Here is a 115343-nt window from a genome sequence, read left to right as displayed (position 1 = left end):
ACATTCTCCATTTGCTTCGCTAAATAAATATAAGAAATTTCAGACACATCGAGCCAGCCTCTCGTTGCTACGAAACCATTTTTCGCATCAATTCCAACAATGATTTTTTCTTTATATAGACGAACTGCTTCTTCTAAAAATGCCTTATCATAAAGAGCAGCTGTTCCTAAAATCACTTTATCTACACCTATTGACAATAACTTCTCTACTGCTACAAGTGATCGAATTCCTCCTCCAACTTGCACAGGAATACGTACCGCCTTGCAAATTTTTTCAATGATCGGCAAGTTTAACGACTCCCCAGCAATTGCACCATCTAAATCAACAATGTGTAATGTTTTCGCTCCAAATTTTTCAAATATAATCGCTTGTGCAACCGGATCTTCATTCATTACTGTTTCTTTACTAAACTCTCCTTGATAAAGTCTAACGCATCGTCCCTCTTTTAAATCGATAGCTGGGAAGATTTCCATGATTCTACCACTCCTTTGAAATTTTTTAACATTTGCATTCCAATGTCACCACTTTTTTCAGGATGAAACTGTGCGCCATATATATTTCCTTTTGCTACAAAACCAGGTACTTTCACTCCATAATCACTTATTCCATACACAATTTCATTTGGACAATCTGCGTAATAAGAGTGGACATAATATACGAAAGAACCGTTCTCTACTCCATTCCAAAGCGCTATTTCTCCCTCTTTCTTTAGCTCATTCCATCCCATATGTGGAATTTTATAAGGAACTTTTAATTTCCGAATGATACCTGGTAATAAATTCAATCCGTTACAGTCTTGTAGTTCCTCACTTTTTTCAAATAAAAGCTGCATTCCTAAGCAAATACCTAAAAGTGGTTTTCCTGAAATCCCAACTTCTTTTAACACATGCACTAAATCTTTTTCTTCCAATACATCCATCGCTTTTGGAAATGCACCTACTCCTGGTAAAATCACTCCATCACTTCTAAAAATCTCTTCTTTATCACTCGTTACGATGTACGCTGCTCCAATATATTTTAATGCTTGTTCTACACTACGAATATTTCCCATTCCATAATCTATAATGGCAATCAATTACAACATCCCTTTCGTTGAATTTACACCAGTAATGTTGGCATTTCTTTCGACCGCTTCTCTAAGCGCTCTACCAAATGCTTTAAATAACGCTTCAATTTTGTGATGTGTATTGCTTCCGTATAAAATGCGAGCATGTAATGTAATATTGGCAGCATGAGCGACTGCTCTAAAAAATTCTTCTGTTAGTTCTGTATCAAAATTCCCTAGTTTCGGATTCGTTAATTCTCCTTGAAATACAATATATGAGCGCCCGCTAATATCAATTGCGACAAAACCTAAAGATTCATCCATCGGTACATATGCTGAGCCGTACCTGTTAATCCCCTCTTTATTTTGCAACGCTTCTTTCAAACAATTTCCGAGTACAATCCCAACATCTTCAACTGTATGATGCGCATCAACGAATACATCGCCTTCCGCCTCCACTTGCAAACCAAATCTTCCATGCCTTGCAAATAAAGTTAGCATATGATCAAAAAATCCAACTCCGGTTTGTACAGAAACGTTCTTTCCTTCATCAAGCTGCAAATTTAATTTTATTCTTGTCTCTGTCGTCTCACGTATTTGACTGGACTCACGCATTATTCTTCCTCCTCAAATCTTATTTGAATTGCTCTCGCATGCGCATGTAACCCTTCTTTATTGGCAAGTTCTACAATATGATGTTGTACATCTCTTAACGCTTCCTCTGTATAAGACAGAAAGCTTGATTTTTTCACGAAATCATCGACTGATAATGGTGAGAAAAACCTTGCCGTTCCACTTGTCGGTAATACGTGATTCGGTCCCGCTAAATAATCACCGAGGGGTTCCGGTGAATATGATCCAAGAAAGATAGATCCTGCATGTTTCACATAGGCTAGAGCATTCATCGGTTCTTTTATATGTAACTCTAAATGTTCCGGGGCAATTTCATTCGATAACTTTAGTGCCTCATCTAAAGAAGGAACGATAAAAATAGCTCCATTTCTATTCATCGATTCACGGGCGATTTCACTTCTTGGCAATGTTTCTAACTGTCTTTCTATCTCTTTTTCTACTTCTTTTGCTAACTCTATATTCGTTGTAATACAAATTGCTGTTGCTCTCTCGTCATGTTCTGCTTGTGATAATAAATCAGCCGCAATATATTTTGCATTACCCGTTTCATCCGCAATAACTACAATTTCTGATGGTCCGGCAATCATATCGATATTTACTATTCCATACACTTCTCGTTTCGCCAGAGCGACGTACAAATTTCCCGGTCCAACTATTTTATCCACTTTCGGAATCGATTCCGTCCCGTATGCTAAAGCCGCAATTGCTTGCGCACCACCTATCGTATAAATTTCATCTACTCCTGCAAGGCTTGCAGCAACTAAAACATGTGGATCAATTCCTCCATCTCTCGGCGGTGTTACCATTACAATCTTTTTCACACCAGCTAGTTTTGCTGGCAATACATTCATTAATACTGACGAAGGATACGAAGCAGTTCCGCCCGGCACATATACCCCTACATTTTCTAACGGCCGAATGATTTGTCCTCTAATGATACCTTTACTCGCGCAATCGAATATGGATTGCCTTTTTTGCTTTTCATGATATGAAATAATGTTTTTCTTCGCCTCTTGCAACGCTTCTAAAAATGAATTCTCTACAAACATACTCGCTTGTTTTATTTCTTCTTCACTTACACGAAACTCTTTAATCTTTACACCATCAAATTTTTTTGTATAAAAAGATAGGGCCTCATCCTTACTTCCCCTTACATTTTGAACGATTTCGCTTACACTTCTTTGAACAGTTTCTTCTATTATATTAGCGTTTTCTCGTAGCAATTTTATTTTCGATAACGCCTTTTGAAAATCTTCACAAACTATCTCCATTACAAGTCCCCCTGTTTTTCTGACAAAATTTCTCGCTCCATTACATTTATAATACTGAATATTTCGTCTTTTTTAGTTTTTAATGCTGCCTTATTTACAATCATTCGAGCAGATATAGAATACATTTCCTCAAATACAATGAGTCCATTTTCTTGTAATGTTTTTCCCGTTTCAACAATATCAACAATCGCATCTGCCAATCCAAGAATAGGAGCAATTTCTACAGAACCTTCTATTTTTATAATTTCTACATCCTCCCCTTTATCATGAAAATAGTTAGAAGTAATATGTGGATATTTCGTCGCAATACGTTTCTTCCGGTAGCTCTTTGGGTTATAAGTAGGAATAGAAGCAACACAAAACTTACACACGCCTACTCCTAAATCCAACATTTCATAAATATCTTTCTCGTTTTCCATTAAAATATCTTTTCCAACGACCCCAATATCAGCTACTCCATGTTCTACATAAGTAGCAACATCTACTGCTTTCACTAAAATAAATGAGATATCTGTATTTTTACTTTGAAAGACAAGCTTTCGTCCTTTATTTTTGAGCTCTGAACAATCAATTCCAATCTGCTCAAACAGTGGAATCACATGTTTTTCTAATCTTCCTTTCGTTAACGCAATTTGAATGTTACGCATGAAGTTTCTCCTTCTTTCTGGACTACCCATTTCTCTTTCCATACATATTCCACTAGTGATTCGTTTTTTGCCTCAACGACCGTTACTATTTGATTTTTTCTTGCAAATTGAAAGGTATCGTTTACATTAGAAAATAAAGATAGCTCTACTTTTTTCCCGTCCTTTTGAAGTAAAATTCGTAATCTTTCCGCTTCTGCTAATCTATTTAACTCATAATGAATAATAATATCTATTCTCTTTCTTTCATATGGTTTTTGCTGCTCTTGCAGCGCCTTTACAATTTGATTTACTTGCACCGCGAGTCCAACAGCCGGCTGCATTTCCCCAAAATTCCCAATTAACTCATCATATCTTCCGCCACTAACAATTTCTTCTCCAATTTCATATATATACCCTTTGAAAATAACACCTGTATAATAATCTAAATGTTGAATCATACCTAAATCGATTGATATGTAAGATCCATAGCCTAGTTTTTCAATTGCTTCATATATTTCTTTCACTCTTGCAATAGCCATTTTCATTTCATTACTTGAGGCGAGTTTTTCTGCTTCCTCAATCACTTCTAAATTCCCAAATAGCCTTGGTAATTTCTCAAGTAATCTTACGGTTTCATCACATCGATCTAATTTCTTTTCTCTAATAAAATTTGATAGAGCAGCATAATTTTTACTTTCTATATACGTTCTAAGTACTTTCTCTTCTTCTTCATGAATGGAGAGCTTTTTTACAATACATTTATATAACTGCACTTGCCCAATCTCTATGGTAAAAGATTTCACCTTCACCTTTTGAAGTGATTGAATGACGCTTATGACACATTCAATTTCAGCTCTTACATTATCAATCCCAATAATTTCAATACCACTTTGCACAATTTCATTATATTTTCCGGTAAGGGACTCATTCGCTCGAAATACATTCCCACTATACGTCAGTTTAAGCGGCGTATCCCACCTCTGCGTTCCCATCACTCTCGCTAAAGGAATTGTCATATCTGGACGCAAGACGATAATCCTTCCCTTTTCATCAAAAAATTTATACATCTTTTCTTCATCTATCGGCCTGCTTTGAAAGGCAAAAACATCATAAAATTCAATTGTAGGTGTCCTTATTTCCTCATAACCTCTCTCTAAAAAAGTACGTCTTAATTTTTGCTCCACTTCTTCAATTAACGTACATTCTTCGAATAAATAATCTCTCGTTCCATTTGGGTTTGCTCGTTTCCATTTTGTCATCTAAACTCTCACACCTTTCCCTTTCTAATGTATGCCTATTTCATTCACCTAAACCGAAAATAAAAAGAGCCTTGTAGACAAAATACCTACAAGGCTCTTTAGTAGAGTGTAGGTACAACGGGAATAACCCTTGTGCCTACACGTTTTCACGCGCTAGGTTCAAGGGCTTTATGTATGATGATGTAGTTGTGTAAGCATTTTAATAGGTTGCACGATATTCATAATACTTACTCCCTTTCTCCTCTAATTTTTACATAGTATATAATACTTAATTCTGAATGTAAATACATTTTGAACATTCCGTTATTTCTTAATATAAAGCTACTTTCCTCTCATACTCTACAATTCCCTGTTCATATTGCATTGTAATACTAATTTCATCTAAACCATTTAATAATTTCTCTTTCCACATTTTCTCGATTGTAAAATGGAACACGTGCGTACTCGTTGTAATTACTTCATTCTCTAAATCTACTTCGATTCGTTCTCTCGCATCCGTTTTGGCAAGTTTTTCTCGCGTTTCTTTATCCATTACAATTGGCAACATACCATTTTTCATACAATTCATATAAAAAATATCCGCAAACCCTCCGGCGATAATAACGCGGAAACCATAATCAGCAAGCGCCCACGGAGCATGTTCTCTTGAAGAACCGCAACCAAAATTATCACCTGTAATTAATATACTTGCCCCTTTTCTATCTTGTGCATTAAGTGGAAAATTAGGGTTTTCATGGCGGTTATTATCATAACGCCATTCATCGAATAAATACTTTCCAAATCCTGTCCTTTCAATTCTCTTTAAGTATTGCTTCGGTATAATTTGATCAGTATCAATGTTATCATTCATCAGTACTGCGGCAGTACCTTTATGAATACGAAATGGCTCCATCATAACTCTCCTTTCTAGTATCAACAAAATGACCATATAATGCAGCTGCTGCCGCCATTGCTGGGCTAACTAAATGTGTTCGTGCTCCTTTTCCTTGTCTTCCTTCAAAATTACGATTTGAAGTTGAAGCACAATGTTCTCCTTCAGGTACTTGATCTGGATTCATTCCAAGACACATTGAACATCCAGGTTCTCTCCATTCAAATCCAGCTTCTTCAAATATGTGATGTAGTCCTTTTTGCATCGCAGCTTCTCTTACTCTTTTCGATCCAGGTACAACGAGTGCTCGCACACCTTCTTTTACCTTTCTCCCTTTCACAACAGATGCAGCGATTTCTAAATCAGAAAGCCTGGAATTTGTACAAGATCCAATGAAGACATGCTGAACTGGAATGTCATACGTACTTTGTCCAGGGCTTAATCCCATATAAGAAAATGCTCTTTCTTCATTTACATCATGCTTTTCTGGCAATTTCTCATCAATACGAACACCCATACTCGGATTTGTTCCCCATGTAACGTACGGTGCTAAATCCGTAACATCTATCGAAATATGTAAATCATAAATCGCATCTGAATCTGTATAAAGTTCAGACCATTTTCCCTCGAAAGTTTCATAGTCTCTCGGTGCATATTTACGTCCTTTTACATAAGCAAATGTTTTTTCATCTGGCGCGATAATACCCGCTTTTGCTCCTCCTTCAATTGCCATATTACAAAGTGTCATTCTCTCTTCCATCTCCATTGCTTGAATCGTCTCTCCGTAAAATTCCATTACGTATCCAGTTCCAACTGCTACACCGTACTTTGAAAGGAGATGTAAAATAATATCTTTTGCGTAAACGCCTTTCTGTAATTTTCCGTTTAACTCAATGCCCATCGCTTTCGGCTTTCGTTGCCACAGCGTTTGCGTTGCCAATACATGTTCCACTTCACTCGTACCAATGCCAAATGCTAGCGCGCCAAACGCACCGTGCGTTGCTGTATGACTATCACCACAAACAATTGTTTTTCCTGGCTGCGTGAGCCCTAGTTCTGGTCCGATAACATGAACGATCCCTTGCTCTTCATCTCCAATATCCGCTAATGGCACCTGAAATTGTTTACAATTCTCCCGAAGTGTATCTAGTTGCTGCTTCGCAATGCGATCGGTAATATTCCAAACATCTTTCGTTGGAATATTATGATCCATCGTTGCGAATGTTAGATCTGGTCTGCGGACCGTTCGATTTGTAAGCCGCAAGCCTTCAAAGGCTTGCGGTGACGTTACTTCATGAACAAGATGCAGATCGATATATAATAAATCTAATCCATTTTCATTTGTCGTAACTACGTGTCTTTCCCAAAGCTTATCTAGCAACCTTTTCCCCATTATCTTCCTCTCCCTACTAGCGCTTGCTCTTCCATTTCTTGCATAACTGCCTTCGTAAAAGAAGTTGTCGTTTCAGTCCCCCCGATATCTGCTGTACATTTTCCTAATTTAAGGACTGCTGAAATTGCCTCTTCAATTGCACACCCTTCTCTCGTTAATCCGAACGATTGCCCAAGCATCATTGCAACAGAGCGCATCATTGCAATTGGATTCGCCTTATTTTTCCCAGCAATATCCGGTGCTGATCCGTGAATAGGCTCGTATAGCGAAGGGCCCTTTTCCGCGTGACTAGCTGATGGCAGCATTCCTAATGATCCAGCTAATACTGAAGCCTCGTCACTCAAAATATCCCCAAATAAATTTTCCGTTACAATTACATCAAACCGTCCGGGATTCCGAATTAATTCCATAGCTGCGGCATCCACTAAAATATGTTCTAATTCAACACCTGGATATCGAAGTGCTACCTCTTCTGTTACAGTTCTCCATAGTTTACTAGACTCTAAAACATTAGCCTTATCAATAGATGTTACTTTTTTCTTCCGCTTACTCGCTAATTGAAAAGCATAAGAAACGATACGTTCAATTTCATGACGATGATACGTAAGTGTATCTGTTGCTACTTCGTCCGTTCGTTCTTTCGGATAAGAAAAATAAATCCCACCTGTTAATTCACGAACGACAACGAAATCAATTTCATCAGCCTTTTTTAATGGCGATAAATGTGCCGTTGCGCTTTCTACCGTGACAGGGCGAACATTTGCAAATACTCCAAGTCCTTTTCTTAAAGCTAATAATCCTTTCTCTGGCCTTTCTTTCACACCATCCCACCTTGGTCCACCAACTGCTCCTAGTAAAACCGCATCACTCGCTAAACAGGCGGCAAGTGTTCGTTGTGGTAATGGTTGCCCATTTAAATCAATAGCCACACCACCAAAGTACTCATCTTGCAAATGAAAATGATGCCCATATAGCCTCTCTACCATATGCAATACTTCCTTTGCACTCTCCATAATTTCCGGGCCGACACCATCACCAGCTAAACAAACGATACGTTTTTCCATTTTTAACACTCCTCTTAACAGAATTTTCAGAACTTTAATCTGATAGGTGAGGAAAGCTTCTCTCACCTATCAAACATTTATTTCACAAGCGCTATAAGAGATTTTAATTTCCCTGCTGCATGGACATATGCTCTTGCCGACGCTTCTAATACGTCTTGTGCAACACCAAAACCTGATACTTGATGCGTTCCTTCTTTTAATTCAACATGAACATGAGCAAGTGCATCTTGACCTTGTGTAATAGATTGTATGCGATAATCTGCCAATTCACATTCTAATCCTAAAATTCTTTGAATCGCATTGTATATCGCTTCAATACTACCAGAACCAGTGGCTGCATCTTCATATACATTTCCTTCCTCATCTTTTAGTACAACTGTCGCGCATTGTGTACTATTTGATACGAAATGTACTTGCAATTGCGTAATGTTATATTGTTGTGCTGCAAATGCTGCTTCACCAAGCATAAGCGCGCGTAGATCTTCTTCAGTAATTTCCTTTTTACGATCAGCCAATTTTTTAAATGCTTCAAATACCGCATCACGCTCTTCGTTCGTAAATTCATAGCCAAGCTCTTTCATTTTTTCCGTAAACGCGTGACGTCCAGAATGTTTCCCGAGTACAAATAGATTTTGAGATTCGCCTATTAGCGCTGGTTCAATAATTTCATATGTTGTCACTTCTTTTAAAACACCATCTTGATGAATGCCTGACTCGTGAGCAAATGCATTTGCTCCTACAATAGCTTTATTTTTCGGTACTATCATACCTGTTAAACGACTTACTAACGTACTTGTCGATTTAATCTCTTGTAGTGTCATAGAAGACTCCGCTTTATAGAAATCTCTTCGAATATGAAGTGCAACCGCAACCTCTTCTAACGCCGCATTCCCTGCCCTTTCTCCAATTCCATTAATTGTTCCTTCTACTTGCAGTGCTCCGCCTTCAACCGCAGCTAAGGAATTTGCTACTGCCATCCCAAGATCATCGTGACAATGACAAGAGAAAATCGCTTTTTCATATGAAGGAACGGATTCTTGTAAGTATTTAAATAAGGAATAGTATTCTTCTGGGTTCGTATAACCTACTGTGTCTGGAATATTGATTACATTCGCTCCTGCACGAATCGCAACTTCTACTGCTTCAGCTAAAAAATCTCTTGATGTTCTTGTCGCATCTTCTGCAGAAAATTGCACTGTCGGAAATAAAGATCTTCCAAGCGTAACCGAGCGATAAATACTATCTAACACATCTTCTTTTGACATACAAAGTTTATATTTCATATGAATATCACTCGTAGCTAAAAATACATGTAAACGAGGAGATACAGCACCTTTCACAGCTTCATATGCTCTTCGAATATCACTTTCCTTCGCTCTAGCTAAACTCATAACTGTAGCATTTTGAATGGTATTTGCGATGCGCTTTACCGATTGAAAATCCCCTTCGGAAGCTGCTGCAAAGCCAGCTTCCATGACATTAATCCCTAGTCTCTCTAATTGCCTTGCAATTTGCAATTTCTCTTGTTCATTTAAATTCACTCCTGGTGATTGTTCGCCATCACGTAGCGTCGTATCCATGAACAAAATCTGCTTCATATTATTTCATCCCTACCTTTACTCGCGGCTGTACGAAAGGCATCATTTCACGTAATTTACGCCCAACTACTTCAATTTCATGTTCATTTTCTTTCTCATTTGTCGCATGGAAATTTGGTCTTCCTGCTTTATGCTCCGCAATCCAGCCTCTTGCAAATGTACCATCTTGAATTTCTGCTAGCACTGCACCCATCGCTTTCTTCGTATCCTCAGTTACAACGCGTGGCCCTGATACGAAGTCGCCCCACTGCGCTGTATCTGAAACTGAATATCTCATATTTTCTAGTCCACCTTCATACATAAGGTCAACGATTAGTTTTAGTTCATGTAAACATTCAAAATATGCAAGTTCAGGTTGATAACCCGCATCGACTAACGTCTCAAAGCCAGCTTTTACTAACGCAGTTACTCCGCCGCAAAGCACTGCTTGCTCTCCAAATAAATCTGTTTCTGTTTCTTCTTTAAATGTCGTTTCCAGTACACCAGCTCTCGTTGCTCCAATTCCATCGGCATAAGAAAGTGCCTTTTCAGTCGCAACTCCTGTTGCATCTTGGTATACTGCAAATAATGCAGGAACAGCTCCACCTTCAGCAAATGTACGGCGCACAAGATGTCCTGGACCTTTTGGTGCTACTAGAAATACATCTACATTCGCTGGTGGTTTCACTTGATCAAAGTGAACATTAAATCCGTGTGCAAAAACGAGAGAATTTCCTGCCTTTAAATTTGGCGCAATTTCCGCTTCATATACTTCTGGTTGCAGTTCATCCGGTAGCAAAATCATTACTACATCAGCTTTTCCGGCTGCTTCCGCTACTGTATATACAGAAAATCCATCTTCTTTCGCTTTATCCCAAGACTTCCCTTTTCTTAAACCTACTACAACATCAAATCCATTATCACGTAAATTTTGTGCATGCGCATGACCTTGCGAGCCGTATCCGATGATTGCTACTTTCTTCTCTTTTAATACATTTACCGTTACATCTTTCTCATAATAAACTTTCGCCATTTTCATTTCCCCCTATATTTAAATGATTATTGAATTAACATAACTTGCTTATCTTGCTTTTTCATACTACGCGTAAAGGCCGTTACACCTGTTCTTGCAATTTCTTTCAAACCGTATGGACGAAGTAATTCAATTAACGCTTCTACTTTCTCCTGCGTACCTGTTACTTGCACCACTATGGAATCCTTCCCAACATCTATTACAGCGGCTCGAAACGGTTCAATTAAACTATATAATTCTGCTCTTGCTACTGAAGTTGCTACTTTAATAAGTGCAAGTTCTCTTGCGATCATCGCTTCTTCTGTAATATCTGATACTTTCAGAACATCAATTTGCTTATGAAGTTGTTTAATTAACTGCTCCACTTGCTGTTCATTTTCAACATGTACAACAATCGTCATCCGCGATATGTCCGATGATTCCGTATGACCTACTGAAATACTTTCAATATTAAAATGTCTTCGTGTCATAACACCTGTAATTCGGTTTAACACACCACTTTGATTTCGAACTGTTGCTGTAACAATTCTCTTCACCTTTTTTCCACTCCCTCCATTTGGTGAACACCTTTCCCTGGCGCAACCATCGGCATTACCTTTTCTGATTGAAGTACACGGCAATCAATTACGACTGGCTCTTGTAATTCAATCGCATGCTGTATTCGCTTCTTTGCAAGAAGTGGATCGTCTATGCGAATTCCTTTTATGCCATACGCATTCGCAAGAGCGACGAAATCTGGTTGGCACGGTAGTAAAGAATGCGAATACCTTTGATTATAAAATTCATCTTGCCACTGTCTTACCATTCCTAGCGCTTCATTATTTAAAATAAATACTTTAACGGGTAAAGAATGTTCTTTTAAGACACTTAATTCTTGCAGAGTCATTTGAAATCCGGCGTCACCGACAATTGCAATAACTAGTTCATCAGGCTTTGCAATTTGCGCACCAATTGCGGCTGGAAATCCGAATCCCATCGTTCCTAGTCCTCCTGAAGTTACCCATTTATCTGGAGTTTTGAGCGGATAATATTGTGCTGCCCACATTTGATGTTGCCCAACATCTGTTGTTACAATGGCTTCTCCTTTCGTAATTTCATATAACATGTCAATTGCGTATTGCGGCTTAATGCTCTCCGAAATTCGTTTATAAGATAGTGGATACTTTTCTTTTCTACTCTTTAATAAAGAGAGCCATTCATGATGATTTTCTTTCTTCCCTTCTGATTGAAGTAATACTTCCAATGCTCGCTTAGCACTTGCAACAATTGGGATTTCAGTTGACACATTTTTCCCAATTTCTGCCGGATCAATATCGATATGCGCAACAGTCGCCTCTTTAGCAAAATAAGCTAAATTTCCAGTAAGACGATCATCGAACCTCGCACCTATATTAATGAGTAAGTCGCATTCGTATAACGCCATATTAGCTGTGTAAGAACCATGCATTCCTCCCATCCCTAAAAAAAGTTCATCATCTGGCGGAAACCCACCAAGACCAAGTAATGTATGGACAACAGGGATGTCATATTTACGAGCAAAACTTGTTAATTCTTTCGATGCTTTCGCATGCAATACACCTGCTCCAGCTAAAATTAACGGCTTGTTTGCAGCCCTAATTGCTTGTAATAATTTGTTTATTTGGAGTAGATTCGGTTCATAATTAGGGTTGTATCCTGGTAAATCCATTTGTACATCACTACATCGTTCTCCTTGTTCCACTACCATATCTTTCGGAAGGTCAATAACGACTGGGCCTGGTCTTCCTGTTTTAGCAATATGAAATGCCTCTTTAATAATTCGAGGTAAATCCGAAGCCTTTCGCACTTGATAGTTATGTTTTGTCACCGGCATCGTAAGCCCCATAATATCCGCTTCTTGAAAAGCGTCACTTCCAATTAATGTTGTTGCTACTTGCCCTGTAAATACTACAAGTGGTAATGAATCAATCATCGCATCTGCTAGACCTGTAATCACATTTGTAGCACCTGGTCCACTCGTTGCAATTACAACCCCTGGATTGCCAGTAATTCTGGCATACCCTTCAGCAGCGTGAATAGCACCTTGTTCATGCCTTGTTAAAATATGCGGAATTTCACAGTCATAGAGTGCATCATAAAGAGGTAAAACAGCACCACCAGGATAACCGAAAATCACTTCTACTCCTTCCTTTTCTAGCGCTTCTAACAATAGCTGTGCACCAGTTGCCAGTTTCTCTTCCGTTTTTGAAGACATTGTTCTTATAAGCCCCCTTTTTAAAACTTTTATCAATAAAAAAAATCCTACGTCCACACTCCAGCTATGTGCTGAAGGGACGAAAGATTTCGCGGTACCACCCTTCTTTGCAAGAATACTCTTGCCTCAGTGACCCATAAATGAGTCTAGCTAATAACGGAGCTACCGTCTAAGCCTAGACAAATGCTTTAGCTTAGCACTCAAGGGCGATGTTCGTCGACGTGAACCATCGGTTTTCAGCAACCACCGACTCTCTGTGAGGCTTCACAATCAACTACTCCTCCCTCTCAACGCTTTCTTATGTTATAAAAAGTTGTTATCCAACTTTATTTTCTTCGTAGATCTTCTCTCCATCTTCTATAACTAACTTTCGGAATTCTTCTAATAAACGATTCGTATGTGGACCTGTTTGCCCTAAACCAATCGTTCTACCATCTACTGTCGTAACAGCAATTACTTCCGCAGCCGTTCCTGTTAAAAATACTTCATCGGCTACATATACATCATGTCTTGTAAATAACTCTTCTCTAACGTCATATCCAAGTTTTTCACCGATTTCTAAAATAGCGTTTCGTGTAATACCTTCTAACGCTCCAGCAGAACTTGGTGGTGTAATTAATTTATTTCCTTTTACAATAAATACATTATCTCCTGAGCCTTCAGCTACGTATCCTTGATCATTTAACATAAGCGCTTCTTGTACTCCAGCCAATTTCGCTTCGATGCGAACTAAAATATTGTTTAAGTAATTTAAAGATTTTACTTGAGGCGACAATACATCTGGACGGTTTCGGCGTGTTGCAACTGTTACAACCGGAATCCCTTTTTCATAATATTCTTGCGGGAATAAAGATAGTTGCTCTGCAATTACTACTACATTCGGTTTCTTACAAGAATCAGGATCTAACCCAAGATTTCCTGCTCCTCTCGATACAACTAGGCGAATGTATCCATTAGATAATTTATTTTGTCGAATCGTCTCAACAACAATATTCGTTACTTCATCTAAAGAATATGGAATTTCTAACATGATGGATTTTGCTGATTCATATAACCGGACAAGATGCTCTCTCAAACGGAAAACATTACCGCTATAGACTCTAATTCCTTCAAATACTCCATCTCCATATAAATAACCATGATCATATACTGATACTTTTGCCTCGTCTTTTGGAACAAATTCTCCATTTAAGAAAATCCATTGCTCGTTCACTGGAAAGCGCCTCCTATGTTCTATGAATTTTTTATTGTTTCCTAGTTTACTCTCCTTTCTAAATAAATCAAGTGAATTTTTAGAAAATTTATAATTTTTATTCGTACGTACATCTTTAATTATATTGATTTAACAACATTGTTAACGTTTACAAAAAGTCAAAAATTTTTTTCTCCAATTTCCACTAAAAAAAATATTTGTTTAAAAGAAGGATTTTCTTCAATTGATACGAATCTATTGTATTCAATAAACGGACGTCCGTTTTTACAAATTCGGGAATATACAACGACTTTTGCTGAAAAAGGGGGAAAATAATAAAAATAACGCTGTCTAAAAATAACATTCATATTTTTCATTTCGGAATCATAATCCTATTTTTAAAAAACAATTTGTCAAAATGAAGGAGGAAATCAATATGGCGTGTGTACAAATTAAAGGAACGAGACAAGAGGTAGTAGAAATGCTTCAACTATTTGATCTAATGGATACGAAAGGTTTTTGTAAATTCGATAATTATGTAGAGGTAGAACCAAATAATAAAGAACATAACAATTTTATTGCTTCAATCGACATCCATTCAAATACTTCTTCCGCCCAAGATACTTTAAACGATCAATTCGTAAGCCAAATGCTTACTGGTGTATATAACGACTAAATAAAGTGATACTTTAATCAGACTACCCGTAAATAACAGATAAATATATGCTTCCTACCGTCTTTGCATAAATATATGCGATGTACTTGAGCATACTAGCAACTAGATGGTAGGAGGTGAGAATTATGGCTAGAATCGGCGTTGAAAACTCATTAACAGATGTTCAGCACGCTCTTAAGCAACAGGGACATGAAATTGTTACCCTTAATTCAGAACAGGATGCACAAGGGTGCGATTGTTGTGTTGTAACTGGACAAGATTCCAATATGATGGGAATCGCAGATGCATCAATTAAGGGATCGGTAATTACAGCTCACGGTTTAACAACGGATGAAATTTGTCAGCAAGTTGCGAGCCGCACTTAAATTTATTATAAAAATAGAAAGAGGACTCCTTTTAAAAAGGAGTCCTCTTTTTTATATTCACCTAACGGGAAAGTAACATATACTGGATGAAAGCCCTACCTCTCTCTCATCATTACGGTTCCACTGACCGCTCCTTGATTCACTAGTATACCTATAAAGCCTACAATTATAATTTATAGGGTTTGTTCACAAAAGTTGTTGGTAAGACTACCCGATCTTTCGCAAACTTTTCGTATTATATTCATAAGATTTATTTACTTTACACTAGCTGTAACCGAGACACGAATTAAAATTATAACACCAATATCATAACTCGTCAACATTTTTTACAAATTTAAAACAGACAGTAACGGTTTGTCTGTTTTAGAATGGAGCTTTTTCTTTTATTACATATACAACAAAGCCGCTTACTAACATACATAAGCCAACTACTAAGTTTTTGATATTAATCATAAATTCCTCTCCCTTATTCCACACATCATATATATTTACAGTTCAATTATTCCGATCATCATAAAGCACACTTTCTCCAATATATCATAATTCCTAAAAAATGCAAGTTCACTTTTGACGATTATTTACAAATTTATCTACAGTGCTTGGTACAGTATTTAAAGCCTTCTCAATTAAATGCGTACTACTATTGAGGTGCAATACTTGCACACCGTTAGAACCAACTACTAAAAAGGCAACTGGACTAATAGAAACCCCAGCCCCGCTTCCGCCTCCAAACGGATGAGCTTGCTTGTTCTCTTTATGCTGTCCTTGTCCGTTATTATGTTTTTCGGAAATAAAATCACCTTTAAAGTCACTTCCACCGGCACCAAAACCAAAAGCCACTTGAGATACTGTTAATACTACATTTCCATCAGCTGTTGAAACTGGACTTCCAACAATCGTATTTACATCTACCATCTCTTTTAAATTTGTCATTGCTGTTTTCATTAAATTTTCAATTGGATGTTCCATTATGTATTGCACCCTTTCCTCATTATTCCTTTTTATACTTTCCAAAATAGAGGAAGTCATACTAACTTTTCCTATTTCAAAAAAACAATTTCCTCCTACTAGATGGATATTACTCCCTGTACATACTCGGATAAAGTGAAACTTTAATCAGTGGGGGTTTTCTTCATCCCCACTGATTATTAGACCTCACCAATCGGACTTTTATGGGCAGTTGATCCCCCACCTAACTTCTTTGCTTTCGCTGAATTTTGAGGTGGGGGTCTTACTGCCCATTAAAGCGGGATAAAAAAGATAAAGAGATACATACTACTATTGAACCTTGTTATGAAAGGAGTCATGACTTTGACTGAGAAATTTGATGAGTATAAAAAAAGAGATAGAATAGATAGTGACTATAAAGAAGAATATGCAGCTGAGGTTGCACCACAGCGCATTGATTATGATTACGATGAAAAAGATAATAAAGATGATGTAAGATCGTCTGCCGCTGGATCAACTGCTGGCTTTATCGCTCTTGCCTTATCTATCTTATCACTATTTACCTTCCCAACATTATTTGGTCTTGTTTCTGTATTACTAGGGATTTACGCTTATAATCGCGGAGCTACTGTAACTGGTGGTATCGCTGCGATTGTCGGCGGAATTGCAGCACTCATTGCAATTTTATTCCGAGTAGCGCTTATCGGTTTATTGTTCTCCCTTTTTTAAAAAGAAAAAGGTATCTCGCTTATGCGGGATACCTTATCCTGTAAATACATCTTCTGATGGATATTTTATTTTTTGTTTTGCTGGTCGTGCTAAAGAAAAGACAAGTGTTAACGGTCCGATTAATCCACAAAACATAACAAACATAATAATACATTTTCCAAACGCTGATAACTTGGCAGTAATCCCCATCGTTAAACCTACTGTACCAAACGCTGAGATTGTTTCAAATAGTAACTGAATAAAACTGAAGTTTTCTGTAAGCATTAATACAAATACTGCTGCAAAAATGAGGATTTGACTGGCAACAGCAATTGCTAAAGCTCTCGTTACTGTCGATATTTTAATTGTGCGCTGAAATAAAACGATTTCCTCTTTCTTTCTAAAGAAAGAAAGGACAGATGTAACTAAAATAACAAACGTTGTTAATTTAATCCCTCCACCCGTTGATACACTTCCTGCACCAATAAACATTAAAACCATTGTAAATAATATAGATGACTCTTCCATACCCCCGTAGTCAACTGTATTAAATCCAGCAGTACGAGGAGTAATACCTTGGAAGAAAGAAGCCCATAATTTTTCATTTAAAGATAAATTCCCTAACGTTTTCACATTATTATATTCCAATACAAAAATCACAATCATCGCTATAACATTTAGTGCTACCGTTCCAACAATCATTATTTTTGAATGAAGTGATAGTTTTCGAAAACTACGGCTATACCATATATCAATTAATACAGTGAAACCGAGACCACCTATTACGATTAAAGAGCAAATCCCAATATTAATAATAGGATCTCCTACATACCTTGTTAAATTATCTGGCCATAAAGCAAATCCAGCATTATTATAAGATGCAATAACGTGAAAAATACTATAGTATACACCTTTTCCAAAACCAAACTCTGGAATAAAGCGAAACGATAAAAAGATAACTCCAATAAACTCAATACAAATTGAAAATATAAAGACACGTTTTACTAATTTTACGAGACCACCTATATTTGTCTGATTAAATGCCTCTCCAATTAATAAGCGATGGCGTAAACCAATTTTTTTACCTAATACCCAAACAATTAAAATGGCAATCGTCATAAGACCTAGACCACCTGTTTGAATTAAAAACATAATAACAATTTCGCCAAACATCGTAAACGTACTGGCAGTATCTACTACTCCCAAACCCGTTACAGTTGCTGCTGACGTTGCCGTAAAGAAAGCATCTACCCAACTAATATGTACTTTCGTTGCGAATGGTAACTTTAATAACAAACCGCCAACCACAATTAAGCAGAAAAAGCCTAATGCTAATATTTGTGGTGGATTTAATCGTATAAAACGATTATACAGCCCTTGTCTTTTTGTTACTTCCATATTCACTAACTCCCTTAATAAAGTGCAGCTTTTCCTTCATAAATAAAGGCTTTTAAGAGCCTTTAAATAGTCGGATAAACCTCATATTCTTACAATATAGTTGAGCATAATCCTTTTTTTCATAGATTACAACTTTTATTTATATGCGAACTTCACTTCATTTTATGACGGAAAACTATATATCCTAACTCTACAACTCTTGCAACAATAGTTTCATAAGTACTATTTTTCAAATACCCATATCTTTCACTCTATGTTCACATCAGGGTCACATCTACCTTTTATAGTATACGTATCGAAGTTGTTCCTCCCTAATTTATAAGACATTCCCCAGTGTCTTGAACAACTTCCATCCCTAATTAAATTGACATAAATTGTCCCCTTCCTTAGGCCATCATTTGTGATGGTCTTATTTTTTGTCTACTCTACTACCTTCTATTTAAAATTCCCTCTCTCTTTCACTCTATGTTCACACTACGGTCACACTTACCTTTTATAGTATATGTATCGAAGCTATTCCTCCCTAATTTACAAGACATTCCCCAGTGTCTTTGAGTAGCTTCCATCCCTAATTAAATTGACATAAATTGTCCCCTTCCTTAGGCCATCATTTGTGATGGTCTTATTTTTTTGTTTACTCTATCTTTTATTTAAAACTCCCTCTCTCTTTCACTCTATGTTCACACCACGGTCACATCCATCTTTTATAGTATATGTATCGAAGTTGTTCCTCCCTAATTTATAAGACATTCCCCAGTGTCTTGAACAACTTCCATCCCTAATTAAATTGACATAAATTGTCCCCTTCCTTAGGCCATCATTTGTGATGGTCTTATTTTTTGTCTACTCTACTACCTTCTATTTAAAACTCCCTCTCTCTTTCACTCTATGTTCACACCACGGTCACATTCATCTTTTATAGTATATGTATCGAAGCTATTCCTCCCTAATTTACAAGACATTCCCCAGTGTCTTTGAGTAGCTTCCATCCCTAATTAAATTGACATAAATTGTCCCCTTCCCTAGGCCATCCAATGTGATGGCCTATTTTGTTTTTCAAATACAAAATTTAACTCCTTCTACATTGAAATAGATATTTTTATACGAAATATTCAGAAAATATTGTCAAAATAGGTATTTTTTCGGTACAATTAATGTAGAAAGCTATTTTACAAAAAATAAGGGGGGATTTTATTGAAACAAACAAAAGCAATCTTAATTGCATTATTTCTCGGTCTAGTTGTCGGACTCACTCTAAATTTAGCTGCTCCATCCATTTTTGATCCATTAAATCAATATGTGTTCAATCCACTTGGTCAATTGTTTATTCGACTCATTAAAATGCTAGTTGTTCCTGTTGTATTTATTTCTATCGTACTGGGAGCTGCTGGTCTTGGAGATCCGAAGCAACTCGGAAGAATTGGTTTAAAATCAATTTCATTCTTCCTCGTAACAACAGCAGTTGCCATCTCTATCGCGGTTACATTTGCACTTATTATAAAGCCGGGAGCTGGCGGTAATTTTAAAACAGAAGGGCTTAAGTATGAAGGTGCAAAAACCGAAACATCTTTCGTCGATACATTGCTGAATATCGTACCAGATAATCCAGCAAAAGCAATGGCTGATGGAAACATGTTACAAATTATTGCCTTTGCTGTATTGATTGGACTCGGTATAGCTATTTTAGGAAAACGAGTTCAAGGTATCCATTCATTACTTGAACAGGGCAACGAATTAATGATGTATCTCGTTAATCTCGTTATGAAATTAGCTCCAATCGGAACATTTGGCTTGCTCGCTTCTTCCGTTGGTAAAATGGGTCTTGCAGGCGTCGCTGCGATGTTCAAGTATATGATTGTCGTTATGTTAGTACTCATTATTCACGGGGTCTTTGTATATGGCGGCTTATTAAAGGTATTAGCAAAAGAAAGTATTGTCCGGTTCTTTAAACATTTCGGACCAGTAATGGCAATTGGATTTAGTACATCTAGTTCTAACGCGTCCCTTCCGTTTGCAATGAAAACAGCACAAGAGAAGCTTGGAGTTCCAAAAGCGATCAGCTCTTTTGTCCAACCACTCGGTGCAACGATTAATATGGATGGTACAGCTATTATGCAAGGTGTAGCAACTGTATTTATTGCTCAAGTATATGGCGTTGAACTTACATTACCACAATTAGCTATGGTCGTATTAACTGCTGTACTAGCTAGTATCGGTACTGCTGGTGTACCAGGTGTTGGACTTGTAATGCTGACGATGGTTTTAAATCAAGTAAATCTACCAGTAGAAGGTATTGCCCTAATTATCGGTATTGACCGCATTCTAGATATGTCAAGAACAGCTGTAAATATTTCTGGTGATGCAATTTGCGCAATGATTGTCGCAAAATCAGAAGAAAAATATAATACTGATCAATCTGCAGCATCTTAAATCAAAAAAGGAGTGAAATGATTCACTCCTTTTTTGATTTACTTCCTTTTTTCGAACGATATTCTTTTCCTTTGTTATCATTACCAGTCTCAAATTCAGCACTAAACTCTTGCTGAAATTGCCCTGATCTAGGTGAGCCTTGATTTCCGCTCCCTTTACTACCATTTCGATTTGTCATATTTTTGCCCCCTTTCCTTTACTAGTAGTATGTTACATATTTTCTTTTTTATAATCTTTTACATATGAAAGAAGACCTTCCTCATATAAGGAAGGTCTTCTCCATCACTACGTAAGCGTTTTCTTGGTTGTAATAACTTAAATAAGTTTTTTAGAAATAGATATCATTATATTCATTTCTTCTTCTGAAAGCGTAGAAAATCTTTCTTGTAAATATTGTTTTTTCGCATCTTCCATTTTCGCAACTAAATCTTTTCCTTGTTCTGTAATCTCCAAATATACAACTCGACGATCTGACGTAGAACGTGAACGAGTTACAAAACCTTTATTAATTAATTTTTCTGTAACAGCTGTAATATGACTATTCGACACATTTAACTCATTCGCTACACGTGATACCATTTCTTTATTCGTACGATTCAATATTCTAAGGACGATGAACTCATTCCACGGTATGTAACCACCAAATATTTTTCCAATATCATTACGCATCGTGCGGAACATAGCAAAAACATTTGTCGATAGTTCTTCCATTAATTGTTCTCGATTTTGAGACAACTTTGACAGCCCCTTTTATTTCATTTAGTTAAATAAAAACCTTATTAATAATTTTACATGAAATCTTACTTTTTGTCACTTTATTTTCCCATAATTCGTAGTTTTTTAATATATATTTCATGATACAATAAAGTTGAATTTCCAGAAAAAGGAGTTGGAGTAGTGAGCGAAGAAGACAAATTTTCTAATCTTAATCTAAAAGATAAGACTATTATTATTAGTGTTGTTATTCTTATTCTCATTATATTCTTTGCATTTATATTCTTTGTATATGTAGGACTCTTTCAAATTACAGGTATAGAATATTCATCAAGAACAGCTCTACTACTCTTTTTTTTACTTATTCTTTTATTAGATGGTATTACACATTTTATATTCATTTTCTTTAAAGTGCTCCTACATCCAATGATAACAAGTATGCCCTATTGGCTCTCAATCGCCCTGCTCTCTATCATTGAAATTACGTTAGATTGGTTTGTTATACATACGGCCGACGACTGGATAGAGAGCGTACAACTGTCCAACATAGCTGAGTTATGTGTCGTACTATTCCTTTTCCTATTAAATAAATTATTAAGCGACAATAAAGAGTAAGAATACAAGCTTTTCTATATAAAAATTGGTACAATGAAAACAAATTATACTAAAGAGGTGTTACTTATGAACTTACAACAATGGGCTGATAAAGGCATGTCCTTTGATACATATGTGAATGAAATGAAAGTAAATCAATACGAACTACTGCATATTTACAATAACTTTTTAATTCCAAATGAATTACTTCCTGTATTAGAAGAACGTCAAAATGATGGCTGGCGTGTTATCGTATTAACAGCTGATTGGTGTGGTGATGCTCTTTTATGCGTACCTGTTATGAAACGAATTTCTGAAGTTGCAAATATTGATATGTCATTATTAATTCGCGATGAAAACTTGGAATTAATGGATCAATATTTAACAAATGGAACAGCACGTGCGATTCCAATCTTTATTTTCATTGATAAAGATGGAAACGAACAAGCCGTTTGGGGACCACGTGCTCCAAAAGTACAAGAGTTAGTGACTTCAATGCGCGCTACATTGCCTGAAAAAGAAGATCCAACATTCGAAGAGAAACAAAAAGAAATGTACACTAATTTCCGTGCTACATTAGCTGATGATACTTCTCTATGGGAACATGTAATGGAAAGCATGATGGAAAAAGTAGTAAAATAAAAAAACTGCCGAACTCGGCAGTTTTTTTATTACATAATGAAGAAATAGAATACCGCAGCTAAAATGAAACGATAGTAAGCGAACGGTGTTAGTTTTACACGAGATAATAATTTTAAGAATGAAACAATTGCAAGCATTGCAACAACGAACGCTGTAATAAATCCTGTTGCAAATAACGGTATATCAGCTGCACTTAATATATCCCAGCTTTTAATTAAATCTAATCCACTTGCAGCTACCATCATTGGTACTGCTAAAATGAATGTATATTCAGCTGCCGCTGTATGTGACACGCGAGCTAATAAACCACCACTTATTGTAGAACCAGAACGAGAAAATCCTGGCCAAAGCGCTAAACATTGGAACATTCCGATTGTAAATGCTTGCTTATATGTAATTTCATCTAATGTTCTTGCTGTACTTGGTTTCGAAAACTTCTCAGCAACAATCATTAAAATACCACCAGCCACTAAGCTAATAACAACTGGGCCTGGCCCAAATAAAACTTCTTTAATCGCACTATGGAATAATACGCCAAGTACGCCGGCTGGAATCATCCCGATAATAATATGTAATAGATTTAACGATGGTCCGTCTGTTACTTTCCCTATACCTACTAAAGACCATAGACGTTTCCAAAATATAACAACAACTGCTAAAATCGATCCCAATTGAATAACAACTTCGAAAACTTTCGCTCTATCGTCGTCAAATCCAATTAAATGTCCTGTTAAAATCATATGCCCTGTTGATGATACTGGTAAAAACTCTGTTAACCCTTCAACAGCACCCATGATTATACCAATTAACCAATCAGCCACAAGTAGTGCCTCCTTAATAACGAATATGTAATTTTTCACACCTTATCATAATACCTTATCCCCTTTTAAAGTGCATCCTTTTTTTATTGAATTTACATGTTGTATGCGCGTATTTCTTTTCTATTTTTTGATTAAATTGTATGATAATAAGAGTTTGGTTTTTTTAGCGGAAAGGGGATTTTATGAAAGAAACTAATTCATTCTCACAAAAATTAAAGCAATTTGTATTACTATTTTTCCCGATTTTCGTTACGCAAATGTCATTATTTGCAATGAGTTTTTTCGATACCACAATGTCAGGACATGCAAGCCCTATTGATTTAGCAGGTGTTGCTATCGGAACAAGTATATGGATTCCAGTTAGTACGGGATTAACAGGAATTTTGATGGCCACTACTCCAATTGTTGCACAACTCGTTGGATCTAAGAAAAAAGAGGATGTTCCTCACGTTGTCATACAAGCAGTTTATTTAGCAATTTGTGCTAGCTTCGTCGTTATCCTTATCGGTTTCTTTACTGTTTCAACTATTTTAAATGGCATGCGATTAGAAGAACCTGTAGAACGTATTGCGGCACAATTTTTAAGTATTATCGCAATTGGAATTATCCCTTTATTTACTTACACTGTTTTACGTGGATTTATTGATGCATTAGGAAAAACTCGTACAACGATGATCATTACATTACTATCATTACCCATTAACGTAGTATTAAATTATGTATTAATTTTCGGTAACTTCGGTTTTCCAAAACTCGGTGGTGTCGGAGCAGCAATTGCTTCTGCAGCAACCTATTGGTGCATTTTAATTATTACCGTTATTATTATTCGGACGAAAGAGCCTTTCGCATCTTTCAATATCTTTAAACAATTATATCGTCCTTCTCTTTCGAGTTGGAAAGAATTCTTAAAACTTGGCGTCCCTATCGGATTTGCTATCTTTTTTGAAACGAGTATTTTTGCTGCGGTAACACTTATGATGAGCAATTTTAGTACAACAACAATCGCAGCCCATCAAGCCGCTATGAACTTCGCTTCCTTGCTATATATGACGCCTTTAAGCTTAGCAATGGCAATGACCATCGCTGTTGGATTCGAAGTTGGGGCAAAACGATATAATAACGCAAAACAATATGGATTTATCGGGATTGGCTTAGCACTTGCATTTGCCCTATCGTATTCAATTCTTCTTTACTTCTTTGATGATGAAATTGCTTCGATTTATACGACAGATGTACAAGTTCATCATTTAGCAAAAGAATTCCTTATATTTGCGATTTTATTTCAAATTTCAGATGCAATTGCAACTCCTGTACAAGGGGCACTACGTGGTTATAAAGATGTAAATGTCGCCTTAATTATGACATTGATCGCCTATTGGGTAATCGGTCTACCTCTTGGCTACATATTAGCAACCTATACTGATTGGGCAGCAAAAGGATATTGGATTGGTCTTATTATCGGTCTAGCATTTGGAGCAACCTTCCTGCTTATCCGTCTCTTTCAAGTTCAGAGAAAATATACAACGCAAAACAGCCGCTAATGATATAGTGGCTGTTTTCGTTATGCATATTTTTTCTTGTAACGTATAACATAATGAAAAAGAAAGGTGGATACATATGGACGAAAAAGAAAAAGAAAAAAAGCAATCATTCGATGAAGAATTCGCCCCTGAAATTTCACCTGGATACCGGCAAGATGTACATAAGCCACCTAAATATAAAAACACTTCTTTTTTAATGGGTATTACCATTTTCGCTGCTGTATTACTTGTGCTTATCATTTTCGTTTATTTTTAATGGAAGGTGATCTATTATATGAAAAAACAAGAGTCCAATCGTTCAAAAAGAACTGTAAAAACAGAAAAAGGGTATGCAGGTGATTCTGTTCTTACTCAGAAACAAGTCGAGCAAGGAAATTTATACATTGCTCAAAAAGAACTTGGGCAACAAAATGAAAACCTTTAGAATCCCTCAAAGAACTGGGGGATTTTTTTATCCCGCTATTTGTAGCACTGATTCATGTTTCACTTTATTGTACATACTGTTTTTGTTCTAACACCTTAAATATATTATTAACCTTTACAATTTTTATTTCATAATTCAATTTCATTTCGCTTCTCTTACCATTTTCAGTACCCGCCACGTACGCTGCAGCTTGATAGAGAAAACTTTCATCCGTCACTTCCCGTATATCCTCGTCTGTAAATTTATACTCTAAATCCCGAAAACGATTTGGATAATAATTTTCTATTAATCGTTCATACCCTCTAGTTAAAAATAGTTCTTCACCTTTTCGTTTCACATCTTCTTTATTATTAAACTCAAACACTGCTAGTTGCTCTGTCACAAAATGTTCTCCTACCTTTTTCATTTCATTATGATTTAAAATTTCTATACTTTTGTTCTTTAATTCCTTATTTAATCCGTACTGATCAATCGGTTTATAGTTAGCAAAAACCACCTCTTTATATGACCAAAACAGTCCAAAAGCGATACATAAAGAAGTGATTAATAGTCTTTTCTTGATAACACTCCCGCCCCTCTTCATAATGATAGTTATATTTTAACATATAGAAAGAAAATTCTGATATCATAAAGTAGAATAACTTAACTCAGAAACGAGGAACAATTATGGATTCTTACAAACAATTTATAAAAGAAGCTTTTCCTAATCTTTCCATACATTCATATAAACAAAATGAAGAAGGATGGGATAATGCAGCGGTTATAGTAAATGATGAGCTACTGTTTCGTTTCCCACGAAAAAAGGAATATGCGATGCGAATTCCTTTAGAAAAAGAATTATGCACACTTCTCTCTTATTCACTACATGAAATTAAGGTTCCAAAGTATCACCTACTCTATAAACAGGATACTGATACTATTCCGCTTTGTAGTTACTATACTCTCCTTCATGGTGAACCGTTAAAAACAGAAATAGTTGTGAATTTAGATGAAAAAGAACAGAAAGTAATTATTACACAATTAGCTACTTTTCTTGCGGCTCTACATAGTATTCCTCTAAAAAGTGTTACAGCATTAGGATTCCCTATCGAAAAAACAGTTGCCTACTGGAAAGAGCTACAAACTAAATTAAATCAGTATGTTACTAACAATCTTACTTCGTTCCAGAAATCAGCCTTAAATCGTTTATTCAAGAATTTTTTTGCCCGTCTAGCTACATCCACATTTCAAAATACAATCATTCACGCTGACTTTACACATCATCACATTTTATTTAGCAAACAGCATAAAACTATCTCAGGTATTATTGATTTTGGTGACGCACAAATTGGCGATCCTGCTTTTGATTTTGCAGGGCTATTTTATGATTTCGGACATGAATTTACTACATCAGTATATGAACAATACAGTACGCTTATTTCACACCATGATCCATTACTCATTCACCGCATCATTACCTTTTATCAATTCAGCCCTTTACTACATAATATGATTTATAACTTTGAAACAAAGAATGAACTTAAATTCATAGCAGGTATAGAACAGTTAAAAACGATATTGCAGGGATGAGATTACATTCTCTCCCTATACTCTCTCTCCTCATACATCATTAACTTTTTATCCATTTCAACAATGACTTTATACAGTTGAAATGCTTGTAAAATTTGCAGTTGAATCCCAAAAGGAGCATTTTGTTCTTTTAACCATTGAAATACTTTCATTTCATCTTTCATTGATTATTCCTCCCTTTATTAATCGGCTACAAACATACGGTAAATGATGAAAAGCTTTTCATGTCAACAACAAAAAAGGATGCAAATTTGCATCCTTTAATGTACGATATTTTTCTTCTGCCTCGCTTCTTTCTTTACTTCTTCTCCTTGGCATTCGTTACGAAATGCACAACTCATACACTCAGAACGAAAATGACGCTCTGTGTAGTGCTCAGGTTGTTGCAACATTTCTTTCATTCTAGATAAATCCGCCATTCCAGCTGTTATATCTTCCTGTTTCGGAATGTACTCATACTTAGTTCCTTCTATTAAATTAATAACTTCAATTTTTCCTGGAAGAATGCCGAAAGCTTTATAACTGAATACTGTCATTAACTTTTGGCAAAGAGCAAGCATTTCCTCATCCGCATCGACAACATACTTTTTAATTACAAACGACTCAGTACTCCACTCACCAACTTCTAATGTCAATGACATGTGGACACCTAACTCTTCCATGTATGTTTGAAATTTTTCATATAAAAATAACGGCGGTGTCTGACTATCATCTCTTTCAACAAACTGTAATAAGTGATCCGTTAGCTTTGCTAACACAATATAATACTCCGTCTTCGAAGCAAACATATTAATCCTTACTTTTTTCCAATACTTTTCTATTAATATTAAAAGTACAATTTTCGTTTGTTGACCCGCAGGTAGCGTGTAATATTCGTTAATAATTCGATTCACAATCATTTGTGCGATTTGTTGCCATTCAAACGAAGAAGGTTCTCTTCTTTTTATATGACGAAAATAAAATTTATGCGGACAACGCATAAAATCATACAAATGATAATCTGTCATCGTTTTGATCGCGATTTTCTCATGCACTTGCTCTTCATCTCCCTTCTGCCATTAAGAAAGGTGTTTTACAAATTCAGCTCCAAACTGTAAACATTTTTCTACATCTTCATCTTCTGGCGTTAATTCTACTTTTAGTCCTTCTAACACAACTGCTGCCCCGCGTTCTTGTAGCTTTTCTATTAAAATGTCAACCGCCACGCCATATTTTGGATAAGCCGAATCACATGATCCGAATACTGCCGCTTTTTTCCCAGTTAGATCAATAGAATCCATTGCGTCATAAAAATCTAAGAAATCATCAGGAAGGTCACCATCTCCCCAAGTGTATGCTCCTAAAATAATTCCATCATACTGTTCTAATATAGAAGCTTCTGGTGAATCCATAATATCAATAACTTCAATTTCATTCTCTGTTTCACGAATTGCACCGGCAATATGATCAGCCATTTCCTCTGTATTTCCACTCATACTTGCAAAAATCATCACTAACTTACTCAACTGAACCTCTCCCTTTACTTTGTATCTCTTTTTCTGTTTGAATGCTCTTTTTCTCATCTACATATTCAGACCGAATTACATTTCGTTGCCATTCCATATGCTGATCAACATCTTTATTTTTATCTTTTAATCCCCTCTGCAGAAGGTGAAATTTTTTTCTCATTAACATGTCGCACCCATCCTATTGATAATAATTATCAATTTCAACTATATTTAGATTAATTGACATTGATTATCAATGTCAACAACTATTTTTAAAAAAATGATTAAAATGTACAAGCTTGTCCGTTAGCTATTCATATACTATAAATGAGCATAGTTCTTTCTCAGCCCTCTCTGACGGAAAGAAATAAAAGCAACTGCGATAGAGCGCAGTTGCCTTTTTTTATTTCTCTATGATTTTAGCAGTCTTATCACTGTCTCTAAAAATAGTTCCACTCCATAAACTAGAGCTGATTCGTCTACATCAAATTTTGGATGATGATGCGGATAGCAAGTATCTATCTTTTCATTACCGGTTCCTAGTTTAATGAAACAACCCGGTGCTTTTCTTAAATATGCTGAAAAATCTTCTCCTCCCATAGAAGGTTCCAACTTCACAACACACTCATCTCCAAACAAATGTAGTGCACTTTCTTCCACTACTTTCGTAATATATTCATCGTTAATAACCGGATCATATCCATATCGATACGTATATGTATACTCCCCTCCATGTGCTTTTGTAATGCCTTTCACGATTTGCTCAATTTTCTCTTCTGCTTCTACCCTTAATGCTTGATTAAATGAACGAACGGTTCCCATTAAAGTTGCTGCACTAGGAATGATATTATCAGCCATTCCCCCATGAAACTGCGTAACTGAAACGACTCTTTGCATGAAAGCACTTGTATTTCTTGATACGATATGTTGTAGATTTGTAATAATCTGTGCTCCGATAGCAATAGGATCTATCGTTTCTTCTGGCCTCGCCGCATGCCCTCCCTTCCCTTGAATTTCGACTGTAAATACGTCTGGTGCCGCCATCATCGGCCCATACGCAATTCCTATCTTCCCGCTCTCCAATCCAGACATAACATGTAAACCTATTACATAATCAACATCATCCATTACACCTGCCTCAACCATTTCTTGTCCCCCGCCGGGATACACTTCTTCTGCATGCTGAAAGAATAGACGAATCTCACCTGCAAAATCTTCCTTTATATTTGATAGCACTTCTGCTGTACTTAACAAAATAGCTGCATGAGCATCATGCCCACATGCATGCATTATTCCTTTATTCACAGACATATAAGATTTACTTGTCTCCTCTTGAATTGGCAAAGCATCTATATCAGCTCGAATCGCAATCACTTTCCCTTGTTCCGTTCCTCTTTTAATTGCTAGTACACTATATTTCGTCGGTCTTGTTACTTCAAAAGAAGAAAATGGGCATAATGTATCATATATAAACTGCGAAGTTTCTTTTTCATGAAATGATAATTCCGGATACTTATGAAAATGCCTTCTCCATTTCACGATATTTTCTTCCGAAATTAGACTCTTCCACACTCTATTCATGATAATTTCCTCCTTTTCAAAAGAGCTAGAAATTGTAAACTTTACTCTGTCTCAAATGATTAATGAAAACAAATACTCTATTTTTACGTATTCTTATAGTCCACTTTTATGTATTCACACAATCTACTTCCTATTTACATGTCAAACCCATTACAAATTCATGCTTAATGTAATATAATTGCTAAGTTAGGGATTTTCTTTTTTAGTATTTAGTGCTAATATCAGAAAAGAGCCTTTTGACTTATTTTTACCTAAAATGTGGAAGTTTGTTTTTTTCACAATAATGTAGGACATGATACCTACAAAGAGCTATTATTTCATTAAGAGAGGGACAGACATGGAAAGATTAAAAGAGATATGGTCTCAACCACTCACACAATGGGTTGCAAAGACGGTTTATTACCTTGCAATTTTATTTGCACTACTTTGGTTGTATGGATTCCATGATACAAACACAAGTACATTTATTTACAACGAATTTTAGGGTGGGAACGTTATGAAGTTATTAGAACAAATTGAAAAGTGGGCTATTGAAACGCCTGATCAAACTGCTTTTGTTTGGCGAGATGCGAAAATTACGTACAAACAATTAAAGGAAGATTCTGATGCGTTAGCACATTGGATTTCTTCTGAGTATCCAGATGATCGTTCACCAATTATGGTGTATGGCCATATGCAACCTGAAATGATTATTAACTTTTTAGGATGTGTAAAAGCTGGACATGCTTATATTCCTGTAGATTTATCTATCCCAGCTGATCGTGTACAACGTATCGCTGAAAATTCTGGTGCGAAATTACTTTTATCAGCAGCAGCAGTAACTGTAACTGATTTACCAGTTCGCATTGTAAGTGAAGACAACTTAAAAGATATTTTCTTTACTCATAAAGGGAACACTCCAAATCCTGAACATGCGGTAAAAGGTGATGAGAACTTCTACATTATTTACACATCAGGAAGCACAGGTAATCCGAAAGGGGTTCAGATTACTTATAACTGCCTTGTAAGCTTTACAAAATGGGCTGTAGAAGATTTCAACTTACAAACAGGACAAGTATTCTTAAACCAAGCACCTTTCTCATTCGATTTATCTGTCATGGATATTTACCCATCATTAGTAACAGGTAGTACACTTTGGGCAATCGACAAAGATATGATTGCACGTCCAAAAGACTTGTTTGCTTCTTTAGAGCAATCGGATATACAAGTATGGACTTCAACACCATCTTTCGCAGAGATGTGTTTAATGGAAACATCTTTCTCTGAGAGTATGCTACCAAACATGAAAACATTCTTATTCTGCGGTGAAGTATTACCAAATGAAGTAGCTAGAAAATTAATTGAGCGTTTCCCGAAAGCAACAATTATGAATACGTACGGTCCAACAGAAGCTACTGTCGCTGTAACAGGTATTCACGTTACAGAAGAAGTGCTTGATCAATACAAATCACTTCCAGTTGGTTACTGTAAATCAGACTGTCGCCTTCTTATTGTGAAAGAAGATGGCACTCTTGCACCTGATGGTGAAAAAGGTGAAATCGTAATTGTCGGTCCAAGCGTAAGCGTTGGATATTTAGGAAGCCCTGAATTAACAGAAAAAGCATTTACTATGATTGACGGTGAGCGTGCCTATAAAACAGGCGATGCTGGCTATGTTGAGAATGGTCTTCTATTCTATAATGGTCGTCTTGATTTCCAAATTAAGCTGCATGGTTATCGAATGGAATTAGAAGAAATTGAGCATCATCTTCGTGCGTGTTCTTACGTAGAAGGAGCAGTTATCGTTCCAATTAAAAAAGGTGAGAAATACGATTATTTATTAGCGGTTGTTGTTCCTGGAGAACATTCATTTGAAAAAGAATTCAAATTAACATCTGCAATCAAAAAAGAACTCAATGAGCGATTACCAAACTATATGATTCCACGTAAATTCATGTATCAATCTTCTATTCCAATGACACCAAATGGAAAGGTAGATCGCAAAAAATTATTGAGTGAGGTTACAGCATGACCGCATATGGATCATTTTATTTTTTCGCTATAGTGGGCATTTTATTAATACCTACTATCATAGCTGGATTTAAAGGTAAAATGTTGCGTAAATATAATGCCGTTTTAACATTAGTAATGCTTGCTATTATCTTCTCGGATAAGCCAAAGCAAGCGATTATGTTAGCCGCATTTATTATTTGGCAATATGCCCTAATTAAAGGCTATTTACTTTTAAGAAAACAAAATAATAGCACATTCACATTCTGTATAGCTGTTATTTTATCAATTTTGCCACTTATTTTGGCAAAAATCGCACCGTTTGCACCTGAACTAAAGTTTATTGTATTTTTAGGGATGTCTTATGTAACATTTAGAGCAGTGCAAATGGTATTTGAAGTTCGCGATGGATTAATTAAGGAACTTTCCTTCTTTAATTTTTGGGAATTCGTTTTATTCTTCCCGGCGATTTCAACAGGACCTATCGATCGTTACCGTAGATTCCAAAAAGATATCCAAAAGCCACCTAGCGCTGAAGAATATCAAAATTTACTATGTACAGGATTAAACCGCATTTTCCAAGGTTTCTTGTATAAATTTATTATCGCTTACTTAATAAAGCAATATTTTATGGATCCAGCATTTGCTCAGCAAGATACAATCCTATCCAATATGATTTACATGTATAGCTATAGCTTATATTTATTCTTCGACTTTGCTGGTTATAGCTCATTTGTAATTGGTGTAAGTTATATGATGGGTATTAAAACGCCTGAAAACTTTAATAAACCGTTCATTAGTCGTAATATTAAAGACTTCTGGAACCGTTGGCACATGAGTTTATCATTCTGGTTCCGTGACTTTATTTACATGCGTTTCGTCTTTTTTGCAACGAAGAAAAAGTTAATTAAGAACCGTTACACAATTTCGTATATCGGTGCATTTTTGAACTTTTTCATCATGGGAATTTGGCATATTACTGGTGAGCATGTGTATCAATACATTATTTATGGTCTATATCATGCCGCACTGTTTATTCTATTCGATATTTTCGAACGAAAAAACAAGAAGCATAAGTTTTGGCCAAACAATAAATTTACACACGTCCTTGCGATTGTAATTACATTCCACGTTGTATGTTTCGGTTTCCTAATTTTCTCTGGACACCTTAACAGATACTTTTAATGCACCCTTCTTATACTATTAAGAAGTTGCACATATAATATATTTCGGATATAAAGGAGATTTTAAAAATGGCAGAATTCAAAGAGCAAGTATTAGATATTTTAGAAGAAGTATGTGAAAACGATATTGTGAAAGAAAACTTAGATGTTCAATTATTTGAAGAAGGTATTCTTGATTCTTTCGCTGTAGTATCTTTATTAGTTGAATTCCAAGAGCGTTTAGATATTGAAGTTTCTATTTCTGATTTTGATCGTGACGAGTGGGCTACACCAAACATGGTTATTAAGAAGTTGGAAGAAATCCGATGAACAAAGCAAAATTTGGTCCGATGCTTTTAGCATTGGCCCTTTTTGCTGTATTCTTACTTATCCCAACTCGCTTCCTACTTCCACTTTTAAGTGATGAAAAAGTAGAACAAGCTGCGACTTCTTTAAAAGAAGAAAAGATTCAAAGTATGATTTTACAGCAAAAGATGTTAGCAGACCCGAAATACCTTCCGATGTATGGATCATCGGAATTCGCACGTATGGATGCTTTTCATCCATCAAATTATTTCAAAGTAAAGCCTGAAGGATTCACACCATTCCTACTCGGACGCGGCGGAACACAAGACCTTGTACATGTGTTAAACTTCGCATCTACAATGGATCAATTGAAAGATAAGAAAATGGTATTCGTTCTTTCTCCGCAATGGTTTGTACCACAAGGTATTGATGAAACGCACTTTGCACCTAACTTTTCAAAACAACAAGGTTATCACTTCATTTTCAACGATGATTTAAAACCTGAAATGAAAAAGCAAATTGCAAAACGTTTATTAAACTTTGAAATCGTTAAGAAAGAAACTTTATTAAAAATTTCGCTTGAAGGTATCGCCTACGATGATACGAAATATAAAGTAAAAGCACTTGCTGCTAAACCTTTCGCTTATATTTACCGTAACATTTTAGATCGTAAAGATTTATTTACAGCAATGTTTAATATTAAACCGCATAAAGAAAAACTTGACCCTTCATTAAAACAAATGAACTGGGAAGAGGCTCGTAAACATGCAGATCAAACTGGTGCAGTAGAATCAGGATCGAACGAATATGGTATCGAAGATGATTACTTCAACAGCAAAATCAAGAAGAAATTAAAGCAACGTGAAGGCTACTTAAAAAATGATGCTTATGATCAATCGCCAGAATATGAAGATTTACAAATTGTACTTGATTTATTAAAACAATCTGGTGCAAAACCACTCTTCATTTCTGTTCCTGTAAAAGGTCCTTGGTACGATTACGCTGGCTTCCCGAAAGAACGCCGCGAATTGTACTATAAGAAGGTTCATGAGCAAATTGAGAAAGCTGGCTATCCAATTGCCGACTTCTCAAATCATGAGTATGATAAATACTTCTTAAAAGATCATATGCACTTAGGTTGGAAAGGCTGGGTTTATATCGATGAAGCCATCCAACAATTTTATAAAGCAAACTAATGAAAAGACCGCTTGAATTATTCAAGTGGTCTTTTTCTATATACATTTTGTAATTGTTCGATTACGTTATCTGCTTCTTTCATAACTCGCTCCACTACATGCTGAGCTGATTCTATTCGTGCTAATGATGATGCTTGTCCCGCCCAAAGCGACATGTATTCTCCTTTATTTTGTTTAGCTGCTTCTTGTCGTATTTTAGAGGTTAATACATTTTGCACTGGATACATCGGAAGGCCTTCTTCTTTCCCTTCATGCTTCTCTATAAATTCATTACGAATACCCCGTGCATATTTCCCGGAAAACGCACGAGTCACAGTTGTACTCGTATCTGTACTATGTAAAACTGCAGCTTTATACACATCATGCGTAATACTTTCTTCACTCGTTAAAAAGGCTGATCCCATTTGAACAGCTTCTGCTCCCAGTGTAAATGCCGCAACAAGCCCTTGTCCGTTCATTACACCACCCGCTGCAACAATTGGGATATGCGGAACTGCTGCTACTAACTGTGGAATTAATGCAAACGTACCAATCATAGCATCCTGTTCTTTCCCGATAAACGTTCCTCTATGCCCTCCTGCCTCGCTACCTTGCCCGACAATAATGTCTACTCCTAATTCATCAGCAAGTACTTTTGCCTCTGTCACATGAGTAGCTGTTCCGATGACTTTTATTCCTCTCCTTTTTAAGTCATCTATTTCTTCTTTTTCTAACGTTTGAAATGCAAAGCTAACGACCGGTACTTTTTCTTCTAATAACACTTGTAATTGTTCTTTATAGCTTTTGGGAAGCTTTAACGCTTCTTCTCCCTCTATACTTAATTCTCTATTCACTCCGCTAAGTAATACCTTTGCTAAGTTTATCTTCTCTTCTTCGATCTGTATCTCTTTCGTTAACAGTAAATTAACACCGAAAGGCTTATCTGTTAGCTGCCTTATTTTATAAATCGCTTCACGAATTTGTTCAGGGCTCATATAACCTGCTCCAAGCGTTCCTAATCCTCCGCTATTACTTACAGCTGCAACAAGTTCTGGCGTCGTAATCGCACCTGCCATACCTGCTTGAATGATGGGATATTTAATTTGTAATATATCTATTACTCGACTTGTAAACATCATTTCTCCTCCTATTCCCCTTATATCTTCTTTATTTGACAAACTTTCCCCTTCTTTTACAAGGGTTGAACTTCATATGAAGCGAATATATTGAAAGAGAAGGAGGCTGAAAACAATGATGTATCCAAATGCGTTAAAACAAGGTGATACAGTAATGGTTATTGCACCGTCCGGCCCACCAACAATTGAAAATGTATTAAAAGGTGTAAACGTATTACAAGAAATGGGTTTATCTGTAGTAATCGGGAAGAGTGTTTATGAGAAATATGGATATTTAGCTGGAAGTGATCAAGTTCGTCTTGATGATATACATGAAGCATTTACAAACAATGAAGTAAAGGCCATTCTCTGCGCACGAGGTGGTTACGGTAGTGCTCGTCTCCTCCCTCACATTCAATATGAAATCATTCAACGGAATCCAAAAATCTTTTGGGGATATAGTGATATTACAGCTTTACATACTGCCTTTTCACGTTATGCAAAGCTCGTTACTTTTCATGGCCCAATGGTTGAAGAATTAGGAAAAGGTGTAGATTCTCTCTCTTTATCTTCTTTCAATCAACTATTCCATCCTTATTCCACCATTTTATCTGCGTCAGAATGTATCGTACCTAGCTCTTCCCGTACAATTACGGGTCAGTTAGTTGGAGGGAATTTAGCAGTGCTAACGAGCGTAATTGGCTCACCCTACGAGGTACATACAGCCAATAAATTTTTATTGCTTGAAGACATTGGAGAAGAACCGTATCGCATTGACCGTATGTTAAATCAGCTATTATTATCTGGAAAGTTTAATGAATGTAGTGGTGTTATTTTTACAAGTTGTCACGACTGCACTCCTTCTAAACCATCTCAATCATTGCAAACCATACTATATGAATATTTCGCACCATATCATATACCTGTCCTATTCGGTTTACCGATTGGACATATAAACCCAAACATCGGTATTCCTCTTGGAGCTACAGCGACAATAAATACAAATAATAAAATACTCTCTATTTCTTCTGGCGTAGCCACTCCGTGTTCAAATTAAAAAGGAAAAGCGATTCAGCTTTTCCTTTTATTTATAATAATTAAAAATTCGTCCAGATGCGATATCTGCAATCTCTTCTGGAATAAATGTTTTACTTATATCAGTGCCAACATTTAATACGGCTGTAGCATCTTTCTCAATGCTACCAAATAATTCTTTCCCGCGTATCGTAATAAGGGGCGTTCCTTCTGGCAGCACGTCTTTTACAAATTGCATTTGTGTAAAAAACGGAACGATCCATCTACCCTCTCCTTGGAAATGACGCAAACGAAGTATCCCTTCTGTTGCCCCGTCCTCTGCTTCTAGTGAGCCAGCAACATAAAACTCAGTAGATAAGAGCAATTCATAAAATTCCTTTTGCTTTTGTTTATCATCCCCTGCTACAACAAGTACTTCTTCTATTCTCTTTACCGGAATTTGCTCCATATGATGCCACCCCTATTTTCAAAATGATTGTACTTAGATTATACGAAATATTCTTATTTTTTTCTACATAATTCGCAATTATTTTCTTAAAATAATTTTAATACTTCTTTTGTCGTCACAATCGTAGCAAACTCTTCATGTAAATTTACAAGTGTCATATTGTGAATATCTTCTGCACTATACTCTTTACCATCTAGACCTTTACGGTTAAAAGTAGCCGTCGCATCACTCACTAAATATGTTGTAAATCCTAAATTCCCTGCCATTCGTGTCGTAGTCTCCACACAGTGATTTGTCGTTAATCCTACAACCACTACTGCATTACATTTGTTCTCTCTTAATTGCTCTTCTAAATTTGTTCCAATGAACGCGCTGTTAACGAATTTCTGAATAACCACTTCACCTGGTAGTGGTTTCACCTCTTCTTTAAAATTGACCGTTTCGGCTCCCTCATAAAACATCGACTGAGCATTTTCTTTATTTACATGTTGAATATGAAAAACTGGTCGCTTCCTTTTTCTCCATTCTTCTAACAAAATTTTCATGTTTGCTTCAGCAAAAAGATTATTTCTCTCGCCCCAATATGGTAATTGAAACGCCTTTTGTACATCAATTATGATAAGTGCTATTTGATTCGTCATCATTTTCTCCTTCATTCGGCTGTAATTGAAACAGAAAACCAAGTTGTTGCGACGCAGTAATAAAACAAATATAAGCGCAAAGCTCTACAATTTCTTTTTCCGTCCAGTATTGTTTCAATACATGAAACATAGTATCATCTATCGCTTGCTTATCATGAACAAAAGTATGTGCAAAAGTAACGGCTACACCAATTTCTTCTACCTTTTGCATATCATCAGGTCTTCCCTTTGCCATACAATACGGACATTCATTCCCGTACGCTAATGTTCTTCTTACTTGCTCCTTCAACTCTGCCGAAAGAGTTCCTTTACTATACAGCGTATTCTCTACCAGACTCCATGCATGTAATAGATCCGGATTATGCCCTAATAACTTTTGAAATTTTGTATCTCCTATATTCGATAATGAAATTCTCTCCATCATTTCCCCTCCTATTTCCTTCTGTTTTATTGTAAAATAAATAAAGTTCACTTCACATTTCATATGAATCTTAATTTATATTTTCCCTTTACAAAAATTATCATTTTACTGGAGGTATATTTACAAATGCAATTAGATCGTGTTGATCGAAAAATTTTAAATGAATTATATAATGATAGTCGCCTTTCCATGCGCGAATTGGCAAAACGAGTAAACTTATCTGCTCCGTCTACTGCAGAACGTGTTCGTAAACTCGAAAGTGAAGGCGTTATTCAAAAATACACAATCGATATCGATTATAAAAAAGCAGGACTTGTTTTAGATTGTATTTTAGAAGTCACTTTAAAAAATGGTGATACAACACGTATGCAACAATTTATCCAATCTTATCCATCCGCAAGTTTTTGTTACCGCGTAACAGGAAGCTTATGCTACATTGTAAAAATCTCTGTTCCTTCACTCGTTGAACTTGAAGATTTTATCAATGATGTTTCTTCATATGCAACGACAGTTTCTCATATCGTATTATCAGAAGTGTCTCTTACTCCTGATATTGAACATATCTTCCCAGAAGATTAATTCATTTTTATTCACAAAATATATAAAAACCCCTTACAATAAGAATAAAAATAATATATTATGTATTAAAATACATAAAGTTCGAGAAAGGGGCTTTACATTGAAAATCTGGTTTTATGAAAAAACGGCACAATTAGATGATTTGCTTGGCATTTGGGATAATGTTCCCACTATCCCTCGAATTGGTGAAAAAGTGGAGATTTTAAAAACAGTCCGCACTGTTACAGATATTAAATATGTAAAGAACGGTAATAATTTTCGTGTAGAAATTATTACAAATTAAAAAGTAGCTCTTTAGGAGCTACTTTTTAATTATCTATCATGTGCTTTCTTTATAACAATTTTATCTTCTTCTACAGATACTGTTACATAATCATTTTCTTCTAACCGGAGCTTATTTACGGCCTCATCTGGTAGCTCTACAGCCATCAATCTATCTGTTACGATCACTTGACTATACACTTCATTTTCTTGTGATGTACTCACTACTTTTTCCTCATTTATGAAGCGCATCAGTGGCACACCCACTTCTTTTACTGTACGCCATTGTTTCCAAACGTAAGGAATTAACCAAAGTAATCCAACAACTGTAAGACCGATACCAATCCATAAATTACTTTGCGCTTGTAATTCAGGAATTGAGATTGCAGTACTTTCTTCTCCACCGATAAATTGCATACTTGTTGCAATCAAATTATTTAGAGCATGTACAGCGATATTCGTCCATATATTTTTCGTCTTTATGTATAAGAGACACATCACAACACCAAACATGAACGCACCAATAACATCAAAATGTCCTAGACCAAAAATAATTGAAGATATAATGACAGCTTTTTTAATCCCCCATTTATAAGCCATTCGCTGTAAAAAGAATCCCCTAAAAATAACCTCTTCCATAATAGGTGCTAATACACATGCTGAAATGAAAGTAAATATCGTCATATATATGTTACTCGTATTAATAACAGTTCCATCTTCTAACATAGTAACTAAGAAATTCGGTAACGTATGTGCTAATATGTAAAATTGAATATGAGATATACCGACTGAGAAAATCATTCCCATTATCGTTGCTAATACAATTAATCCCCATGGTAAACGTCCTGGCTTATCAAAAAAACTGTTAAATACAACATTATTTTTATTTGTTTTTACGTATAACCAACATAACGGAAATACAAAAAACACAGTTATTTGTGAAATAACCTCCATCGTATTCTCAGAAACATTTGATAGGCCTAATGGGATCATCGTAAGGAACACCCCTATAATCATCCATCCAAAAAAGCTACGTAGTCTTATACGTGAAAATGCATAGTGCATATAGAACACCCCCAAAGATAATAAAAATAAATGGTCGAATAACTAAATTATAATTCGAATATAGTTGAAATTCTTCCTATTTTTCTCAAATACTTTCAAACAACATATCTCTTAAAATACCATATCACTGTTCTTTAAGTTGCAATCTATGAGAAAGTTATGTAATAAAAATCCCCGTTTTTACAAGCGGGGATTTTTATTATAATACGTCACGTTTTTGGAATAATGCACCTGATGCTACAAGTAATACAACAAAGTATGCAGCTACAAGTAATAATGAAGTTGCGAACGTAAATTCTGTAAATGTAGGTTCTACTCCGCCACTAATTAATTTATTACTGTCGTAGGCTCTTAAATCCAAATGGAAGAATACTACAAACTTCGCTACACCTTTTGCAAACATCATTAATACCATATTAATTGGTCCTTGTAAGAAGAACAGGAACATCGTAATAATTAATGGTAATACAGATTTTCTAAATACGTTCGCTAAGAAAAATGCAAGCGTCGCAAAGAAGAACGGTGAAAGTACTTGATATAAAGTAGATTTCATTACGATTCCTATCGTTAATTCTGTTTTACTACCATCCATTACAATTCCGCCAATAATCATTGCAATTAACGTGCTAGCAAATATGATAAATACTAGAGTAAGTAACACTGTAATATATTTCGAGAATAAAACTGTCATTCGTTTTCTTGGACGAATTAATAACTGCTTAATTGTACCCTTTTGGAACTCATCAGTAATCATACGAGAAGCAATCGTAATTCCAAAAATTGTTGCAAACAAAGTTATTAAACTAATCTCTGAACTTGCAAAATCTAGATATGATCCTTTAAATTCAGTTCCGTCTCCCCATTTCAGCATTGCTAAAACTCCCAAAATCTCCAACACTGCAATGACACCAATTAAAATATACATACCTTTTTTCGCATGCAACTTTAAAAATTCATTTTGAATTAATTTAAACATTACGCTTTCACTCCCCCAGTAATCGCTAAGAACTCATCTTCTAACGTTTTATTTTGAACAGTAACTCCGTATATAAGCACATCGTCATTCACAAGTTTTTTTACAAGCTGCGGAATTTCTTCTTTCATTACAGATACTAAAATGACATTTCCTTGCGCCTTACCTTTAATGATTTCATTTGCTTTCTGAACTTGATCTACTTCAAACGCTACAACTACTGCCTCATCATGTTTTGCTTGTTCGTGTAAGTTGTACTCTTGTACAAACTCACCTTGCTTAATAATAACGACGCGATCACACATGAGTTCAATTTCACTTAATAAGTGACTTGATACGATTACAGCAATATTCTCTTCTTTCGCTAAACGTTGTAAATAATCACGAATTTGGCGAATACCAGCTGGATCTAATCCATTTGTCGGCTCATCTAAAATTAAGATTTTCGGCTGATGCAGTAATGCCTGTGCAATTCCTAAACGTTGTTTCATACCAAGTGAATATGTTTTCACTTTTTTATGAATCGCATGCTCTAATTCAACAAGCTTTACAATTTCAGCAATGCGCTCTTTACTAATCGGTGTAATTGCCATGTTCGCAAAATGCTTTAAGTTTTGCATTCCTGTCATATAATCATATAGTTCAGGATTTTCTACAATCGCTCCAATTTGCTCTAGCGCTTTTTCACGCTCCGTGCGAATACTATGACCACAAATTGTAATATCGCCCTCTGTCATTGATATAAGACCTGTCATCATACGAATTGTCGTCGTTTTACCACTACCGTTCGGTCCAAGGAACCCGTACACTTCCCCTTCACGAACTTCAAATGATAAACCACGGATAATTTCCGTTCCACCAATCTTTTTTCGAACATTCTCTAACTTTACTACTACGTTTCCCAATGCCGATTCCTCCTTTAGACTTCTAATTTTTTATCGATTATGCGACCTGTTATATAAACAAGTAAAACAAATATACCGATTGAAAAAGCAATACTATATAAATTCATAAGTTTTTCTGGATATAGTGTGAGATTTACATCTGTCGATTCATCTATATAAACTAATTTTTTGATAAAAGCAGATGTAGGTGCAAATCCGCCTAACATTTCATATATCATATTGATTACTTTCGTCACTAGTAAAAATAAGAAGAAAATAATTACATACTCCATTTTTTTCTTTTTCAAAGAAAATACTTTCACGCCAGCTACTATAAAAAGTAAGACTAATAATATGCTTGATAAATTAAATACATATAACACGCTACTAAATAACTGCTTTACCATATCTAGTGTAAGTGTACTTTCGGTAAATAACAATTCATGGAGTTCTGTACCTTTTATTACTTTCATCGAAATACTATAGAAAAACATAGCACCTATTACTTCAAAACACATTAAGCTAATTGCTGCATATGACAATATTGCTAAAACAATTTTTTTACCAGATATCGGTGTTAACCGAAATAATTTACTTTCAGTCATTTTCCCAAACGCAGACATCGCCTGCAGAAATACTAATACCGCAAAAATTAAATAAACTAAGAATACTAAAGCAATTGTAATCATTTGCCTTACTTCTCCTGATTCTTGTTTAATATAATTCCCCATACTTACAAAAGCGACAGCTGCAATAAATATGAATGACAATAACGAAATGAAAATTTGTTTTTTATTCGCATTGTACATATATATTAAACTGGCCTTCATCTACTAAACACCTCCTTAAACAAATCCGTAACAGCTTTTCCTCGATGGAAGCGTAACTCCTCTACATTTTCATGAAGTACACTTTCACCATCTTTTAAAAAGATTACTTCGTCAAAAATTTTTTCCACTTCTCCAATTAAATGTGTTGCAATTAAAATAGTACAATCTTCGCGATAAAACTGTAAAATAAGTTCCAGTACGTGTTCCCTAGAAACGAGATCAATCCCGCCAAGCGGTTCATCTAATACGTATAACTTCGCTTTCCGAGAAAACGTTAAAATAATTTGTAATTTTTCAACCATACCTTTTGATAAAGCTGTAATTCTTTCTTCTAGCGGTATTTTAAATTCGGCGATTGTATCTACCGCTTTTTGAATATCAAAGTCTTTATAAAAGTCTCTATAGAAAAATAAGGAATCTTTAACCGTCATCCAATCATCAAATACTGGTTTATCCGACATAAAAGAAACAATTTCTTTCGTTTCTAATCCTACCTTTTTACCAGCGATTGTAATACTCCCTTCAGAAGGGTGCTGCAGACCAGCAATCATTTTCAATAACGTCGTTTTCCCGCTCCCGTTATCTCCAACAAGCCCTATAATTTTCCCTTCCGTAATCTCTATGTTTAATTCACGGATCACTGCTTTTAACCCGTATCTCTTCCATAAGTTTTCTATTTTTAATAGCTCTGTCATTCGCTCTCCTCCCTTTTCTCATGTAATGAAGAACGAAGGATTGTAAGAATTTCTTCTTCTGAAAAACCTAAATTGTCCATTCCATCTATAAAAGAATGAAGTAATTCTTTCGCCATCTCTTTTCGCAGCTCCATAATTTTCTCCCCTTCATTCGTTACATATCGTCCCATTCCTCTACGTGTTACAACAACTCCATCCCGTTCTAGCTCTTGAAATGTACGCTGAATCGTATTTGGATTTACTTGTAATTCACTCGCTAATTCACGTACAGAGGGAATTTTATCACCAGGCAATAAATGTCCTGTTACGATTTCTTTTTTTATGTATTCCATTACCTGAATGTAAATTGGTGTATTTGGAGAAAACTCTATTTTCATTTCTTCCCTCCTTTTGTATCGGTGTACTAGTTAAATAATACACTGATACAAGACGTTTGTAAATACCCATTAAATTACAAAAAAGTTCTATCCATTAGCTGAATAGAACTTTTTAAATAGAACTCATTATATGAAAATAATAGTGTTATGTAAACAAAATTATAAAGAAAAGCTGTCTTATCAATGAATAAGACAGCTTTTCTTTATGATCATATATTAAAAATTAAACACGAAGTCATCGTCAGCTAACTTTTCAACGTTCGTTGCTTTTACGTAACCATTTCCTTTTACAGAGAAGAAATCATGGTTTTTCGTATCTGTACGTAAACCATTTAAAACGATTGGGTTAATTTCTTCTTCTTCAAACTTCGGCTCAAGTCCTAAGTTCATAAGTCCCTTATTCGCATTGTAACGAACGAAACGATTTACATCTTCTACAAGACCAATAGAAGTATAAATTTCTTCTGTGTATGCCATTTCAATTTCATATAGTTCCATTAATAACTCTTGCGTTTCTTTTTGCACTTCTTGTTGATCTTCTGCAGAAAGTTCTGCGAAGATTTGTTGTGCTAAAATACCGACGAATACGCCGTGAATTGATTCATCACGAATTATTAAGTTAATAATTTCACCACTTGCCATCAATTTACCTTGACCTGCTAAGTAAAGCGGATAGAAGAATCCACTATAGAATAAATAACTTTCTAAGAATACACTTGCCACCATCGCCATGTATAACTCTTTTTTCGTTACTTCAGGCTTTAATAAACGACGATAATAACTAGTAACAATACCAGCCTTTTTCTCAAGTAATGGATGTTTATCTACCCATTCAAAAATATCATCGATTTCTTCTTCAGTAGCTAACGTTGTGAAAATATGACTGTAACTCTTCGCATGTACTTCTTCCATAGCTCCCATGAAAGCTAATACACTTTTTGCTTGTAAATTTTCAAGATGAACAAGTACAAGTGGCATCCCTTCGCCGCCTTGTTTCGTATCTAAAAGTGTTAAGCCACCTAATACACGCTTATAAGCAACCTGCTCTTCTTTTGATAATTGCGCCCAAGTATTTTTGTCAGAAGACACTGCGATTTCTTCTTCTGTCCAAAACTGAGCGATGTTTTGCTTCCAAAACATTAAACTAAAATCATCTTCTTTTTTGTTCCAGTTTACCGCACGCATTCAATCGCCCCTTCTCTAAATAAACATGAAAAATTGATAACTAAGCATGAGCAGGGTTCAGAAAACCCTGCTCATCATGTCTCATTTCTTATATTAAACGGTACAAGCCACACACTCTTCCACGCTTAATTTACGTGTTCTCGTATAATACAGACTCTTTAAACCTTTTTTATGTGCATAGATGTAGTAACGTGCTAATTCACGTGTTGAAATATCACTATTAACGTAAAGAATTGTACTAATTCCTTGGTCAATATGTTCTTGAATTTCTGCGATTAAATCAATTAATTTAAACTGATTCATATCGTAAGAAGATTTATAGTACCAGAACGTATCTTTTGATAAATATGGCATTGGATAATATGTTGTCGCATTCGCATATGTTCTTGATTCGATTTGACTTACGATCGGCATTACGCTTGAAGTTGCATTTTGAACGTAACTGATAGATTGTGTTGGAGCAATAGCAAGACGGTAGGAATTATATAATCCATTCTTCTTCACTTGCTCTTTTAAACTTGTCCAATCTTCTTTTGTTGGAATATGAATTCCTTCAAATAATTGCTGAACTTTTTCAGTTACTGGGCTGTAATCTGTCGTTTCATACTTTTCAAAGTATGTGCCATTCGCATAATCAGACTTATCAAAGTCTTTAAATGTTTCGCCTTTTTCTTTAGCGATTTCCATACTTTTCTCAATAGAGTAGTAATTTAACATCATAAAGAATGTACGAGCGAACTCTTTCGCTTCTGCACTTTCATATGCGATTTTGTTTTTGGATAAATATCCGTGTAAGTTCATTGCACCAAGTCCAACTGAATGAAGCTCATCATTTGCTTTTTTCACAGTTGGTGCATTCGGAATAATCGTCATATCAGAAACAGCTGTTAAAGCTTCCATTCCCGCATGAACGGCTTCACGAATTTCTTTATTTTCCATTACATTTACGATATTTAACGATCCTAAGTTACAGTTAATATCACGACGGATAATGTCATCTGTACCGTAATCGTTAATTTCAGAAGTTTCTTGAAGCTGGAAGATTTCTGTCTCGAATGTTCAACTGAGTCCGCTACTCCTCAGTCCGTTGCTCATGCAACTGCTGTATGTCACCATACAGGACAGACTATATCACCACCTACAGCATTACCTGATTAGGTGCTCCGCTTTTCGAACGCCAATCGCTTGCGCTCTACTCCCATAAGGGATAGTCGTTAGGCTTTTACTTATCTTAATCTTTCAGAAAGTCTCTTATTACTTTATGTTGTCCCATAACTCTGCTATACAAAATAATAAGATACATTCTGAACTTTTATATTTTCATTCTAAGATAAGATTTAGCACGGTAGGTTACCTCAAATTTGAGGCTTTCCCCGTTTAACGGAGTTTTCGACTAGCATTTCTACTAGAAGGTGCTACATATTTAACACAAGTTCGACATCTTCACAGTTCCAATATCCTTCAATGGATGTTGGTTATTTGCATTTGATTTAAACATTAAGTACGGATAACCAGACTCAAGCTGAATCATAGCAATTTTAATAAGCATGTCACGCGCACTAATATCTAGAGGCTTCTTCTTCACTTTCGGATTGCTCATTAATTCATCGTACATTTCATCGATGTCAATATCATCTAAATGCTTTCCGTATTCTTTATACACCGTATAAGGCGCGAAAACATGGAAAGGTTCGTTTTTCTCAGCAAGCTCAAAGAACTTACTTGGAACGATAATTCCGATTGATAGAGACTGAATGCGGCTCTTCTCATCGGCATTTATTTTTTTTGTATCAAGGAATTCAATAATATCCCAATGGAAAATGTTTAAGTATACTGCACCGGCACCTTTTCGTTGGCCAAGTTGATTCGCATATGAAAACGAATCTTCAAGCAATTTCATAACGGGCACTACACCACTTGCAGCGTTGTCGATACCTTTAATTTGCTCACCGCGTGCGCGTAGCTTAGATAAGTTTAAAGCTACTCCTCCGCCGATTTTCGATAATTGCATTGCAGTATTAATGTTAAAGCCGATTGAATTTAAGCTATCATCCATCTCTAACAAGAAACAAGACACCATTTCTCCTCTTCTGCTTCTTCCCGCATTTAAAAAGGTTGGTGTCGCTGGTTGGTAGTTTTGTTTGACAATCATGCTTGCGAATTGTTTTGCTTTCGCAACATCACCGCGTCCTAAGTATAATGACACAATTGCTACACGATCTTCATAGCTTTCTAAGTATTGTTTTTGATCATTCGTTTTTAACGCATAATCTTTGTAGAACTTAGATGCTGCCATATAAGATTGGAACTCGAAGTTTTCACCATAAGCGATGTTATATACCTCTTCTACTTCCTCCAATCTATACTCGTCCAGAACGTTGTAATAGTAATCATGTTCTTTCATATACTCCATTCGCTCTGCCACGCTATTAAAAGAAACGGTATTCTCTCTAGCTTCTTCCATAAAGACTTCTAATGCCTCTTTATCCTTATGAAGCTGATAAAAACCGTCCTGCATTTGCGTGATTTCATTATTCAGTTCAATGTGTCGCAATCTCCCGCACCCTTTCCTTAAAATATTCTACATCGTTATTTGTTCCAGATAACTCAAATTTTGATACAATAGGCACTTCATATTTAGTAGAAATTTTGTCAGCACTTGCACCGAACATGTCTCCCCAGTTACGATTGCCGCTTGCAGATACGCCTTTTAATTTTTCATTATTGCGCTCTAAAAAGTCTAAAACACGTTCTGGTACATTGCCAAAACCTGTTGTATACGTAATAAGAATAAAGTCTTCATCTATTACTAGATCTTCATCAATTTGAACGGCCGGCATATTTAATTTGTGGATGAAACGCTTCACGTTTCCTGTCATGGAATCATATGCAACTAACATTTCCGACCCCTCCCTCTCCAATCTATATTCTCTATATATTGTTCTTGATTTCTCTATATATTGTATTACGTTTCAAAATAAGACACAAGATATATGTATAAATTCTTTCTTTTTTTAACTTTTACTTTTCGACAAGACAGTCGATTTTTTTCAATACAATGACTATGAAACAACATTCTAAAACTCATGTCAATAAAGTGCTTTTCAAAAAAGTTGTCAACGAATTTAACCTTATTTTTAAAAAAGGTTCCAATGTATTTTGTCATAAAACGGCAAATGCTGGAGGAATATATTTCTCCAGCATCACGCAAAAAAGAACAGACATGAAACGATAATCTGTTCTAAAAAACGATTACATTTATCAATTTTACTTTATTAAATATTATACATATACTTTCGGTTCGCGTTACATACTAAAAGATAACTATTATAGAAAAAGATAATTATTATGGAAATTCAACTTATTTATGAAAAGATTATTCAGAGTGCTCAATACGCAAAATATCTTTTACAAAAATATGATGTGGATTTTCATCTTTATCAATCATTGTACATACAGGAGCTTCTTCATCAAAGTAAACAATCATTCCTTCTACGTACTGATATGTATGTTGAACTTGTACAGTTACTTTAATTTCTATAGCCTCTTCATATGCTCTTTTTATTTTCTGAAGCATTTTTGCCGAACACTTTCGTTTCTCTGGATACATAACCATCCCCATAAATCGATTACCGGCTCTATCTTTCCACATATAATCCCAATGCGGTAATATGCCTTGTTTAAAATCGCCCATAATTCTCCTCCCCTATATTCTTCTAGTTACGAACGTGGCGTTTCTGAATATGTATAAATTACTTGTCCGCCGCGCTGTGCGTTCCCAATAATATGTTTAAAGTCTTCCCTACTTACTACAACTTCTCTGAACGTATAAAATACATCTTTCGTAACAACATACTCCTTTATTTCACCATTTTTCAGCTGATCCAAAATTGTATTTGCTAATTCTTTATCCATGTATTTCACCTCTATGCAATATTTTATTTTATCTTATATTCTATAGGTCAACAACTGTAAATTTATCCAGATGCTATACCTTCATTTCATTTTCATTATTTTTCAAAAGATATCTCTTTATTATATGTCCACTAAATATCATATACTAACATAGCTACTTCTCTATATCAAACATTTCGACATTCAATTATGCAAAGTTCCATACCACTATGCTACAATATATAAATAGAATTAGGAGGGATACTATGATTCGGAAAGCAAAAAAGACAGATGCAACGGCAATAGCTCCTTTATTGTATAATGCTCTGCACGAAATTGCTGAAAAAATCACAGGTAGCACAGTTGAGACCGAAGTATTACTAGGACTTGAAACATGGTTCTCAAAAGAGGGCAATCGACTGAGCTATGAAAACTGTTTTGTATATGAGCAAGACGGGGGTGCAGTTGGAGTTATTGTCGCTTATCACGGTAGTGAGGCAACAAGGCTTGATGAACCAATTGTACATCACTTAAGAGAATTACATAAAGATGAATCGATTACGTTAGAAAAAGAAGCTGAACTTGATGAATATTACATTGATACATTATCAGTTTCAAGTGCACATGGTGGAAAAGGAATTGGTTCTAAATTAATTGAAGCTGCTGAAATTCATGCAACTGAAAAGGAACATGAAAAAATCGCATTACTTGTTAATTTAGAAAACAAACGTGCCTATTCACTATACGAAAAACTAGGTTATAAAAAAGATCAAATCGTTATGCTTGTAGGCGAACCTTATGCACATCTTGTAAAACCATTGAACATCCAAATTTCTATATCTTAAAAAAAAGCATACGATGTATATACATCGTGTGCTTTTATGTTAAATTCGTATTTAATATATTTCCATTCATCGCCTCATGAAACGTATATGTTGTACATCCCCATGGCTCTCTATGCAAAATAGGCGTACCAGACCATCCCATTGCTCTCAGTTCCGTACCAATCATTACATTCACATAATTATGACCTACAAGAGCAATACTTCCATGTACGAGAGCGTAACGGTGTAATAAGTAAGCCGCTTGCTTTGCCCTCTCCCTTACTTCCTTATAAGACTCAACATCTTTATGGTAACCAAGTATCCATACTGCTCGTCCGATAAACATCCATACGTTAGGTTTACATTTTAACCATTTTGGAGCATAAAAACTCGTCGGAACTTCAGCTTCCCTAAAAAGAGCATTTTGCATAAAAGATAAAGAATCCACTAATTCAGCTGCTGACTGTACTGCACACCTTTGATCACTCGTTAAAATCAATTTTGCTGCTTCAACCGCTTCCCTTGTTTCCAATGGTATAGGTGCTTTCTCTGTTATAGTATGTAAGTCATATCCTTTCATCCATTCATGAAAGAATGTAACCGTCATTGGTTCTATAGTACGATCTAAGCGACCATGACGAATAAAAGAAATCTTCATTCTTTCCACTCTCCATTCATCACTTACGAACTCTATTATGTACTATATTTACATATCATACCACGCAAAAAAAAGAAAGTTATACACCTTTACATATCCCCGCCACTCTCATGTGTGATTGAAGCATGTATACCATCCATCCCATCAAAATATGTAGTCGTTTCATGATGACGAATCTTTTTTAAATGTATATAAGAAAATAAAAACAAAGTTAAAGCTATAGCACTCCCCACAAATTCAAACATCATTTTACCGCCTCTAATTTCTCCCACTTTAGCAGGTTATCTTATATCTTTATTATACCCCTATATAAAGATACATGCATTTCTACCATTATTTCTCCTAACAACATGGGTTTTTCGTATATTTTCTTACAAAAAGTGAATATTTTTCGAATTTTTACTTTGGAAACATTTACAAAGTAGGAAATATGGTTCAAAATAGGAGGAAATAAAAAAACCCAAATTTATTCTTTTTTTGGGAAAACTGTAACAAGGAGAGTTGCTTATGCAGATCGCAGAAACTGGAGATATCATCGAATTTAAAGGTGGAATGCAAGGCCGTGTTCAAAAAGTAAATCAAAACTCCGTTATTGTAGATATAACAATTATGGAAAATTTTAGAGAACTAGATATGGAACCTCTTACAGTTGTAAGTCATAAAAACTATACTGTCATTAATCAAAATGCATAATATAATAGAAAGAAAGGATCTGTATAACATACAGATCCTTTCTTTCTATTATATATTAACGATTATCAATTGTTTCTGGATATAGATCATGGTTCATCATGCGGTAGTCTGCCATTTGCTCATACTTCGTTCCTGGGCGACCATAGTTGCAGTAAGGATCAATTGAAATCCCTCCACGTGGTGTGAATTTCCCCCATACCTCAATGTAACGCGGATCCATTAATTTAATTAAATCATTCATAATAACGTTCATGCAATCTTCGTGGAAGTCACCGTGATTGCGGAAACTAAATAAATATAGCTTTAAAGATTTACTCTCTACCATTCTTTGTTCTGGAATGTAGCTAATATAAATTGTTGCAAAGTCTGGTTGGCCTGTTTTCGGACATAAACTTGTAAATTCAGGACAATTAAATTTCACAAAATAATCACGGTTTGGATGATTATTATCAAATACCTCTAAAATTTCTGGGCTATATTCAAATAAATATTTTGTATTTTGATTTCCTAATAATGTTACATCTTTTAAATCTTCATCTAATCTTCCTGCCATTTTAAACATCCCTTCTCATTATACTCCGCGTTTATTTCCCCATACTAAGGCATGAAGCTGCGGCAATACTTTTGCATTATTCATCTCTTTACAATTTACAGCTTTATCAATCAGCCACTCATATTTATCTAATAATTTCTTAATCAGCATCGCATCATCCACTGTTTTTGTATCATCATTCCCTACTTGTAAGAAAAATGGTACATCTGGATAACGTTCGTGCATCTTAACTGCATACTCGAAGTCATAATCGTCAAATACTACTACCTTTAAACTAATATCTTTTCCTGCTAGTTTCTGAATAACAGCATCTAACTTCTGAAAATCAGTATTCATCTTCGAACTTGGTGGCTTTGGAGAAATCGTTATCTCATCAATTTGAAGTAACCAATCTTGCCATTTACTCCCTTGCGTTTCGATTGCTGTTCGTATTCCATTCTCTTTTAATATAGAAAGAAGAAACTCAATATTTTTCAGCAATGCTGGATTTCCACCTGAAATCGTAACATGAGAAAAATTTTCGCCACCAATTTCTACAAGCTCATTCCAAACGTCTTCTGCTGTCATCTGTCTAATTTGATCTTTAGCCGATCCATCCCACGTAAAAGCAGAATCACACCAAGCGCAGCTATAATCACAACCAGCTGTACGAATAAACATCGTCTTTTGTCCTACAACCATTCCTTCACCTTGAATAGTTGGACCAAATATTTCTAAAACAGGGATTTTACTCATCGAGCATCCACTCCCGTCTTACTTCCGCATAACTAGTTGGCGTCTCGAAAAGACGAACAAATTCAACACGAGCTCCTTTATATTCGTTCGCACGATTATCTTTTAATAATGCTTCTGCCATCTTTTCGTAAATCCAAACGACCATGTTTTCAGCAGTCGTATTCATCGCTGGTAACGTTTCGTTTAAATAACGATGGTCTAAATAAATTTCTATTTCATTCTTCCAAATTTCTTTTATATCTCCAAAGTCAATCGCAAGACCTATCTCATTTACATATCCACTAATCCCAAATACAACTTTATATGTGTGACCATGTAAGTTTTTACATTTTCCTTCATAACAGTGTAAATGGTGTGCTGCATCAAATGTAAATTCCTTGCTGACCATTACTCTTTTATTATGATATTTGAGCTGTTTACGCTGAATATCCTCGTCCATTTTTTGCAAATTTTCTACAATGCGAAATCCAAAGAAATTATCCATTAGTTACTCGCTCCTTCGCGTTCTTGTAGGTACGTATCTAATCCTGCTTTACGAAGTTGACATGCTGGACATTCACCGCAACCATCACCAATGATTCCGTTATAACATGTTAATGTTTTTTCTCGAACAAACTCGAATGCTCCAAGTTCATCTGATAATTTCCATGTTTCCGCTTTATCAATCCACATAAGTGGTGTATGAATCACAAACGGATAATCCATGGATAAATTTAAAGTAACGTTTAACGATTTCACAAACACGTCACGGCAATCTGGATAACCACTAAAATCAGTTTCACATACACCCGTTACAATATGACGTGCTCCAACTTGTTTTGCTAATACAGCAGCAAATGATAAGAATAGTAAATTTCGTCCATCTACAAACGTCGATGGCAATTCACCTTCTTCATGTGTAATCTCCATATCGGTTCTCGTTAACGCATTTGGAGCAAGTTGATTTAATAGACTCATATCTAGTACCGTATGTTTAATTCCTAGCTCTTTTGCAATTTCCGCTGCACAATCAATTTCTAGCTTATGACGTTGATTGTAATTAAACGTTACAGCCTCTACTTCTGCAAACTGCTCTATTGCCCAAAATAAACATGTCGTACTATCTTGTCCTCCACTAAAAACAACAACTGCCTTTTCTTTTTTCATTTCACTCATTCTCCTTCTCTACTACGAATAAGAAGAAAGAACGTTCTTGAACTGTCACAATAAAAAAACAAAACAATACCTAAAGATATTGTTGTTTCCATAGTTTTTTATAGAGGGAGTTCGCGAACCTCTCCCGTGCATTGCACGGAATTCCTTCTTTCATTGACAAAGGTTATTGTAACATATTGTATACTACCAGAAAAAATTTCTGATTTTTCCGCTATTTCTCATTTCATTTCTTTCATTTTATAGTATGATTAATTTAATGTGAGAAGAGAGGAGGCATCCCACTGAAACCCTTTATTATTTATCTCTTTTTAAATATATTATTCATCCTTGTTACAATGCTCGTATACCATTTATTTTGGAATCAAAAAGGGAAACGTTCTCCTAAATTAAATTCAGCAATATTTATTGTATTATGTTGCCTCGTTACTATACTATGTATCACTTTCGCAGCAAAAACAAATTATGGATTTCAATTTGATATGCGTCATATCGTATTAATTGTCGGTACATTAACCGGAGGTCCTATTGCTGGTGGATCTATATTAGTTGTATTAAATATATACCGCTTCTTATTAGGAGGAATAGGTGTTTTCCCATCGATTATCGGTTCTATCCTTCTATTTATTGTCCTATTATTTACATACAAATTTTTCAATCGAACTTCTAATCGTATAAAAATAATACTTGCTATTATCTACAGTCTCACATACGGATTTAGTTGGATACCTTTCTTCCTTTCAAAGGTTACAAACAAGGCTGATTATATACCACATATTATTGTGTATGAGTTATGTACGATACTTGGTACGATCCTTATTTTATATTTACTACACATATTACAAACTCAAGTGCGTCTCCAAAACGAACTTATGAATGCTGAAAAATTTCATTTAATTGGTGAAATGGCAGCGTCTATCTCTCATGAAATTCGCAATCCATTAACTTCAACGAAAGGATTTTTGCAACTTTTACAATCAGATACATGTACTGAGCAGGAGCGAAAATTATATATTGACATAGCCATCAACGGAATCGAACAAGCAAACCACGTTCTTACAGATTATTTAACCTTTGCAAAACCAAGTATTGAAAAAGAACAAAGATTACAGTTAGAAGAAGAACTACTACATGCATTATCGTTAATTACACCGCTTGCTAATTTAGCAAATGTGCGTACACATTATATAAAGCAAAGCACTTCTTTTTTTATCGCGGGAGAAAAACAAAAACTAAATCAATGCTTGTTAAATATTTTAAAAAACTGCATTGAGGCCATGCCAAAAGGCGGTGATCTTTATTTCACATTAGTTCCTGATCATAAGCATATTCAGTTATATATAAAAGATACAGGAGTCGGTATGGATACCGAACAAGTGAAGCGTCTTGGCTCTCCTTTCTACTCAACAAAAGAAAAAGGGACTGGACTTGGAATGATGGTCGTATTCAGTGTTGTTCAAGCTATGAATGGAAAAATTGATATTATAAGTGAAAAAGGAATCGGTACAACCTTCTTATTAACTTTTCCACTCATACAAAAAACGTGATGAAATAATCATCACGTTTTTTCTGTTCCTTCAACTAATTCAGCAAAAGCTTTCACTTTTCCATGTGGTTTTTGATTTTCTTTACGTGCTTTCCAAGCGCGCTCTTCTTCTTTCTTTTTCTTGGACATACTTTTCAACTCCTTCTTTCCTTTCTCCATCTAGTATTCCAAAATAAGAAAGAAAACTATGCACATATCAAAAAAGAAGTGGTCTCCCACTTCTTCCTAATTATCTTTGTAAAATTGCGTGTTTCGCCTCTTTTAACTGCGTAAGATGTCTTTGTTCATGCAAATCAAGAAATTGAATCCACTGATACAAATTCAGATCATTAAAAACAGGATGCTTTAATCCATTTTCAAATAGATCTTTTTCATCTATAACACTATGAAGCGCGTGTAATAGTTCTTGTCGTGAATGTTCTAGTAATTGAATTCCTTGCTGTTTTTTCATTAACGTTTCTGTTGGTTGCATTTGCTGAGGAGCTTCTCGTTTATGTGTGCGATCAAGCGTAAGTTGGAGGTCTTTAAATGGAGTCGTGTTTCTTTCATTTTTTTGTAAAGCATATACAAGGGCAGACGTGACAGATTGTTCAACTAAATGCAAGTGATGCAAAATTTGAATAATACTCCATTTATCACGGCGTGGCTTTACATTCACTTCTGTATCATTTAACATTTCAATTTCTGATAATAGCGTGCTTCGAGTAGACTGTAATGAGTTCACCAAACTTTCTAAACTCACATCCATATTAGATTGAAGCATACTTCTTTCCCCCCTTTTTGTTGGTGAAAAGAGGTGCTCCTTATTAGAAACACCTCTTTAGTATTCTGAATTTTCTTTTATTATCTCATCATTTTCACATTATGTCGATGTTAAACATGTGAAAAAAAGCGCATGTTTTTTACAATTTTGTGTCGTCAATCGCATGTAGCCATGCTTCAATTTCTGTAATGACGCTTTTTACACAGCCTTCAGCAAATGGTGATGTTAAATTTGCAACTTCTACTAATTCTAAGAACGATTTACTTCCACCTTGTTGGCAAAGATTCACATAATCTTCCCACGCCTCTTGTCTATTATCTCTTGCACGTTTCCAAAATTGCAGTGCGCAAATTTGTGCTAACGTGTAGTCGATATAGTAGAACGGCGAGCTATAAATATGCCCTTGACGTTGCCAGAATCCACCGCGCTCTAAATAATCATTATCTTCATAATCACGATGCGGCAAATACTTTTTCTCTATATTGCGCCATGCTGTCTTACGCTCTTCTGGCGAAGCTTCTGGATTTTCATATACATAATGTTGATATTCATCAACAGATACACCATACGGTAAAAACAGAAGTGCTGAACTTAGGTGAGAGAAGTAATATTTATCTGCATCTTCTTCAAAGAATAACTTCATCCATGGCCATGTAAAGAATTCCATACTCATAGAATGAATTTCACACGCTTCATACGTTGGCCAGTTGTATTCTGGAATTTCAAACTTACGACTTTCATATACTTGGAAAGCATGACCAGCTTCATGTGTTAATACGTCAATGTCGCCAGATGTTCCGTTGAAGTTCGAGAATATAAATGGCGCTTTATAATTCTCGATATATGTACAATATCCACCGCCTGCTTTTCCTTTTTTCGCAACTAAATCTAATAAATCATTATCTAGCATGAAATTGAAAAATTCATCCGTTTCAGCCGATAACTCTTTATACATCGTTTTCCCATGATTAACAATCCAATCCGCATCTCCTTTTGGAGTTGGATTACCAGTAGAAAACTCAAAGTTCTCATCATAATATGCTAATTTTTCTACACCAATACGTGCTTTTTGTCTTTGTCTTAATTCCGTTGTAACTGGAACAATATAATCAAGTACTTGCTGACGATAATTCGCCACCATTTCCGCATTATAATCTGTACGGTACATTCTTGCATATCCAAGTTCAACAAAGTTTTTGAAACCTAAAGATTTAGCAATTTTCGTTCTCACTTTAACAAGCTCATCATAAATACGATCTAACTCTTCCTCATTCTCAGATAAAAAACCGTAATATGCTTCACTTGCTGCTTTACGTTCACTTCTTTCCTTCCCTTGCATAAATGGAATAAGCTGTGATAACGTTCTTTCTTCTCCTGCAAAGTCAATTTTTGCAGACGCTAATAACTGTGTATATTGTGAAGACAATTTATTCTCTAATTGTAAATCTTTCACGACTTCATCAGAATATGTTTTTAAATCACACTCCGCAAGGGCAAATAATTGCTTCCCATAATACGCTTCTAATTCTTCACGGAATGGAGAATGAATTAACGCATTATAATACTTTGTACCATATCCTTGTACAACTGGAGAGAATTCATCAAAGAAATCTTGCTCTTCCTTATAAAAAGCATCTGTCGTATCAACAGAATGACGAATATAACAAAGATTCCCCATCGTACCAAAATCGTTGCGAATTTCGTTAATTGAATGAATGACTTGCTTTTGTTCTTCTACAGTTTTTGCGTTATCAAACTTCTCTAAAGCAACAGTAAACTTCTCTTTTAATTCTTCAATATTTGGCCGTTTATATTCATAGTCTTTAAATGACATGAACGAGCCTCCTCTCCATTATATGCATCCTTACTATAATTCAATGCTTACTTACAAATCTCCTCTTATTCTTCAGCAAAATACGGCAAATGCTGTCATAATTACATGTAAACAAAAAAGCCTTGGATTTCTTTATCCAAAGCTCCTTTGGAACATACTATTATTTTTCATACTTTCCAATCTTTTTTAATAGATCAAGTAATTCATCCTTTTCCTCTTTCGTTAACATTTCAAAAGACTGATGTATAACTTGCTCATGCCCTGGAAAAATAGAAGCAATAAAGTTCTCTCCCGACTCAGTTAGTTGTGCATAAATAACACGTCTGTCATTCGGGCACGGAATTCTCTTTACTAGTCCCTTTTTCTCTAGCTTATCTACAACATATGTAATGCTGCCACTAGCTATTAAAATACGCTCACCAATTTGCTGAAGTGGTTGACCACCTTTATGATATAGCAGTTCTAATACAGCAAATTCAGTTGGATTTAACCCGTTACTTTGTATAGACTTATTTGTAGTATCCATAACAGAACGATGTACACGAGATAATGCAATAAATACTTTTAAAGATTGAGAAATATCTTCTCGTTCATTATTTGATGTCATACAACTTTCAACCCTTCACTTAAATTCTCAGTAATAAAAAGAAAAAACAGCTTAGTACTTCATGTAATTCCCGAATGAGCATTCACTCATTCATTACCTCTCCCCAAACATATTATGCATGATTCTTGAATAAAAACATGACAATTTTAACATAGTTTATATATAATGATAATAAAAAAGAAGGAGTACGAAATTTGAAAGTCAAATTCCACAGCATAGTTTTATATATATTGCTTGTCATCCTACCAACAATAGGGATTGGTGCTACATTTTATTCGTATCATTCGTATAAAATGAAACAGGAAAACAAACTATCTGCTCACACCGTTCTCTTTTTATATAGAGACTATTTAGATCATCACCTTGGTGAAGCAATTTCCGCATTAGAAATGCTCGCAAAGGTCGTAGGAACCGAGACTGGAAATATAAATGGAATTAAAGAAATTGTACATGATACAGATGGAAACGATGCACGTTTTTCTGGTCTATATTACGCTACACCAGAAGGCGTCATTACAATCGCATCGGAAGGCGACCGACCACCTGTTGATGTCTCAGATCGTAAATATATTCAAAACGCATTACAAACTAAGAAAACAACTGTATCATCCGTCATTACAGATCGTGTTCTTGGACATCAAGCTATTATGATTGCTTCTCCCATTTTCAATAAACAGAAAGAGTTCTCAGGCTTATTGTTAGCAAGTTTACGCTTTGACTACATTTCATCATCTTTAAATGCCATTAAGCCGCAATACCATTTTGAAGTAACCGATAAATATGATGTCGTTTTTCTAACCGATGATAATAACGAAACAAGTGCTGCTCATTCAAATATGCTTACTACTCCACTTCAAAGATTAGATTGGAAGGTCTCTGTTTCTCCGTTACCTATTCATCAAAAAACTTTATACCAGTGGGTTTCCGTAGAATGTATAGCTACTTTATTTTTAATGTCAATTTTATTTTTACTCGCTCAATATATGTTGTTAAAACGGCAAACAAAACTGGAAAGACAACAAAATGAACTACAAAAAATTGAATTGGTTGGAACTTTTGCAGCTAGTACAGCCCACGAAATCCGTAATCCTCTTACCGGAATTAAAGGGCTCGTCGCTCTATTAAAAGAGAAATATAAAGATGAACAAGATCAGTTCTATTTTTCCATCATCGAACAAGAAATAGAACGGATTAATGAAATTGTAAGCGAATTTCTTATTCTCGGAAAGCCAACTGCTATCATTGAACAAACTTATGATGTGAGAACCATTCTAAATGAGGTAACGTTAATTATTCAATCTGAGGCGAATCTACATAACATTGTATTCCATTTACATTTGCCAGACCATCATGTTCATATCCGTTGCTCAAAAGACCATATGAAACAAGTGGTTTTAAACATTACAAAAAATGCAATTGAAGCCATGACTTCTGGTGACACACTCACCATTGTCGTAACAAACAATGAAACGCACGCACAATTGCAAATTATAGATACTGGAAAAGGGATTCCAAAACATATTCAAAAACACCTCTTTCATCCGTTCTTTACTAATAAAGATACTGGAACAGGTCTTGGACTTGTTATATGTAAACGAATTGTAGAGATGTACAATGGGCATATTTTTATTGACAGTATAGAAAACGAAGGAACAACAGTTCATATCGAAATTCCGTTACACTCAGTATAATTATCCTTATCCCAAAAGGGTAATTATACTTATTTCATAAAACCAGCCACAAGCATTCGCCAAAAATTACTCGATTTCCCTTCATACCCAATTTGAAAAATAGGTACCTTTATAATCGATAACCATCTTGGTGTTTGTTTCTCTTTATAACACTGGTACTGTAAAATAAGCTTGTCCAATTCTTGACTAACTTGAATTGTCTCCATACTATTTAACCCACTCGTTAAACCTAATTGAATCATCTCTTCACGTTTCATATGAATATCACGTGAAAGCTTTTCTAATGTGTACTTCCTTTTTACAGTAAACATTCATATCCCCCTTATTATACTTCCATGCTCTCAACTTCACTTCTCCATCGACCTTGTAACTACTTAATCATATTTGAATTTGAAGAATCAGAAAATTAAACATTTTCTCCCTGTAATTTACAAATCTTTACCCTCACTTTGAGAATTATTACAAATTATTCTATCTTTGTAAATACATTCGCAATAATAGACATTTTTTTCATCTTCTTTTTTTATAAACACCTATTAAATAGCGGATTCTCTATTTTCCATATACTTTTCTTCGACATTTTTTGTTTAATTTATATAAAAACGCAAAACATAATGATGATTGATAAAGTGAAAATTTAATCATTGAGGGCGTTCACTCCTCACTGCCCGCAAATAGTAGGATAAAATAGAAAGGAAATATTTATATGCGCAAATATACAATTGCATTTCTTATGCTTGCTATGTTCTTACCATCTTTCTTGTTTCCTGTTCAAGCAAAGGCACATACAAACAAAGTAGCTATTGTCATTGATGACTTCGGCAATAATATGAAGGGAACTGATAAGATGTTATCACTTCCTATTCCACTGACTGTTGCCGTTATGCCTTTTCTTCCTTCCACAAAGGAAGATGCGATAGCGGCTCACAAGAAAGGGCACGAAGTTATTATACATATGCCAATGGAACCTATTAAAGGTAAAAAAGAATGGCTTGGACCAAAAGCAATTACAACTGATTTAAGCAATGAAGAAATAAATAACCGACTCGAACAAGCAATTCAAGAAGTACCGCATGCAATTGGGATGAACAATCATATGGGATCAAAAGTGACTGCGGACGAAAGAATTGTACGACTTATACTTGCAGCTTGTAAAAAACACGGTTTATTTTATTTAGATAGCAAAACAAATCCTAAGAGTGTCGTCCCGAAAATCGGGAAAGAATTAGGAGTGCCTATTATTGAAAATCAATTATTTTTTGATGATGTGTATACAGCCGCACATATTTCAAAACAAGCCCAATTACTCATAAAAAAACTTCAAGAAAAACCGATTATGGTAGCTATCGGACATGTTGGGCCTCCAGGTGAAATTACATCACGTGTAATAGAAACTTCTATTCCTAAAATTCGCGCACATGCAGACTTTATTTTTTTATCTGATTTAGCATTATCTCCACCTCCTGTTTCAAAATAAGATTCATTACTCAAACTAAAAAAGGACCAATCTGCATATAGCAAATTGGTCCCTTTTCCTTTTCACCTTAAATATAATCTACATGACTCACCCTGAATCCTTTTTTCTCTATTTTTTCGATTAATTGCTTTAATTTTTTTTCATTTAACTCATCTGTTATATTTACGATAACACGGCGAATATATTGATCGCCGTTATCTAACGTAAATAATCCACCGATATTAAATGCTTTCAACAATGTCCCAAGTTCCTTAATCGTTCCCTTACAATCTTGTGTTGCAATCGTTAATATATAACCACCCGTCCGCATACCGAATGAATCTTCAATAACATCAAATATATTAGAATGCGTTAAGATACCGACAAATTCATTATAATCATTTAACACAGCTAAAAATGGAAGGCGACGAATAACATAAAATGCTCTAAAAAAAGAATCCTTTTCAAAAATAAATGCAGCGGAATCTTCCAGCATATGTTCCGTACTTAATTTCTCTAATCCACCATCACACTTCTTTTCTAAAAGATCTACTTTATAAATTATCCCCATGAATTTCTTTTCATCTTCTGCTACTACAGGGATTGCTCGAAATCCCGTTTCATTCATAATTTGCAAAGCCTCTTTACCTGAATCTTTCATTTTGCAAAATGTTACTTGCTGTTTTGGCAGAAAATGATATTTAACTCGCAAAATATGTTCCTCCTTACATGTCAACATGTAATCTATATATAATAAGGAAACCTATATTTTATGAGTAAAATCATTTTTAAAACGCTTTCATTTATTTATTGACTTGTAACGAACGACACCACAAACATTTTATATTACAGAGCTCTTCGCACCTTTTATCATTAACAATTTCACATGGTAATTCATTAAATATTCTATACCCTCTAGCCATTTTTTCGCTTCTTCTGGAGTTTTCCCCCACACGATCATGCCATAATTATGAACGAGAACTACTCCTCCACCTTCAATAAAATTCGGCACATCATTTTCTAATAAATCAGCGAATTTTTTCTCATCTTCTACAATGGGAATTGTCATTTCTGTTATACCTTCTTTTCCAAAAACACGTTCCACGCTACGTTTATCGAATGTTACTTCCCCTTCTTCTCCGTATAACTCTGATATTAAATGACTATCTACAGTCTGCACTTGTAAAATACATTCTGCACTACTTTTTTTATAAATATCCGCATGCATAAATGATTCCGCAGCTGGTTTTTCTTCATTTTCAAATACTGGCTCACACATACAATTTACAACAATAAAATCTTCTTCTGAAAATAGCCCTTTATCTCTTCCCTCAACGTTTACTAAAAAAGTTAACGGCTCTTTTGACGTACAGAGTGATAAACTAATTTTTGTACCATAAAACCAATCACGAAGTGCTAATTCAGATTTCACATCTTTCAATTCATTCCATTTCTTTAGAAAAAATAACATTTCGTCACCCCCGGCGTAATATTTATATAATGTTCAAATCCTTTCTATGTAAAAGGAGTATTTTTTGATTATTCTAAAAATTTAATTGAATTATCACATGAGAACGCTTTTTTGTCAATATAGTTTCACAGCTCTTCTTTAAAATGGGCCATTCATATGTCCATACACCTGTCGATTGCCTATTTCATTTTATACATAAAAAATACGTTATTCTTTTTACATTAAAGAATAACGTATTTTCTCATCTTTTATTTCGTTATTGCGTTATATAAAAACTGTGCATATTGTTCACGTGTTACGAAATCATCACCTAAAAAGTTTCCTTTTCCATCACCTTTAGATATATTATTATCCGCTAAAGATGTCACATATTCTTCTGCCCAGTGACCAGTTGGTACATCTTTAAAGTTCACTTTATTATTTCCAGCTTCTTTTAACTGAAATACTTTATATAATACGACAGACATTTCGTATCGAGTTAATACTCCATCTGGACGAAATTCCCCAGTACCATCTCCTTGCATAATTCCAGCTTGCGCAACTGTAGCAATATCTTGCTCAAACATATGCCCTTTCGTATCTGTAAATCTCTCTTTCTGCTCTACTTTATTTTCTAATTTCAAGTACCTTTGTACTAAAGACGCAACTTGTCCACGAGTAATATTATCCCCAAATCCAAATTGTCCATTTCCATATCCTTTGAAAATATTTTCTTTCGCTAAATGGTTAATTGCTTCTTCTGACCAATGTCCTTTTGGTACATCTTTAAATTCTACTACTTCTACTTTTTCATCTTCTTTAGAAGTGTTATCCCCTTTGCTTTCTACCACATTTTGAATTACAGATCCTGTGAAGAAGATTCCTGTATCAGCAAATGGATCTTTCACACCAAATTCGTATATTTTCTCACCTGATGTACTCCACTTAACTGCATCATTACTATACGTACCACCTTCGCTCTTCAAACGAATTTTTGTAGAGATGTTACCATCTTTTTCGTATATAGGTACTTTTACTTCTTTATTTACTTCTGTTTCCCCTAAAAATACTTTTTGATTTTGAACATTGATATAAGCTTTCTTACTTAGTTCTATTACTGGTCTAACATCGCGGATCTCATTTGCAACAAAACTTAAATATACTAACTTATTCAACTTACTAACTGACGATAAGTCTGAAATATAATTTGCTTCTAAATCAAGCTTTTGTAAGTTTACTAGACTGGATAATGGCATAATATCTTTTAATTCATTGTTAGGTAAATCTAATTCTGTAAGTTGAGTCATTTTAGCAAGTGGTGTCACATCTTCAATTTGATTTTTCCCGATAAATAACTTACTTAATTGATTCATTTGATCAATGCCCGATAAATCTTTAACTTTATTACGTGTTAATACTAAGTCTTTTAAAGGTAATGAATATAACGGTTTAATATCTTCAATTTGATTACCAGCTAAAGTCAAGTAAGTTACATTTTTTAACGCGCTTAATGGAGCAACATTCGTAATTTTATTATTTGCTAAATTCAAGTAATCTAGTTGTTCCATTTTCGCTAATGCTGTTACATCTTCTATTTGGTTGCCTGATAGATATAAACTTTTTACATTTTTCATTTCAACTAACGGTGCAACGTTTGTAATTTTATTATTACTTAAATCTAGAGATTCTAAATTATCCATCTTAACAAGTGGCGTTACATCTGAAAATTCATTACCACGCAAAGCTAAATGATTTAATTGCTTTAAGTTCGCAAAGAACGACGGATCTGTTATCTTCGCATTCGCAACTGTTAAAGATTTTAAATTTGGCATATATTTTAATGCACTATAATCAAGAATCTCATTCGTATTTAAAAACAAGTTCTTTACTTGTAATAACTCTTCTTTCGTAATTGGTGTATTTAAATCTTTTCTATTAAATACTTTTTTATTAACAAGTTCTCTTAATTTGTTATCTGTTATCATATTTTGATTATCAACTGGATTATCCGTTTCTGTATTGCCTGAATTGGAGTTATCATCTGGTTTCTCTGTTTCTTTGTCACCTATAGTTGGATCTTTAATTTCAAATTGAACTTGATATTTGTGATCATATCCAATAGCCGGAATAAGTATGTGCATTTGCATATTATGCTTCTTCTCAAACTCGCCAATTTCAAATTGAACTACTTTCGTTCCATTCTTCCTCTTATCTTCTGACAAAACTTTCACATCATGAAATACACCTGGTTGGTTTCTATCTTCTATTCTAAGATATTGAAAATAATCACTATCTTGCATTGTTACAGTAACAATTTTTTTCCCGGCTGCAATTGTTACTTTAGGATCTTTTATATATTGAGAAACCATTGATGGCTCATCTTTTTGATCCTTATATATTTTAATCTCAGTATCATACATACGATCACTCGCTGCTGCTACTGATTGGTTTGCTTCAATTTTTATTGCTGCCAATGCTGGAGTAGAATAAGCAGCAAATGGAATGGCTAATGTCGTTGCTACTACTAACGCCTTCATATAGTTTTTTTTCAAAATAATATCCCCTATCATATATAGTTTTTTATAATTGATAACACTTATCAATTACCTACAATTAAATGATAATGAATATCATTATCATTGTCAATGGGAATATTACATTAGATTTATATTTTCAAAGATAAAAAATAAAAAACCCTTTATTCAAAGGGATTTTTTACCTATCGTATGAAGAATTCCACTTTTTTCCTTCTCGTTAATTACACCGATTTTCTGCAAAATATTCGCGTACAATACAAGTTTATTATATATTCGTTCTGACATGTTCCCCCTTCTTTCCTTCGACCAACTTTTTTTGTATTGGTAAATTATATGAAAGAGACGAGAAAATGTGTCCACTTTTTGCATAAATACAAATCTTTTATTCCGCTCTTTGCAGGCAGTAAAACTCCCACCTAAAAATCAGGTGGGAGTTCAATTTATTTAGCAAATTGTCCATTGAATATTATGCTTTTTAATTTCCTCTTCAAAACTATAGGGCATTTTTTTATCACAAATAACATGCTGAATACGAGAAAATGCTGCTATTCGATAATTCCCTTTTACGCCTATCTTTGTATGATCACATAGAATATATGTTTTTTCCGCTAATTTCATCATCGCTTCTGACAGTTTTGCCTTTTCTAATTCAAAACTAGAAACTCCAAAACTAGGCAATAATCCATCAATCGAAACGAATGCTTTATGAAAATGGAATTGCTGTATTACTTGCTGGGAAATAGATCCTGATACGCGTGAATGCTTTGGAGATACTTTCCCACCAATAAATAAAACTTCACCGTGAAACATTTTTTTATTAATAGAAGAAATTAATTGTGTGGCTACTGGAAATGAACTTGTTACAATCGTTAAATTTTTTCGATGAACAAGATATGGTACCATTTGAAGTGGTGTACTTCCGTCATCAATTGCAATCACATCTCCATCTTCCACAAACGTTGCTGCTTTATACCCAATTCTCTTCTTCTCTTCTATATGCAGCATCTCTCGTTCTAACATTGGTGCCTCTATTCCAGCTCCCGGAAGTTGGACTGCTCCACCATACACTTTCTTCAACTTCTTTTCACGATCCAATTCTTCTAAATAACGACGAATCGTCTCTGTTGAGACAGCAAACTCTCTCGCTAATTCTGAAACTTTTACTTTCCCTTTAAACTCTACCTTCTCAAGAATGGTTCGCTTTCTTTCTTCACCTACTACAGACATAACCTCACCCCATTGATTTCTACCTCATACACTGCTTTACTTATACAAAGTTATAACTTTCTTTGTAAGTGAAAACTTCTTCATGAATATGAATGCCACGCTTTTTTAGTTCATCAAAAATAATTTGTGGATTTACAAAAGCTTCCTCTGGCGTCACAACACCAACTTTATTTACATTCCCTTTTGCGATTAACTCTGTAGCAATCCCAAATGGAATACCGACGTTTCTCGTATACGCTCTTAATTTTCCCCATCCTACAACAGATCCATCAGATAACGGGTGTGTATGATATAATATGTGCCCTTGTTTCTCATTATTTTTCATACCTATTACTTCTACATGAAGTGCATAACCGTAAACCTCTGTTTCTTGTCCTTCTTTCGATTGCAATAGGTACTTCGAAATACAATCCATAATCCCAATGTCTTTCCCATTTATTTCAATTTGATCATTACGCAATATACCATAATCATATAAAACACGTACGAGCTGCATATTTTGCTTTGGCCAAGTTCCTCTCGTCTCTATCAGCTTGACGCCTTTATTTTCTAGCGCTTTTGCTAACGTCATTGTTTCAGAATGCGGAATGATATACTGCGTTGTTTTACCGTAAGGCGCAGGCAATTCAATTTCTCTCGGACGCGCAAACGGAGGTACTTGCTTAAACTCACTATCTTCATACACTGTACGCGATGGCAAATGTGGATCATATTCATATGTCGTTGTCTCTGTAATGGATGCAGAAAAAGCAATTGGACGATATGAACCGTGACTTACACGAACTGACTCTACAGTATCTAGCTGATTTGCTGCATGCATCGCCATCATTTGCGTTACACCTGGCGTCATACCAAAACCAGGTAAACACGTTTTTCCATTTTTAACAAATATAGAATGCGAATCATTTTCTTCACCAAATCCATTTAAATTCACACCGTGACAACCTGCTTCTGCAATACATCGAGTAGACAATCCATTTAGCTTTATCGTCGTACCGTCCATTACAATGTCATAGCCTTTCATCTTTGCAACCGTATCCTCGTGATTCATTACATCTACTTTAACAAAATCTACGCGAGGATCGTTGAGCCATTCTACTACTTTAAGGCCCTCTTCCTCATTAAAATCAGCTACTGTAATCGTCTCAAAAGATGAAAATTGCACTAAATCTAAAATGGCTTCACGACAAATTTTACCTGCTCCACCTAAGCAAAATACTTTCAACCTATAACAACTCCTTTAGTGATACTATCAACTAAGCGATTTATGTCTTCCTCATGTACATCACCAATATTTCCAATGCGGAACGTATCTACTTTCGAAATTTTCCCAGGGTAAATAACAAATCCATAGCGTTTTAACTCATTATATAACTGTTGAAACTCGAAGTTCCCTTCCGGATAAATGAAAGATGTAATAATGGGAGATTGATATTTTTCATCTACGAGTGGTTTGAATCCGATTTCTCCCATTCTATACACTAGTAGTTTTTGATTGTTGTAATATCGATTGTAACGTGCGCTTACTCCGCCCTCTTTTTCTAATTCAAGCAATGCTTGATAAAAAGCGTGTACAACATGTGTAGGTGATGTAAAACGCCATTTTCCATTTTGATTTTCCATCGTTTCCCACTGATCATATAAATCAAGAGATAAAGAGCGAGCTTGCCCCTTACACTTCAGTAATTCAGCACGCTTTGCAATAACAAATCCGAATCCCGGAACACCTTGAATGCACTTATTCGCACTACTAACTAAAAAATCAATTTGCAAATCAGCAATGTCTATTTCAATCCCGCCGAAACTACTCATTGCATCAACAATTGTAACCTTTCCGTACTGCTTTCCTAATTTACATACATCTACAATTGGATTTATAATGCCTGTTGTTGTTTCACAATGAACAACTGCAACATGCGTAATCTCTTTGTCTTCTTGCAATATCTTTTCTATCTCTATAATATTAGTAGGTTCCCACTCTTCTGTTTGACTGACCACCACATTTATATGTAACATCTTCGCTATTTGTACAATTCGCTTACCGTACGCACCATTTGTACAAACAAGAAGCTTTCCGTTTTTTGGAATGACAGAACCAATCACTGCTTCAACTGAAAACGTACCGCTTCCTTGCATTAGAACAGTTGTATATTTCGCTTCTTCCTTCGTCGCTAACGATACAAGTTTAGCCCTTACTTCTTGTACCATCGTGTTATATTCAACATCCCACGTACACCAATCGTATAACATAACTTCTTTTACAGTTTTTGTTGTCGTTAATGGTCCTGGCGTTAATAATAAGTAGTGATTTTCAGTCATGATTCTATTCCCCTTTTATGAAATAATAAGTTCTTGTTTCTCGATATGTTCCATTACGGTTTCAAGTTCCTGCATCGTTTCAATCGTAAAGTGCGCCCCATTTTCAACGAAACGATTGCGAACTACTTCTACTTTTTCACGAAGTTCTGCTGGATCCATATTCTCCACTTCCTCTTCAGTTAAACCGAGTTCGCTACTGCCAAGAATTACACCAACTGTCCACATACCAGCATTTCTTCCCTCTTTCATATCTGATACCGTGTCTCCAACTTTTATCATATGATTCATCGGATATACACCAAGTTCCATCGCATTTTTATAGCACATCCACGGATACGGACGACCCGCTGGAACATCATCTGGCGTTACAAGAAAATCAGGTTTATATCCTTGTAGCGCTGCTTCTTTTGCTACAATGTCCATCATTTCTCTCGTATAACCAGTCGTTGAACCAATTTTAATTCCTCTTTCACGTAAAGAAGCAATCACTTCTTTTACTCCATGGATTGGCGACGCATAGCGCGGTAAAATAGCGAAGAGAATCTCTTCAAATTCTTCATACATCTCCTGAATGTCTGCTTCTGTTGGTAATTGTCCAAAAACACGATTCCACTCACTCGCAATACGAGGCATCTCTGTAAGTGCCCTTACATGATCAATCTTCAATAACCCCATTGGCTTACGAGCTTCTTCCGCTGTAATTGCAACACCGCGTTTATGGAAAATCTCCATAAACACTTCCAGTGGTGCAAAACATCCGTAATCAACTGTCGTACCTGCCCAATCAAAAATAACCGCTTCAATTTTCATTCTATCCATCACCTTTCTCACTTATCTTTTTTGCCATTGTGACGTTCGGTTACGAAGTGCTTTCGTTCCCCATTCATATACAACTCTTACTACAATATTTGTAACAACAATAAGTACACTCATTGCAGCTGCTGGCGCTACATTTCCTGCATCATCCATATTTACGATTGATACGGCAGCTAGTTTAAAATCAGCTGCGTATAAGAATACAACTGCTGACACAGTTACCATTGAATTTACGAAGTAGTACATCACCATTTCTAGAATGGCTGGTAAACACATTGGTACTGTTACTCTAAAGAATGTTTTATAAAACGGAATGCCCATCGACTGCGAAACAAGCTCAAACTCTCGGTCTAATTTCTTTAAAGCAGTCGTTGCCGTAACGAATGTTACAGAATAAAAATGAATGATATTGACTAGTACTAACACAGCGATTGTTCCGTATAAAGAATGAAACGGATTCGTTACTGATAGTCCAAGTATTTGGATTGTTGGTTGACTAAAGAAAAAGACGTATCCCAATCCAAGTACTAAACCTGGTATTGCTAAAGGGACGATAGAGAAAAAGTAACCTGCTTTTCGTAAAAATTGTAGCTGATTTATTTTCTCAATCGCATATGCGAACATAAATGTTAAGACGGCCCCAATAACCGCTGTAATTGCTGAAACAATTACGCTATTTTTAAACGCTTCAAGTCCATCTCCTGTTAAACTAGAAAAATTAAAATGCTCAAATGTAAAGCTCATATTATACGGCCATACTTTCACACTTGCAGCAATACCAACTGCCACAAATAATAGAATGATCATAAGTGTTATTACGCTACAATATACAAATGAAATAACATCTCGTTTCTTATTATTTATTATTCTGTAAGGTACTGCTTTGGAAGATAAGAAATTAGCCTGCTTTCTTTGCGTAATACGATCAACTGCAAACGCAAATATAGCTGGGATTAATAAAATCATTCCGACAGTTGCACCCATCGGCATATTTTGTTGTCCAATTACTTGTTTGTATACGTCAGTAGCGAGTACATTATATTGCCCACCAACAATTTTTGGTGCACCAAAATCAGTGAAACTCAGTGTAAACACAACAAACATCGCACTAATTAATCCGTACTTTACACTAGGTAAAGTAACAGTGAAAAATTGCTTTGTTTTACTCGCTCCCAACATATTAGAAGCTTCATATAATCGATAATCAGAGCCTTGAAATGCAATTAATAATATAAGAAAGGCTTGCGGAAATGTATACATGACTTCAGCCATTACAATTCCTACTGGTCCATATAAAGGGATTTGTATACCTTCAAACAAACCAAACATTCCTTTCGTTACTAACCCTTGATTACCAAATAAATATGTCAGTGCGATACCGTGCATCATCGTTGGTGCGAATAATGGTAACAACGCGACATATTGAAATACACGCTTCCCAAACACATTCGTACGAGCAATCGCATAGGCGTAAGCGAAAGCGAGTGTCACTGCAATAATTGTTGTCGCGCCCGAAATCCATACCGTATTTTGTAATGATTGAACTAGCGTTGGTGTTGTGAAATATTTACTGAAATTCGCAACACCAATGAAAGCTCCATCTTTATCATAAAAAGCTTGTGTAAACAGTTGTAATAGCGGCAATACAAGCATAATCAAAAAGGCAAGAATCATACCAATAACTAATAGTCTTTGTATCCACTCTTCTTTACCGATACGTCTCTTAATCTTTTTTTTCGTATTTTCTACCTTTAAATCTTCTAATATCTCCATCTATACAACAACCTTCTTTCCATATGACAACATATGATTTTCTGAGAAAGAGATTTGAATCGGCTTTCCTTTCCTAATAGCTGATTTTTCTACTTCTGATGCCAATATATCTACAACAATTTTCTCATTATATAGATGTGTTTTCTCCTCTATAACTCGCACTTCTGTCCGGTATACAGATCCCCGAAACTCCATGCTCTCTACAATTGTTTTCATACCATTATTTTGTACAACTGTTACATGTTCAGGACGAATTGCATGTTCTTCGTTATTTGTCGAAAAGAAATTAATAGAACCAATAAAATCTGCCACAAACGGATTGGCTGGTCTTTGATAAATCTCCTCTGGTGTGCCAATCTGCATAATTTCCGCATGATTCATTACAACAATTTTATCAGCCATCGTTAATGCCTCTTCTTGATCATGCGTGACCATAATAGTTGTTACTCCTACTTTTTCTTGCAAATCACGCATTTCTCTACGTAACTTTTCACGTACTTTTGCATCTAAAGCAGATAACGGCTCATCGAGTAACAAAATATCCGGAGACAGAGCGAGCGCACGTGCAAGTGCTACTCGCTGCTGTTGTCCGCCAGACATTTGAGCAGGATATTTATCTTTTACATTCAGCAAATCTACAAGTTCTAACGCATCGAGCGCTTTCTCTTTTACTTCTGCTTTTCCATATTTTTTTGTCTTTAAGCCATATTCAATGTTTTCAAGTGCTGTTAAATTAGGAAACAATGCATATGATTGAAACACCATTCCGAAATTCCTCTTTCCAGGAGGTAATGCTGTAATATCTTTTCCATTCACAGCTATACTACCTGTTGTTGCTTCTTCTAACCCTGCTAAAATTCGAAGCAATGTTGTTTTTCCACAGCCACTTGGGCCTAATAAACATACAAACTCATTTTTTTTCACAGTAAAAGAAATGTCTTTTAACGCTGTAAATGCATCAAACTGTTTTTGAATGTGTTGAATTGATAAATATTCGCTCATTTTTTCTCTCTCCCACTCACTTACTTTTTCGGTTCTGCTTTTTGGCCAAACTCTTTTTCCCATTTTTCTAAAATTTTGTCGCGATTTTCTGCTGCCCACTTAAAGTCATTCTTTTTGTATAACTTTTCCGTCACATCTTTAGGGAATCCATCTGGAAGTTTATAATCATTTTTAATTGTCGCAAATCCATTTTTTTCAAAGTATAATTTCATTACATCATCAGTAATTGCCCAATCTAAAAATGCTTGCGCTAATTTTTCATTTTTCGCGTTTTCTTTTTTAATAAGTGCGTTTGCTTCTACTTCCCAGCCTAATCCTTCTTTCGGCAGTACAACTTCAACCGGTGCACCTTTTTGTTTCTCTTTCAAAGCACTATAAACCATTGATACACCAACTGGATATTCACCTGCTCCTGCTAATTTCGCTGGTTTTGATCCTGAATGCGTATAACTTGCCATATTATCATGAAGTTTCTTCATGTAATCCCAGCCTTTATCTTCACCCATAATTTGTAGCCATGCGGAAACTGTTAAAAACCCTGTTCCTGAAGAAGCCGGATGTGGCATAACAAGTGTTCCTTTATATTCTGGTTTCGTTAAGTCTTCGTATGATTCTGGCATCGGTAAATTTTTCTTCTTTAATTCTTCTTTATTTATAGCAATCCCCGTCATAAATGCAGTATTTCCTACCCATTTTTCTGGTTGCTTATCATCTTTAAATTGCGGAAGAACACGATCCGCTCCTTTTGGAGAGTATCCTTTTAACATATCTTTTTTATCTAAAGCTAATAGACTTGATGCAGCAGTTCCCCATACAACATCTGCTTGTGTATTCTTTCCTTCAGCTAGCAATTTCGCTGTAATAACTCCAGTTGAATCACGAACAATGTTCAACTTCACATCTGGATATTTCTTTTTAAAAGAATCAAGATAAATTGGTACAAGTTCTTCTTCAATCGCTGTGTAAACAGTTAATGATCCAGATAGTTTATCATCTTTTACTTTTGCTCCAGCACTTTCTTCTTTCTTTGCACCACACCCCATTAATAACGAAAATACCATTCCAGTTGCTACAGCTTTAAAGATTGTTTTTTTCACTGTCTCTCTCTCCTTTTACAAATCTTATGTACAACTCAAATATAAACAACTAGTGTAAAAGCAGTATTAAACCAACATTAATCTTTTGTTTGTTGTTTGTTTTTGTGTAATACGTTGCTACTTCTATGTTTTTTCGCATTTTTCTGCTAATAATGAACACTAAATTTACAAATAATTAAAAAAACCTTTATAATCCCACAAAAAAATGAGGCGTTTGTAAAAAACGCCTCATTTTTGTTTACCCTTTTTTGAATTACGATTTGCATACTTCGCGCTATTTTCTCCTTCATACTCTAATGCAAATTCTGCATCTGGTAAGCTTTTTTTCGGAGTTTTATTATTGTTGATTGCCGCATTTTGTTTCACTTTTCTTTTTACCAATACATTCACCTGCTCTCAAGAATTCACTTTCTACTCTAGTTTGAAGCAACATAAAAGAATTATTACTGGCAAGTGTTAACAAGTACATAAGAGCCGTTAGATGGAAATACTACGTATGAAGAAATCATTATAAAAAGGAGCAATTATTTTGAAGAAGAAAGATAAAATTCAGTCACCAATTTTAGACGAAACGCTCCCGCATCAAATGAACTTTCCATCTTTTAAAGACACAGGTAAAAAGATGCAACAACCTTTTATAAATCAATATGAAGTTGTAATTGGAGACAGTAAATATAATTCCGAGAACAGTCCGCTTAACAATTGGAGCGATGAAGTAGATCCTGCCATTATGGCTGGTGATGAATGGATCCATCCTACAAATGATATTGGGTGGATTTCAGAAGAGAATCAAGAGTTGCTAAAAAAAGAAGCAGATAATAAAAATGAAGCTTTCATGCACCCACAATTTGGAATTAACGACTAAAAAACCATTCTACCTAACATGGGTAGAATGGTTTCATGCTATCCAATAATAATCCGCTCTTTCGGGTATTTATAGCGGGGCGGCTGTTCTCTTCCGCCACTAGCTAGTATAAATGTTAAAATACCAACGCGACCAATAAACATAAGTACAATGAGTACAAGTTTACCAACAGTTGTTAAATCTGGCGTAATACCTGTCGATAGTCCTGTCGTCCCAAAAGCAGAACACACTTCAACAATTAAACTCATAAGCGGTACATTTTCCGTAATAGATAAGATAAATAGTGCTGTCGCACATAATAAAATCCCCATCGTCATAACGACAGATGCTTTCAGCACATCTTCTTCATGTAGCTGACGTTTGAAGACTCTAACCGTTCTCCCGCCTCTTGCAAAAGTGTATAGCGATAATATACTAACAGCAAATGTTGTTGTACGTATTCCGCCTCCAACCGAACTTGGAGATGCTCCTATAAACATTAATATACTCATAAATAAAAGCGTCGGTTGTGACAACTCACGTATATCCATCGTAGCAAGCCCACCACTTCGCGTCGTCACAGATTGGAATAATGTATAGAAAACTGTTTCATGCCATGACTTTCCTGCTAAAAACTGATTTCGTTCTAGCAAAAAAATCATAATTGTCCCAACGATAACGAGTGCAAAAAATGTTGTTGTCGTCAGTTTTGTAAATAATGAAAAACGAAATAGTTGCTGTCTCCTTTTACTAAGGAATTGTTTCACTTCCATTAATACCGGGAAACCAATTGCTCCTAAAATAATAAGTAACATATGAATCATTTGAACAATATAATCTTTCTTATACGGAATTAGTGATTGCCCTGTTAAATCAAATCCTCCGTTCGTGGTTGCACTAACAGCCGCAAAGAAACCGTGAAAATAAGCTTCTTGCCAAGTTGGAAAATAAAGTAGGAATCTTGTACCTAATAGTATTGCTCCAATAAGTTCTATCGAAATAATTACAATTAAAATAGAACGCATCAATTCTACAAGACCTGATAAGTTTCCTTGATTATGGTCTGCCATAATCAATCTTCTTCTCTGCAAACCAATCTTTTTCCCCGTTATGATCCAAACAAAAGTACCAAGCGCCATAATTCCTAAGCCGCCTAATTGTAAAATAAGGGCTAAAACAATAATCCCTGCCGTAGTAAATGTATCTGAAATCGTAACAACAGACAGTCCCGTAACACTTACCGCACTAACAGATGTAAATAGGGCATCGATAAATGTCCATTTCACACCAGACTTCGTAACAAACGGTAAACTAAGTAATATTACCGATACAACTACTGCTAATAAATAAAACAAAACAATGAGTTGTACAGGACGTAATTTTTGTAAAAACTTTTTTATATCTCTCATTCCATCACTTCGCTACCTTTTTCTATCGATTAAATAAAGAAAAATCTTCACTTTCTTTATTTGTAAATAACTGCTCAAATAATTTGGCAAATACCATTCCATACAAAGTTCCATTACCTCCATGCAGTAATGCGTAAAATAAATTATGTATCTTTTTGTCTTCTTTTAAAATAGGTAGACCATCATGACTACTACCAAATGATGCTGCCCAATAATACTCTGCTTGTATATTTTTATACTGCGGGAACATCTCTTTTACAATGTTAATAAGGATATCACGCTTATGCAATAATTTCGTATCACCGATTGTTTGAATTTGCATCGCTTCATCTAATCCGCCTACAATAATACGGTTTTGATGCGTCCGAAAATATAAGTAGGGCCGTGCTGTTTCCCAAATTAATGATCGCTCATGCCAGCCTTCAAACTGATCTATTTCATTTGTCACAACTGCATAAGATGTCTCTACTGTTGTATTTTTTTCTTTCTTCCCAAAAAGCGCTTCATAACCCGTTGCCATAATAATATTCTTTGCTACAATTTGATTTCCTGTTTTCGTGTAACAAATTAAATCACTTTGGCGTTTTTTTATATGTATGGCCTCTGTATGTTCATGTATAGTAGCACCCATTTGATTTGCTTTATGCAAAAGACTATGTGCTAATAAATACGGGTTCACTTCGGCATCACCGTGTGTGTATAATGCTGATTGTTTTGTAAAGGAATAACGTTCCTTAATATTAGATTCTGTAAAATACTCAACAGGAAATCCATAGTTCTGTAACGTATTGTACTCCTCTTGTAAAAATGAGACATCCTCACTTTTACTTGCATAATATAAACTACTTCGTGGAATAAAATGGGGATCAATATCGAGAGTCTGTACAACTTTCTCCATTGTTCGTAACGCTTCGTAACAAAGCTTATATGCTCGTACCCCTTTTTCTTCACCAAATGTATGGATAAGTGAGGTTAACGATTTATCATGAAGAAACTGTAATAAACCTGCATTTGCAAATGTACTACCACATGCAATTTTTCTTTTTTCAATAAGCATCACACTCATGCCAATTTTCGCTAAAAAATACGCTATATGGGCACCTGCTTCGCCACTTCCGACTACAAGCACATCACATATCATATCATTTTCTAACGGTGGATAACAAGGTACAGAAACTCCTGTATTCCAAAACAACTTACCAGTCATAAGTTTCATAATTATACTCCTAAAATATAAATTTCTCCTTTCTATGTTTTGTTATTTTCCATAAAAAAATCCAACTAACACAACGCTAGTTGGATTTTTTATTTTTACTTCGAACGCTCGTCAAGCCAATCTCCAATCATCGGATAAGTTTGTTTTACAGCTGTTCCGCCGTAAACGATAGACATATGCCCTGTTGGTAAACATACATATTGTTTATCTGTGCTAGAAATATGATCTAGCAATGCTTCTACTTGGCATGGTAGGGCGATATGATCACGTTTCCCGGAAATATTTAAGACATTCGCCTTAATATTTGCAAGGTCTACCTTTTGTCCGCGAATAACGAGTTCACCCTTAACCAGTTTATTATTTTGATAAAAATCACGAATCCACTGTCTATATGATTCACCTGGAAACGGAATGCCATCGCCAACCCACTTTTGAACTAACCTCCAGCTTTCCACGAAGCGCTCATTCTCTGAACGATCTACTAAAGCAACGTATGGGCCAACAAAGTTTGTAATTGGTTTTAGCATTTTGTTTCCGAAATCAATCATTTCTGGGGGAATATTACCAAATGTATCAACCGCTTTATCTAAATTGAAATATTTTTCATCTAGTAAAGGACCATATAATCCTGTTTCAGAGAAATCAAAAGGACTTGTCATGAAAATTAAATTGCGAATTGGCATGTGTGGATGAAGTGCTGCATAAATGGAAGTTAGCGTTCCACCCATGCAATAACCAAGTAAAGAAATCTCGTCCGATTTTGCAGTTCGCATTACTTTTTTTACTGCTTTTGCAATATAATCAAACACGAAATCATCAAATTTCAAATGACTATCTTCTAAACCAAATGTGCCCCAATCAAGCATATACACATCAAAACCACGGTCCACTAGATATTCCACTAAACTATTTCCAGGAGTTAAGTCCATAATATATGGTTTATTAATAAGAGCATATATTAATAGAATTGGAACTCTTTGTGTTTTTTCTTGTTTTGGAATGTAGCGATAAAGCTTCGTCTTATTCTTCGTCCAAATAACCTCTTTCGGCGTTAAGCCTACTTGCGGCTCTGGTTCACGTAATAAAATTTCACTCGCCCTTTTCACTCGGCGATATGCTTTTCGGTATTCTTCTGGGTATAGCTCTAATTGCTTTTCCCATTCTGTTGCGAATGTAGTCATTTTTCTATCTCCTTTTTGGTCGATTTCCTTCTAAAAAAAGAAGTGCATTCCTGCTATGGATATGCACTTTTTTCTTACTTCATTACATATATAATCCGCCGTTAATGTTTAATTGCTGACCTGTGATATAAGCACCGTCACGGCATAGGTATACTACACCTTTTGCAATTTCATCAGCTTGACCAAAACGTTTTTTAGGGATTTTTGCAACGATTTTTTGACGTACTTCTTCTGGTACTTCTGCTACCATTTCAGTATCAATAAATCCTGGGCAAATAGCATTTACAGTTACATTTGTTTTTGCAAGCTCTAATGCTAATGATTTTGTAAATCCTAGCATACCTGCTTTCGCTGCTGAGTAGTTTGTTTGTCCAAATCCACCCGCTTGTCCAATAATAGAAGAAATGCTAATGATTCTTCCTTCTTCTGCTTCCGTTATGTATGGAAGTACAGCGCTTGTCGTATTAAATACGCTGCTTAAGTTCACGTCAATTACGCGCTCCCAATCTTCACGATTTAACTTTTTGAATGTACGATCTCTTGTAATACCAGCATTATTAACAAGAATATCAACTTTACCAAAATGATTCACTGCTTCTTCTACAAGTCGGTTTGCATCTTCTACTTTAGAAACATCCGCTTGAACTGCATAAACGTCATGTCCTTCTTTTCCTAGCTCATTTACTAAGTTTTCAGCTGCTTCTTTACTGCTGTTATAGTTAATAACAACTTTTGCTCCCTCTTGTGCTAGCGCTACTGTAATCGCTTTTCCAATTCCTTTTGCCCCACCTGTTACGATTGCTACTTTTCCATTTAATTGAACCATTTCTTTTCCCCCTTAAATGAATTTGTGAACGACTATTATGAATCATTTTGGTACTCATACTATGGAGTCCCTATATAATTATGTTTCGCTGTTTATACATAGAAAAGAGATTCTCCCTCTCTCTTTTATCTGTTATAAACAAGCGCTATTATCACTTTTTATTTTCTGGCTTATTCGTAGGTTTTACTTCTTCTTTTACAGGTTCTTGTAGTTTCGCTAGTACTGCATTTTGCTTTTCTAGCAATTCTAAAATTTGATCAACTTTCGTTTCTAATGTGCGAAGATCTTGTTTTACTTTCGTAACATCACGCTTTAATGTAGGAGCTTGTCCTAACGAATCCACTTTCTCTTCTAGAACTTCCTCAATGTTATCTACTTTATTTTCTAAGTTAATAACAAGCGTAGCCACTCTAGCTATATCCTCTTTCGTAGGCACATTTACCTGCTCTAAATAGTTTTTTGTTGTATCATTTAATGCTTTTTGATAAAACAAATTCAAATCTAGAACACTGCCCATCCAAGCAGAATATTCTTCTGTTTTAATTGTTTCATTGAGCGCTTTTCCCCAAAATGTTTCGGTTTGTTCATAAGCATTTTTCCATGCTTGTAGTGGATCGAATTTTTGATCAATCACTTTACCTACACTCCCTTTTTCGTTTTTGAAACAATTCAACCTATTCACTATTTTCTAATATTCTGAATAAAACTTCAAGTATATATTTTATTTTTCTTTATTTTCCAACAAATGTATTGACATTAAAAACAGATAGGTGTAAATTGCACTTATAAGCAAAAAATTCCATCTAACTGATTCATGAGGTGATGCACAATCATGCTACAAAATGAACCAGAACAACGCGAAAGTTTGGAGAACAACCAAGCAAAACAACCAAACTCCATGCCAAAAAACTTCTTAGTTCCCTTCTTACTTCTCTGTCTAAAAGACTGGAGTCTTCATGGTTACAAACTTATTCAAATGCTAATGGATATCGGCTTCTCTTCTGTTGACCAAGGTAATGTGTATAGAACACTACGCAAATTAGAAAAAGAAAACCTTATTTCTTCTACTTGGGATACAAGCGACGGAGGGCCAGCAAAAAGAATTTATTCTTTAACTGAATATGGAGAGCAATATTTAACAACATGCGCGACTTCTTTTGAGCATTACCAAAATATGCTGCGGACGTTTTTCACGTTATACACCAACGCATTCTTTCCATTTTCTACTTCTCCAGAAAAGGATGAAAAGGATTCTTCATCTTCACCTGGTGGTACAGCAGAGTAATCTGCGTTCACAATATGCAAAAAAACATTTGGGGGTCAAACAATGGAAACTAAGCCATACGAATTAGTCGATGCATTTTGGAAAAACTGGTCTCAATCTCTTTCCCTTTTCTCTTCAGCAGGGAAACAATTAGAGCAACTTACTTTAGAAACGTTAAAACAACAACAAGACGCTTTGCATAAATTAACATCAGGTGTAGATGAACTAGAAAAAGAACTACACCAATTCACTGCTCAGTTCAATAACCAATATACAGATTACGTGAAGCAATTAACTGGAAACTCCTTAAATGACCAAATTAACGAGTGGCAAGAAAAATGGAATGAGCTTTCTACTCAAATGCACCAACTTACTGTTTCTCCTACGAAAACATCTTTGTCTATTCTTACTCAAACAAGTGGGCAATTTGAAGAAACAACAAAGCAATTTATCGAGCAACAACAATCACAACGTGAAGAGGTTCAAAAACAGTTAGAAGTTTTTTTGGGAGAGTTCAAGTCCAAACAACTAGAACTCGCAAAGCAATTCGAGGAAAACTCAAAAAATCTATTTACTTCCATCAAGTAAGAAAAATGTGGCAACTAACTGCAGCACAAACAAAACTCTTTCTTCCTCCTACTACATCAAGATGGCTGGCATTTTTCGATATGGAAAAGAAGGAGGACAAAATGAATCCATTTCAAGAAGCACAAACTGTTCCAGAGCTTCGTTATGATGAGATTCAAGTCGGTGACCAAGCATCATTAACAAAACAAATTACGGATGAGGACGTTATCAATTTTGCAAAATTGACTGGAGATGTGAATCCCATTCATATTTTAGATTCTTTTGCAAAAACGACAATGTTTAAAGAACGTATTGCTCATGGCATGCTCGTTTCCAGTTTTATTTCTACCATTCTCGGAACGAAACTCCCTGGCAAAAATACGATTTATTTATCTCAAAACGTTTCATTCTGCGCTCCTGTCAAAATCGGCGATACACTTCGTGTAGTGGCAGAAGTCATCAAAAAACGGGATGATAAAAAAATCATTACATTACAAACAAACATCTATAATCAATCCGATGATATTGTCGTGGAAGGTACAGCGACAATACTGAAAAAAGAGTAGCAAATTTGCTACTCTTTTTTCTATCCAAGAACTTCTAATCACACCGATTACTTCCGGGTATGAGTACGTTATTTCCACATAAAATAACGGTACCAGTTCAGATAAGTATTTAACTGGACTGGACTACTCATAAGGATGTGTATCAACATGGTAAAAACAAACAAATTACTAGTTCCAGGTGCTGAACAAGCGCTTGAACAATTTAAATATGAAATTGCACAAGAATTCGGTGTAAGCTTAGGATCTAATACAGCATCTCGTTCTAACGGATCAGTTGGCGGTGAAGTAACAAAACGCCTTGTTGCTTTAGCTCAACAACAATTACGTGGATAAACCTATAACATATGGCTTAGAGGCAGATATTCTCTGCCTCTTTCTATTTTTAACATACATAATCGTGCTTTTTCACATACTAGTAAGAGCAAACTGAAAGGAACGATATGTAACATGAAACGGATTAATATTCGCATGAGTCCTCCTCGTGTTCTTACTTTGTCTTTTATTATGTTATCAATTATCGGTACATGCTTATTAAAACTACCAATTGCTACAACAACGTCTATTTCATGGCTCGATGCTTTATTTACAACCGTTTCTGCTTGTACGGTTACAGGGCTTGGTGTTGTGGACACTGGAAAAGTATTTACCTTATTTGGCCAATGTGTCATTTTAACGCTTATACAAGTGGGCGGACTGGGCATTATGAGCTTTGCCGTTTTAACCGCGATTATGCTCGGCAGAAAAATTGGTCTTCAAAATCGAATTTTACTGCAACAAGCGTTAAATCAAACGAATATCGGCGGTGTCATTCGTCTTGCCAAAGCATTATTTTTATTCTCTTTTACCGTTGAATGTATCGCTACGTTGATCCTTTCTTTTGAATGGGTACCAAAATACGGTATTGCTAAAGGGGTCTATTATAGCTTTTTTCATTCGATTTCTGCTTTTAACAATGCAGGTTTTTCTGTGTGGAGTGATAATTTAATGTCCCATTCTCATAGCGTTCTTGTCAATCTCGTTATTTCCTCCCTCATTATTTTAGGTGGGATTGGTTTTACAGTAATCGTAGATATAAAGAGAAAGAAAAATTTTAAAAACCTTACATTACACTCAAAACTTATGCTCTCTTCTACTCTAATCATTAATATTATTGCGACTGTTTTTATTTTTATATTCGAGTTCCACAATTCTCTTTCTATGAGAGGCTTTACCCCATTTGAAGAGGGAATGGCTGCTTATTTCCAAGCCATTTCAACGCGAACTGCCGGATTTAATACGGTTGATATTTCTGCATTATCCAAACCTTCCTTACTATTAATGATGCTCCTTATGTTTATTGGTGCTGGTAGTGCTTCAACGGGTGGCGGGATTAAGTTAACAACATTTTTAATCATGTTTTTTGGGGTGTTTAAATTTTTACAAGAACAAGATGATATTGTCGTATTTAAAAAATCAATTAAAGATACTCTCATTGTCAAATCATTGACCATCACTATTATTTCTATTTCATTTATCTTTTTCGCTATTTTAATTTTAAGTATTACTGAGCAAATTCCTCTATTAATAAGTGCTTTCGAAGTATTTTCAGCATTTGGGACTGTTGGCCTCAGTATGAATTTCACACCCCACTTAACTATGATTGGAAAAGCTATTATTATCTTTATGATGTTTTTTGGGAAAATGGGACCTTTAACATTGGCTTTTTCCTTTGCACGTAAAAAGAACCGGAAAATAAAATATCCGAATGAAGATATTTTAACAGGTTGACAACCGTATAAATTATCCATATAATGAGAATATAACAGCATATCTCCAAAGGGGAGTAGCGTCCAAGAATGTTTCTTGGAAACAAAGTCGTCATTACGTAGAACTTAGTTCTTCCGGCTTTGTTGGCATTTTCATTACATATGTCTAGCAAGACCTTTGCCTATTAACGGCAGAGGTCTTTTTTGTATTCATTACCAAATTCTTCCAAAGTTAATAGGCAGGAGTATGGGGAAACTAAATAGTGGGGAAATTCTTCACTTATTTAGTACTTATAGAAATGAGAGGAGAATGTACATGGATGTATCATTATTATTGGAGTATGGTTGGGTATTACTCATCCTAATTGCACTTGAGGGGATTTTAGCGGCTGATAACGCGCTTGTTCTTGCAATTATGGTAAAACATTTACCAGAAGAAAAACGTAAAAAAGCACTATTTTACGGATTAGCGGGGGCATTTGTTTTCCGATTCGGATCGTTATTTATGATCTCGTTCTTAGTCGATGTATGGCAAGTGCAAGCAATCGGTGCAATTTACCTTATGTTTATCGCTGGTAATCATTTATTTAAAACGTATGTTAAAAAGAATACGGATGAAGAAACAGAAGAAAAAGAAGCAAAGAAAAAACAAGAGAACTTTTGGTGGACTGTATTTAAAGTTGAGGTTGCAGATATTGCCTTCGCAGTTGATTCTATTTTAGCTGCCGTTGCATTAGCAATGACTTTACCGAAAACAGGATTAGGTACAATTGGTAGTCTTGATACAGGGCAATTCGTTGTTATCTTTGTAGGTGGACTTATCGGATTAATCATCATGCGATTTGCAGCAACTGCTTTCGTACAAATATTAAAACGTAAACCAGGACTTGAAACTGCAGCATTCTTAATTGTAGGTTGGGTTGGTGTGAAATTAGCAGTTTATACGTTAGCACACCCTGCATTAAATGTAATTCCGCATTCATTCCCAGAATCTACACCATGGAAGCTTACATTCTGGATTGTATTAGTTGGAATCGCAGTTGGCGGTTGGTTCTTCTCGAAAGAAGTAGAAACAAAAGTAGAAAAGAATTTAGACGAAAAAGCGCTGTAATTACAGCGCTTTTTCTTTTTCCCTTGTCCCCTCTCTATGTCCAGAAAAAATTCCATTATACTATTTATTGTAAGCGTTTTCCTTATGTATGTATGTCCTTTTTGTGAAACATTGCACAAACTTATTGAAACTATGACTAAATCCATGTACTTTATTCATATAAGGAGTATTTATAGATGATGTACTAAAGGAGCGTATTACTCATGCTAGAACAAGGATTAGATTATGTTGTCAAACTGGCTAAAAGCAAAAAACAAATACTAGATACAAACCCGATGCAATATTTCATTCGTGCAGCACTTGCGGGTATTTATATCGGTTTTATTATTGTTCTATGTTTTAAATTAGGTAACTTTTTTCACATTGCAGATTCACCAGCAACTTATTTAGCAGCTTCTATGTTTTTCGGAATTGCTCTCGTACTTATTATATATGGTGGTGCTGAATTGTTTACTGGAAATACAATGTATTTCACAGTGGCAACTTTAAGAAAAGAAACAACGACTTCTGATACACTTCGTAACTGGGTTGCTTGTTATGCAGGTAACTTAGCTGGTGCTTTATTCTTTGCCTTACTATTTTACGCAACTGGCATTTTCGAAGCAATCGATCACGGTCATTTAATGAATAAAGTAGTGGAAGGAAAAATGAACACACCTACAATGCAATTATTCTTTAAAGCAATTTTATGTAACTGGCTCGTATGTCTCGCCTGCTTCTTACCTTCCCAAGTTAAAGGTGATACAGCAAAAATAATGGTGATGATGCTACTTGTTTTCACATTCTTCTTATCTGGTTATGAGCATAGCATCGCAAACTTATCACTGTTTGCTCTATCTTTAGTTTCACCGCATCCTGAGACAATTTCTTTTGCAGGTGCTATTCATAACTTAATTCCTGTTACAATCGGTAACATTATTGGCGGATCGGTATTTGTCGGTATGGTCTATCATTACTTAACAAAGAAAGCGCCTGTTTTTGAACAAGAAGAAACTGAATTAGTCGCAGCTCAAACAGAGGAAATCATACCTTTACAAGCACATATGAAACATTAAAAACTCCAAAGTTTTACTTTGGAGTTTTTAGCTCCCCACATATTTAACGACAATATGAGGATCAATTTCTCTTTGCTCTTTCCCCTTCGCAATTCTCTGTTTCATCTGATGTATACCGATGACATCATTTGTATGAAGGTGAATTTCATTAACATATAGACCTTCTGTACAAAAGGCTTCTACAAATTCCGCCCCATTCTTTTGCCTCCATCCCATGTTAAAGTCAAGAGAGAGGATGTTTACCTTATTACTCCGAACAAATTGTAACGCAGATTCTACTGTAGTTGCCAAAACATACCCGTACGGACAACTTCTTTGATCATCCATATATACATTCATTTTTTATCTCCTCTCTATTTTGTATATGTAACCAACATATAACATATTGCCCCAAGGGTAATAAAAGGGCCAAACGGAATTTGGGTCCTCATTTTCATACGTTTTAATACTATAGCAGCTCCAAAGAAACAAAGACTAAAGCAAGATGCTAAAAATAAAATCAGAAAGATCCCTTTCAGTCCAACTATAAATCCAAGTAACGAAAGTAATTTTATATCTCCTCCACCAAGCCCTTCTGGATATATCTTTTGCATGCAATATAACAAAATGAATATAACGCCACTACCAACTATACTATCTATCAAAGTAACTAACGGCACAAAAGCACATTCTAAAATGAGTAAACAAGCAAACCAAGCTAAAATGCGATTAGGGATTAACATATATATGTAATCTGTAACTGAAATAATAAGAAGTAACGAAAAAAGCGATAAAATGATGATAAGCTCTCGTTCCACCCCAATCATATATACAGTAAGAAGAAATATTATTCCGGTTATAAGTTCAAATACTACGTACAAAATTGAAATTTTCCTCTTACAATTCGTACAACGTCCTCCTTGTATACAAAAAGAAATGATTGGAATTAATTCTTTTGGCTTTAGCACGTACTTACAATAATGACAATGTGAACGAGGGGTAATGATAGACTCACCTTGTGGAACTCTCATCGCAATTAACATAAAAAAAGAACCAAACACCATCCCCACTAACAATGCATATAAATAAGTGAACATCCTTTCCTCTCCTTTCCAGAAGAACATAGCAAAAAAAGGAGAGAACTTCTACTTCATATTATCTCTATTCTATTAAAAAAGCAGGCCATTTTCTGGCCTGCTTTCCCCTCTTTTATACGATGAAATATACTGCTTTTAATGGTCCATGTACCCCGACAACAAGATTCATTTCAATATCTGCCGAGTTACTAGGTCCTGTAATAAAGTTAATACAAGATGCCACTGTCTCGCCATTTTCTACACGTGTGTTCATATCCTCAACTGCTTGTGTAATACGAGGCACAAGTGTTTCACGTGGAATAATAGCAAAGTATACAGTCGGTAAAAAGTGTAAAGAACGCCCTTGGCCTTTATGACTTTGTACAACAATCGTACCAGATTCAGCTAAAGTATAATCACTAAATGCAATTCCAATATTCGTTCTTTCCGCGATACGCATATTCTCTTCTTTTTTCTCCCGATCCCATACATTCACTTCAACATTTTGCTTTGGAAGCTCTTCTTTAAATAAAGAAGTCAACCCATAAGAATCAAAACGTTCATCCGCCGATAACATAATAGGTCCCCCGCCGTTTTCCACGATTACCTTTTGAATATCTTCACGTAAACGGTCGTTTGTCGTTTCCACAACAGTTGTATGAATGTTTGTACATTGATTTTTAAATACTTCTAACAATTCTTCTTGTGAATAATCTTTTAACGTTTCTTTATTCACATTATTTTTCCATGCTGGGCGTTCTACACCATCCGTTTTACGTGCGCGTCCAAGTTCTTTTGCAATATTATCTAGAAAGGACTCACGGTTTTGAATTAATCCTGTCATTATTTGTCCCCGCCTTTCTTATGATCTTTATACCAATCACGGAATCGTTCTTTACTTGGAGCCGGGAATTCACGAATATCTGTCCAGTTTTTAAGTGGCCCAACACCTTTTGATACACGGTTACCAGATGTAAATGGACTCATTGCTGCTGGCGCCATTTTTGATCCCATTTTATATAAAGCTGCTGAAGATGCGCCCATACTAAACATTTTCATTGCTAATTTTTCTGCAAGTGGAGCACGTCCTTCTTGCTCAACGATAACTTGACGATGTTTTAATAATAAATCATGCAATGGAATTTTTACTGGACAAGCTTCTGTACACGCTCCGCATAAACTAGAAGCATAAGGAAGCTCTTTATAATCATCATATCCACCTAGAAGTGGTGTTAATACCGCACCAATTGGTCCTGAGTATATAGAACCATATGAATGTCCACCAACATGACGATATACAGGACATACGTTAACACAAGCAGCGCAACGGATACATTGCAATACTGAACGGAATTCAGATCCAAGAATTTGAGAGCGGCCATTATCAACAACAACTAAATGAAATTCTTCAGGCCCATCTACTTCCTCTTCTTGAATTGGTCCCGCTACAGTTACATAACTTGTTAACTTTTGACCTACTGCACTACGACATAGTAAACCAACTAAAACATCTAATTCTTCCATTGTCGGAACCATACGTTCCATACCCATAACCGCAATTTGTGTTTTTGGAATCGACATAACAAGATCGGCGTTACCTTCATTTGTTACTAAGCAAAGAGAACCAGTATTTGCAACAGCGAAGTTACAACCTGTCACACCAATTTCTGCATCCATAAATTTTTCACGAAGTTGTTTACGAACAAACTTCGTCATTTCGTAAGGATCATCAGAATTTTCATAGCCAAGCTTTTCTTTAAATACATCACGAATTTGTGTTCTATTTTTATGAAGTGCAGGCGCAATAATATGTGAAGGTGGATCGTTATCTACTTGCAGAATATACTCTCCTAAATCACTTTCTAACACTTCACAACCAATCTCTTCAAGCGCATGGTTCATACTAATTTCTTCTGTTACCATCGACTTTGATTTTACTACTTTTTTTGCCTGCTTCTTTTTCGCAACATCTTGGATATACTTTGCTGCTTCCTCTTTCGTTTTCGCAAAGTACACATGGCCGCCTCTTTTTGATACATTTTCACTTAACTGCATTAAGTAATAATCAAGATTTTCTAACGTATGTTGACGAATTTCTTCACCGAGTTCACGCCACTCTTCCCAGTTTCCTAATTCGTCCGCTGCTTTTAAGCGATTCGTATATAAACGCGTTTGTGCAGAAGATACTGCTCCGCGCATAAACGAATCTTGAATTCCATCGCCAACGCGATCATTAAATTTTTTCTCACTGATTTTCATAGACATAGCTTATGTTCCCCCTTCATGAGCGACTATTCAGTACCTCAGCAATATGCATTACTTTTATTTCTTTTCCTAAACGCTCAATACGTCCGCCAATGTTTAACAAACACCCACAATCTGCACCGATTAAATAATCTGCACCTGTTTCCATTGCACTATCTACCTTTTCATCTACCATTTGCTCAGAAATTGGAGTCATCTTCACTGAAAACGTTCCCCCAAACCCGCAACAATTTTGCACATTTGGCAACTCTCTCACAGTTAATCCTTTTACATTTGACAATAAAATTCCTGGTGCTTCTTTTACTCCAAGCATACGTGTCATATGACAAGATTTATGAATAGTAGCTATCCCTGGTAAACTTGCACCAACATCAGTAACCTTTAAAACATCTACAATAAATTGTGTAAATTCATATGTTTTGTCAGCAACTTTTTGTGCACGTTTAGCCCACTTTGGATCATCTTTAAAAACATGCGGATACTCATGAAACATTGTCGCACAAGAACCAGATGGCGTAACGATATATTCTGCATCTTCAAAAGTTTCAATCATATGTTTCATCGCTTCTTTTGCTGCTTCTACATGGCCGCTATTATACGCAGGCTGACCGCAACAAACTTGCGCTTCTGGAAATTCAATTTCACAACCTAAACGCTCCAACACCTCAACTGTTGCTTTGCCGACGTTTGTTTCAAACATATCGACTAAACAAGTAACAAATAAAGTAACTTTCATAATTATTACTCCCCCTTTTTACAACTTCACCAACAAACATATGGTCATCAGATGACTAAAGGAAGAAGAAATAGGCTCAACCATGGCCTATCCTCTCCCTTTTCTAAAGAAAACGCTTACTTAATCTCTCTCTATTTTATCAGAAAATTAGATTTTCAAAAGATTAAATTACGAATTTATATCGTTTCTACCTGTGACAATATGTTCTACATTTGTTAAATGATCTAACATTGCTTGCTGCGCTAATTCTACATCTTGCTTTAACACTGCATCATATATAACTTGATGCTCTTCTATAAGTCGTTCTGATGTTGTTTGTTCACCATATAAAATAATGCGTCTTGATTCACCAATTGTTTCAGCAATCATCTCTGAAACATGATTCATGAGTTCAAGCAAAATGTTATTATGCGAAGACTCTGCAATTCCCATATGGAACTGAAAATCTGCTTTTTCACCAGCTTTTTCATCTCCAATGCTCTTTGCCATTTCATCTAACCAATGCTTCATATTTTGCAAATTAGATTCCGTACGTTTTGCCGCAGCTGCTCGAACTGCCCCCACTTCAAGCACCTTTCGTACTTCTAATAAATTCAAAATATCTTCTTTCTTCATTAATAATCTATTGTTTAATGATTTTGTTAATGAAGAAGAATCGAAATTCTTCACATATGTACCTTCTCCTTGTTTCATCTCAATTAAGCCCATCGCTCTTAGCGCACTTAGCGCTTCACGAACAGCAGATCTGCCAACTTGAAACTGCTCAGCTAATTGATGTACAGGAAGTAGTTTGTCACCAGGTTTTAACGTACCATTTTTAATCATTGTTAAAATAGCTTCAGATACTTCTTCGTAAATCTTTTTCGGTTTAATAGATTTGTACTCCAGTTAAATCACCTCAGTATCTTCCAAACAACAATTGAAACGATTTATAAGAACTTTGCATCATAACTATTTTAGAACGAATTGGTAAGAAGTACAAATGTTTTGTTCATAAAATCGTCAAAATTTCGATATTTATTACATATTAATTTATATCTTTACGTATAACTATTGTCTTCAATATAAAGAGCATGCTCTAAAAATTAGAACATGCTCTCCTCATCCTGTATTTTTAATTTAATACTAACCGTCGTTCCATTCCCTTTTTCACTTTCAATTCGCCACTGTCCATCATGTATATGAACAATTTGTCTTACAATTGCCAGGCCTAAACCTGTTCCACCATGTTGACGACTTCTTGCTTTATCAACTCGGTAAAAACGTTCGCCAAGGTTTTCTAAATGCTCTGTGTCAATACCGATTCCTGTATCTTTTATGTTCAGTTCACAGTAATCATCTATCTGCCTGAGCGTTATCATAATATCCCCGTCTTGATCTGTATACCGTATCGCATTATCTAACACGTTATGAAGTACTTGTTGCATACGATCCTCATCAATCATCACAATGATTTCTGGATTTAAATTTGTTGAAATACGAATTTTCTTTTCTATAAACTTAATCTCATACGTATCTAACACATCTTCAATCAGTTGTGAAAAAACGATAGGTTGTTTCTTTAACGGAAAATGTTCACCTTCTAATTGTGCTAAATCTAATAAATCATGAACGAGACGCTGCATGCGATCTGCTTCTTTATGAATGAGCTGTGTTACTTTTTCCTGCTGCGGTCCCTTCGCTACACCATCTAAAATAGCCTCGCTATATCCTTTTATATAACTAAGCGGTGTTCTTAGTTCATGCGAAACGTTAGCTAAAAACTCTTTACGCTTTACGTCTTCTGTCTCTAAAGAATTGGCCATTTTATTAAATGCTTTTCCTAATCGTCCAATTTCATCTTCGGAAGAAACTGTAATTCGTTCTGAGAAATCTCCCGTAGCCAAATGATTGGCAACTCGTTCCATTTGCGAAAGTGGTCTCGTAATAGCAATAATAATTTTTCTACCAATCCATATTGTCAGTAAAGTAATAGCAAGTGCTAACGGTGCTAAAATAAGGCCCATATCATATATTAAGTCTTTTATACTTTTTAAAGGAATATAAGAATATACAATGCCCACTAATTTCTTATTTTCTAAAACAGGGATGACAACACCCATAATATTACGATCAAAATGTTCCTCATATCCTATCTTTGTTACAGTTTTTCCATCTAATAAAGATTGCCTGTCCCCTTCACTTATAAGAGAATGATGATGCACATCAAAAGGTAAACATGCGCTTAAATCACGCGGATTAGATACGAAAAGAACGTCTGAACTAGATATTTGATCAAATGCTCTTACTTTCTCTTCGAAAGTTGATATTCCTTCGCGCTTATCATATTGCGCAGCAAGACGCTTCCCTTCCATTACTAATGAATCTTTTAAATTATCAACGTATAATTTTTCATACGAATATAAAGATACAAAATAAAGAAAGGAAACTGTTACAAATACTGCACATACTACTGTCAGCCAAAGCTTCTGTACCATCGTAAACATAGGTTACACCTCAAATTTATAGCCTACACCCCAAACAGTTTGAATGTAGTTTCCACTTTCCCCAAGCTTCAAACGCATCGTTTTCACGTGCGTATCTACTGTCCTTGTACTTCCGGCATAATCATATCCCCATACCTTTTCCAGCAATTGTTCCCGGCTAAATACTTGTCCCGTATGTTGGCAAAGAAAATAGAGTAAATCAAACTCTTTTACTGTAAGAGAAATCGGTTCACCATCAGCCTCAATCTTCCTACTTTTTTCATTAATAAGAATCGGTCCAAACTGAATCTCTTCTTGTTGCTCTTGCTTTGTATAACGTCTTAATACAGCTTCCATACGAGCGATTAGTTCACCAGGACTAAATGGCTTTACAATATAATCATCTGCTCCCATACGTAAGCCGTTCACCCTATTCCACTCTTCACCTTTTGCTGTTAAAAATATAATTGGTACATCTGACGTTTTTCTAATTTCTTTACAAACTGAAAGTCCATCCATCTCTGGCATCATAATATCTAGTACAACGAAATCATAATGATCCGTCTCTAATTTTTTTAGAGCCTCTTTTCCATTTTCAGCTTCTCCCCACTCGTATCCGAAATTATCTAAGTACATTCCAACAAGCTGCCTCATATCACTTTCATCATCTACAACTAATACCCTATATTTATTCATTGTCCTTCCCTTCCCTCTCTATGAGTTGAAACGGCCCTTTTCCTACTTTAATTGTTTGTTTTATTTTCAAATTCTTCATATCCATGACGCACACTTCATCACTATCATAGCTTGCTACGTACCCTTCTGCTCCGCTCTTCAAAAATGCAAATGGGTTCGATCCTACTTCTGCAGAAGCCACCTCTTTATACGTGCTAACATCAAACTTTCTAAGCGTATTCGAACCGTGACTTAATGCATATACATACTTATTATCCTTGGTTATATTCACAGGCATAAACGGAGCATGTAAAGAACGCACCATTTCTCCGCTTTGTAAAGAATACACTAATACTTTCTCATTGACTTGATTTCCATCACCATGTCCGCCAATCCATATTTCTTTCCCATCCGGACTAATTGTTGCTCCCGTTGACGCTGGGGGAATCATAAAGGATTGTATCACTTCTTTTTTCTTTGTATCAATTGTCGTTAGTTTCGTATCATAAAAGTTTAATACAGATAATTGGTTATGGTACTCTACCATCGTTATTGGTCCTTTTCCGGTTGACACACTCCCTGTCTCTTTCCCTTTTATCGTAAAGAACCTTACCTTTTGAGCAGTCTGATCGGCAGCAAATAATTGTTTTTTATCTTCAGATACGATTACATTTACAATACCTTTTCCAGTTTTATATTTTTTCACTTGTCTTCCTTCTGCTAGTGAATATACATACATGTACTCTAACTGCTTACCATATACAAGTATATCCTCGCCGTTTGGAAGTAGTGCAATTCCTGCCATCGGTTCATTAAGTTCCCATGTCGTAATTAACCTTTTAGTTTGTTTATCAACAAAACTAATACTACCTTCTTTTATATTCGTTGTTATAATAACACTTTTATCTTTAGCAATCGGTGTATATGAACTTCCTTGACACCCTACTAATAGAAATAAAAAACAGAGAAGAAAAACGTACTTTCTCAAAAGATTCCCTCCATCTTCGGATGATTTCGTTATAATTGTAAAATAACAAATAAATGTGTGGAAAGTGTGAAATTTCCCTTTCTTACTTCATTTACATATATAATGTACAACAAATAGAATTTGAGGTGTGCAAATTATGCTTTTTCCTGATTTAGCGAATAAAATTGTACGAGAAGTACGCAGACTAATTAAAGAAAATATCATTATCATTAATATACAAGGCGTTATTATCGCAAGTACAGATATAGAAAGAATCGGTCAATTTCATGAAGGTGCACTCCGCTGTGCGAAACAAAAGAAAACTGTCATTATTACAAAAGAAGATGAACAACGTTTGCATGGCGTAAAGGCGGGTATGAACCTCCCTTTACTATTCCATGACGAAGTAATTGGTGTCATTGGAATTACAGGCGAACCTGAAAACATTTCACAATACGGCGAAATATTACGTAAGATGACCGAACTACTCATTCATGAGAACTACTTTTTAGAACAACTAGAACTTGAACACCGTTCTTATGAAGCATTTGTCTTTGATTGGCTTCAAAATACAGACTGGTCTCCAAGCTTTCTCGATCGCGCAAAAACACTTGGTATTGATTTATATAAGAAGAAACAACTTATTTTGTTCTCTATCGATCAAAATGACACGATGCTTCAGCGTAAGATTTGGCAACACGTACGCAATCTATTAACAAAGGAGCATCTATTTGTTCGCTGGGGAAATGATCGATTCATTTTATTTACAGCCACAAACTCCAAAGAGCAAACGTATCAATTTTTAAAACGATTAAAACAAGACTGTGAAACTTTGTTTTCTATTCCTTTATATATCGGGATTGGACAATCCGTTACGCCAAGCAATATGAACTTATCATACGAACAAGCATTACAAGCTCTTTCCGTATCACTTGAAACGAAAAAGATTGTATTTAATGAAGATTTACGTTTAGAAATGTGCTTACAAGATATTTCTGCTGAAACGCGGGAACAGTTTCTAAGACGCACCATCGAAAACTTACTATCATCTTCTGAGCTTATGCACACTTTACGCTTATTTATCGATTATAACCAATCCTATAAACAAACAGCTGAACAATTACATATACACATTAACACATTGCATTACAGGCTTAAAAAGATTGATGAGCTTACAGGACTTGACCCGAAAGAATTCAAAGACTTAAACATTTTATACTTTTCGCTCCTTTTATTAGATAATCAAACAAAAAATAACGATAAAACAGATTAATCTTTAGATGATTATACATAGAAAGAATCCCTCGACTTTTTTATCATTATAATGAAAGCACTGTGACAACGTTTTTTATTATGACTAATTACGTTAACAGTTTGAGGGGGATTTCCAATGTTAGAAAAGCAAATTATTCATTCATTCGTATCCATTGTTGGCGAAGATAATGTAGATACATCCAATATGGGGCGTTTAACGTATAGTTATGATGCCACTCCAAACTTCCAAGCAATGCCTGACGCAGTCATTGCTCCTCGTAATACAAATGAAGTAGCTGACGTGTTAAAAGTATGTAACACTCACAACATTCCTGTATATGTTCGTGGTTCTGGAACAAATCTTTGCGCAGGAACATGTCCACTTGAAGGCGGTATCGTCCTTATTTTCCGTCATATGAATAACATTTTAGAAATTGATGAAGAGAATTTAACAATTACTGTACAAGCTGGTGTTATTACGCTTGATATTATTAAAGCGGTAGAAGAAAAAGGTTTATTTTATCCACCAGATCCAAGCTCGATGAAAATTTCTACAATCGGCGGTAACATTAATGAAAACTCAGGTGGATTACGCGGATTAAAATATGGCGTAACACGTGATTATGTGATGGGTCTTGAACTTGTCTTACCAAACGGCGATATTATTCGTACTGGTGGTAAATTAGCAAAAGATGTAGCTGGTTACGATTTAACTCGTTTATTTATCGGTTCTGAAGGAACGCTTGGCGTCGTAACTGAAGCCATATTAAAACTTGTTCCTATGCCTGAAACGAAGAAAACGATGCTTGCACTATATGAAGATATTAACGAAGCTGCACGTGCTGTTTCTTCTATTATTGCAAATAAAATCATTCCAGCGACACTTGAGTTTTTAGATCAGCCGACAATTGAAGTAGTAGAAGAATTTGCACAAATCGGTTTACCAACTGATGTAAAAGCAATTTTATTAATTGAACAAGATGGTCCACCTGAAGTTGTCAATCGAGATATTGAAAAAATGGCTAACGTTTGCCGCTCTATGAACGCGGTCGATGTTCGCGTTGCAAAAGATGAAGCGGAAGCAGATGCACTTCGGACGGCTCGTCGTAGTGCACTATCAGCACTTGCAAGATTAAAGCCTACTACTATATTAGAAGATGCAACAGTACCACGCTCACAGATTGCTCCGATGGTTGAAGCTATTAATGCCATTGCCAAAAAATATAATATTCCTATTTGTACGTTTGGGCATGCTGGCGATGGCAACCTACACCCAACTTGTATGACAGATGCTCGCAACGATGAAGAAATGCACCGAGCTGAACAAGCTTTTGCTGAAATATTTGCGAAAGCAATCGAACTTGGTGGCACGATCACTGGTGAACATGGTGTTGGCGCGATGAAAGCTCCGTATTTAGAAATGAAATTAGGTAAGGAAGGTATTGCTGCTATGCAGGGAATTAAACAAGCCTTCGATCCAAATAACATTATGAATCCAGGAAAGATGTTCGCGAAGGACACTCGCAAAAGAGTGGTGGTTGAACGATGACAACATTAAATAAAGAAAACATTCAAAAAGAATTTAAAGAACGATTAAGTGAAGACGAACTACTAAATTGTATGCGATGCGGTTTCTGTTTACCAACTTGCCCTACTTACATTCAATCTGGATATAAAGAATCACATTCACCACGAGGACGTATCGCATTAATGAAAGCGGTCGTTGACGGTTTAATTGAGCCAGATGAAGATGTTGAAAACACATTAAACGTTTGCCTTGGCTGTCGTGCTTGTGAACCTGTTTGTCCATCTGGTGTGAATTATGGCCATTTGTTAGAAGAAGCCCGTGATATTATTAATCAAAATAAAAAGTTCTCAATGCCAGTGAGAGCTGTTCGTAAAGTCGTGTTTGAAGGACTATTCCCGCATCAAAATCGAATGCGAACATTAACAGGATTAATTGGATTTTATCAGCGTTCTGGTTTACAAACGCTAACACATAAAACAGGGGTTATGAAGTTATTCCCTGAAACACTTGCAACGATAGATCTTGTTTTACCAAAAGTCCCTAAAATGAAAGCAATGAAAGATCGTCCTGAATTTTTACCTGCTAAAAGTACAAAGAAGAAACAAGTTGCATTCTTCACAGGTTGTTTAATGGATACGATGTTTTTAGAAACAAATAACGCAACGATGAAACTTCTTCAGTTAGCTGGTTGTGATATCGTTATTCCGAAAACACACAGTTGCTGCGGGGCATTACATGGGCATGCTGGTGAGAAAAGTGGAGCAAAAGAATTAGCGAAACGCAATATAAAAGCATTCGAAGATTTAAACATCGACTATATTATTACGAATGCTGGTGGTTGTGGAGCTTACCTCGTAGACTACGATTATCTTTTTAAAGATGATCCACAGTGGGCTGAACGTGCAAAGCAGTTTGTTTCTAAAATTAAAGATATTACTGCTATTCTAGTAGAACTAGATTTCCATAAACGAAACGACTTACGACTCACGCCGCAAATTATTACGTATCAAGACTCTTGTCACTTACGCAATGTTATGCGAACATCTTCTGAACCTCGTATGTTATTAGAATCAATCCAAGGCGCAACATACCGTGAAATGAAAGATGCGGACCGCTGCTGTGGTTCTGCTGGTATTTACAATATTGTTCATTCAGAGTTATCAATGGAATTTCTAGATTACAAAATGGACCGTGTGCATGAGACAGAGGCAGCAACCATCGTTACTGCAAATCCAGGTTGTTTATTACAAATGAAATTAGGTATTGAACGAGAGGGTCTTTCTCATAAAATGAGAGGAATTCACATTGTAGATTTATTATTAGAAGCAATTGAAACTAACTCGTAATAACTTGTAACATACGTAATAATAGGAAAACGGCTATCTCCTTCGTCTATGTAAAGAGATAGCCGCTTTTTTGTCTGCTACAACATTAAAAATATGTTACTTTATTATAAAAAAGAACAACAGAAACATTACAGTTTTGTAAAAATCAATCCAGTATATTCCTCAAAAAAACGCTCAAACCATTGATGCAATGGGATTCTTCATTTTCCATTTAGGAAACTTTATCCAAAAACCCCCTCTTAAAACTAGGTATTAAAGTGCTGAAAATTCCTTTTATACTCTATGTTTCTCTTATTTTTCCCCTTTTTCACCCTTAGGATAAATTAGGTAAATTTTAAGTCTATGAATTTTTTTCCATCTTTTTTCTCGCAAAATCTATGCTACGATGAATTTGTCAGTCAGACAGGCTGTCAAAAACAAATCGTGTGAAAACAAATTAAAACTTTATATAGGGGGACACACATCATGAAAAAGCGTGTTTTATTATCTGTAGCTGCTGCAACAGCTCTTACTTTAGGAGTATCTTCTTTAGATGCACAAGCTGCAACAGTACAACCATCTAATATTAAGGTTCAAAATATTCAGCATTCAAAAGTAATGATGAAACAAATGAGCCAACAAGAATTACAAGCATTCTTACAATCTATGGGCGTTGAGTCATTAGCACAATGGCAGCAAGGAAACTTCCAACCAAATTGCATTATTCCTGGTCAACAACCTACTGAAAATGTTGTAACTGAGCAACCAACAGCTAAGCCAGAAACTCAAAAGCCTGCTGAGGAAACTCAAAAACCTGCTGAACAAAAACCTGCTGAAGAAGTTCAAAAACCAGAAGCTCAAAAGCCTGCTGAAAACAACAATACTCAAAAACCTGCTGAACAAAAACCTGCTGAGCAAAAGCCTGCTGAAGAAGCAAAATCTTTAAGCGAGTTCGAACAACGTGTTGTTGAATTAACAAACGCTGAGCGTGCAAAACAAGGTTTACCAGCTTTAAAAATCGACACTGAATTAAGCAAAGTAGCACGCATTAAATCTGAAGATATGCAAAAAAATAACTACTTTGATCATAATAGCCCTACATACGGGTCTCCGTTTGACATGATGAAGAAGTTTGGTATTTCATATACATCTGCAGGTGAAAACATCGCTCAAGGCCAACGTACACCTGAAGAAGTAGTACAAGCTTGGATGAACAGTGCTGGACACCGTGCAAACATCTTAAATAATGGCTTCACTCACATCGGTGTTGGCTATGTAGAAAGCGGCAACTACTGGACACAACAATTTATTACGAAGTAAATAGATTAAAAGAGTCTTCCCATAATGAGAAGACTCTTTTTTACGTTTCATAACTTTCTATTATGTATGAGTATAAAGCATAGAACATAAACAAAATAGAACCACCACTTATTACGCTAAGTAACACATAAAATCCCCATTTCAAGTTCAAAAACAATGAAAACAATATACTACATGCCATCACTTGAAAAATCCGCCTACTCACTAAACGAATCTTTTTTAATTTGATTGGGTCTTTTTCTGTACTCTGAACTTTTTTAAACGCCTTACTCAGCATAAAAAGAAACATACTAATTCCAATTGTTAGTCCTGTTTGAAAGGATATCATGCTTCCAAAATTAATAAAGAGAATGAGCATATGGATAAACAACATAAATAAAGTAATCGTCTTTAGAAATCCACTTATAATGACATGCTCGTCTTCATTAAACTTATATATATTATGTGAAATAATATACATCAATCCATGTAAGAAAATAATAAGGCAAGGAATAAGTGCTATAACAATTTGTTTACTCACAAACTCGTTCGGCCGACCATTTTCATTCCAATGTACTGCCATCTGATTCGGTAAATATGGATAGAGACATAGAGTAACTAAAAGACAAGCGAAAAATATTCCTAGTATATATTTATATTTGATCAAGTGATTCTCACCTCTCTTTTCTCTTAACGGCTTCGCTTCTTTTAGAGAAAATCCTGCAAAAATCTACTTTTCTCAAATTTAAACTTACACTTTACGCATTCACCCTTTGAAATTCTTTCATGGTATTGTTTAATTTTGTAGGAAATGATACATCAACTTCAATTTCTTCTTTCGTAATTGGATGTAAGAAGTTTATCTTCATCGCATGTAACGCTTGCCCCGACATATATTTCGTTTGTCCACCATATAATACATCTCCAACTAACGGATTACCGTTATGGCTCATATGAACACGAATTTGATGTGTTCTACCTGTTTCTAATTGTAACGTGACGAGCGTAGCATTTTGGTTTTTAAAATACTTCTCTACTTTATAATATGTTATAGCTTGGTCTCCCTTTGGAGAAACACGTCGTCTCGTCGCATGATGGCGATCTCTTCCAATAGCTGCGTCAATTGTTCCTTGCTTCTTTTTTACTTTCCCTTCCACAAGCGCCGCATATGTTCTTTTAATTTTTCGTTCCATTAATAAACGATCCATAATTGCACCAGCAATTCTATGCTTAGCAAATAAGACACCACCTGTCGTATCTTTATCTAACCGATGAATATGACGAACCTTCGTCTCTAAACCTTGCATTTGATAATGAAAGGCAACAAGATTTGCAAGTGTTCCCGTTCCACCTTTTTCAGCAGGATGCGTATCCATGTTCTCAGGCTTATTTACAATGAGTACGTGATCATCTTCATATACTACATCTAATTCACCATATTCAGGCTCTACACCGTATTCTTCCCCCATAAACATATGAACTTGTAACTTATCGCCTTCTTTTAAAAGCTCATTCCATCTTCTCTGTTCCCCGTTAACGGTAACACCTTTTTCCATACGAAGCTGATGTAACAACTTTTTCGGTATTTCCCATTCTATTTTTAATAACGAATCAATACTTATACCATTCCATTTCGCTGGAACAGTAATTTCGCACCATTCGCCCTTTTTCTTCGTTTCCATACTGTATCACCTTATTTCTATTGATTCTCTCATTGTAACGGAAAACACAATTTGATGCACCGTCAAAAATAGTGGACAGCCTTATAGTAGACTGCCCCCTCATGCTCTACGCCTTTTCATTTCCTGCAATACTTCTTCCGCTTTTTGTTCATACGATAAATCTTTAAAGAAATCCGCCAATCTTTTATAGTCATTATACGTATCTAATAAGTCATCCATCTTTTCTACTTTCATCACTTGTTGTTTTTGTTTCATTTTTACTGGATAACGATAGCCCGATACTTCTTGTATTTTGTAATACTCATCCTCTACTTGAATGACCTTTACAAGTTCCTCTTCTTCCGCATCCATCGTATACCCATCAAAATCTCTAAGCAATTCATAAATGATATGAGTCCATTCATCTTTTGGATAAAATCCTTTTTCTAACCGATAACCGACAATGCGATACATATGCCCATCGTTTTCTGCAAACTGTACTGTATCATTTAACTTAAACTTAAAATAACGAAACATTGCCTTCACCTACTTATATGTAATGTTCTTATCACATACTATTTGCAAAATGTAGGTCTTGCTATTCATAAAAAATACTCATCTTATAGATGAGTATTTTTTATGATGATTTTTCTCTTTTCTTTCGAAATGGTAACCACCAGTTCCAGTCTCCAAACAATTTCATTAAACTTGGTACGAGCATAAGACGAATAATTGTTGCATCAAGGAATATCGCTAATGCAACACCAAGCCCCATTTGCCGTACTGGTAAAATATCAGTAAAGGCGAACGCACCGGTAACAACAATCATAATTAAAGCGGCGGACGTAATAATTCTACTTGTTGACACAAGTCCTTCTAACGTTGCTTGATCATTATCTCCTGTTTCTTCATACAGTTCATGAATACGCGAAATAAGAAAGACTTCATAATCCATGCTAAGCCCAAAGACGAGGCCAAAAATGAAGATTGGTAAGACAAATAAAACTGGACTCGCTTCTAAACCAAAATGACCACCTTCAAATAACCAAACAACAATTCCAATTGTTGCGCTTAAGCTAAGTATATTCATAATAATCGCCTTAATCGGAATGAGTATAGATCGAAATGCAAATAATAATATAACGAAGGTCGATCCAAATATAACAGACATACCAATCGCAACTTTATCTTTAATTTCATCTTCTAACTCTTGTTGGAACGTCGTCATTCCGCCTAGATAATACGTAACATTCGTTTCTTTATAGTTTTGTTTAAAATCACGAACCCACTGTTTAGCAGTTTCAGTACGCGGTTTCGTTTTCAAAAAGATTTCTATCGTAGTCTTATTCTCTTTCGTATATGCTTCAAATACAGGGGCTAGTTTTGCTGCTTCTGGCGACTCTAATAATCCAGCAACTTGATCTGCTTTCATACCAGTTAACCCGTCGTATAAACTTCTTACTTCATATACTTTCTTATCATCTTTTAACTTTTGAACGACTTCTTCTACCTTTTGTAAACTTTCTTTTTCTTTCATATCTTTTTTCGTCTCTACCACTAATGTAACATCAGCATGTGTTTTTGCAGTTTCATTAAATGCCTCTTCGTACTTCTCATATGCAATTCTTGTATCACTTTGTTTAGGTAGAGCTTCCACGTCAGGGAACTGCAAATTAGCTGTACGTAATGGTAATAAGCAAATAACAATAAATGTTGTAACAACAATAATCATCGCTATTGGATGTTTCATTACAAATTGCGCAAATTTACGCCATGCCTTTGCCGGCGTATGTGCTACTTGATTCTTTTTTAATATTCGTTTACCAATTAGTGATAATAACGCCGGAAGAAGTGTGAGTGAGAATAAAATACTCATAATCACAACAATCATTCCGCTAATTGCGACAGACTGAATATAATCAATCTTAAAGAAAAACAAGCCAGATAATCCAACAAATACACATAATCCTGAAAATACGATCGCGCGCCCTGCTGTCTGATATGTAATTGCAATCGCTTCTTTTACCGTTCGCTTTGCAACTTCCTCTCGAAAGCGATTTACAAATAATAGTGCAAAATCAATAGATAGCGCAAGTCCGATCATCGGTGCAACATTTAACACAAAGATAGATAGTTCCTTATCGCTACCTATAAAGTATAATATGCCCATCGTACTAATAACACTAAGTGCCCCATTTACAATTGGTAAAATTGATGCTAAAAGGCTACCAAATGAAAATAGTAATACGAGGAATGCAATCGGTAACCCAATCATCTCTGCTACTTTTAAATCATTTTGCGTTCTTTCATTAATCTCTTGATTAATTTTCGGAAACCCTGTAGGCGTTACTTTTAATGCTGCATTACTTTCCTTTTCGATTTTATCAGCAAATTGTAATGTCGTTTCCATTCGTTCCTTATTTGTTTTCCCGGAAAATAAAATTGTCGCATAGCCGATATCATCTTGTAACATTTCTTTATTTTGTATCGGGTGATGGAAAGATTCATATGTCTCTTTCTCTTGTACACTTTTTACAATTCCCTCTACTTGCTTTTGAAATTCCTCATGTGAAACACCCTTATTTTTTTCAAAAACCAGTAGCAGCGTATCTTGAGACCTCTTAAAATCTTTATCTAAAATTTCTTTCGTTTTTTGATAGTCCCCTTCCGTTTGAAAGCCATCGCCACCTAATACTCCCGGTAGCTTTGGAGCGAAAATACCGAGTGCTATCGCAACCAGTAGTAGTGCTACAATTACTGTATAACGAAACTGATACAAAAAAGCTCCTAACTTCCCCCACTTATCCACTTTATGTACATTTGTTTTCAAACATTTTCACCTACTTTACATAATTCAATTGTCATTTATACTGTATCACATCTTCATGCAAACAAAAAACGTCTAGAAGAACTATAATAATAGTTTTTCTAGACGTTTTTCTATCTCTCTTTATTAAGACCAAGCCTCTCAGTAAGTAAACGATGGCAATAAATCGCGATAATTAATAGAATACCACCTACGCAGTAACCTGCTAAAATATCAGTTGGATAATGTACATTTAAAATGACTCTACTTAATCCAATCGATACGATTACTATTCCCAACAAAATCGTTATAACATATTTCCCAGTCACATTCTTCAAATTTGCCGCAATAATATAAGCAAGAAACCCGAATGTCATAATAGATAACATTGCATGCCCACTAGGGAAACTATACCCAAGCGCATCAAATGCTTCATTTAACGACGGACGCTCCCTTTTCACAATTTCTTTTATCCCTTTATTCACAAGATGTGTTGTTAAAATGCCCATTGGATACACGATCATCGCAGCATAATAACGTTTTCTCCAAAAAACAAGTAAACTTATAACGAGCGTAGTTACAATCCCAATGGCAGACCCTAATTTTGTATAGTGTGAGAAAAATGTAAGCGAACCTTCTGTTTGTAATCCTTTTACTAATCCTCGGATATATGTATCCATCACTGTAACGCCACCAGCATGTACTCGCCAAGCAACAATGCCAAATACAGCAAGTAATAAACCGATACACATTCCCTCATATTGATGCAACTTCTTCAAACGATTTCCTCCTACTATGAAAAAATGCGATTTCTACTTTAGAAACCGCATCTCCTTACTTATTTACCTTTTGTTTTTAGCTCTGTCCAGTAACGATCATAGTCTTTTAACTTATCATCTACATCAACAAGCCATTCTGTACGATCTAATTCTTCTTTCGTTAAGAAAATCATATGGTTATCGCGATATTCTTTACTATGAAGAGGGTGAGCTTTTTCATTAGGATTACTGTATCCAATTGACTCGTAGTTTTTCACACTTACTTTTTCATCTAATAAGTAGTTCATAAACTTCTCTGCAAGCTCTTTGTTTTTCGCACCTTTTGGAATTGCTAACGTATCAGCCCAAATTGTGCCGCCTTCTTTTGGTACAACGTACTCTACATCTTTATTATCTTTTGCGATAAATGCTGCATCTCCAGACCAAACCGTTCCGATCCAAGCATCTTCTGTAATAAACTTTTGTTTAATATTATCTGTATCAAATGCTAATAAGTTTGGAAGTAGCTTCTGTAAATCAGTTGCTGCTGTCTTTAACTGCGCATCGTCTTTCGTGCTGTTTGAGAAGCCGTTTTTCTTAAGACCCATACCTAATACTTCACGAGAATCGTTTAATAAAGTTACATGCCCTTTATATTTCTCATTCCATAAGTCATTCCAGCTTGTAGGTGCTTCTTTCACATACTTTTTATTGTATGCAATACCAGTTACACCCCAAGTGTATACTAAAGAATATTTATTCTCTGGATCAAACGCAGGTGTTTTGAAATTAGAAACCATGTTTTCGATATTTGGGATATTCTTTTTATCTAACGGCGCTAATAAATCCATTTTTGCCATTGTTTTAACCATGTAATCAGACGGCTGAATTAAATCATACTTCGCGCCACCAGCTTGTAATTTCGCAAGCATTTCTTCATTACTTGCATACTTATCATAGTTAATTTTCACATTATATTTCTTTTCAAAATCTCTTAGCACTTGCTCATCAAAATTGTCAGCCCAGCTATAAATGTTTAACTCTTCTTTCTTTTCACCACAACCAGCAAGTACACCAGCTACAAGGCTAAAGCTAATTGCTGCGCCGGCTAATCTTTTCATTAATTTCATCGGTTTATTACCCCCTCGTACTTTCTATATCGTTCGTATTATAAAGGAAGGTGTCCTCCAGAGTTTTCTTCACCATCTGCACCTTTGTTACGGAAGATTTCAGATAGAACCATTAATCCTACGATAGCTACAATTAAAATTGTAGAAAGTGCATTAATTTCTGGTGATACTCCGCGCTTAACCATACTGTAAATGTATAATGGCAATGTTGTTGATCCTGGTCCTGATACGAAGAAACTAATTACAAAATCATCAATTGATAATGTGAATGTTAATAATGCGGCTGAAATAACTCCTGGTGCAATTGCTGGGAACGTTACATAACGAAACGTTTGCCACGGCGTTGCTCCTAGATCATTCGCAGCCTCTTCTAAATCACGTCCCATACCAGATAGACGTGCTGCTAAAATAACGACAACAAATGAAATACTAAATGTAATGTGTGCAATAATAATTGTTGTTTTGCCAAGTTCCATACCTAATTGACTAAATAAGATAAGTAAAGATAATCCCATTAAAATATCAGGAATTAAAATTGGTAAATACACAAGACCGTTAATAGCACCTTCATAACGATATTTATAACGATGCAATGCAATCGCGAAAATCACGCCAAGAACTGTCGTTACAATCGTTGTTACGATCGCGATCGTCATACTATTTACAAACGCATCAATAACATCTTGTTTTTGAAATAAATCTGTATACCAATGGAATGTAAAACCTTCCCATTCCGCGTTAATGCGAGAATCATTGAAGGAATATACCATTAAAACCATCATTGGAAAATACAAGAACAATAAAATTAACCAAGAATAAGAAACTAAAAACTTCTTCATCTTTGCCTATTCCCCTCCGTTCCCATCATATTTATATACTTTCGTTGCACGATAATATAAGTAAATTAACAGAACAGAGAATAGAACAACAATCATAGATAACGCAGATCCAAACGGCCAATCACGCGCTCCTAAGAATTGATTTTGAATTACGTTTCCGATTAACGCTACTTTCGATCCACCCATAACGTCTGATACAACAAACATTCCGATAGAAGAAACAAACACTAAAATAGAACCCGTAGCAATCCCTGACATCGTCATTGGTACTGTAACATTCCAAAATGCCTTTACTGGTGTTGCACCTAAATCATAAGCTGCTTCTAGCTTACGCTTATCAAGCTGCTCAATCGCTGCATACACTGGTAAAATCATAAATGGTAATAAAGAATATACCATTCCGAGTATTACAGAAGGTGTATTATATAGTAAATTTAAAGGTTCACTAATAATACCTAGTTTTAATAGCAATGTGTTTACAAGACCTTGTGAACGTAAAATAACAATCCATGCGTATGAACGAACAAGAAAGTTAATCCAAAACGGGATCGTTGCCAATAATAAAAGAATTGAACGGTATTTACGATCAACAATTGTAATTGTATAAGCAAATGGATAACCAATTACTAAACAGATTACTGTTGTAATAACTGCAATCTTAACAGTTTCCCATAACGTTCCCATGTATAGTGGATCAAACACACGAGCTATATTCTCTAACGTAAATTGCATTTCCACTGTTCCGTATGCTCCGCGCTGCATGAAGGCAAATGCCAATACAAACAGAAGGGGAATTAGGAAGAAGATTAACAGCCACGCGACTGTAGGTAGTGCGAGTAATTTCCCTTTTTTCAATTTAAGGTCACCTCGTCCTCTTGCTCCCAGCCTACGTATACATTATCTCCAATGTTCCACTGCGTTGCTTCTTCAGCAGTTTGATATGCCATTAGTAATTCTGATGTTTTCTCGTCACGTACATACAGCTTTTCCATATTTCCAACAAACTCAATGTCTTCAATATGTCCAAGATGGTATTCTTTTAAAATCGGCTCTTCAACCGAACGTACCTTTACGTTTTCAGGGCGAATTGCTACATAGCCTTCCCCGTTTTTCACAATATTATTTTCACCGATAAATGTTGCAACGAACATCGTTTTCGGCTTATTATAAATTTCTTTCGGCGTTCCGATTTGTTCAATATGTCCTTTATTCATAACAACAATACGATCACTCATGCTCATCGCTTCTTCTTGATCGTGCGTTACGTATATGAACGTAATTCCTAAATTACGTTGTAAGTTTTTCAATTCACGTTGCAAGTCTTTTCTTAACTTAAAGTCTAACGCCCCAAGTGGCTCATCTAGTAATAATACACGCGGGTTATTTACAATCGCTCTCGCAATTGCTACACGCTGCTGCTGTCCACCAGAAAGCTTCGCAGGTTTACGATTACGGAACTCAAGTAACTGCGTTAAACGCATTGCCTCTTCAGCACGCTCTTTCTGCTCTGCTGCCGGTACTTTCTGCATTTTCATACCGAAACAAATATTTTTCTCCACATTCATATGTGGGAATAGCGCATAATGTTGGAACACTAAATTCATATGGCGCTTGTACGGTGGCAAATCGTTAATCTTTTCATCATCTAATAAAAGATTCCCTTTAGTTGGAGTTTCAAAACCTGCGATCATACGAAGTAACGTCGTTTTCCCGCAACCACTCGGTCCTAAGATTGTTAAAAATTCTCCTTCTTTAATATCTAAAGAAAGAGGTGGGATAATCACTTGATTTCCAAAATGTTTTTCTACTGCTTCAACTTTAATAATCTTTTTCATTTTCCCGTCCTATCTACCTTAAATTTTAATTTTTATATTCATGAATAAATATTTATGTTCTATAGACTATTTTTTGTTTCGATCCAAACAAAAATGATTATTTAACAAGCGTTCGCTTCTATTCTTTATGTATTATGTTTGATTCATTTTCGCACGATACATAACGTCGAACAGAAAAACCCCTTCCATTGCGAAGGGGCTATTATCATACGGCTACGCCTACTGATAAACACCATCATCATTTTAACAACTTTCGTATGAATTTTAAAGCACTTTTTGTAGAAGAGTAACGAATTTTCATATCAAATGCCGTAGATTGGGCCAAAATGCTTTTATAATGTGAAAAAGTCCGAAAACTTTCTTCCCCATGATAACCCCCTAATCCACTACTACCGACGCCCCCAAAAGGTAAATATGGCGTTGCAAGATGATAGACAACATCATTAATACAACCTCCGCCATATGAAATATTACTCGTCACTTTCTTTTGTACTTCTTTATCTTCAGAAAATACATATAACGCTAACGGCTTTGGATGTTGCTGAATTGTGTCAATTACCTCTTCTATGTTGTCGTACTCTACAATTGGTAAAATCGGACCAAAAATTTCATCTTCCATAACCGCATCTTGCCATGTAATGTTCGTTACTACTGTCGGTTCAATATGTAATGTATCTTTCTTATAGTTCCCGCCAATTACGACTTGACCATCTTGTAAAAATCGACATAATCGTTCAAAATGACGATCACTCACAATTCGCACGTAATGATCATTATGCAGTGGCTCTTTGCCATACTGCTCCGCAATTTCGTGTCGTAATGCCTCGATTAACTGTTCTTTCACGGAAGCATGCACATACATATAATCCGGGGCTACACACGTTTGCCCTGCATTTAAAAACTTCCCCCACACAATTCGTCTTGCTGTTACATCTATTTTCGCATCTTTATGTACAATACATGGACTTTTTCCGCCAAGTTCTAACGTAAGCGGCGTCAACCGTTTCGCAGCTGCTTCCATCACAACTTTTCCAACACCAACACTACCTGTAAAGAAAATATAATCAAATGGTTCCTTTAACAATTCCGTACTCTCTTCTACACCGCCTTCTACTACCGCTACAAGCTCTTCTTGGAATAATTCCTCTAACATTCTCGTAAGCACTTTTGAAACATTTGGCGTTAACTCTGACGGCTTTAAAACAACTGTATTTCCAGCTGCCAACGCTCCTACAAGTGGTGCAATTGCTAATTGAAACGGATAGTTCCAAGGTGCAATAATAAGTGTCACACCGTACGGTTCGGGCACTACTTTCCCCTTTGATCCAAAATGGGTGAGTGCTGTTCGAACACGCTTCGGTTTACTCCATGATGAAATATGCTTCAATTGAAAGGAAATTTCTTTTAATACATACCCAACTTCCGTTGTAAACGACTCGTGAATTGACTTATTTAAATCTAATTTCAACGCCTGAAATATTTCTTCTTCAAAACGCTGAATGCCTTCATAAAGCTTCTTCAAATTATTCTTTCTCACTGCTACACTTCGCGTATGGCCATTATAAAAATATTCCTTTTGTTTATTTACAATAGAAGAAACGCTCATTCATTCACCTTCCCCCACTATTTTTATCCAATTCTTTCATTATTTATATAGACTTCATATTATAATAAATTTCTATTCGTAAAGTTACATTATATATAATTTCTTCTTTTATATAAAATTCATTGCTCACAAAAAAACTACCGAAAGAAAATCTCTCGGTAGTTTTACTGTATTAACGATATAAGCGAACAGCACCTGCAGAATTATCATCAGCTTGTCCTACTACTTCAAACTTTAGGCCAAGGTTCGGTAAAATACGTCCTGCATCTGGAATCTGTTGATTAATATACGTTTTCGAATCATCAAACTTCGGCACACCTGCTAAGCCATTATACGTATACGTTCCACGCGTTGGAGATACAACTTTCCATGCTGGCGTTTTATCAAATGAGAACGCCGCATCAGCGATTTGGAATCGTGTACTACTGTCAATTGTCGGTTTACCATTTAAAGTTCCTACAATTGCTTCTGGATGAGAGTCAACTACACCAAGGAAACCATGTCCTGGATGTAAACCAACCCAGTTATCTGTGTAAGCTGAGTCTGCATACCATACAACCATACCAGAGTTATATTCTGGACCGCGAGCAAATTTCAATGCGCTATCTGATCCAGTATGATTTCTCCACTCTACATAGTAGTTATGTTTTTTCTTCTCAGTTCCGTTAGAAACTGCGAAACCATCTAATTTAAATTGTGGTGTACCTTCTGCATCATCAGAGAATACTACTTTACCATCTACTGTTAATGAAGCATTATCAAGTAGGAAACCGTTTAATGCTAAACCACCATCTGTAATGTACTCAAATGTTAATTTTACTTTCTTACCTTTGAATTGGCTTAAATCATATGATTTATCAACCCATTTTCCATTTGTCGAATCTGCATTTCCACTATTTGCTTTCTCACCAAGTTTTTCAATTAGCGTTTTTTGCCCATCTTCTGTTACAGCATGTACTTCAATGAAATCATACTCTGCTTCGATTTCATATAACGATTTGAAATCAAATTTCGCATTCGTTGCATTCGTTAAATCGAACAGCGGTGTTTCTAACGTTGTATGAAGATTGTCACCTTTTGTGCTGTAGTAATACTGCTTACCAAATGCTGGAGCAATCGTTTTTATATCTTTATCAGGTAAGTTTACACGAATCATACCTGGACGGTTCGTTTTCGTAACACTTTGGTCTAAATATGTTGCTAGACCGATACCTTTATTTAATTTCTCGTAATCTACTTCTACGATATTCGCCCAGTTACCACCAATTGTTTTTTGGAAAAACTCTTTATTTTGTGGTGAGAAACTCGTTGGCGTTGTTCCTGCAATCTTACCAGCCCAGCTTCCGCCACTCATAACAGACCAAGCTTGAATTGGCTCACCATGACCAGTATAGTCTGTATCATACTCATCTGGAAGGCCTAAATCATGACCATATTCATGCGCGAATACACCAACTGCGCCATCTTCTGGCTCAATTGTGTAGTCGAATGCCGCTATCTTTCCGCCCCAATATGGAACTTTCGCTTGTGTACCTTCAATTGGGAATGGTTTTGGTCCAACTGTCCAGCGATGTGACCAAATTGCATCGTCACCTAATTTACCACCGCCCGCTTCTTGTCCAACACCTGCATGAATAATCATTAAGTGATCAATTAAACCGTCCGGTTGCTTTTGATTTCCATCACCATTTACATCGTATTGATCGAACTGATCAAACTCAGATAAATCAATACCGCTATCTACAGCTGCTTTTAATGCATCTTTTACTAAATCACGAGGTCCTTTTGGTCCTTTATTATCATGACCTGTAGCAGCATCCGCACCGTAATCAGCAGCTTTACCAGGAACTGTTAACCATTTTGTAACTGTTCCGTCTACTGTGTAACTACCACCAGATTGCTCTTCATAATATTGTTTAAACGTTTCGATTTTGCTTCCATCCTCTAACGCAAATGGCTCATCACCGAATAACATTTTTTCATAATGTTCTTTGTTAAAGTCTTCCGAATACATATAGCCAGGCTCTTTATCGATATTGTTATGTTTAAAGTCAGCGTACTCTACAAGTAAAACGAGTACTTTATCTTTACGAACATCACCGTTGTACGCTTTTTCCTTTGCTGGAGATGTTGGTACTTTACCATTTAGACCACCCCTAACTGGTCCTGTCGCTGCAGGTGTTCCTGTTGCAGGTTTGTCTAACTTTTCTTTCGTATCTGCTTTCGCATCTTTCACTTTCTTTAAAAAGTCCGATGCTTCTTTCGTAAGTGGGTCCCCATTTGTTACTTCTTTCCCCGGATTTTCACCCTTTTTGTTCTCTACGTATTTTTCGACAGCTTTCTTTGTTTCTTTCTCTGAAGCCTTCGAATCAATTACCCCACGTTTTTTTAGCGCATCCGCTAAACGTTCTTCCGGAATTAAATGATCATCAACTGGGCTCGTAGCTGTCTTATTCACAGGCGTTTCAGCATATGCAGATTGAGTACCAGCTCCGAACGAAAGACCTAATACAGCTGTCAAAGCGATTGAAGATAAAACTTTGAACGGTTTCTTGTTCATCCCTTATTTCCTCCCCTAATAAATAATATGTATTACAAATTGAATTTTATTAAAAATTCAATATTTTTTCAATATTTAGTCATATTATGTAATGTTTTTAATATATTTGTAAAAATTCCATAGTTAGCATACGAGTATATCACAATTCAACAATGTTTTCTGAAAATATTGAAAATATTTGTCAGAAACTTTATAATCGCCATAGAGGGAATTTAATGGGGATTTTATCTTTGTTTTATCTACAAAATATTTGATAATTCACTACATAAAAATACAAAATCCGATTGCATTATCACGTATTCTGTAGCAGCAGTTATGACCGATAATTAGGGAGGAATTACATTTGTACAAAGATAAGACTGACGCATTGGATCAAGAATGGATTGATTTAATACTTGAAGCTCTAGACGCTGGTATCGCTCTACAAGATATCGAACATTTTTTCCAACGTACGAAACCATCAAGCCAGGCTCAATAGGTTTGTTCTTTTTAGCGAAGTTTATGTTATAATAATGACATCATAAGACGACGACATATTGATAGAAAGGTGCGCAAATATGATTGGAGAACGTATAAAACGCCTGCGTTTACAAAAAGGTATTTCATTAACTGAACTTGCCGAAAAAGCCGGTGTTGCTAAATCTTACATTAGTTCTATAGAACGAAATTTACAAAAAAACCCTTCCATTCAGTTTCTTGAAAAGATCGCAGCAGTTCTACAAATTCCAGTTGACACTCTACTTCATGATGAAACAACAAAGGAAAATCACCTAGACTCCGAATGGACACAACTCGTTAAAGATGCGATGAGCTCCGGCGTCTCCAAAGAACAATTTCGTGAATTTCTTGAATTTACAAAATGGAAGCAAGATCAAAAATAATAAATAGAAAGAAGTGCTTACAATCGGCACTTCTTTTTTCTTTATAAAAAAAAGCGGGGGATACCCGCTTTTTTATTATTTTTCTTCTCCAGCTTCTTGGTTAGCATTGAATGTCCATTCTAAATTCAATGAATCACCTTGGAAGATATTTTGGTCTTTTCCATCATCTACAAATTCAAATTGTACCCATAAATAATCCTCTGTACCAGCTTCTAATCCACCCTTTTCTCCCCACTCAGGAGCAAAGATGTCTTTAGCTAAAAGATCTGGGTCAGTTTTTTGTAGGTCTGCTAAAGTTGTTTCATATACAGGCTCACTTTGTTTATCCCAGTTCCAAAGGAATTTCACTTTAACGTGCTTACCAAAGTCTTCACCAGCATTATCACCTTTTGCATCTTTTACAGTATACTTTGTCGCTAGTTTAACATCTTTAATTGTTAATGAACCGCTATTCTTTAATAAGAACTCTTTCTTAATAGAATCCCCTGGTTTTAAATCTTTAATATCTACAAGCGTTTTAGGGTCTAATGTAAGATCTAACGTCCCAGCTGCAAATGTATTGTTCGATACTTCTTTATCGCTAAAGTAAGCGAATGTTCCTCCACCAATTAAAGATAACCCCAATGCTGCTGATGCAACTCCCATACCTAATTTCTTTTTCAGACTCACAATCAATTCCCCCTAGCTGTTTTTTATATTTTTTATTGCTATCTCTTATTTAAAATAAGAGATATAACTAAAACTATATTAGCTTAGCTAATATTTGTTCTTTTTTAAAAACCTTATGTTCATTATAACGAACATACCTATATAAATACAACACATATTTATTAATATTTTCAGTTATTTTCATTTCTCAATATTATTTGGAAATTTCAGTTAATTATTGAAAAATAAAGAAAAATTTTGTTGATTTTTTGACCTATCTCCACTAATTAGTAAGCTTCGTCTATCTAACTACCTCTTATTGGCTAAATAAAATAAGCAGGACACGAAAAATAGGTGAGTGATAGTGCTCTCTCACCTATTTGTTTTATAATCTCTATCTGCTTTGAAATGTTACTATAATTTACTTGCTATCTTTATTTTTCTGTTCTTCTTGTTTTTTACTTTCTTCTAGCTTTTTCGCTTCTTCTTGTTTCTTCTTCTCTTCTAGTTTTTTCGCCTCTTCTTGTTTCTTCTCTTCTAGTTTTTTCGCTTCCTCTTGTTTCTTACTCTCTTCTAGTTTTTTCGCTTCCTCTTGTTTCTTCTTCTCTTCTAATTCCTTTTGTTTCTCAGCCTCACTCACTTGTTTTGCTGTTTCATCTACTAGTAACTTCTCAAAATCTTGAATTTTTTTATCAATCACTTGTAAATTAACTTCTTTATCAACATACTCACAGTTTTCTTTCACTTTATGGAAGCCAGCATTCACATACGAGAATACTTGCTTATTCGATGCAGTTGTATTTCCTTTTAACTCTTCTTGTACTTGATTATAAGGTTCTTCTATTGATTTATATACTTTTTGTAACGCTTCTCTCTCAGCAACTATTTTCTCACGCCCTTGCTTCCACGTAACAAGCGCCTGTTCTAACTCTTGAGTGGAGGTAGCAGTTTCTTTTAATTTCATCCCTTCATACTCATGCAAAATGACTTCCTTATGCTGCTTAGCTTGTTCTATTAATTGATCAACTGTTTTTGGAAAAATACTTGCTGTAGAAATAGTGGCCTCTACTTTCGTTTCATGAATGAAAGCTGCTTCTGTATAAGTCATCATTTGAGAGCCTAAATAAAAAGTAATAGAACACAAACATGGCAATATAAGCATCTTTTTGAATTTGCGAGGTGGCTTCAGCATTTTAATCTCTCCTATCGAACAACTTGTTCTTTATCAAGAACTATATCTTTATTATAATAAAGTGAATTACAAAATGATATAAAAATTATGTTTCTTTTTACATTTCACTTTTAACAGAAAAAGAGACTATCACTTTTGATATGATCCCCTTATAGTAGACAGGAAAAAGAAAGCACATTAACCTGTTTACTATGGAGGGGATTTTTCTGT

At 35.5% G+C, this 115343-nt stretch carries 128 protein-coding genes, 1 pseudogene, 2 riboswitches and 1 other annotated feature (1 of these 132 running past the window's edge); of the genes and pseudogenes, 37 read left to right on the top strand and 92 right to left on the bottom strand.

The window, feature by feature from the left end; all coding sequences use genetic code 11:
• The 15 genes from hisA to ACQVV1_RS12455 form a co-directional block, all read right to left on the bottom strand.
• Window positions 1-473 carry the 5' portion of a 1-(5-phosphoribosyl)-5-[(5-phosphoribosylamino)methylideneamino]imidazole-4-carboxamide isomerase gene (gene hisA, locus ACQVV1_RS12525; RefSeq protein ID WP_242251121.1) on the bottom strand. Its footprint begins 247 nt before the window's first position, so 473 of the gene's 720 nt are visible here — the first part of the coding sequence; its start codon is at window positions 471-473; its stop codon lies beyond the left edge, outside the window.
• Window positions 446-1075 (bottom strand): imidazole glycerol phosphate synthase subunit HisH, encoded by a 630-nt coding sequence (hisH, locus tag ACQVV1_RS12520; protein WP_242251118.1) that lies wholly within the window; start codon window positions 1073-1075, stop codon window positions 446-448. Before hisH ends, hisA begins: the two co-directional genes overlap by 28 nt.
• Window positions 1076-1660, bottom strand: coding sequence for an imidazoleglycerol-phosphate dehydratase HisB (gene hisB, locus ACQVV1_RS12515; RefSeq protein WP_431168925.1), 585 nt, complete (start codon window positions 1658-1660; stop codon window positions 1076-1078).
• Complete coding sequence (hisD, locus tag ACQVV1_RS12510) at window positions 1660-2949, bottom strand: histidinol dehydrogenase (RefSeq protein ID WP_431168924.1); 1290 nt, start codon at window positions 2947-2949, stop codon at window positions 1660-1662. The genes hisB and hisD overlap by 1 nt, the downstream gene beginning before the upstream one ends.
• Window positions 2949-3596 carry an ATP phosphoribosyltransferase gene (gene hisG, locus ACQVV1_RS12505; RefSeq protein ID WP_242251114.1) on the bottom strand — a complete coding sequence of 216 codons (648 nt, stop codon included), beginning with the start codon at window positions 3594-3596 and terminating at the stop codon, window positions 2949-2951. The genes hisD and hisG overlap by 1 nt, the downstream gene beginning before the upstream one ends.
• Window positions 3572-4834: an ATP phosphoribosyltransferase regulatory subunit gene (gene hisZ, locus ACQVV1_RS12500; protein WP_063224461.1), complete on the bottom strand. Its 1263-nt coding sequence runs from the start codon at window positions 4832-4834 to the stop codon at window positions 3572-3574. Before hisZ ends, hisG begins: the two co-directional genes overlap by 25 nt.
• Before the next feature lie 310 nt (window positions 4835-5144).
• Window positions 5145-5726, bottom strand: coding sequence for a 3-isopropylmalate dehydratase small subunit (leuD, locus tag ACQVV1_RS12495; protein ID WP_431168923.1), 582 nt, complete (start codon window positions 5724-5726; stop codon window positions 5145-5147).
• On the bottom strand, window positions 5704-7098 hold the full coding sequence (gene leuC, locus ACQVV1_RS12490) for a 3-isopropylmalate dehydratase large subunit (protein ID WP_098555511.1): 1395 nt from the start codon (window positions 7096-7098) through the stop codon (window positions 5704-5706). Before leuC ends, leuD begins: the two co-directional genes overlap by 23 nt.
• Window positions 7098-8162, bottom strand: coding sequence for a 3-isopropylmalate dehydrogenase (gene leuB / locus ACQVV1_RS12485; RefSeq protein WP_242251113.1), 1065 nt, complete (start codon window positions 8160-8162; stop codon window positions 7098-7100). The genes leuC and leuB overlap by 1 nt, the downstream gene beginning before the upstream one ends.
• Window positions 8163-8239: 77 nt before the next feature.
• Window positions 8240-9760 carry a 2-isopropylmalate synthase gene (gene leuA, locus ACQVV1_RS12480; RefSeq protein ID WP_063224465.1) on the bottom strand — a complete coding sequence of 507 codons (1521 nt, stop codon included), beginning with the start codon at window positions 9758-9760 and terminating at the stop codon, window positions 8240-8242.
• 1 nt (window position 9761) lies between these two features.
• A complete protein-coding gene (ilvC, locus tag ACQVV1_RS12475) occupies window positions 9762-10772 on the bottom strand; it encodes a ketol-acid reductoisomerase (protein ID WP_063224466.1) in 1011 nt (336 codons plus the stop codon).
• Window positions 10773-10798: 26 nt separating this feature from the next.
• Window positions 10799-11308, bottom strand: coding sequence for an acetolactate synthase small subunit (ilvN, locus tag ACQVV1_RS12470; protein WP_000822948.1), 510 nt, complete (start codon window positions 11306-11308; stop codon window positions 10799-10801).
• Window positions 11305-13005 (bottom strand): acetolactate synthase large subunit, encoded by a 1701-nt coding sequence (ilvB, locus tag ACQVV1_RS12465; RefSeq protein WP_242251112.1) that lies wholly within the window; start codon window positions 13003-13005, stop codon window positions 11305-11307. Before ilvB ends, ilvN begins: the two co-directional genes overlap by 4 nt.
• Before the next feature lie 72 nt (window positions 13006-13077).
• Window positions 13078-13305 (bottom strand) — a binding site (T-box leader).
• Between the two features lie 16 nt (window positions 13306-13321).
• Entirely contained in the window at window positions 13322-14218 is an 897-nt protein-coding gene (gene ilvE, locus ACQVV1_RS12460) for a branched-chain-amino-acid transaminase (RefSeq protein ID WP_001005497.1), read from the bottom strand.
• A gap of 158 nt (window positions 14219-14376) precedes the next feature.
• A complete protein-coding gene (locus ACQVV1_RS12455) occupies window positions 14377-14574 on the bottom strand; it encodes a hypothetical protein (protein WP_309259883.1) in 198 nt (65 codons plus the stop codon).
• A 59-nt stretch (window positions 14575-14633) separates the two neighbouring features.
• Between ACQVV1_RS12455 and ACQVV1_RS12450 the strand changes: the two genes are divergently transcribed.
• Both ACQVV1_RS12450 and ACQVV1_RS12445 read left to right on the top strand, forming a co-directional pair.
• A complete protein-coding gene (locus ACQVV1_RS12450; protein ID WP_000752504.1) occupies window positions 14634-14873 on the top strand; it encodes a DUF3911 family protein in 240 nt (79 codons plus the stop codon).
• A gap of 125 nt (window positions 14874-14998) precedes the next feature.
• The gene (locus ACQVV1_RS12445) at window positions 14999-15238 is read left to right on the top strand and encodes a YkuS family protein (RefSeq protein WP_063224468.1); all 240 of its coding nucleotides are present in this window, start codon (window positions 14999-15001) and stop codon (window positions 15236-15238) included.
• Between the two features lie 363 nt (window positions 15239-15601).
• Here ACQVV1_RS12445 and ACQVV1_RS12440 read toward each other — a convergent pair whose 3' ends face one another.
• Complete coding sequence (locus ACQVV1_RS12440; protein WP_000608225.1) at window positions 15602-15691, bottom strand: hypothetical protein; 90 nt, start codon at window positions 15689-15691, stop codon at window positions 15602-15604.
• Between the two features lie 108 nt (window positions 15692-15799).
• Window positions 15800-16267: a GerW family sporulation protein gene (gene ytfJ, locus ACQVV1_RS12435; RefSeq protein ID WP_147808844.1), complete on the bottom strand. Its 468-nt coding sequence runs from the start codon at window positions 16265-16267 to the stop codon at window positions 15800-15802.
• A 264-nt stretch (window positions 16268-16531) separates the two neighbouring features.
• Between ytfJ and ACQVV1_RS12430 the strand changes: the two genes are divergently transcribed.
• On the top strand, window positions 16532-16915 hold the full coding sequence (locus ACQVV1_RS12430) for an imidazole glycerol phosphate synthase (RefSeq protein WP_142332721.1): 384 nt from the start codon (window positions 16532-16534) through the stop codon (window positions 16913-16915).
• Between the two features lie 33 nt (window positions 16916-16948).
• Here ACQVV1_RS12430 and ACQVV1_RS12425 read toward each other — a convergent pair whose 3' ends face one another.
• Window positions 16949-18292: a TrkH family potassium uptake protein gene (locus ACQVV1_RS12425; protein WP_242251111.1), complete on the bottom strand. Its 1344-nt coding sequence runs from the start codon at window positions 18290-18292 to the stop codon at window positions 16949-16951.
• Between the two features lie 1194 nt (window positions 18293-19486).
• Between ACQVV1_RS12425 and ACQVV1_RS12420 the strand changes: the two genes are divergently transcribed.
• A complete protein-coding gene (locus tag ACQVV1_RS12420) occupies window positions 19487-20722 on the top strand; it encodes a dicarboxylate/amino acid:cation symporter (protein WP_063224472.1) in 1236 nt (411 codons plus the stop codon).
• Between the two features lie 22 nt (window positions 20723-20744).
• On the opposite strand, the gene ACQVV1_RS12415 is transcribed toward ACQVV1_RS12420, so the two are convergent.
• Both ACQVV1_RS12415 and ACQVV1_RS12410 read right to left on the bottom strand, forming a co-directional pair.
• Complete coding sequence (locus ACQVV1_RS12415; protein WP_000184934.1) at window positions 20745-20900, bottom strand: hypothetical protein; 156 nt, start codon at window positions 20898-20900, stop codon at window positions 20745-20747.
• A 137-nt stretch (window positions 20901-21037) separates the two neighbouring features.
• Window positions 21038-21457 carry a MarR family winged helix-turn-helix transcriptional regulator gene (locus ACQVV1_RS12410; RefSeq protein WP_242251109.1) on the bottom strand — a complete coding sequence of 140 codons (420 nt, stop codon included), beginning with the start codon at window positions 21455-21457 and terminating at the stop codon, window positions 21038-21040.
• A gap of 162 nt (window positions 21458-21619) precedes the next feature.
• On the opposite strand from ACQVV1_RS12410, the gene ACQVV1_RS12405 reads away from it, so the two are divergent.
• Window positions 21620-22051, top strand: coding sequence for a YrvL family regulatory protein (locus ACQVV1_RS12405; protein WP_242251108.1), 432 nt, complete (start codon window positions 21620-21622; stop codon window positions 22049-22051).
• A 33-nt stretch (window positions 22052-22084) separates the two neighbouring features.
• Complete coding sequence (locus tag ACQVV1_RS12400; RefSeq protein WP_242251107.1) at window positions 22085-22672, top strand: thioredoxin family protein; 588 nt, start codon at window positions 22085-22087, stop codon at window positions 22670-22672.
• 29 nt (window positions 22673-22701) lie between these two features.
• On the opposite strand, the gene uppP is transcribed toward ACQVV1_RS12400, so the two are convergent.
• Window positions 22702-23493, bottom strand: a complete 792-nt coding sequence (uppP, locus tag ACQVV1_RS12395; protein ID WP_063224474.1) for a bacitracin resistance undecaprenyl-diphosphatase — start codon at window positions 23491-23493, stop codon at window positions 22702-22704.
• A 182-nt stretch (window positions 23494-23675) separates the two neighbouring features.
• Between uppP and ACQVV1_RS12390 the strand changes: the two genes are divergently transcribed.
• The 3 genes from ACQVV1_RS12390 to ACQVV1_RS12380 all read left to right on the top strand — a co-directional run bounded on the left by ACQVV1_RS12390 (window position 23676) and on the right by ACQVV1_RS12380 (window position 25458).
• Entirely contained in the window at window positions 23676-25034 is a 1359-nt protein-coding gene (locus ACQVV1_RS12390; protein ID WP_242251105.1) for an MATE family efflux transporter, read from the top strand.
• A 76-nt stretch (window positions 25035-25110) separates the two neighbouring features.
• Window positions 25111-25290: a 2-isopropylmalate synthase gene (locus tag ACQVV1_RS12385; protein ID WP_242251103.1), complete on the top strand. Its 180-nt coding sequence runs from the start codon at window positions 25111-25113 to the stop codon at window positions 25288-25290.
• An 18-nt stretch (window positions 25291-25308) separates the two neighbouring features.
• A complete protein-coding gene (locus ACQVV1_RS12380) occupies window positions 25309-25458 on the top strand; it encodes a hypothetical protein (protein ID WP_060630088.1) in 150 nt (49 codons plus the stop codon).
• A gap of 64 nt (window positions 25459-25522) precedes the next feature.
• Here ACQVV1_RS12380 and ACQVV1_RS12375 read toward each other — a convergent pair whose 3' ends face one another.
• The gene (locus ACQVV1_RS12375; RefSeq protein ID WP_242251101.1) at window positions 25523-26041 is read right to left on the bottom strand and encodes a biotin transporter BioY; all 519 of its coding nucleotides are present in this window, start codon (window positions 26039-26041) and stop codon (window positions 25523-25525) included.
• Between the two features lie 83 nt (window positions 26042-26124).
• Here ACQVV1_RS12375 and ACQVV1_RS12370 point away from each other — a divergent pair, with 83 nt between their 5' ends.
• Window positions 26125-27027, top strand: coding sequence for an aminoglycoside phosphotransferase family protein (locus ACQVV1_RS12370; protein ID WP_242251099.1), 903 nt, complete (start codon window positions 26125-26127; stop codon window positions 27025-27027).
• Window positions 27028-27029: 2 nt separating this feature from the next.
• Here the strand turns inward: ACQVV1_RS12370 and ACQVV1_RS12365 are convergent, their stop codons facing one another.
• The 5 genes from ACQVV1_RS12365 to amaA all read right to left on the bottom strand — a co-directional run bounded on the left by ACQVV1_RS12365 (window position 27030) and on the right by amaA (window position 30095).
• Entirely contained in the window at window positions 27030-27191 is a 162-nt protein-coding gene (locus ACQVV1_RS12365) for a hypothetical protein (RefSeq protein WP_000651006.1), read from the bottom strand.
• A 96-nt stretch (window positions 27192-27287) separates the two neighbouring features.
• Entirely contained in the window at window positions 27288-28061 is a 774-nt protein-coding gene (locus ACQVV1_RS12360; protein WP_242251098.1) for a hypothetical protein, read from the bottom strand.
• Window positions 28062-28085: 24 nt separating this feature from the next.
• The gene (locus ACQVV1_RS12355) at window positions 28086-28532 is read right to left on the bottom strand and encodes a flavodoxin (RefSeq protein ID WP_000041146.1); all 447 of its coding nucleotides are present in this window, start codon (window positions 28530-28532) and stop codon (window positions 28086-28088) included.
• Window positions 28525-28701: a hypothetical protein gene (locus ACQVV1_RS12350; RefSeq protein WP_431168922.1), complete on the bottom strand. Its 177-nt coding sequence runs from the start codon at window positions 28699-28701 to the stop codon at window positions 28525-28527. Before ACQVV1_RS12350 ends, ACQVV1_RS12355 begins: the two co-directional genes overlap by 8 nt.
• A gap of 224 nt (window positions 28702-28925) precedes the next feature.
• The gene (amaA, locus tag ACQVV1_RS12345) at window positions 28926-30095 is read right to left on the bottom strand and encodes an N-acyl-aliphatic-L-amino acid amidohydrolase (RefSeq protein ID WP_431168921.1); all 1170 of its coding nucleotides are present in this window, start codon (window positions 30093-30095) and stop codon (window positions 28926-28928) included.
• A gap of 337 nt (window positions 30096-30432) precedes the next feature.
• Between amaA and ACQVV1_RS12340 the strand changes: the two genes are divergently transcribed.
• From ACQVV1_RS12340 to dltD, 5 genes are all read left to right on the top strand, one after another.
• Window positions 30433-30579 carry a teichoic acid D-Ala incorporation-associated protein DltX gene (locus ACQVV1_RS12340; protein ID WP_002011626.1) on the top strand — a complete coding sequence of 49 codons (147 nt, stop codon included), beginning with the start codon at window positions 30433-30435 and terminating at the stop codon, window positions 30577-30579.
• 12 nt (window positions 30580-30591) lie between these two features.
• Window positions 30592-32106: a D-alanine--poly(phosphoribitol) ligase subunit DltA gene (gene dltA, locus ACQVV1_RS12335; RefSeq protein ID WP_242251093.1), complete on the top strand. Its 1515-nt coding sequence runs from the start codon at window positions 30592-30594 to the stop codon at window positions 32104-32106.
• Window positions 32103-33269: a D-alanyl-lipoteichoic acid biosynthesis protein DltB gene (gene dltB / locus ACQVV1_RS12330; RefSeq protein ID WP_431168920.1), complete on the top strand. Its 1167-nt coding sequence runs from the start codon at window positions 32103-32105 to the stop codon at window positions 33267-33269. The genes dltA and dltB overlap by 4 nt, the downstream gene beginning before the upstream one ends.
• 68 nt (window positions 33270-33337) lie before the next feature.
• Window positions 33338-33577, top strand: a complete 240-nt coding sequence (dltC, locus tag ACQVV1_RS12325; RefSeq protein WP_000807310.1) for a D-alanine--poly(phosphoribitol) ligase subunit DltC — start codon at window positions 33338-33340, stop codon at window positions 33575-33577.
• Window positions 33574-34749: a D-alanyl-lipoteichoic acid biosynthesis protein DltD gene (dltD, locus tag ACQVV1_RS12320; RefSeq protein ID WP_242251089.1), complete on the top strand. Its 1176-nt coding sequence runs from the start codon at window positions 33574-33576 to the stop codon at window positions 34747-34749. Before dltC ends, dltD begins: the two co-directional genes overlap by 4 nt.
• Before the next feature lie 17 nt (window positions 34750-34766).
• On the opposite strand, the gene ACQVV1_RS12315 is transcribed toward dltD, so the two are convergent.
• Window positions 34767-35864, bottom strand: a complete 1098-nt coding sequence (locus tag ACQVV1_RS12315; RefSeq protein WP_431168919.1) for an NAD(P)H-dependent flavin oxidoreductase — start codon at window positions 35862-35864, stop codon at window positions 34767-34769.
• A gap of 115 nt (window positions 35865-35979) precedes the next feature.
• Here ACQVV1_RS12315 and ACQVV1_RS12310 point away from each other — a divergent pair, with 115 nt between their 5' ends.
• Entirely contained in the window at window positions 35980-36900 is a 921-nt protein-coding gene (locus ACQVV1_RS12310; RefSeq protein ID WP_242251086.1) for a S66 peptidase family protein, read from the top strand.
• A 27-nt stretch (window positions 36901-36927) separates the two neighbouring features.
• Here ACQVV1_RS12310 and ACQVV1_RS12305 read toward each other — a convergent pair whose 3' ends face one another.
• The 3 genes from ACQVV1_RS12305 to ACQVV1_RS12295 all read right to left on the bottom strand — a co-directional run bounded on the left by ACQVV1_RS12305 (window position 36928) and on the right by ACQVV1_RS12295 (window position 38451).
• A complete protein-coding gene (locus ACQVV1_RS12305; RefSeq protein ID WP_242251085.1) occupies window positions 36928-37326 on the bottom strand; it encodes an SseB family protein in 399 nt (132 codons plus the stop codon).
• An 86-nt stretch (window positions 37327-37412) separates the two neighbouring features.
• Window positions 37413-37967, bottom strand: coding sequence for a cysteine hydrolase family protein (locus tag ACQVV1_RS12300; protein ID WP_431168918.1), 555 nt, complete (start codon window positions 37965-37967; stop codon window positions 37413-37415).
• Window positions 37936-38451, bottom strand: coding sequence for a carboxymuconolactone decarboxylase family protein (locus tag ACQVV1_RS12295; protein ID WP_242251083.1), 516 nt, complete (start codon window positions 38449-38451; stop codon window positions 37936-37938). Before ACQVV1_RS12295 ends, ACQVV1_RS12300 begins: the two co-directional genes overlap by 32 nt.
• A gap of 63 nt (window positions 38452-38514) precedes the next feature.
• Between ACQVV1_RS12295 and ACQVV1_RS12290 the strand changes: the two genes are divergently transcribed.
• Both ACQVV1_RS12290 and ACQVV1_RS12285 read left to right on the top strand, forming a co-directional pair.
• Window positions 38515-38967, top strand: coding sequence for an Lrp/AsnC family transcriptional regulator (locus ACQVV1_RS12290; protein WP_242251082.1), 453 nt, complete (start codon window positions 38515-38517; stop codon window positions 38965-38967).
• A 100-nt stretch (window positions 38968-39067) separates the two neighbouring features.
• Window positions 39068-39250, top strand: a complete 183-nt coding sequence (locus ACQVV1_RS12285) for a DUF3913 family protein (protein ID WP_000707107.1) — start codon at window positions 39068-39070, stop codon at window positions 39248-39250.
• 29 nt (window positions 39251-39279) lie between these two features.
• Here ACQVV1_RS12285 and ACQVV1_RS12280 read toward each other — a convergent pair whose 3' ends face one another.
• The 12 genes and pseudogenes from ACQVV1_RS12280 to ACQVV1_RS12225 form a co-directional block, all read right to left on the bottom strand.
• Window positions 39280-40293, bottom strand: coding sequence for a CPBP family glutamic-type intramembrane protease (locus tag ACQVV1_RS12280; protein WP_431168917.1), 1014 nt, complete (start codon window positions 40291-40293; stop codon window positions 39280-39282).
• A 199-nt stretch (window positions 40294-40492) separates the two neighbouring features.
• Window positions 40493-41269, bottom strand: coding sequence for an ABC transporter permease (locus ACQVV1_RS12275; RefSeq protein WP_309259876.1), 777 nt, complete (start codon window positions 41267-41269; stop codon window positions 40493-40495).
• Window positions 41269-42171, bottom strand: coding sequence for an ABC transporter ATP-binding protein (locus ACQVV1_RS12270; protein WP_242251078.1), 903 nt, complete (start codon window positions 42169-42171; stop codon window positions 41269-41271). The genes ACQVV1_RS12275 and ACQVV1_RS12270 overlap by 1 nt, the downstream gene beginning before the upstream one ends.
• Window positions 42172-42185: 14 nt before the next feature.
• Entirely contained in the window at window positions 42186-42980 is a 795-nt protein-coding gene (locus tag ACQVV1_RS12265) for an ABC transporter permease (protein WP_242251077.1), read from the bottom strand.
• Complete coding sequence (locus ACQVV1_RS12260) at window positions 42977-43675, bottom strand: ABC transporter ATP-binding protein (RefSeq protein WP_242251076.1); 699 nt, start codon at window positions 43673-43675, stop codon at window positions 42977-42979. The genes ACQVV1_RS12265 and ACQVV1_RS12260 overlap by 4 nt, the downstream gene beginning before the upstream one ends.
• On the bottom strand, window positions 43672-44052 hold the full coding sequence (locus ACQVV1_RS12255) for a GntR family transcriptional regulator (protein ID WP_000687513.1): 381 nt from the start codon (window positions 44050-44052) through the stop codon (window positions 43672-43674). Before ACQVV1_RS12255 ends, ACQVV1_RS12260 begins: the two co-directional genes overlap by 4 nt.
• A gap of 216 nt (window positions 44053-44268) precedes the next feature.
• Complete coding sequence (gene nrdF, locus ACQVV1_RS12250; protein WP_431168916.1) at window positions 44269-45237, bottom strand: class 1b ribonucleoside-diphosphate reductase subunit beta; 969 nt, start codon at window positions 45235-45237, stop codon at window positions 44269-44271.
• A 93-nt stretch (window positions 45238-45330) separates the two neighbouring features.
• A complete protein-coding gene (locus ACQVV1_RS12245; RefSeq protein ID WP_306295567.1) occupies window positions 45331-46281 on the bottom strand; it encodes a ribonucleotide reductase large subunit in 951 nt (316 codons plus the stop codon).
• A gap of 382 nt (window positions 46282-46663) precedes the next feature.
• Window positions 46664-47791: pseudogene (locus tag ACQVV1_RS12240) on the bottom strand (ribonucleotide reductase N-terminal alpha domain-containing protein); the annotation flags it as partial.
• On the bottom strand, window positions 47778-48137 hold the full coding sequence (gene nrdI, locus ACQVV1_RS12235) for a class Ib ribonucleoside-diphosphate reductase assembly flavoprotein NrdI (protein ID WP_000959447.1): 360 nt from the start codon (window positions 48135-48137) through the stop codon (window positions 47778-47780). The gene nrdI and the pseudogene ACQVV1_RS12240, both read right to left, overlap by 14 nt.
• Before the next feature lie 476 nt (window positions 48138-48613).
• Window positions 48614-48931, bottom strand: a complete 318-nt coding sequence (locus tag ACQVV1_RS12230; protein WP_000502198.1) for a hypothetical protein — start codon at window positions 48929-48931, stop codon at window positions 48614-48616.
• Window positions 48932-48957: 26 nt separating this feature from the next.
• Window positions 48958-49152 carry a hypothetical protein gene (locus tag ACQVV1_RS12225; RefSeq protein ID WP_000356685.1) on the bottom strand — a complete coding sequence of 65 codons (195 nt, stop codon included), beginning with the start codon at window positions 49150-49152 and terminating at the stop codon, window positions 48958-48960.
• Window positions 49153-49397: 245 nt separating this feature from the next.
• On the opposite strand from ACQVV1_RS12225, the gene ACQVV1_RS12220 reads away from it, so the two are divergent.
• The gene (locus ACQVV1_RS12220) at window positions 49398-49976 is read left to right on the top strand and encodes a GNAT family N-acetyltransferase (protein WP_063224495.1); all 579 of its coding nucleotides are present in this window, start codon (window positions 49398-49400) and stop codon (window positions 49974-49976) included.
• A 34-nt stretch (window positions 49977-50010) separates the two neighbouring features.
• Here the strand turns inward: ACQVV1_RS12220 and ACQVV1_RS12215 are convergent, their stop codons facing one another.
• A complete protein-coding gene (locus tag ACQVV1_RS12215) occupies window positions 50011-50613 on the bottom strand; it encodes a histidine phosphatase family protein (RefSeq protein WP_242251074.1) in 603 nt (200 codons plus the stop codon).
• An 89-nt stretch (window positions 50614-50702) separates the two neighbouring features.
• Window positions 50703-50885 (bottom strand): hypothetical protein, encoded by a 183-nt coding sequence (locus tag ACQVV1_RS12210; RefSeq protein ID WP_142332716.1) that lies wholly within the window; start codon window positions 50883-50885, stop codon window positions 50703-50705.
• 235 nt (window positions 50886-51120) lie between these two features.
• Between ACQVV1_RS12210 and ACQVV1_RS12205 the strand changes: the two genes are divergently transcribed.
• Window positions 51121-51306, top strand: coding sequence for a YkvS family protein (locus ACQVV1_RS12205; protein WP_001165081.1), 186 nt, complete (start codon window positions 51121-51123; stop codon window positions 51304-51306).
• Window positions 51307-51361: 55 nt separating this feature from the next.
• Here the strand turns inward: ACQVV1_RS12205 and queF are convergent, their stop codons facing one another.
• From queF to queC, 4 genes are read right to left on the bottom strand one after another with little or no spacing between them, the layout of a single operon-like run.
• The gene (gene queF, locus ACQVV1_RS12200; RefSeq protein ID WP_000918895.1) at window positions 51362-51859 is read right to left on the bottom strand and encodes a preQ(1) synthase; all 498 of its coding nucleotides are present in this window, start codon (window positions 51857-51859) and stop codon (window positions 51362-51364) included.
• A gap of 18 nt (window positions 51860-51877) precedes the next feature.
• Window positions 51878-52594, bottom strand: a complete 717-nt coding sequence (gene queE / locus ACQVV1_RS12195) for a 7-carboxy-7-deazaguanine synthase QueE (RefSeq protein WP_431168915.1) — start codon at window positions 52592-52594, stop codon at window positions 51878-51880.
• Window positions 52587-53078 carry a 6-carboxytetrahydropterin synthase QueD gene (gene queD / locus ACQVV1_RS12190; RefSeq protein ID WP_063224498.1) on the bottom strand — a complete coding sequence of 164 codons (492 nt, stop codon included), beginning with the start codon at window positions 53076-53078 and terminating at the stop codon, window positions 52587-52589. Before queD ends, queE begins: the two co-directional genes overlap by 8 nt.
• Window positions 53078-53740 carry a 7-cyano-7-deazaguanine synthase QueC gene (queC, locus tag ACQVV1_RS12185; RefSeq protein WP_000711596.1) on the bottom strand — a complete coding sequence of 221 codons (663 nt, stop codon included), beginning with the start codon at window positions 53738-53740 and terminating at the stop codon, window positions 53078-53080. Before queC ends, queD begins: the two co-directional genes overlap by 1 nt.
• 93 nt (window positions 53741-53833) lie before the next feature.
• Window positions 53834-53877: riboswitch (PreQ1 riboswitch) on the bottom strand.
• 207 nt (window positions 53878-54084) lie between these two features.
• Between queC and kinB the strand changes: the two genes are divergently transcribed.
• Complete coding sequence (kinB, locus tag ACQVV1_RS12180; protein ID WP_048526810.1) at window positions 54085-55293, top strand: sporulation sensor histidine kinase KinB; 1209 nt, start codon at window positions 54085-54087, stop codon at window positions 55291-55293.
• A gap of 11 nt (window positions 55294-55304) precedes the next feature.
• Here kinB and ACQVV1_RS12175 read toward each other — a convergent pair whose 3' ends face one another.
• The 4 genes from ACQVV1_RS12175 to ACQVV1_RS12160 all read right to left on the bottom strand — a co-directional run bounded on the left by ACQVV1_RS12175 (window position 55305) and on the right by ACQVV1_RS12160 (window position 58496).
• Window positions 55305-55421 (bottom strand): DUF6254 family protein, encoded by a 117-nt coding sequence (locus ACQVV1_RS12175; protein ID WP_000038254.1) that lies wholly within the window; start codon window positions 55419-55421, stop codon window positions 55305-55307.
• A gap of 100 nt (window positions 55422-55521) precedes the next feature.
• Complete coding sequence (locus ACQVV1_RS12170; protein ID WP_016088772.1) at window positions 55522-56055, bottom strand: DinB family protein; 534 nt, start codon at window positions 56053-56055, stop codon at window positions 55522-55524.
• Between the two features lie 139 nt (window positions 56056-56194).
• Window positions 56195-57889: a M3 family oligoendopeptidase gene (locus ACQVV1_RS12165; RefSeq protein WP_309259875.1), complete on the bottom strand. Its 1695-nt coding sequence runs from the start codon at window positions 57887-57889 to the stop codon at window positions 56195-56197.
• 160 nt (window positions 57890-58049) lie between these two features.
• Window positions 58050-58496, bottom strand: coding sequence for a MarR family winged helix-turn-helix transcriptional regulator (locus ACQVV1_RS12160; protein ID WP_000203340.1), 447 nt, complete (start codon window positions 58494-58496; stop codon window positions 58050-58052).
• Between the two features lie 194 nt (window positions 58497-58690).
• Here ACQVV1_RS12160 and ACQVV1_RS12155 point away from each other — a divergent pair, with 194 nt between their 5' ends.
• A complete protein-coding gene (locus ACQVV1_RS12155) occupies window positions 58691-60187 on the top strand; it encodes a DUF3149 domain-containing protein (RefSeq protein ID WP_431168914.1) in 1497 nt (498 codons plus the stop codon).
• A 29-nt stretch (window positions 60188-60216) separates the two neighbouring features.
• Here the strand turns inward: ACQVV1_RS12155 and ACQVV1_RS12150 are convergent, their stop codons facing one another.
• Window positions 60217-60498 (bottom strand): aspartyl-phosphate phosphatase Spo0E family protein, encoded by a 282-nt coding sequence (locus ACQVV1_RS12150; protein WP_063224501.1) that lies wholly within the window; start codon window positions 60496-60498, stop codon window positions 60217-60219.
• A 395-nt stretch (window positions 60499-60893) separates the two neighbouring features.
• On the opposite strand from ACQVV1_RS12150, the gene ACQVV1_RS12145 reads away from it, so the two are divergent.
• Complete coding sequence (locus ACQVV1_RS12145) at window positions 60894-61664, top strand: divergent polysaccharide deacetylase family protein (RefSeq protein WP_309259873.1); 771 nt, start codon at window positions 60894-60896, stop codon at window positions 61662-61664.
• A gap of 67 nt (window positions 61665-61731) precedes the next feature.
• Here the strand turns inward: ACQVV1_RS12145 and cbpA are convergent, their stop codons facing one another.
• From cbpA to ACQVV1_RS12090, 11 genes are all read right to left on the bottom strand, one after another.
• Window positions 61732-62355 (bottom strand): cyclic di-AMP binding protein CbpA, encoded by a 624-nt coding sequence (gene cbpA / locus ACQVV1_RS12140; RefSeq protein WP_242251069.1) that lies wholly within the window; start codon window positions 62353-62355, stop codon window positions 61732-61734.
• A gap of 129 nt (window positions 62356-62484) precedes the next feature.
• Complete coding sequence (locus ACQVV1_RS12135) at window positions 62485-63114, bottom strand: class II aldolase/adducin family protein (protein WP_063224504.1); 630 nt, start codon at window positions 63112-63114, stop codon at window positions 62485-62487.
• Window positions 63115-63362: 248 nt separating this feature from the next.
• On the bottom strand, window positions 63363-65645 hold the full coding sequence (locus ACQVV1_RS12130; protein WP_431168913.1) for an NEAT domain-containing leucine-rich repeat protein: 2283 nt from the start codon (window positions 65643-65645) through the stop codon (window positions 63363-63365).
• 429 nt (window positions 65646-66074) lie between these two features.
• Window positions 66075-66857 (bottom strand): DeoR/GlpR family DNA-binding transcription regulator, encoded by a 783-nt coding sequence (locus ACQVV1_RS12125; protein WP_063224506.1) that lies wholly within the window; start codon window positions 66855-66857, stop codon window positions 66075-66077.
• A gap of 40 nt (window positions 66858-66897) precedes the next feature.
• Window positions 66898-68082, bottom strand: a complete 1185-nt coding sequence (locus ACQVV1_RS12120; RefSeq protein ID WP_431168912.1) for a saccharopine dehydrogenase family protein — start codon at window positions 68080-68082, stop codon at window positions 66898-66900.
• Window positions 68079-69176 carry a 2-aminoethylphosphonate--pyruvate transaminase gene (phnW, locus tag ACQVV1_RS12115; RefSeq protein ID WP_242251061.1) on the bottom strand — a complete coding sequence of 366 codons (1098 nt, stop codon included), beginning with the start codon at window positions 69174-69176 and terminating at the stop codon, window positions 68079-68081. The genes ACQVV1_RS12120 and phnW overlap by 4 nt, the downstream gene beginning before the upstream one ends.
• 15 nt (window positions 69177-69191) lie before the next feature.
• Window positions 69192-69986 (bottom strand): phosphonoacetaldehyde hydrolase, encoded by a 795-nt coding sequence (gene phnX, locus ACQVV1_RS12110; RefSeq protein ID WP_063224509.1) that lies wholly within the window; start codon window positions 69984-69986, stop codon window positions 69192-69194.
• Between the two features lie 21 nt (window positions 69987-70007).
• Complete coding sequence (locus ACQVV1_RS12105) at window positions 70008-71765, bottom strand: putative 2-aminoethylphosphonate ABC transporter permease subunit (RefSeq protein WP_199677667.1); 1758 nt, start codon at window positions 71763-71765, stop codon at window positions 70008-70010.
• Entirely contained in the window at window positions 71766-72767 is a 1002-nt protein-coding gene (locus tag ACQVV1_RS12100; RefSeq protein ID WP_242251057.1) for a putative 2-aminoethylphosphonate ABC transporter ATP-binding protein, read from the bottom strand. It lies immediately after the preceding gene.
• A 20-nt stretch (window positions 72768-72787) separates the two neighbouring features.
• Window positions 72788-73864, bottom strand: a complete 1077-nt coding sequence (locus ACQVV1_RS12095; protein ID WP_063224512.1) for a putative 2-aminoethylphosphonate ABC transporter substrate-binding protein — start codon at window positions 73862-73864, stop codon at window positions 72788-72790.
• A gap of 228 nt (window positions 73865-74092) precedes the next feature.
• Window positions 74093-74245 carry a hypothetical protein gene (locus tag ACQVV1_RS12090; protein ID WP_180235527.1) on the bottom strand — a complete coding sequence of 51 codons (153 nt, stop codon included), beginning with the start codon at window positions 74243-74245 and terminating at the stop codon, window positions 74093-74095.
• Window positions 74246-74393: 148 nt separating this feature from the next.
• Here ACQVV1_RS12090 and ACQVV1_RS12085 point away from each other — a divergent pair, with 148 nt between their 5' ends.
• On the top strand, window positions 74394-74729 hold the full coding sequence (locus ACQVV1_RS12085; protein ID WP_431168911.1) for a DUF3905 domain-containing protein: 336 nt from the start codon (window positions 74394-74396) through the stop codon (window positions 74727-74729).
• Window positions 74730-74767: 38 nt separating this feature from the next.
• Here ACQVV1_RS12085 and ACQVV1_RS12080 read toward each other — a convergent pair whose 3' ends face one another.
• From ACQVV1_RS12080 to phaR, 5 genes are all read right to left on the bottom strand, one after another.
• A complete protein-coding gene (locus ACQVV1_RS12080) occupies window positions 74768-76117 on the bottom strand; it encodes a TrkH family potassium uptake protein (RefSeq protein ID WP_063224514.1) in 1350 nt (449 codons plus the stop codon).
• A 22-nt stretch (window positions 76118-76139) separates the two neighbouring features.
• On the bottom strand, window positions 76140-77333 hold the full coding sequence (locus ACQVV1_RS12075; RefSeq protein WP_242251052.1) for an NAD(P)/FAD-dependent oxidoreductase: 1194 nt from the start codon (window positions 77331-77333) through the stop codon (window positions 76140-76142).
• A 95-nt stretch (window positions 77334-77428) separates the two neighbouring features.
• Window positions 77429-78514, bottom strand: coding sequence for a class III poly(R)-hydroxyalkanoic acid synthase subunit PhaC (gene phaC, locus ACQVV1_RS12070; RefSeq protein ID WP_060630047.1), 1086 nt, complete (start codon window positions 78512-78514; stop codon window positions 77429-77431).
• A gap of 82 nt (window positions 78515-78596) precedes the next feature.
• Complete coding sequence (locus ACQVV1_RS12065) at window positions 78597-79340, bottom strand: acetoacetyl-CoA reductase (protein ID WP_000250412.1); 744 nt, start codon at window positions 79338-79340, stop codon at window positions 78597-78599.
• A 151-nt stretch (window positions 79341-79491) separates the two neighbouring features.
• The gene (gene phaR / locus ACQVV1_RS12060) at window positions 79492-79974 is read right to left on the bottom strand and encodes a polyhydroxyalkanoic acid synthase subunit PhaR (protein ID WP_000566952.1); all 483 of its coding nucleotides are present in this window, start codon (window positions 79972-79974) and stop codon (window positions 79492-79494) included.
• Between the two features lie 198 nt (window positions 79975-80172).
• Between phaR and phaQ the strand changes: the two genes are divergently transcribed.
• The 7 genes from phaQ (at window position 80173) to ACQVV1_RS12025 (ending at window position 85648) form a co-directional block, all read left to right on the top strand.
• Window positions 80173-80625 (top strand): poly-beta-hydroxybutyrate-responsive repressor, encoded by a 453-nt coding sequence (phaQ, locus tag ACQVV1_RS12055; RefSeq protein WP_000939954.1) that lies wholly within the window; start codon window positions 80173-80175, stop codon window positions 80623-80625.
• A gap of 42 nt (window positions 80626-80667) precedes the next feature.
• Window positions 80668-81192: a polyhydroxyalkanoic acid inclusion protein PhaP gene (phaP, locus tag ACQVV1_RS12050; protein ID WP_063224516.1), complete on the top strand. Its 525-nt coding sequence runs from the start codon at window positions 80668-80670 to the stop codon at window positions 81190-81192.
• A 101-nt stretch (window positions 81193-81293) separates the two neighbouring features.
• Window positions 81294-81737 (top strand): MaoC family dehydratase, encoded by a 444-nt coding sequence (locus tag ACQVV1_RS12045; RefSeq protein WP_309259870.1) that lies wholly within the window; start codon window positions 81294-81296, stop codon window positions 81735-81737.
• 147 nt (window positions 81738-81884) lie between these two features.
• Entirely contained in the window at window positions 81885-82070 is a 186-nt protein-coding gene (locus ACQVV1_RS12040) for an alpha/beta-type small acid-soluble spore protein (RefSeq protein WP_000241212.1), read from the top strand.
• A gap of 114 nt (window positions 82071-82184) precedes the next feature.
• Window positions 82185-83504: a TrkH family potassium uptake protein gene (locus ACQVV1_RS12035; protein WP_431168910.1), complete on the top strand. Its 1320-nt coding sequence runs from the start codon at window positions 82185-82187 to the stop codon at window positions 83502-83504.
• A gap of 38 nt (window positions 83505-83542) precedes the next feature.
• A riboswitch (yybP-ykoY riboswitch) is annotated at window positions 83543-83708 on the top strand.
• Between the two features lie 90 nt (window positions 83709-83798).
• Window positions 83799-84593, top strand: coding sequence for a TerC family protein (locus tag ACQVV1_RS12030; protein ID WP_000383325.1), 795 nt, complete (start codon window positions 83799-83801; stop codon window positions 84591-84593).
• A 203-nt stretch (window positions 84594-84796) separates the two neighbouring features.
• A complete protein-coding gene (locus ACQVV1_RS12025) occupies window positions 84797-85648 on the top strand; it encodes a formate/nitrite transporter family protein (protein WP_309259869.1) in 852 nt (283 codons plus the stop codon).
• 27 nt (window positions 85649-85675) lie between these two features.
• Here ACQVV1_RS12025 and ACQVV1_RS12020 read toward each other — a convergent pair whose 3' ends face one another.
• The 9 genes from ACQVV1_RS12020 to ACQVV1_RS11980 form a co-directional block, all read right to left on the bottom strand.
• Window positions 85676-85987 carry a cyclic-phosphate processing receiver domain-containing protein gene (locus ACQVV1_RS12020; RefSeq protein ID WP_242251048.1) on the bottom strand — a complete coding sequence of 104 codons (312 nt, stop codon included), beginning with the start codon at window positions 85985-85987 and terminating at the stop codon, window positions 85676-85678.
• A gap of 14 nt (window positions 85988-86001) precedes the next feature.
• Window positions 86002-86724 carry a prepilin peptidase gene (locus ACQVV1_RS12015; RefSeq protein ID WP_242251047.1) on the bottom strand — a complete coding sequence of 241 codons (723 nt, stop codon included), beginning with the start codon at window positions 86722-86724 and terminating at the stop codon, window positions 86002-86004.
• A 112-nt stretch (window positions 86725-86836) separates the two neighbouring features.
• Window positions 86837-87547 carry a LutC/YkgG family protein gene (locus tag ACQVV1_RS12010; RefSeq protein ID WP_242251046.1) on the bottom strand — a complete coding sequence of 237 codons (711 nt, stop codon included), beginning with the start codon at window positions 87545-87547 and terminating at the stop codon, window positions 86837-86839.
• On the bottom strand, window positions 87547-88968 hold the full coding sequence (locus ACQVV1_RS12005) for a LutB/LldF family L-lactate oxidation iron-sulfur protein (RefSeq protein WP_242251045.1): 1422 nt from the start codon (window positions 88966-88968) through the stop codon (window positions 87547-87549). The genes ACQVV1_RS12010 and ACQVV1_RS12005 overlap by 1 nt, the downstream gene beginning before the upstream one ends.
• A gap of 16 nt (window positions 88969-88984) precedes the next feature.
• Window positions 88985-89704 (bottom strand): (Fe-S)-binding protein, encoded by a 720-nt coding sequence (locus tag ACQVV1_RS12000; RefSeq protein WP_242251044.1) that lies wholly within the window; start codon window positions 89702-89704, stop codon window positions 88985-88987.
• Window positions 89705-89872: 168 nt separating this feature from the next.
• On the bottom strand, window positions 89873-90562 hold the full coding sequence (locus ACQVV1_RS11995; RefSeq protein ID WP_257148953.1) for a FadR/GntR family transcriptional regulator: 690 nt from the start codon (window positions 90560-90562) through the stop codon (window positions 89873-89875).
• 227 nt (window positions 90563-90789) lie between these two features.
• Window positions 90790-92190: a sensor histidine kinase gene (locus ACQVV1_RS11990; protein ID WP_431168909.1), complete on the bottom strand. Its 1401-nt coding sequence runs from the start codon at window positions 92188-92190 to the stop codon at window positions 90790-90792.
• Window positions 92191-92193: 3 nt separating this feature from the next.
• Window positions 92194-92865, bottom strand: coding sequence for a response regulator transcription factor (locus ACQVV1_RS11985; protein WP_140968928.1), 672 nt, complete (start codon window positions 92863-92865; stop codon window positions 92194-92196).
• Entirely contained in the window at window positions 92858-93832 is a 975-nt protein-coding gene (locus tag ACQVV1_RS11980) for a YncE family protein (protein ID WP_242251042.1), read from the bottom strand. Before ACQVV1_RS11980 ends, ACQVV1_RS11985 begins: the two co-directional genes overlap by 8 nt.
• A gap of 136 nt (window positions 93833-93968) precedes the next feature.
• Here ACQVV1_RS11980 and ACQVV1_RS11975 point away from each other — a divergent pair, with 136 nt between their 5' ends.
• The 4 genes from ACQVV1_RS11975 to ACQVV1_RS11960 all read left to right on the top strand — a co-directional run bounded on the left by ACQVV1_RS11975 (window position 93969) and on the right by ACQVV1_RS11960 (window position 99238).
• Window positions 93969-95084 carry a CdaR family transcriptional regulator gene (locus tag ACQVV1_RS11975; protein WP_242251041.1) on the top strand — a complete coding sequence of 372 codons (1116 nt, stop codon included), beginning with the start codon at window positions 93969-93971 and terminating at the stop codon, window positions 95082-95084.
• A 117-nt stretch (window positions 95085-95201) separates the two neighbouring features.
• On the top strand, window positions 95202-96614 hold the full coding sequence (glcD, locus tag ACQVV1_RS11970; RefSeq protein ID WP_242251040.1) for a glycolate oxidase subunit GlcD: 1413 nt from the start codon (window positions 95202-95204) through the stop codon (window positions 96612-96614).
• Complete coding sequence (locus tag ACQVV1_RS11965) at window positions 96611-97939, top strand: (Fe-S)-binding protein (RefSeq protein ID WP_431168908.1); 1329 nt, start codon at window positions 96611-96613, stop codon at window positions 97937-97939. Before glcD ends, ACQVV1_RS11965 begins: the two co-directional genes overlap by 4 nt.
• 465 nt (window positions 97940-98404) lie before the next feature.
• Entirely contained in the window at window positions 98405-99238 is an 834-nt protein-coding gene (locus ACQVV1_RS11960; RefSeq protein WP_336448117.1) for a CAP domain-containing protein, read from the top strand.
• A gap of 40 nt (window positions 99239-99278) precedes the next feature.
• On the opposite strand, the gene ACQVV1_RS11955 is transcribed toward ACQVV1_RS11960, so the two are convergent.
• From ACQVV1_RS11955 to inhA1, 11 genes are all read right to left on the bottom strand, one after another.
• Window positions 99279-99884, bottom strand: a complete 606-nt coding sequence (locus ACQVV1_RS11955; protein WP_060630033.1) for a DUF1648 domain-containing protein — start codon at window positions 99882-99884, stop codon at window positions 99279-99281.
• A gap of 91 nt (window positions 99885-99975) precedes the next feature.
• Window positions 99976-100899: an RluA family pseudouridine synthase gene (locus ACQVV1_RS11950; protein WP_309259864.1), complete on the bottom strand. Its 924-nt coding sequence runs from the start codon at window positions 100897-100899 to the stop codon at window positions 99976-99978.
• A 99-nt stretch (window positions 100900-100998) separates the two neighbouring features.
• The gene (locus ACQVV1_RS11945) at window positions 100999-101415 is read right to left on the bottom strand and encodes a hypothetical protein (RefSeq protein ID WP_060630031.1); all 417 of its coding nucleotides are present in this window, start codon (window positions 101413-101415) and stop codon (window positions 100999-101001) included.
• A 100-nt stretch (window positions 101416-101515) separates the two neighbouring features.
• Entirely contained in the window at window positions 101516-103708 is a 2193-nt protein-coding gene (locus ACQVV1_RS11940; protein ID WP_309259863.1) for an MMPL family transporter, read from the bottom strand.
• 110 nt (window positions 103709-103818) lie between these two features.
• Complete coding sequence (locus ACQVV1_RS11935; protein WP_080468707.1) at window positions 103819-104436, bottom strand: phosphatase PAP2 family protein; 618 nt, start codon at window positions 104434-104436, stop codon at window positions 103819-103821.
• Between the two features lie 86 nt (window positions 104437-104522).
• Window positions 104523-105572, bottom strand: a complete 1050-nt coding sequence (gene potD / locus ACQVV1_RS11930; protein WP_242251028.1) for a spermidine/putrescine ABC transporter substrate-binding protein PotD — start codon at window positions 105570-105572, stop codon at window positions 104523-104525.
• Between the two features lie 38 nt (window positions 105573-105610).
• Complete coding sequence (gene potC / locus ACQVV1_RS11925) at window positions 105611-106411, bottom strand: spermidine/putrescine ABC transporter permease PotC (protein ID WP_000714199.1); 801 nt, start codon at window positions 106409-106411, stop codon at window positions 105611-105613.
• Window positions 106412-106417: 6 nt separating this feature from the next.
• A complete protein-coding gene (gene potB / locus ACQVV1_RS11920; RefSeq protein ID WP_000715496.1) occupies window positions 106418-107266 on the bottom strand; it encodes a spermidine/putrescine ABC transporter permease PotB in 849 nt (282 codons plus the stop codon).
• A complete protein-coding gene (gene potA / locus ACQVV1_RS11915) occupies window positions 107263-108246 on the bottom strand; it encodes a spermidine/putrescine ABC transporter ATP-binding protein PotA (RefSeq protein WP_242251027.1) in 984 nt (327 codons plus the stop codon). The genes potB and potA overlap by 4 nt, the downstream gene beginning before the upstream one ends.
• Before the next feature lie 238 nt (window positions 108247-108484).
• Complete coding sequence (locus ACQVV1_RS11910; protein ID WP_242251026.1) at window positions 108485-109852, bottom strand: aldehyde dehydrogenase; 1368 nt, start codon at window positions 109850-109852, stop codon at window positions 108485-108487.
• A gap of 172 nt (window positions 109853-110024) precedes the next feature.
• Window positions 110025-112412: a M6 family metalloprotease immune inhibitor InhA1 gene (gene inhA1, locus ACQVV1_RS11905; RefSeq protein ID WP_431168907.1), complete on the bottom strand. Its 2388-nt coding sequence runs from the start codon at window positions 112410-112412 to the stop codon at window positions 110025-110027.
• 343 nt (window positions 112413-112755) lie between these two features.
• Here inhA1 and ACQVV1_RS11900 point away from each other — a divergent pair, with 343 nt between their 5' ends.
• Entirely contained in the window at window positions 112756-112890 is a 135-nt protein-coding gene (locus ACQVV1_RS11900; protein WP_060630024.1) for an anti-repressor SinI family protein, read from the top strand.
• 79 nt (window positions 112891-112969) lie between these two features.
• A complete protein-coding gene (locus ACQVV1_RS11895) occupies window positions 112970-113293 on the top strand; it encodes a helix-turn-helix domain-containing protein (protein ID WP_000578882.1) in 324 nt (107 codons plus the stop codon).
• A 75-nt stretch (window positions 113294-113368) separates the two neighbouring features.
• On the opposite strand, the gene calY is transcribed toward ACQVV1_RS11895, so the two are convergent.
• Together calY and ACQVV1_RS11885 are read right to left on the bottom strand one after the other, a co-directional pair.
• Window positions 113369-113962 (bottom strand): biofilm matrix protein CalY, encoded by a 594-nt coding sequence (gene calY, locus ACQVV1_RS11890; RefSeq protein ID WP_063224540.1) that lies wholly within the window; start codon window positions 113960-113962, stop codon window positions 113369-113371.
• A gap of 400 nt (window positions 113963-114362) precedes the next feature.
• On the bottom strand, window positions 114363-115133 hold the full coding sequence (locus ACQVV1_RS11885) for a DUF4047 domain-containing protein (RefSeq protein WP_309259861.1): 771 nt from the start codon (window positions 115131-115133) through the stop codon (window positions 114363-114365).
• Window positions 115134-115343 lie beyond the last annotated feature (210 nt).

It is taken from the genome of Bacillus basilensis, from assembly GCF_050630465.1.
GTDB lineage: Bacteria > Bacillota > Bacilli > Bacillales > Bacillaceae_G > Bacillus_A > Bacillus_A basilensis.
Note: the sequence above shows the minus strand (reverse complement) of the source record. Positions and strands in the feature narration are given on the sequence as shown.

Excerpts from the sequence above, each read along its gene's own strand:
- hisB (WP_431168925.1), bottom strand. The coding sequence starts at position 1,660 with ATGCGTGAGTCCAGTCAAATACGTGAGACGACAGAGACAAGAATAAAA.
- hisD (WP_431168924.1), bottom strand. The coding sequence starts at position 2,949 with ATGGAGATAGTTTGTGAAGATTTTCAAAAGGCGTTATCGAAAATAAAA.
- hisG (WP_242251114.1), bottom strand. The coding sequence starts at position 3,596 with ATGCGTAACATTCAAATTGCGTTAACGAAAGGAAGATTAGAAAAACAT.
- hisZ (WP_063224461.1), bottom strand. The coding sequence starts at position 4,834 with ATGACAAAATGGAAACGAGCAAACCCAAATGGAACGAGAGATTATTTA.
- leuD (WP_431168923.1), bottom strand. The coding sequence starts at position 5,726 with ATGGAGCCATTTCGTATTCATAAAGGTACTGCCGCAGTACTGATGAAT.
- leuC (WP_098555511.1), bottom strand. The coding sequence starts at position 7,098 with ATGGGGAAAAGGTTGCTAGATAAGCTTTGGGAAAGACACGTAGTTACG.
- leuB (WP_242251113.1), bottom strand. The coding sequence starts at position 8,162 with ATGGAAAAACGTATCGTTTGTTTAGCTGGTGATGGTGTCGGCCCGGAA.
- leuA (WP_063224465.1), bottom strand. The coding sequence starts at position 9,760 with ATGAAGCAGATTTTGTTCATGGATACGACGCTACGTGATGGCGAACAA.
- ilvC (WP_063224466.1), bottom strand. The coding sequence starts at position 10,772 with ATGGCGAAAGTTTATTATGAGAAAGATGTAACGGTAAATGTATTAAAA.
- ilvB (WP_242251112.1), bottom strand. The coding sequence starts at position 13,005 with ATGTCTTCAAAAACGGAAGAGAAACTGGCAACTGGTGCACAGCTATTG.
- ACQVV1_RS12455 (WP_309259883.1), bottom strand. The coding sequence starts at position 14,574 with ATGAAAAATATGAATGTTATTTTTAGACAGCGTTATTTTTATTATTTT.
- ACQVV1_RS12450 (WP_000752504.1), top strand. The coding sequence starts at position 14,634 with ATGGCGTGTGTACAAATTAAAGGAACGAGACAAGAGGTAGTAGAAATG.
- ACQVV1_RS12445 (WP_063224468.1), top strand. The coding sequence starts at position 14,999 with ATGGCTAGAATCGGCGTTGAAAACTCATTAACAGATGTTCAGCACGCT.
- ACQVV1_RS12440 (WP_000608225.1), bottom strand. The coding sequence starts at position 15,691 with ATGATTAATATCAAAAACTTAGTAGTTGGCTTATGTATGTTAGTAAGC.
- ytfJ (WP_147808844.1), bottom strand. The coding sequence starts at position 16,267 with ATGACTTCCTCTATTTTGGAAAGTATAAAAAGGAATAATGAGGAAAGG.
- ACQVV1_RS12430 (WP_142332721.1), top strand. The coding sequence starts at position 16,532 with ATGAAAGGAGTCATGACTTTGACTGAGAAATTTGATGAGTATAAAAAA.
- ACQVV1_RS12425 (WP_242251111.1), bottom strand. The coding sequence starts at position 18,292 with ATGGAAGTAACAAAAAGACAAGGGCTGTATAATCGTTTTATACGATTA.
- ACQVV1_RS12415 (WP_000184934.1), bottom strand. The coding sequence starts at position 20,900 with ATGACAAATCGAAATGGTAGTAAAGGGAGCGGAAATCAAGGCTCACCT.
- ACQVV1_RS12400 (WP_242251107.1), top strand. The coding sequence starts at position 22,085 with ATGAAAACAAATTATACTAAAGAGGTGTTACTTATGAACTTACAACAA.
- ACQVV1_RS12390 (WP_242251105.1), top strand. The coding sequence starts at position 23,676 with ATGAAAGAAACTAATTCATTCTCACAAAAATTAAAGCAATTTGTATTA.
- ACQVV1_RS12385 (WP_242251103.1), top strand. The coding sequence starts at position 25,111 with ATGGACGAAAAAGAAAAAGAAAAAAAGCAATCATTCGATGAAGAATTC.
- ACQVV1_RS12380 (WP_060630088.1), top strand. The coding sequence starts at position 25,309 with ATGAAAAAACAAGAGTCCAATCGTTCAAAAAGAACTGTAAAAACAGAA.
- ACQVV1_RS12375 (WP_242251101.1), bottom strand. The coding sequence starts at position 26,041 with ATGAAGAGGGGCGGGAGTGTTATCAAGAAAAGACTATTAATCACTTCT.
- ACQVV1_RS12370 (WP_242251099.1), top strand. The coding sequence starts at position 26,125 with ATGGATTCTTACAAACAATTTATAAAAGAAGCTTTTCCTAATCTTTCC.
- ACQVV1_RS12365 (WP_000651006.1), bottom strand. The coding sequence starts at position 27,191 with ATGAAAGATGAAATGAAAGTATTTCAATGGTTAAAAGAACAAAATGCT.
- ACQVV1_RS12350 (WP_431168922.1), bottom strand. The coding sequence starts at position 28,701 with ATGTTAATGAGAAAAAAATTTCACCTTCTGCAGAGGGGATTAAAAGAT.
- amaA (WP_431168921.1), bottom strand. The coding sequence starts at position 30,095 with ATGAATAGAGTGTGGAAGAGTCTAATTTCGGAAGAAAATATCGTGAAA.
- ACQVV1_RS12340 (WP_002011626.1), top strand. The coding sequence starts at position 30,433 with ATGGAAAGATTAAAAGAGATATGGTCTCAACCACTCACACAATGGGTT.
- dltA (WP_242251093.1), top strand. The coding sequence starts at position 30,592 with ATGAAGTTATTAGAACAAATTGAAAAGTGGGCTATTGAAACGCCTGAT.
- dltB (WP_431168920.1), top strand. The coding sequence starts at position 32,103 with ATGACCGCATATGGATCATTTTATTTTTTCGCTATAGTGGGCATTTTA.
- dltC (WP_000807310.1), top strand. The coding sequence starts at position 33,338 with ATGGCAGAATTCAAAGAGCAAGTATTAGATATTTTAGAAGAAGTATGT.
- dltD (WP_242251089.1), top strand. The coding sequence starts at position 33,574 with ATGAACAAAGCAAAATTTGGTCCGATGCTTTTAGCATTGGCCCTTTTT.
- ACQVV1_RS12315 (WP_431168919.1), bottom strand. The coding sequence starts at position 35,864 with ATGTTTACAAGTCGAGTAATAGATATATTACAAATTAAATATCCCATC.
- ACQVV1_RS12310 (WP_242251086.1), top strand. The coding sequence starts at position 35,980 with ATGATGTATCCAAATGCGTTAAAACAAGGTGATACAGTAATGGTTATT.
- ACQVV1_RS12305 (WP_242251085.1), bottom strand. The coding sequence starts at position 37,326 with ATGGAGCAAATTCCGGTAAAGAGAATAGAAGAAGTACTTGTTGTAGCA.
- ACQVV1_RS12300 (WP_431168918.1), bottom strand. The coding sequence starts at position 37,967 with ATGACGAATCAAATAGCACTTATCATAATTGATGTACAAAAGGCGTTT.
- ACQVV1_RS12295 (WP_242251083.1), bottom strand. The coding sequence starts at position 38,451 with ATGAAATGTGAAGTGAACTTTATTTATTTTACAATAAAACAGAAGGAA.
- ACQVV1_RS12290 (WP_242251082.1), top strand. The coding sequence starts at position 38,515 with ATGCAATTAGATCGTGTTGATCGAAAAATTTTAAATGAATTATATAAT.
- ACQVV1_RS12280 (WP_431168917.1), bottom strand. The coding sequence starts at position 40,293 with ATGCACTATGCATTTTCACGTATAAGACTACGTAGCTTTTTTGGATGG.
- ACQVV1_RS12275 (WP_309259876.1), bottom strand. The coding sequence starts at position 41,269 with ATGTTTAAATTAATTCAAAATGAATTTTTAAAGTTGCATGCGAAAAAA.
- ACQVV1_RS12265 (WP_242251077.1), bottom strand. The coding sequence starts at position 42,980 with ATGAAGGCCAGTTTAATATATATGTACAATGCGAATAAAAAACAAATT.
- ACQVV1_RS12260 (WP_242251076.1), bottom strand. The coding sequence starts at position 43,675 with ATGACAGAGCTATTAAAAATAGAAAACTTATGGAAGAGATACGGGTTA.
- ACQVV1_RS12255 (WP_000687513.1), bottom strand. The coding sequence starts at position 44,052 with ATGAAAATAGAGTTTTCTCCAAATACACCAATTTACATTCAGGTAATG.
- nrdF (WP_431168916.1), bottom strand. The coding sequence starts at position 45,237 with ATGCGTGCGGTAAACTGGAACAAAAAAGAAGATGATTTTAGTTTAATG.
- nrdI (WP_000959447.1), bottom strand. The coding sequence starts at position 48,137 with ATGTTAGTTGCATATGATTCCATGACAGGAAACGTGAAGCGTTTCATC.
- ACQVV1_RS12230 (WP_000502198.1), bottom strand. The coding sequence starts at position 48,931 with ATGGGCGATTTTAAACAAGGCATATTACCGCATTGGGATTATATGTGG.
- ACQVV1_RS12225 (WP_000356685.1), bottom strand. The coding sequence starts at position 49,152 with ATGGATAAAGAATTAGCAAATACAATTTTGGATCAGCTGAAAAATGGT.
- ACQVV1_RS12220 (WP_063224495.1), top strand. The coding sequence starts at position 49,398 with ATGATTCGGAAAGCAAAAAAGACAGATGCAACGGCAATAGCTCCTTTA.
- ACQVV1_RS12215 (WP_242251074.1), bottom strand. The coding sequence starts at position 50,613 with ATGAAGATTTCTTTTATTCGTCATGGTCGCTTAGATCGTACTATAGAA.
- ACQVV1_RS12205 (WP_001165081.1), top strand. The coding sequence starts at position 51,121 with ATGCAGATCGCAGAAACTGGAGATATCATCGAATTTAAAGGTGGAATG.
- queF (WP_000918895.1), bottom strand. The coding sequence starts at position 51,859 with ATGGCAGGAAGATTAGATGAAGATTTAAAAGATGTAACATTATTAGGA.
- queE (WP_431168915.1), bottom strand. The coding sequence starts at position 52,594 with ATGAGTAAAATCCCTGTTTTAGAAATATTTGGTCCAACTATTCAAGGT.
- queD (WP_063224498.1), bottom strand. The coding sequence starts at position 53,078 with ATGGATAATTTCTTTGGATTTCGCATTGTAGAAAATTTGCAAAAAATG.
- queC (WP_000711596.1), bottom strand. The coding sequence starts at position 53,740 with ATGAAAAAAGAAAAGGCAGTTGTTGTTTTTAGTGGAGGACAAGATAGT.
- kinB (WP_048526810.1), top strand. The coding sequence starts at position 54,085 with ATGCTCGTATACCATTTATTTTGGAATCAAAAAGGGAAACGTTCTCCT.
- ACQVV1_RS12175 (WP_000038254.1), bottom strand. The coding sequence starts at position 55,421 with ATGTCCAAGAAAAAGAAAGAAGAAGAGCGCGCTTGGAAAGCACGTAAA.
- ACQVV1_RS12170 (WP_016088772.1), bottom strand. The coding sequence starts at position 56,055 with ATGCTTCAATCTAATATGGATGTGAGTTTAGAAAGTTTGGTGAACTCA.
- ACQVV1_RS12165 (WP_309259875.1), bottom strand. The coding sequence starts at position 57,889 with ATGTCATTTAAAGACTATGAATATAAACGGCCAAATATTGAAGAATTA.
- ACQVV1_RS12160 (WP_000203340.1), bottom strand. The coding sequence starts at position 58,496 with ATGACATCAAATAATGAACGAGAAGATATTTCTCAATCTTTAAAAGTA.
- ACQVV1_RS12150 (WP_063224501.1), bottom strand. The coding sequence starts at position 60,498 with ATGTTTACTGTAAAAAGGAAGTACACATTAGAAAAGCTTTCACGTGAT.
- ACQVV1_RS12145 (WP_309259873.1), top strand. The coding sequence starts at position 60,894 with ATGCGCAAATATACAATTGCATTTCTTATGCTTGCTATGTTCTTACCA.
- ACQVV1_RS12135 (WP_063224504.1), bottom strand. The coding sequence starts at position 63,114 with ATGTTATTTTTTCTAAAGAAATGGAATGAATTGAAAGATGTGAAATCT.
- ACQVV1_RS12125 (WP_063224506.1), bottom strand. The coding sequence starts at position 66,857 with ATGTCTGTAGTAGGTGAAGAAAGAAAGCGAACCATTCTTGAGAAGGTA.
- phnW (WP_242251061.1), bottom strand. The coding sequence starts at position 69,176 with ATGACTGAAAATCACTACTTATTATTAACGCCAGGACCATTAACGACA.
- phnX (WP_063224509.1), bottom strand. The coding sequence starts at position 69,986 with ATGAAAATTGAAGCGGTTATTTTTGATTGGGCAGGTACGACAGTTGAT.
- ACQVV1_RS12105 (WP_199677667.1), bottom strand. The coding sequence starts at position 71,765 with ATGGAGATATTAGAAGATTTAAAGGTAGAAAATACGAAAAAAAAGATT.
- ACQVV1_RS12100 (WP_242251057.1), bottom strand. The coding sequence starts at position 72,767 with ATGAGCGAATATTTATCAATTCAACACATTCAAAAACAGTTTGATGCA.
- ACQVV1_RS12080 (WP_063224514.1), bottom strand. The coding sequence starts at position 76,117 with ATGAGAGATATAAAAAAGTTTTTACAAAAATTACGTCCTGTACAACTC.
- ACQVV1_RS12075 (WP_242251052.1), bottom strand. The coding sequence starts at position 77,333 with ATGAAACTTATGACTGGTAAGTTGTTTTGGAATACAGGAGTTTCTGTA.
- phaC (WP_060630047.1), bottom strand. The coding sequence starts at position 78,514 with ATGACTACATTCGCAACAGAATGGGAAAAGCAATTAGAGCTATACCCA.
- ACQVV1_RS12065 (WP_000250412.1), bottom strand. The coding sequence starts at position 79,340 with ATGGTTCAATTAAATGGAAAAGTAGCAATCGTAACAGGTGGGGCAAAA.
- phaQ (WP_000939954.1), top strand. The coding sequence starts at position 80,173 with ATGCTACAAAATGAACCAGAACAACGCGAAAGTTTGGAGAACAACCAA.
- phaP (WP_063224516.1), top strand. The coding sequence starts at position 80,668 with ATGGAAACTAAGCCATACGAATTAGTCGATGCATTTTGGAAAAACTGG.
- ACQVV1_RS12045 (WP_309259870.1), top strand. The coding sequence starts at position 81,294 with ATGAATCCATTTCAAGAAGCACAAACTGTTCCAGAGCTTCGTTATGAT.
- ACQVV1_RS12040 (WP_000241212.1), top strand. The coding sequence starts at position 81,885 with ATGGTAAAAACAAACAAATTACTAGTTCCAGGTGCTGAACAAGCGCTT.
- ACQVV1_RS12035 (WP_431168910.1), top strand. The coding sequence starts at position 82,185 with ATGAAACGGATTAATATTCGCATGAGTCCTCCTCGTGTTCTTACTTTG.
- ACQVV1_RS12030 (WP_000383325.1), top strand. The coding sequence starts at position 83,799 with ATGGATGTATCATTATTATTGGAGTATGGTTGGGTATTACTCATCCTA.
- ACQVV1_RS12025 (WP_309259869.1), top strand. The coding sequence starts at position 84,797 with ATGCTAGAACAAGGATTAGATTATGTTGTCAAACTGGCTAAAAGCAAA.
- ACQVV1_RS12020 (WP_242251048.1), bottom strand. The coding sequence starts at position 85,987 with ATGAATGTATATATGGATGATCAAAGAAGTTGTCCGTACGGGTATGTT.
- ACQVV1_RS12015 (WP_242251047.1), bottom strand. The coding sequence starts at position 86,724 with ATGTTCACTTATTTATATGCATTGTTAGTGGGGATGGTGTTTGGTTCT.
- ACQVV1_RS12010 (WP_242251046.1), bottom strand. The coding sequence starts at position 87,547 with ATGACAGGATTAATTCAAAACCGTGAGTCCTTTCTAGATAATATTGCA.
- ACQVV1_RS12005 (WP_242251045.1), bottom strand. The coding sequence starts at position 88,968 with ATGTCTATGAAAATCAGTGAGAAAAAATTTAATGATCGCGTTGGCGAT.
- ACQVV1_RS12000 (WP_242251044.1), bottom strand. The coding sequence starts at position 89,704 with ATGAAAGTTACTTTATTTGTTACTTGTTTAGTCGATATGTTTGAAACA.
- ACQVV1_RS11990 (WP_431168909.1), bottom strand. The coding sequence starts at position 92,190 with ATGTTTACGATGGTACAGAAGCTTTGGCTGACAGTAGTATGTGCAGTA.
- ACQVV1_RS11985 (WP_140968928.1), bottom strand. The coding sequence starts at position 92,865 with ATGAATAAATATAGGGTATTAGTTGTAGATGATGAAAGTGATATGAGG.
- ACQVV1_RS11975 (WP_242251041.1), top strand. The coding sequence starts at position 93,969 with ATGCTTTTTCCTGATTTAGCGAATAAAATTGTACGAGAAGTACGCAGA.
- glcD (WP_242251040.1), top strand. The coding sequence starts at position 95,202 with ATGTTAGAAAAGCAAATTATTCATTCATTCGTATCCATTGTTGGCGAA.
- ACQVV1_RS11965 (WP_431168908.1), top strand. The coding sequence starts at position 96,611 with ATGACAACATTAAATAAAGAAAACATTCAAAAAGAATTTAAAGAACGA.
- ACQVV1_RS11960 (WP_336448117.1), top strand. The coding sequence starts at position 98,405 with ATGAAAAAGCGTGTTTTATTATCTGTAGCTGCTGCAACAGCTCTTACT.
- ACQVV1_RS11950 (WP_309259864.1), bottom strand. The coding sequence starts at position 100,899 with ATGGAAACGAAGAAAAAGGGCGAATGGTGCGAAATTACTGTTCCAGCG.
- ACQVV1_RS11945 (WP_060630031.1), bottom strand. The coding sequence starts at position 101,415 with ATGTTTCGTTATTTTAAGTTTAAGTTAAATGATACAGTACAGTTTGCA.
- ACQVV1_RS11935 (WP_080468707.1), bottom strand. The coding sequence starts at position 104,436 with ATGTGTATCGGTTTATTACTTGCTGTATTTGGCATTGTTGCTTGGCGA.
- potD (WP_242251028.1), bottom strand. The coding sequence starts at position 105,572 with ATGAAATTAATGAAAAGATTAGCCGGCGCAGCAATTAGCTTTAGCCTT.
- potC (WP_000714199.1), bottom strand. The coding sequence starts at position 106,411 with ATGAAGAAGTTTTTAGTTTCTTATTCTTGGTTAATTTTATTGTTCTTG.
- potA (WP_242251027.1), bottom strand. The coding sequence starts at position 108,246 with ATGAAAAAGATTATTAAAGTTGAAGCAGTAGAAAAACATTTTGGAAAT.
- ACQVV1_RS11910 (WP_242251026.1), bottom strand. The coding sequence starts at position 109,852 with ATGAGCGTTTCTTCTATTGTAAATAAACAAAAGGAATATTTTTATAAT.
- inhA1 (WP_431168907.1), bottom strand. The coding sequence starts at position 112,412 with ATGAACAAGAAACCGTTCAAAGTTTTATCTTCAATCGCTTTGACAGCT.
- ACQVV1_RS11895 (WP_000578882.1), top strand. The coding sequence starts at position 112,970 with ATGATTGGAGAACGTATAAAACGCCTGCGTTTACAAAAAGGTATTTCA.
- ACQVV1_RS11885 (WP_309259861.1), bottom strand. The coding sequence starts at position 115,133 with ATGCTGAAGCCACCTCGCAAATTCAAAAAGATGCTTATATTGCCATGT.